Raw genomic sequence first — 114,207 nt, 5'->3', positions numbered from 1 at the left:
CTCGACGCGCCCGGCCTGCCCGGCGACTTGCGGGGACTGGTCGCGAAGGGCCGCCGGGGAACGGAGTTCACCACGGCACAGGACGGGCCCGCCATGTGGGCCGCCCGCCCGGCCGGTGGCCGAGTGCTGTCCGTACGCGTCGACATGAGCACCACCATGCGGGACATCAGCGCCCTTGATACCAGCATTGCCTGGGCCAGTGTGATCACCACCGCGGTGGTGCTGCCGCTCGGCGTACTGACCGCCGGAAGGATGAGCCGCCGGCTGCGCACCGCCGCAGGCACCGCCCGGCGTATCGCGGCCGGGGACCTCGATGCGAGGATCCGCGCCGCAACCCGGCCGCGTGACGAGATCGCCGAGATCTCCGCCGCCGTGGACACGATGGCCGCCGCTCTGCAGGAACGGCTGCGCGGTGAGCAGCGTTTCACCGCCGACGTCGCCCATGAACTGCGCACCCCGCTCATGGGCCTGGTCACCGCCGCCGAACTGCTCCCCGAGGGCGAGGCGGCCGGCTATGTACGCGACCGTGTACGGGTACTGGCCGCGCTGGTCGAGGAACTGCTGGAGATCTCCCGGCTGGACGCAGGAGCGGAACAGGCGGATCTCTCGCCCTGCCCCGTCGGAGCCCTCGTCGAGGAGATCGTCGCCCGGGCCGGACTGTCCGTACACCTCGTCACCGAGGGGACGTCGGCGGCGGTTGGGTCGGCGAAGGTGTGGACCGACGCGCGGCGGCTGGAGCGCATCCTCACCAATCTGATCGTCAACGCGCACCGGCACGGCCGTCCTCCGGTCACCGTCAGGGTCACGGCGGACGGCCGGACAGTCACCGTCGAGGACCTCGGCCCCGGCTATCCGGACACCATGCTCAGAGACGGGCCGCAGCGCTTCCGCACCGGCGCGCGCGCCCGCGGAACCGGTCACGGACTGGGGCTGACCATCGCACTCGGGCAGGCCGAAGTGATCGGTGCCGTCCTCACGTTCAGCAACGCAGCTGCCGGCGGCGCCGTCGCCGTACTCCACCTCCCCGGCCCCGGCGAGGAAACCGAGTGCGGGCCGGAGACGGAGGCGGATACATGACCGGCGCCGGGTCCGGGACCGATACACAGCCGATACAACTCCGCGTCCCAGCCGATGTCTTCCTTCCGGTTGACAAAGATCTTCGGCGCCGAGGATGGCGCCCATGCGTATCAGGCACAGTCCCGACCGGACCGCGGATCAGCTGACAGCGAGCTGGGCAGGTACGGCCCGTGAGGCCGGTACGGACGGCGCGCCGAGAGATGCGGCGGAAACCGGCGGCCGGAAACGCGGCGGCCTGCTACGTCGCGGGAAATCCGGGCGCGGGACGTCCGGGCGCGGGACGTCGGGACGCGGGACCTCCGGACGCGGGACGTCCGGGCCTCGACGAAGGCCGGAAAAGCAGAAGGGCTTTCGCCGCTTCGTCACCTGGCGGAAGGCACTCGCCTGCGTGATCGTCCTGTGCGCTCTGGTGACCGGCGCGTTCACCGTTCTCTACTACGCCATCGACATCCCGCGGGCCAACGATCTGGCGAAGGCGCAGAGCAATGTCTTTCTGTACAGCGACGGCAGCCGTCTCGCCCGGACCGGGGAGATCAACCGGGAGACGGTTCCGCTCGGCCGAGTGCCGAAGGACGTGCGGTACGCGTTCGTCGCGGCAGAGAACAAGGACTTCTACAGCGACTCCGGCGTCTCGCTGACCGGCACCGCCCGTGGCATGGTCAACACGCTGACGGGACAGGGCACACAGGGCGGTTCGACCATCACCCAGCAGTACGTCAAGAACTATTACCTCAGCCAGGAACAGACCGTCACCCGCAAGTTGAAGGAACTGGTCATCTCCCTGAAGGTGGACCGGAGCAACTCCAAGGACGACATCCTCGCCGGGTATCTGAACAGCAGCTACTACGGCCGGCTCGCCTACGGCATCCAGGCCGCCGCCCGCGCGTACTACGGCAAGGAGGTCGAAGACCTCACCGTCGAGCAGGGCGCCTACCTCGCCGCGCTGCTGCAGGCACCCAGCCAGTACGACTGGGCCATCGCCGCCCCCGAGGCCAAACGGCTGGTCCAGCAGCGCTGGGCCTATGTGCTCGACAACATGGTCGGAGAGGGCTGGCTCGACAAGAACGAACGGCAGCGGATGCTCTTTCCCGTGCCGCTGGCCCCCCAGCCCGGCGCGGGACTCTCCGGGCAGGCCGGCTACCTGGTGGACGCCGCCCGGCGGGAACTGATGGCCTCGGGCATCAGCGAGCAGGAACTGGCAGGCGGCGGCTGGCGGATCACCCTCAACATCGAACCGGACAAACAGCGGGCCCTGGAACAGGCGGTCCGCTCTGGAGACAGCGACACCGACAGCGACCGGGAGGCGCCGTCCGGCGCACCGGCACACGACCCGAACAGGCAGGCGGGAGCGGTTTCGGTGGATCCGCGTACCGGCCACATCGTGGCGCTCTACGGCGGCCGCGACTACATGAAGCACTACCTGAGCAACGCGACCCGCTCCGACTACCAGGCAGGCGCCACCTTCGAACCGGTCGCCTACGCCGCGGTGATGGAGGCCAAGAGGCAGAATCAGGGTGAGAGCGACCTCAAGCAGATCAGGCAGACCGCCGCGGACCTCGGTATCGGCCCGGACGCCGACGGCTTCACGGCACCGCGCGCCACGGAGCTGGGTCTGATGGGCGTCAGCCCACTGGAAATGGCCGGTGTCTACGCCTCCTTCCACCACCAGGGCAAGAAGGTAACCCCGTCGATCGTGAAGTCGGCGCAGCGCGGCGAGGAGCGCACCGAGCTGCCGGGTGCGGTGGGCGGCCAGGCGATCGACCCCGGGACCGCGGATCTGGTCACCTCCGACCTGGCCTTCTCGCGCCGCGACCGCGACCGCGGCGGCGTCGGACCGGCGGTGGTGGGCAGGACCAAGCAGAGCGTCGCAGCGGCCTCGGGCCCGACCGACGACAGGAAGGCCGAGTGGTTCATCGGTGCCACCCCCGAACTCGTCACCGCCGTCGCCCTCTTCGGCGAGGACGCCAAGACCACAAAGCAGGTCAGGCTGCGGCACATAGGAGACGGCCGCCCCGCCGTAATCTGGAACCTTTACACCGAACAGTCGCTGGGCGGGCAGCCCCCGGCCGCTTCCGGGCCGGAGTACGGGGGCGGGAGCGGTGACGAGGCAGCGGGCAGCAGTCCGCACCCCTGACCCACACGTACGCAACCACACCCGCAACCAGGCACCGCTCACCAGCACCGGTCAGATCAGAACACGCTGGTCCGAGGCTCCGGAACGGAGAGGAAGCGGTCCAGTCTCCGCTGACCTCCGGCGTGCTCGGAGTGGCGTCGGGGCCGGACAAGTCCGGGGCGCCGGAAGCCGGCAGGACCGTACAGTGACGCGAATGAGCAGACACATAGCGTTCGAGCGGCTGCACAACTTCCGGGATCTGGGGGGCTACACCACCGCCGACGGCCGCACTGTGCGGTGGGGCCGGCTCTACCGGTCCGACTCCCTGGCCAAGCTCGACGGCGCCGACCTCGACCGCTTCCTCGCCCTCAAGGTGAGCACGGTGATCGACCTGCGCTACCCGTGGGAGATCGAGGCGCGGGGCCGGGTGCCCCACCGCGAGGGGCTCAGCTATGTCAACCTCAGCGTGGAACACCGCCCCTACGACCAGGCAGCCATCGACCCCGCCGTCGACCCCTGGCGCTTCCTCGCCGACCGGTACGCGGAAGTCGCCCTCGACGGCGCCAAGGAGCTGCGTCAGGCGCTCGAGGTCATCGCGTCGAACACCAGCGGCCCGCTGGTGTTCCACTGCGCTTCCGGCAAGGACCGCACGGGACTGCTGGCCGCCTTGGTCCTCGCCCTTGCCGGGGTGCCCGAGGACGATATCGCCGCGGACTTCGCGCTCACCGAACTGGCCACGGAGCGGCTGATCGCCGACTGGCGGGCCGCCAACCCCGAGCGGACCCTGACGTGGCCGGGCTACGGGCGAGCACCGGAAGAGATCATGCGTCTCTTCCTGGCCGACCTGGCCACCACGTATGGATCCGTGCACGACTACGCCGTCCGGCACCTCGGTGCCGACGACAGACTCATCGCGCAACTGCGCGCCCGGCTCCTGGACGACTGAGCCCGCAGGCCGGGGTGCAGGGTGAACCCGGACCCCGGGTTCAGGAGCCCGGTGCGGTCAGCTGTTCCGCCGGTCCGCGCCGGGCTTCCCGGTCTCCGCGTCCCTGTCCGCGTCCGTGTCCTTGTCCTTCGCCGTGTCCTTGTCCGTCTCGGACGGCGCCGGATCCGCGCCCGGCCCCTCCGTGGCGGCCGGGTCCAGAATGCGGTTCAGGAAGTTCCTGGTCCGCTCATGCTGCGGAGCGCCCACCACCTGTGCGGCCGGGCCCTGTTCGACGATCACGCCACCGTCCATGAACACTACCCGGTCGGCGACCTCCCGGGCGAAGCTCATCTCATGGGTGACGACCATCATGGTCATGCCCTCCGCGGCCAGCAGCCGCATCACCGCCAGCACCTCCCCCACCAGCTCGGGATCGAGCGCCGAGGTCGGCTCGTCGAAGAGCATCACCTCAGGGTTCATGACCAGCGCCCGCGCGATCGCCACCCGTTGCTGCTGCCCTCCGGAAAGCTGCGCGGGGTAGGCGTCGGCCTTGTCGGACAGCCCGACGCGCTCCAGGTTCTCCCGGGCCACCGCCGCCGCGCGCGTCTTGTCCCGGCGCAGTACGCGGCGCTGCGGCAACGTGAGGTTCTCGGTCACGTTCACATGCGGGAAGAGGTTGAACTGCTGGAAGACCATGCCGATACGGCGGCGTACCGCGTCGATGTCGACGTCGAGGTCGGTGACTTCCGTGCCGCCGACGAAGACCTGGCCCGCGGTGGGTTCCTCCAGCAGATTCACACAACGCAGCAGCGTGGACTTCCCCGACCCGGACGGCCCGATGACACAGACAACCTCGCCGCGCGCGATGTCGAGGTCGATGCCCCGCAGCACCTCGTTGTCGCCGAACGACTTGTGCAGGCCCCGGATCTCGATCTCCGGCCCGTCGGCCCCCATGCTCTCCACCGTCTCCGCCTTCTGTGACATCGTCCTCACCTGGCCTTCTCGGCACGAGCCTCGAGGCGACGCACCACGAAGCTCAACGGAATCGTCACCAGCAGGTAGCACAGCCCCGCCACCAGGATCGGCGTCGAGTTCGCGGTCTCACTCGCCAGATCGCGGCCGAATTTGGTCAACTCGCGCTCCTCCAGCGTCACGCCGAGGAACAGTACGAGGGACGAGTCCTTGAAGAGCAGTACCAGCTCGTTCGTCAGCGGTGGAATCACGATCCGGAACGCCTGCGGGATGATCACCGACACCATCGCCCGGGCCTTGGAGAAGCCCAGCGAACGGGCCGCCTCCATCTGCCCCTTGGGCACGGCCTGAATACCCGCCCGAATCGTTTCTGCCATATAGGCCGCGGCCACCAGGCCAAGACCGAGCGCAACCTTCCCGTACACGCCGCCGGGGATCTGCGTTCCGGGGAACGCCAGCGGCACCGCCACACCGACGAAGATGAAGATCAGCAGAGCGGGCAGGCCGCGGAACAGCTCGATGTAAATGCTCGCGACCCAGCGGTACGGAGCCACCGACGACAACCGCATCAGCGCGATGATCAGGCCCAGCACCAGTCCGAAGATAAACCCGGACAGCGTGTATACCACGGTGTTGCGCAGCGCCGTGGTGATGATGGCCGGGAACAGCTCTTTGGCGAGGTCCTTCTGCGCGAACTGGTTCTGCAGCCGGCCCCAGTCGGCCAGAACGCCGATCAGGACGAGGACCGCCACGAACACCGCGTACTGGACGCCCTGCCAGACGCGGCGCCGCTGCCGCCGGGTCAGCCGAGAGGTCACGGCGTGGCCTTGGGCAGCGGGCCGATCCACTGCTTGTACAGCTTGTCGTACGTGCCGTCGGCCCGGGCGTCCGTGATCGCCTTGTTGATCGCCGCCAGCAGCTTGGTGTTGCCCTTCTTCACCGAGAAGCCGTACTGCTCACCGGTCTCGATGTTCTGACCGAGGACGAATTCGGCCGCGTTCGCCTTGTCCTTCAGCCAGGCCTGGACGACCGGGTAATCGATGATGACGGCGTCGACCTGACCGGTGCGCAGCCCGTTGAGCACCGCGTCCGAACTCTCGAACGCCACCGCGTTGAAACCTTGCTTCTTCGTAACTCTCGCCGGTCGTCTCCGCCTGGGCGCCGAGCTTTTTGTGCTTGGCCTTGACGTCGGCGAGCGACGTCACTCCGCTCTTCTTCGTCGCCAGCAGCGCTTGCGTGGCGTCGAAGTACGGCATGGAGAAGTCGACGTTCTTCTTGCGCTCAGGGGTGATCGTCATACCGGCGGCTGCCAGGTCGCACTCGCCGGAGTTGAGGAAGGCACCGGTCTTGAAGTTCTCGAACGGTGTGTCGAGGATCTTCTGCTCGACCTTCAGATTCTTGGCGGCCAGATCGATCAGGGCCACATCAAAGCCGACGACCTTGCCGTTCCGCTCGAACTGGAACGGCGGATAGGGCAGGTGAGTGCAGGTGGTCAGCTTGCCCTTGTGGACCACGGGTACGCCGCCCGCCGCCACACCGGGGCCGTCATCGCCGGAGGAACAGCCGACGGCAAGGAACATCCCGGCCGCGACAACACCTACGGTGACGCGAGCCCGGCGGGTAGTGCGAGTGCGACGAGCACCGACCGACCACAACACTGCTGACCTCCAACGGAGCGGGTGGGCGGCGGACAGAACGGGGAGCCACCCGTCGAGATCGTAAGGCACCGGGTCCATGACGTGACGGAGCCGTCCACGACACGGACCTGGTCAGCGCGGTCTGGCGGACAAGAGAGCCTGTGGTCCATACCAAGACCTTGACAGGCCGTTAGTTCACTTCTTAAATCACGTAGTGAACTAAGTACCCCCACCTCGGTCGGCGCATCCCTCTGCACCTCCCCTGATCTGTCATATGCATGACAGGCTCCCTTCCCGGCGAACAGCGGACCCAACCCCCTACCGAGCCCTCCCACCGGCTCATCGGCACAGGAGAAACCGTGCTCAGATCGCAGCGAACGCCCGGAGCGGGGCGCCACAGCTTCACCCGCGCCCGCCACACCCGGCCCCTCATGGCCGCCTGCATCGTCGTGGCCTCGGCCGGTTCGGTGCTGGCTGCCGTCCCGACCACCCAGGCGGCCACCCCACTGCGGGCGGCCGCCACTGCCGCCGCGCTGCCCTCCGGCTGGGCCACGGTGGTCAACAGCGGCAGCGGCAAGTGCCTGGACGCGCGCTCGGCCGCGACCGTGAACGGCACCGCCGTGCAGCAGTACGCCTGCAACAACTCCACCGCTCAACAGTGGAGTTTCACCGCAACCAGCGACGGCTTTGTGCGGATCGGCAATCGCAACGACGCCAACCAGGTCGTGGATGTGAGCGACGTGTCCACCGCCGACAACGCCGCGGTGCACCTGTGGGCCTACGGCGGCGGTGGCAACCAGCAGTGGCAGGCCGTGGACGAGGGCGGCGGCGCATACCACTTCGTCAACCGCAACAGCGGCAAGTGCCTGGACGTCCCCTCCGCCTCAACGGCGGACAGCGTCCAGCTCGTGCAGTACACCTGCAACGGCACGGCGGCCCAGCGGTTCCAGGTCGCACCCGTCACCACCGCGCCCGGTGACGTCGACCTCGGTCCGAACGTGGTCGTCTTCGACCCGTCGATGCCGAGCTCGACCATCCAGAACCGGCTCGACTCGATCTTCCAGCAGCAGGAGACCAACCAGTTCGGTTCCCAGCGCTACGCGGTCATGTTCAAGCCGGGCACCTACAGCAATGACGTCAACGTCGGCTTCTACACCCAGGTCCTGGGCCTCGGTCAGTCGCCCGACTCCGTGACGATCAACGGCGCGGTGCATGTCGAGGCGGACTGGTTCCCGCCGCAGAACGCCACCCAGAACTTCTGGCGCGGTGCCGAGAACCTCTCGGTGAACCCGGCGGGCGGCACTGACCGATGGGCGGTGTCCCAGGCGGCTCCGTACCGGCGCATGCACGTCCGCGGCAATCTCGCGCTGGACGACGGCGGTTGGGCAAGCGGCGGCTTCATGGCGGACACCAAGATCGACGGGCAGGTGCGGTCCGGTACGCAGCAGCAGTGGCTGACTCGCAACTCCCAGCTCGGCAGTTGGACCGGCGCCAACTGGAACATGGTCTTCGTCGGCAGCCAGGGCGTTCCGGCCACGAGCTTCCCCAGCCCGCCCTACACGACCGTGAACCAGAGCCCGACGGTCCGCGAGAAGCCCTTCCTGTATGTGGACAACGCAGGCGCCTACAAGGTGTTCATACCGTCCCTGCGGGCCGACTCCTCGGCCACCACATGGGCCGGGGGCAACGCCGCCGGCACCTCACTCGGCATGGACCAGTTCTTCGTCGTGAAGGCCGGCGCGACCGCCGCGCAGATCAACGCCGCACTGGCCGAGGGGAAGAACCTGCTGGTCACCCCGGGCGTCTACCATCTGAACGAGACTCTGCGGGTGACCCGCCCCGATACCGTGATCCTGGGGCTCGGCCTCGCCACCTTCGTGCCGGACAACGGCGTCACGGCGATGACGGTCGCGGACGTCGACGGAGTCAAGGTGGCCGGCATCCTCTTCGACGCCGGTACGACCAACTCACGGACCCTGATGGAGGTCGGCCCGGCCGGCTCGTCGGCCGGTCACTCGGCCGACCCGACATCCCTGCACGACGTCTTCTTCCGGGTGGGCGGCGCCGCGGTGGGCAAGGCGACCACCAGCCTGGTGGTCAACAGCGACCACGTGATCGGCGACCATATGTGGATCTGGCGCGGTGACCACGGCACCGGCATCGGCTGGAACAGCAATACGGCGGACACCGGCCTTGTCGTCAACGGCGACAACGTGACCATGTACGGGCTGTTCGTGGAGCACTACCAGAAGCACCAGACGATCTGGAACGGCAACGGCGGGCGCACGTACTTCTACCAGAACGAGATGCCGTACGACCCGCCCAACCAGGCCTCCTGGATGAACGGCTCCACCCAGGGCTATGCCGCGTACAAGGTCGCCGACTCGGTCACCAGCCACCAGGCGTTCGGACTCGGAAGCTACTGCTTCTTCAACGCGAATCCGAGTGTGACCGCCGAGCACGCCTTCGAGGTCCCCGACAACCCGAATGTGCGCTTCCAGAGCATGGTGACCGTCTCACTCGGTGGTACCGGGACGATCCGCCATGTCATCAACGGGCGCGGTGGTCCTTCCAACTCATCGAGCAATGTGGCCAATCTCGTCAGTCATCCCTGACCCCGCACACAGCTGACGGGGCAACCGCTCCACTTTCCCGGCCGCGTCCTTGAGTGCCTCGATCAGCCCGTGCAGCGCGGGCTGAGGAAGGGAGGTCTCCCGTACTGCCGCGTAGATACCGCGGACCGGCTCGGGACCGCGGACCTTGCGTACGACGACACCGGGGTGCCGGTTTCCCAGTCCGGTTTCCCAGTCCGATGAGAGGCATCAGGCTGATGCCCGGGGCCCGCGGCGACGAAGCCCTGCGCCGTGGCGTAGTCCTCGCTCTCCGCCACGGCGCGGGCGCCGACCCGGCGCCGCGTCCCGAGGTAAGGGCCGTAGCCGTTGAAGCAACTGACCGACCAGACAGTTCATGCAACAATGCTCCGGCGGCCGCTACCCGTCAGTAACGTAACCGCCCCATCCCCCGCCATGCCCTGCCCAGCCGTCCGCGAAGGCACACCGCGATGTCGTACTACCCTCCCCCGCCCTCATACCCTGAGCAGCCAGGACAACCCCACCACTCCTGGCAGGCGCCACCCCCGCCCACCGACCCCCGCCGCGAGATACGCGCACTGAGCGCCGCGTACCAGCGGCTGCGCCGTGTGGCGAGCCTGACCGCCCTCGGGTACTTCGTGGTGTTCCTCCTGCTCTCCGCGTATCTGCCGGGGCTGATGACCACCAAGATCACCGGTGGTCTCACCATCGCCCTCATGCTCGGCCTGATCCAGCTCCCGGTGACCCTCGTAGCCGTCGCCGCGTACGAGAAGTCCGCGCGCCGACGAGTCGACCCGCTCGCCGAAGCCGTACGTCTCCAGGCCGACCCGACCACCGAGGGAGCACGCCGATGAGCGGATTCGGCTCCGATGCCCAGACCATGTCCTTCGTCGCGTTCATCGCGGTGACCACAGTGACCCTGCTGCTGTGCGTGATGACCGGGCCCGACCGCGAGGACCTGGACGAGTTCTACACCGGCTACCGCTCCCTGACCCCCATGCAGAGTGGCCTCGCCATCGCCGGCGACTACATCTCCGCCGCGAGCGTGCTGGGCACCATCGGCGTCATCTCGCTGGTGGGCCAGGACGGTCTCGTCCTCGCACTCAGCACCGCGCTCTCCCTGGTGCTGCTGATGTTCCTGCTGGCCGAACCCCTGCGTAACGCGGGCCGGTTCACCATGGGCGACGTACTCACCCGCCGCGCCCCGAGTCCTGCCGTCCGCATCACCGCGTGCCTCGTCACGCTCACCGCACTCTTCCCGCTGCTGATCTTCCAGCTTGCGGGCGCCGGCGATCTGCTGGCCTTCGTCCTTGGCATGGACTCTGCCGGTTTCAAGACCATCTCCATCGTGATTCTCGGCCTGCTGATGATCATCTACGCGGCCATCGGCGGTATGAAGGGCACCGCCTTCATCCAGATCGTCAAGACCGTGGTGCTGTTCGCCGCGGCGATCGCCATCGCCTCGCTCATCCTGAACCGCTTCGACTTCAGCATCCCCTCTCTGCTGGACGCCGCGGCACGCGGAAGCGGTGCGGGCGACGGGTATCTCGCACCCGGGCTCCAGTTCGGCGGCGACGGACTCGACATGATCAGCGCCCAGCTGACCGTCGTCCTCGGCGCTGCGTGCCTGCCGCACATCACGATGCGTATGTTCAGCTCCCGCAGCGCGCCCGCCGTGCGGCGTTCCATGTCCTGGGCAGTCTCCACTGTCGTCATCATGTGTGTGCTCAGCGCAGTGATCGGCTTCGGAGCCGCCGCGATCGTCGGCCACGAGGGCATCACGGCCGCCGATCCGCAGGGCAAGACCTCGGTCCTGCTGGTCAGCCAGGCCATCATGGGCACCGAGGTGTCCACCTTCGAGACGCTGCTGTTCACGGCGATGGCCACCGCGATCTTCCTGACGCTGCTGGCCTCCGTCGCCGGCATCACGCTCGCCTGTGCCAACACGCTCGCCCACGACCTCATCACACACGGTCTGCTGCGCAAGCGGGCGCTGCATGGCAGCACCGAGATGACGATCGCCCGCTCGACGGCCGCGGCAGTCGGTCTTGCCGCGATCTTCTTCGCGGCGGGCTCACGGCATGTGAATCTGCAGGCGATGGTCACCCTGTCCTTCTGCCTGGGCGCCTCGGCGGTCGCACCCGCGCTCGTCTACAGCCTCTTCTGGCGGCAGTACAACCGCAGCGGGCTGCTGAGCACACTCATCGCCGGCGCGCTGAGCGTCGTAGTTTTCATCACCGGCACCACACTCGTCTCCGGGTCCCCCCAAGCCATCTTCCCGGACGACGACTTCACCTGGTTCCCGTACACCACCACGGGCCTCGTCTCCATCCCGGTCGGATTCCTCGCCGGCTGGCTCGGCACCGTGCTCACCCGCAACAGCACGAGGCGCGGCGGCCTGCCGGAGTACGACTACGACGCGGTCGAGGCTTCCATCCTTGCCGACGCCGCACCCCTGGCCGACGCCGCACCGCCCCGTGGATGATCACCGGTGACAGCGCGACAGCGTCGCGCGCCCAAGAATCGGAGTCGTACCCATGGCACGCACTTTCACAGTTTCGGACAGCATCGTCATCGACGCCGACGCGTCGACGATCTACCGGCAGGTCAGCAATCCGTCGCTGATGGGCCGGTGGAGTCCCGAGAACTGCGGCGCGACGGTACGCGACGACGGTGAGCAGGCGTACGTGGGTATGGTCTTCGACGGTTCCAACAAGCGAGGAGCCCTGCGCTGGACGACCCGGTGCACAGTGACCGCGGCCGATCCCGCTGAGCGGTTCGCCTTCCGGGTGCACGCCATAGGCAAGCGCCGGCCGGTGGTGCCCGGCCGCATCGCCTCCTGGGAGTACCGCTTCGAGGTGGTCGACGGCGGGACCCTGGTGACGGAGACATGGACCGACGACCGGCGGTCCTGGCCCGACTTCCTGGCCCATGCGTTCGACAAGGCCGCGACCCGCGGGCAGAGGTTCGCCGACTTCCAGCGCGGGAACATCCGGACCACGTTGCGCAATCTCAAGACGGCGATGGAGCAAACGGCCGGCTGACCGGCATCGTCGCCCTCCTCCGACAGGGGGAGGGCTCGACCTCAGCCGGTGGAGAGCCCGGCCGCGGAGCTCGCCAGCGCGTCCAGCACCGGCCGGAACAGCGGGTGCAGCTCCGCTCCGCGGCGTACGGCGGCGAACACCCGGCGGGTCGCGGCCGGGCCCGCCACCGGTCGTACGACCGTGTCCTTGTGTTCCATCCCGCGCAGCGCCGAGCGCGGCACCAGCGCCACTCCCGCGCCGGCCCCGGCCAGCGCGACAACGGCCCGGAAGTCGTCCGACGAGTGCACCAGACGGGGCTGGAATCCGGCGAGTTCGCAGGCGAGCAGCACCATGTCGTGGCAGGGGTTGCCGGGGTACGGGCCGATCCAGTCGCTGTCCGCGAGCTCGGCGAGCTCCACACGCTCGCCCGCGGCGAGAGGGTGGTCGGCACGCAGGACTGCGTCGAAAGGCTCCGCGTACAGAGAGACACGGGCCAGCCGCCGATCACCCTCGCCGGGGGCGCCCCGGTACTCCACCGCGACGGCCAGGTCCGCCTCGCCGTCGAGCACCAGTGGCAGGCTCTCGTCGCCCTCCGCGTCCCGCACCCGTACCCGGATGTCCGGGTGGTCCGCGGCGAGGCGCCCTATGGCCGGGGCGACGACCTCGGCGATGCCCGTGGCGAACGCGGCGACGGTGACCTCACCGGCCACGCCGCCCGCGTAGGCCGCGAGCTCCGCCTCGGCCCGCTCCAGCTGGGCGAGCACGGCATGGGTGTGGGCCAGCAGGATCTCTCCCGCAGCTGTCAGCCGTACGCCCCTGCCGCTGCGGATCAGCAGGGCGTGGCCGGTCTCCTGCTCGAGCGCGTTGAGCTGCTGGGAGACGGCCGAAGGAGTGAGGTACAGCGCGGAAGCCGCGGCGGTCACCGTTCGGTGGTCCGCCACGGCCCGCAGGATACGCAGCCGCCGGGGGTCGATCACCAGGCCATTTTGCCAGCCTCTGTCAGCCCTTCAGCGCCTGGCGTGCGTCGATGAAGGCGGCGACGGCACGCTCCACGTCCTCGGTGGAGTGCGCGGCGGAGAGCTGGACCCGGATCCGGGCCTGGCCCATCGGGACGACGGGGTACGAGAAGCCGATGACGTACACGCCGCGCTCCAGCAGGAGTTCGGCCATCCGGCCGGCCTCTGCGGCGTCGCCGATCATGACGGGGGCGATGGCGTGGTCGCCGGGCAGGATGTCGAAACCCGCCTCGGTCATCTTCGTACGGAAGAGGGCGGTGTTCGCGTTCAGCCGCTCGCGCAGGTCGCCGGCGGACTCCAGCAGGTCGAGGACCTTGAGGGAGGCGGCGGCGATCACCGGAGCGAGGGAGTTGGAGAAGAGGTACGGGCGGGAGCGCTGGCGGAGCAGGGCGACGATCTCGGCGCGGGCGGCGACATAGCCGCCGGACGCTCCGCCGAGCGCCTTGCCGAGGGTGCCGGTGATGATGTCGACGCGGTCCATGACACCGTGCAGCTCGGGGGTGCCGCGGCCGCCGGGGCCCACGAAACCGACGGCGTGCGAATCGTCGACCATGACCATCGCGTCGTAGCGGTCGGCGAGGTCGCAGATCTCGGCGAGCGGAGCGACATAGCCGTCCATGGAGAAGACGCCGTCGGTGACGATGAGGCGGCGGCGGGCGTCCTGAGTCTGCTTGAGCTGCTGCTCCAGGTCGGCGAGGTCGCGGTTGGCGTAGCGGTGGCGGCGGGCCTTGGAGAGCCGGATGCCGTCGATGATGCTGGCGTGGTTGAGGGCGTCGGAGATCACCGTGTCCTCGGGGCCGAGGATGGTCTCGAAGACACCGCCGTTGGCGTCGAAGCAGGAGGAGTAGAGGATCGTGTCCTCCTGGCCGAGAAACGCGGACAGGCGCGCCTCGAGCTCCTTGTGAACGTCCTGGGTGCCGCAGATGAAGCGGACGGAGGCCATGCCATAGCCCCATCGGTCCAGCGCTTGCTTGGCGGCGGCGACGACCTCGGGGTGGTCGGCGAGGCCGAGGTAGTTGTTGGCGCAGAAGTTGAGCACGTCACCGGTAGCGACGGACACGGAGGCGCTCTGCGGGGTGCCGATGACGCGCTCGGGCTTGTAGAGACCGGCGGCGCGGATCTCGTCGATGGTGGTACGGAGATCGTCGCGGACGGACGCGTACATGGTGGGGCTCCTTAGGAAAAGCTCGGACGAAAGGCTCAGACGGTCCAGTCGAGGATGATCTTGCCGCTGCGGGCGGTGGCGGCCTCGTCGAAGGCCGCGTCGAAGTCCTGGTAGCCGTAGCTGCCGGTGATCACCGGGCTGAGGTCCAGTCCGCCCTCGAGCAGAACGGTCATCGCGTACCAGGTCTCGAACATCTCGCGACCGTAGATCCCCTTGATCGTGATCATCGAGGTGACGATCTTCGACCAGTCGACGGCGAACTCCTGCGCGGGCAGGCCCAGCATCGCGATGCGTCCGCCGTGGGTCATGTTGTCGACCATGTCCCGCATGGCTTCCGGGCGGCCGGACATCTCCAGACCGATGTCGAAGCCCTCCTTGAGTCCGAGCTGCCGCTGCGCCGCGGCGATATCGCTCTGGGCGACGTTCAGCGCGAGGGTGGCGCCGGCCTTGCGGGCCAGCTGGAGCCGTGACTCGCTCACATCGGTGATCACGACATTGCGCGCGCCGGCGTGCCGGGCGACGGCGGCGGCCATGATCCCGATCGGTCCCGCGCCGGTAATCAGTACGTCCTCGCCGACCAGGGGGAAGGAGAGCGCGGTGTGCACGGCGTTCCCGAACGGGTCGAAGATCGCGGCGATGTCCAGATCGACCTTCGTCCGGTGCACCCACACATTGGAGGCGGGCAGCGCGACGTACTCGGCGAAGGCGCCGTCGCGGCCGACGCCGAGGCCGATGGTGCTGCGACACAGGTGGCGACGGCCGGCGAGACAGTTGCGGCACTTGCCGCACACCAGATGCCCCTCGCCGCTCACCACGTCGCCGACAGCGATGTCCTCGACGTCCGCACCGACGCGGGCCACTTCGCCGACGAACTCGTGGCCGAGGACGCGGGGTGTGGTGACGGCCTGCTGGGCCCAGCCGTCCCAGGACCTGATGTGCAGATCGGTGCCGCAGATCCCGGTGCGCAGCACCTTGATCAGCACATCGCCCGCGCCGGTCTCCGGCTCCGGCACGTCCATGAGCCACAGCCCGGGCTCGGCATGCTGCTTGACAAGTGCCTTCATCGGGGCGGCTCCAGGCATCGTTGCGGGACTGACCGGAGTCAGTGTCGGCAGCACCGGTCAGTGGACCTGCACCAATGTGCCCAGCTGTGACTGCTGAGTCCATCGAGGATTTCTTAAGCGGGCCAACAGCAGAGCTTCATGCAGGTCGGCCGGGTGAGAGCAGCACGGTGTACGGCGAACGGGGACCGCACAGTGTGCAAGGTTCTCGGGACTCCGGCTCCGCCCATTGGATCAGCTCCGGGTCCGGGTCGCACCTCATCCGGGGAGCGCGGCCCGTGCTGCCCAGCTGTACCGGCCACGCTCACGAGCGGGCGGATCAGGCCCATCGCCCATCCGGTCGTCCGCCGATCCGGCCCTCCGCCGAGACCTGGCCCCTGCCCGCACGGCTTGCCTGTCGAGCCGTGCGGTGTGCTTCAGTCGATCCCGCGGACGCTCCGGGCGTGGTCAGCCGTGCCGCCCGGCTGACGCGGAACGCGCGCGTCGAGAAGATCGGGAAGGTGAGCCGTGGACGTTCCGGTCCTGCGCTCGGCCAGGGCTTTGAGCTGCTCGCGCAATCGCTGGTTCTCGGTGTACAGATCGGCGAGCGCCCTGACCTTCGTACGCACCACCCATGGATCGACGGGCTTGACCAGGAGGTCGGAGACGCCGAGGCTGTAGGCGCGCGCGGCCAGTTCGTCGTCTCTGCCCAGTCCGGTCATCAGCACGACAGGCAGATTCCTGGTGTGATCCAGTCGTTTGAGATAGGCGAGCACCTCCAAGCCGTCCATCTGCGGCATGACGACGTCGAGGATGACCACTGCGATACCGCCGCGCAGAACGGTCTTCAGTGCTTCGTCCCCACTGAGCGCGCGTACCACCGGACGCCCCAGAGGGCGTAACAGGCTCTCTATCGCGAAGAGGTTGTCCTCGCGGTCGTCCACCACAAGGATCTTCAAGACACAGCCCGCATCCCTAGTGCCTCCCTCGTCAGGTGGCCACATCAGCGTACGCCGCACGCTGCGGCGGGGACGGCCCCGTCCGTGTCCTTCGGCTCCCGCGGGGCTTCGGGGGTAGAGGCAGTATGAAGCCTCGGGCCGCCGAAGCACCCGGCGTGGAGGCGCCGTTGTTGGCCCGACGCTCCCGAACCGGGCTTTCGTCATCGCATCTGTCACCCCATCAGCCACCCAATCCCCTCCTGCTACTGAGGCCCCAACCCGCCCGGCCGGATCGCGCCGCTGCCCTCGGGACCGGGCCGGGACGAACAGCGTCAGCTCCGCGGGGGATCTCCGGTGGCGCCGTCGATCAGCTCGCGCACGATGTCCTTATGCCCCGCATGCCGTGCCGTCTCCTCGAGCGTGTGGATGAGCACCCAGCGCATCGCACCGCCCGCAATCGCCGTCAGGCCATGGGGCCGGCCTTCCTGAACCGCAGTCGCGTCATGAGAGCGCGACCGTAAGGATTCCGGCGCACCGGCAGCAGCCGCGCGCCCCTCGGGACGGCCCCCGGGACCGTCCGGGACTCGGTCGTGGGGACGGGGCGCGGAGCGGGGCGGAGCTCTCGCGCCTCCCGCAGCGCCTCGGCCAGGCTCACCCGGTGCCAGAGAATCTCATCCCGATGGTCCGCCAGGAGCAGCCGCTCCACCACTTCGCGCGCCGCCTGCGACTCCGGGCGCCCGGGGACGAGTTCGGGCCGGAGCACGCGCAGATGTGAGCGTTCGTACGGGTCGGTCGCCACCTCGGCCACCGTGACCGGGTCGAGCACGGAAGCAATCGCTGCCGCACGCTCCCACGGATCCGCGGTCCTGCGCAGCAGCAGCCCAAGAGTCCGCCCCCGCCAGTTGCGTGCGCGCCGGTCCTCACCCGCGTCCAGCACGGCTCGCAGCGCCGGCGGGGTTCTGCCGCTGAGGAGGCCGGGGTGGGCGAGGGCGAACTGGCGGAGCTCTTCCGCCAGATAGAGCCAGACGACCGCGCGGTAGCGGTTCAGATAGAACCGGACCGGGGTGAAGTGGCCCGTGCGGGCGAGCCGGGCGAAGCGCGCCGGGCTGATCGAAATGAGCCGCGTGCCTTCCACCGTACCGACGGTCCGAACCCGCTCCCGCAGTGCGCCCGGGAATCCTTCCTTCCCTCGCAGCCGGTCGATCTCCCGCTGCTCGATCCTCGGCGGGCCTCCGCTCGGGCCGGGTGTCGTACGGATGTAACCCAGCTGGATCGCGAGATCGAACTCGCCGCGCTTCAGATCCAGTTCCTGAAGGGCACGGCCCGGCGCCAGGCCAGGCGCAGCCGCTGCTTTCACCGTCATGACGGTCTCCCCCGTGAGGTGTGAATACTCTCGGTGACGACCGTAGCCCGAACCAAGCACATTCCGCCGGACCTGTGGATAACCACGGACCGGCCGCTGTCGAGCTTGGGTTCCCGCAGCTCAGCGGGTGCCGCTGCCCGGCTGCCTGGCGGCGACGCCCAGATGCTCGCCGACCCGGTTGACCATCAGCGTCATCTCGTATGCCACCAGGCCGACGTCGGCGTCGGCGGAGCTGAGTACGCACAGGCAGCTTCCGTCGCCCGCCGCAGTGACGAAGAGCAGGGCCTCATCGAACTCGACCATGGTCTGGCGTGCCTTGCCGGCCCTGAAATGGCGTCCCGAACCCCGGGCGAGCGAGTGCAGACCGGAAGAGACCGCGGCGAGGTGTTCCGCGTCCTCCCGCGCCAGTCCCGTGCTGGCCCCCGTCACCAGGCCGTCGTTGGACAGCACCAGTGCGTGCCGTATGTGTTCGATCCTCTTGGTCAGGTCGTCCAGAAGCCAGTCGAGTCCCTTGTCCAACGCCATGTTGGTCCTCCCCGTTCATACGTTCCCCGTGACCCCGCTGTTGTCCGTTAGCCTTTCGTACGAGAGGCGGCACGGCAAGGTGCGACTAGCCGACCGAATCCAGCAGCCGGGCCGTATGCATCCGCCCTGCGTACTCGACGAGTCGTACGAGCACCTCCTTTCCCGAGTCCCGGTCGCGCGCATCGCAGAGCACCACAGGAGTCCCTCGTTCCAGGTCGAGAGCGCATGAGACTTCGTGCGCGCCGTAGGTGCGGGCGCCTGCGAAGCAGTTGACAGCGACGACGAAGGGGATCCGGCGGTGTTCGAAGAAATCGACGGCCGGGAAGCAGTCCACGAGGCGCCGGGTGTCCGCGAGGACGACGGCTCCCAGCGCTCCCTGGGAAAGCTCGTCCCACAGAAACCAGAAACGGTCCTGCCCCGGAGTCCCGAACAGGTAGAGGGACAGACCCGAGCGGATGGTGATACGTCCAAAATCCATGGCGACGGTCGTGGTGGACTTCTTGTCCACTCCCCCGGTGTCGTCAATCGTGCTCCCCGCCTGGCTCAGCTGTTCCTCCGTACGCAGAGGACGTATCTCACTGACCGCGCCGACCAGGGTGGTCTTGCCGACGCCGAAACCGCCGGCGACGAGTATTTTCAGCGCGAGGTCGGTCGTCTCCCCGCCAGTATTTTCAGAGCTCTCGGAAGCCATGTCACTTCTCTCAAGAGTGAGCCCAAGATATCTGGCCCGCCCATGAAGCACGCAGGTCAGAAAGGTCTTTGAGGTCTCGGGTCAGCCAATTAAGCGGTGGTCCATGCCAGTACGCGATCAGCATGGCAAGCGCGCCCCTGTCCCGGGCGAAGGGATCGCATTTAGAGCGTTGTGACTGATAGGGGTCCACTCGATGCCCGAATCAGCACGCAATTCGATCCCGTCCCGGCGGGGCACGGATAGATATTCGCCGGCGGCCGCGGCCCCCGGTGCCGAGGATCGGATCATGGCCACTTTCCTGGTGACCGAGCGTCTGGCCCCTCGCCCGTTCAGCGAGGCCGACGTGGACCATCTGCTCGACCTCGACAACGATCCCGAGGTCATGCGTTTCATCAACGGAGGCCGGCCGACGACGCGGGAAGCGGTCCGTGCCGAGTCGCTGCCGCGGTTTCTTCATCACTGTCCGTCTCTCGACAACCGCGTCTTCCGGGCGACCGAGGAGCGGACCACGAAGGAGTTTCTGGGCTGGTTCGTCTTCCGGCCACTGGACGACCACAGCAGTGCGGTGGTCGAACTCGGCTACCGGCTCGGCTCGGCGGCATGGGGCCGCGGCCATGCGACGGAAGGCTCGCGCGCGCTGATCCATAAGGGCTTCTCCGAACTCGGCGTGGAGCGGGTGATCGCGAACACGATGACGGTCAACGCCCGTTCGCGCCGCGTGATGGAGAAGGTGGGGCTCACCTTCGTCCGGACCTTCTTCGCGGACATCATCGAGGCTCCGAGCTCGGCGCTGTCGAGTACGGGCTGACCAGGGCGGACTGGGAGCTGAGCACGACGCCTTGAGCGGCTGGAGCGGGTGGAGCGGCTTCATGGGGGTCAGCAGGTTCAGCGGGTTCAGCGGCTAGAGAGCCCGCAGGCCGTCGATCACCTCCCTGAGGATCCTCTCGTCGGGCAGCTGCGCCGGTGGTACGGGACGGCTGACCCTGACATGGCCCGCTTCGAGCAGATCGCCGAGGAGGACGCGTACGACACCGACGGGCAGATCGGCGTCGGCAGCGAGTTCCGCGACGGACTGGGTCTCGCAGCGGCAGAGGGTGAGCAGCGCGCGGTGCTCGGGCCCGAGGAGAGACTCCTCGGCCGGCCCGGGTGCGTCGGCGGCGATATCGACGAGGGCGATGAGGTCGAACCGTACGTTGCCGGGGCCCGGCTTGGTCCGTCCGCCGGTCATCGCGTACGGGCGGACGAGCGGGCCTGCGTCGGCGTCGTACCACTGGCTGCCGCTCAAATCGGCGATGTCGGTCACGTCATTCACGTCGTCACGTCGCGGTGATGCGCGGCGGGGTGCGCAGATGCTCGCCGACGCGCTTGACAAGGCGGGCCATCTCGTAGGCGATCAGGCCGATGTCTCCGACGACAGAGGTGAGCACCGCGAGGCAGGAGCCGTCTCCCGCGGCCGCCACGAAGAGGAAGCCGTCGTCCATCTCGACCATCGTCTGCCGTACGCCGCCGGCGTGGAAATGGTGCCCCGCGCCCTTGGCCAGGCTGTGGAATCCGGAGGCGACGGCGGCCAGATGCTCGGCGTCCTCGCGGGTCAGCGCTGTCGACGCGCCGACCGGTAGGCCGTCGTTGGAAAGCACGACCGCGTGGCGGACTTCGCCGACCCGCAGTACGAGGTCGTCCAGCAGCCAGTCGAGGTCACCGAAAGTGTGGCGGACTGCGGCTGGCTCGTGCTCGGTCATGCTTCGTCTCCTTCGCTGCCGGGGGCGGCCGTGCCGGGGGCGGCGCCGCCGCCCCGGGTCCAGCCGTTGCGGTACGCGGTCATGCGGTCCCGTACCTGTTCGGGGGTGCGTTGCGGGCTGTCGTCGGCACCTGCCGCGAGATCCTGCGCCTCCTCGGCCTTGCGCTCCTCGCGCAGTTGCGGGACGAGGTGCGCCTGCCTGACCCGGCGCGGCAGTTCGCCGTCCGCGGTCTGCGGCGCAGCGCCGCGCAGGCGCAGCGCGGTGACGCCGGGCGGGACGCGGTGCTCGGCAGGCGATTCGAGTACCGGTCTGGGCGCCATCGCCGGGACGGGAGTGACGGTGGTGCGCGCGGCGGGCCCGATGGGCGCGGCGGGCCCGGTGCGCGCGGCCACGGATGTGCCGTCACCGGGGCCCGGGTCGCCATGGTTGCCCGGCGGGGCCGAGAGGGCGCTCTGCAGCAGCGGGGTGGGAAGCAGCACCACCGCGGTGGTACCGCCGTACGGCGAGGTGCGCAGCTGGACCTTGATCTCCCGGCGGAAGGCGAGCCTGCTGACGACGAAGAGGCCGAGCCGGTCACTGTCGAAGAGGTCGAGTGATTCGGACTCCGCCAGTCTGCGGTTGGCTTCGGCGAGGACCTCCTTGCCCATGCCGAGGCCGCGGTCCTCGATCTCGAGGACGTAGCCGTTGCCGACGGGTTCGCCGCTGATGCGCACCTTGGTGTGCGGCGGAGAGAACTGCGCGGCGTTCTCGACGAGTTCGGCGAGCAGATGGGTGACGTCGGCGACGGCCGTTCCGGCAATGGCGGTCTCGGGCAGTTGCCGCACCTCCACGCGCGCGTAGTCCTCGATTTCGGAGACGGCGGCCCGTACGACGCTGGTCAGGGGGACAGGCATACGCCAGGCGCGCCCCGGCGCCGCGCCGGACAGGATGATCAGGCTCTCGGCGTGCCGCCGCATACGGGTGGTGAGGTGGTCGAGGCGGAAGAGGTCGCCGAGTTCGTTCGGATCGTCGGCGCGGCGCTCCATGGTGTCGAGCAGCGCGAGCTGGCGGTGGACCAGGATTTGGCTGCGGCGCGCGAGGTTGACGAAGACCCCGGAGATGCTGCCGGCAAGTTCGGCGCGTTCGACGGCGGCACTCAGCGCGGCGCGGTGGACGGTTGCGAGTGCCTCGCCGACTTGGCCGATCTCGTCCTCGGCGGGGCGTCCTGACGGGGCTTCGGCCTGGATGTCGATCTCTTCGCCGGTGCGCAGCCGGCGCATGGCCTGAGGCAGTTTGTGCCGGGCGATCCCGAGTGCGGTGTTGCGCAGGCTGATCAGTTCCACGACGAGGGCACGGCCGATGCGTACGGAGATGACCAGGGAGGCGACGACGGCGGCGAGTCCGAGGAGCACGGCAGCTCCGGCCGGGGTGAGGATGCTGTTGGCTACCGGGTCGGACCGGTCCGCAGCGGCGTCGCGGGCGTCCGTCTCGATGGCGCGCACTCCGTCACCGACGGCCGAGTGCGCCTTGTCCCAGGCTTCGGCCGGGACGATTTGTGCCGCCTGACGGCCTGAGAGCGCGGCGAGCACCTTGTCCTCGGCCGCCTGAAGCTGCCGGTAGGGGCTCTGCGCGGTAAGGGCTCGCCAGGCGGCGCGTTCGGGGCCGCGCAGATCGATGACAGCCGATTCGGCGAGGCTCCGCCGCGTCCAGACGGCTCCGGTGAACAGCCGCTGCCGCTGAACGCCGAGGGACTTGGTGAGCTGCGCGGACGTGAGCAGTGCGTCCTCCCGGGCGAGCATCTCGCCGGCCCGGGCGAACTCCAGAAGGACGCGGGCATCGGTGCCGGGTCCGGTGTCCTGGACGCCGGTGAGTGCGCCCGAGACGTTGAACGCGGCGGCGATGGCGGCGGTGTACTGCTCGTATGTCGCGTCCCAGGTGGCCTTGCGGCCGAGGACGGACGTACGCAGGGTGCGCAGTTCCTCGGCACGGGTGACGAATTCGTCGAGGCGTCCCGCGACGGCGGCCGGCATGTCGCCGCCTGCGGCGACGGTGTGCTCGCCGTCGAGATACAGCTCCTTCACGGCGCCGTCGGTGCGCCGGGCTTCCTGCTGGAGTGCGGCCGCACGCTCGTCGGCCGGTGCCGCCACCTGGCGTACCGCTGCGCGCCGTTCGGCTTGCAGCGCAGCGACGGCGGCGGCGACGGGTCCCCGTACCTGGGTGTCGACGTGCTCCAGCCGGCGCAGCCGCGACACGTCCTGGGCGGTGGTGACCGTGGCGAATCCCCAGAGCGCGAGCAACGAGACGACGGGCACCATCAGCAGAGAGATGATCTTCGCGCGTACGGTTCCGGGTCGCAGCAGCCATCGTCCGCCGGTGTCGGCCGGGGGCTGGGGTGCGTCGGTCGGTAGCACCTGTCCGGTGTGTTCGACGGCGGGCCGGCCGGCGTGTGCGCGTCGTCCGCGGGCTGCCGCCGGGGGCGCGGGTGGCAGTGGGGGCGGGGGCGTGGTGTCGGCGCCCGAAGTCCTGCGGGGTGTGCGCATGGCCTCCTCGTTCCGGGTACGGGTCTGGGAGTGGGGCGGCAGCCGGGCCGGCTAGGCGGTGGCGGTCGTGGTGGTGCTCGCGGGACTGGCGGTGGTCGAGGGTTCGGTCGCCGGCCCGGGGTCGGCTGTGGATGCGGTCGGCAGCCCGTCCGAGTTGTGGGCGGCGTACTCGCGTGCTGTCGGGGAGAGCGCCACGAAGGCGGCGGTGACGAAGAGGTACGACCCGAGGCCGACGGCGAGGGGGAAGATGAACTGCATCGCCGCGGCCCCGGGCAGTTCGACACCGGAAGGAGCGACCCGCACGCTGACGGCGAGCATTCCGGTGTAGTGCATGCTGCTGACCGCCGCTCCCATCACCAGCGAGGCGACGGCGACCGCGACCGGTGACTTGATGTTGAGCGCCGCCCACAGGGCCGCGGTCGCAGCGACCACGGCGATGACGACGGAGAGCGCGACGAGCAGCGGGTCGTAGCGCACCGAGCCGTGCAGCCGCAGGGCAGCCATGCCCAGGTAGTGCATGCTGGCCACGCCGAGCCCCGTGGTGAGGCCGCCGATCAGCAGTGCCGTGACGCGGTCACGCCCGAAACCGACACAGAAGACGCCGGCGCCGACGACAAGCATGGCGACGAGCAGACTGAGGATGGTCAGTGGCACGTTGTAGTGGATGTCGGTGCCGGTGACGGCGAAGCCGAGCATCGCGACGAAGTGCATCGTCCAGATGCCGGTGCCGATCGCGGACGCGGCGGTGATCAGCCAATTGCGGCGGGAGCGGCCACTCGTGCCGAGCGCTCGTACGGTGCAGCGCAGCCCGAGGGCGGCGCCGACGACGGCCATCGCGTACGACAGCACGGGTGTCAGTAGGCCGAAAGCGGCGTGGTCCAGATGTCCCATGGCTCTGGGACGCTAGACCCCAAGGGGGCGCGCGCTGGGGGCGCATTTCGAAAGCTGATGGAATATGACAGAGAGATGTTTCAGAACGATCGTGCAGCGCTCGAACATGTGCGCCGTACGGTCGCCCATTCGCTGAGGGATCATGTCCTCATGGCCGACGACCACGCACATGTGCAGGAGTTCTTCGGCGTCCGCGCCGCTGACTGGGACGCGCGCTTCCCCGACGACGGGCCGGCCTACACCGCCGCCGTCGCCGAGATGGGGCTGCGCCCCGGCGACGCAGTGCTCGACGCGGGCTGCGGCACCGGCCGCGCCCTGGCTCCCCTGCGGTCGGCCGTGGGAGCGCGGGGCACGGTAATCGGTGCCGATCTGACGCCCGCGATGCTGGAGGTAGCGGTGCGCGGGGGGCGCCGGAGCAGCGGACTGCTGCTGCTCGCCGATGTGGCCCGGCTGCCGCTGCGCGACGAATCGCTCGACGCCGTGTTCGCTGCCGGCCTCATCGCCCATCTTCCGCAACCGGATGTGAATCTGCGGGAGCTGGCGCGGGTCGTGCGACCGGGCGGCAGGCTCGCGCTGTTCCACCCCATCGGCAGGGCGGCGCTGGCCGCCCGCCAGGGCCGGCAGGTCACCGAGGCCGATCTGCGCGCCGAGCCCAGCCTCCGCCCGCTGCTGGCCGGTTCGGGATGGCGGATGACCTCGTACGTGGACGAGGACGCCCGCTTCCTGGCCCTGGCGGTCCGCCAGGGCTGATCCTCAGGACTGAACCGTCAGGACTGAGGCATCAGGACCGAGGCGTCGGGACCGCGGTCCGCCAGAACTGAACCGCCGGCGACCGCCCGTACGAATGCCGCCGGGTTGTCGAACATGACGTTGTGACCGGCGTCCGGGACGGTCAGCACTCGTACTCCACAGGCCACCAGCTCCTCGTGGCCGGGGAGTTCACCGCTTCGCGCACCCTGCAGATATGTGCGGTCCAGCGGCAGATCCATGAGCATCCGGCGCATCGTGGGGCGGGTACCTGTCATCAGTCCGATCGCACTGCGGTGCAGGGCGAGCGGGTCCGCCAGACGCATGGTCGCCGACCAGACAGGGCCGACCCGCTCGAGCACGCGCGCGAAGCCGCCGCCGCGGACGAACTCCTCCTCTCCGTACGTGGCGATTCCGCTGCCGCCCGGCGTCACCGGCGGGTTCGGGTCGAGATTGCCCTCCGTGACCACCAGCCGTGCCACCAGATCCGGGCGCCGGTACGCGAGCACGATCGCGACCGCACCGCCCATGCTGTGCCCGACGAGCTCCGCGCCGCGCACACCGGCCGCCTCGAGTGCGGCGGCGAGTGCGGCCGCGTGGTCCTCCAGCGTGTAGCCGAAGTCCGCCGGCCGGTCGCTGAGGCCGTGTCCGGGCAGATCGACGAAGAGCGAGCGGCGGCCGGCCAGTGCCGGGTGGGCGGCGATATGCGCGTGGTACGCCGACGAAACCGCGCCGAGCCCATGCACAAACACCCTCGGCGGTCCCTCGCCCGCCGCCTCCGTCCAGCGAATGAGGCTGCCCCGCGCGTCGAATCGAGCCTGTCGCACTGTCACTCTCCCCTGTTCTTCGACGCCGTTGCATCGTCGATGCCGTAACGCGTCGGTGTCGTGCTCTCCGCCTGCTTCGCACCCAGCATACATCGGCACCGAGGTATAGCGATAGCGAGGTACACCGAACATGCGGCAGAATGCGGGCATGCTCGAGCTCGCCATCCTCGGTTTTCTCTGCGACACCCCGCTCCACGGCTATGAACTGCGCAAACGCATCACCGCGCTGACCGGCCACGTGCGGCCGGTCGCCGAGAGCACGCTGTATCCCGCGATCAAACGGCTCGAGAAGTCAGGTCTGCTGGCGCGCGAGACCCAGCCCGGATCGGTCGCCGCGCCCCGCCATGTCCTGAGCCTCACCGAGGACGGGCGGCGTGAGCTGCTGCGCCGGCTCGCAGAGCCCGTGCAGAGCGAAATCACCGATGAGAACCGGTGGTTCACCCTGCTCGCGTTCCTGCGGCATCTGGAGGACGCCGAGGCGCAGGCGGCCGTACTGCGGCGGCGGCTGGAGTTCCTGGAGGAGCCGGCCAGCTTCTTCTACGAGGATGAACGCCCCCTGCGCGCCGAGGAGTTGGACGATCCGTTCCGCCGCGGCATGCTCACGATCGCCCGCGCCACCAGTGAGGCGGAACTGAAGTGGTTGCGGACCACGATCCGCTCGCTCGCCCCGGGGCACTGACTCCGGGCGCACGGCACGGGCCGTTCCCCTTTGGTCGCCGCAGGTCCAACTCCTGGCAGGGATGCAAGACTTGAAAGATTGGTGGCAACCGCCGCCCTGGAGAAAGGTGGTCCGGTGTTCAGCAGACTCCGTGGGCTCCGCAAGCTCCTTGCACACCGCCCGGACGAAGCGCCGGCCGCACGACCTCCGGTGCGGCAGCACAACATCTTCGAGGCCGCGGCAGTCTATGTGTCCGGCTGCGCGGAGGACGATCAGGAGCAGGTCGACGAGGCGGTGACCTGGGTGTCCCCGGAGGCGCTCTCCTTCGGGGTCAGCGAACTGGCCTGCCGCGCGGTCATCGCCCTCGCCCGCGAGCGGGACGAGTCTCCGCAGACCGTGGCGCGCAGTCTGCTCGGCCTGCCCGCCGCCTGACGTCGCAACCGGACAGGTCGTAGCGGACGATGGGCCTCTGCCGGGCTCAGGCCCGTGCGCTCGGCATGGGCGAGCCGCTCCTTGACCTCGCGCAGGGTTCGCGGCCGATAGCCGGGGCCGCAGCAGCAGCCCTGCCGCAAGCGCGGGCCCGCGCCGAGCACGGCCGACAGCGCACGCCGGCCCGCGATGTCCCGGCGGCGCGGAACGGCGAGTGCGGAGCCGGCGTTCCGAAGCGGGCCGCCGCACCGCGGGCAGAGACCGGTGCGGACCCTGCGACAGCCGGGCGCCTTCTTGAAGGAAGCACGGCAAGGCAGGCAGCTGAAGTGCGACGCGGATCCGGCCATGGCGCGATGCTGGGACCCCGGAGCGGAAACAGGCCGAACCATTTTCGTGCCGTGAACTCTCGACGTCCGGGTTACCCACTGGTTATGGTGCGCCGACGAACGATCGGATGGGGGAGGGTGCTGTGGCCGGGACGAACGATGCCGTCGACGAGGACGCGCTCTATGTGCTGACCGCGGTGCTGCTGACGCCGGCGCAGTTCCCGAGCGTGCTCGGCGACGACTTCCCGGCGGCGTGCGCGGTGCTGGGCCTCGAGCCGTACGCCGAGGGGTACGGGCTCGTGCTCGGCCAGGACTCCGACGGAGCCAGGTGGACGGTCGTCGTGGACGACGTGTCGCTCGTCGCGGTCGCCATCGCGTCCTGGGACTGCGGCATGGAGTACGACCTGTCGCCCGGCGAGCGCACGGTGGTCGCCGCGCTGCCCGGGTGGCCGCTGGCCGTCGCGGTCGCCGCGCCGGGCGTGCCCGCGCCGCACGATCCGGCGCCCGAGGAAGGCGACCGGCCGCCCCTGGCGCCGCCCGACGCCGACTCCTGGGGGCCGGCGCAGCGGCGGCTCGGGGCGGACGAAATCGCGCTCCAGTGGGCGGAGTGGCGGCAACAGATCGGCGACGACGAGGCGTTCGGCAAACCGACGGCCTCGGACACTGCGGACACATCGGACATCTCGAAGACGTCCGGCCCGCCCGCCGGCGAGCCGAAAGAGACTCATGAGGGGGTGCGGCGGGCGCTGAAGGAGGCTCATGGCTATGTGGATTCGGCCCCGCCGGCCGGGCGGGTCCGCTCCAGCTTCGCCCCGGGCGGGGCGCGGACCCTGCGCGCCGACGGCCCAGGCTGGTCCATGGTCGCCAGGACCGACGACATCGCGTTCGTCCTGCTGGACGAAGAGCCGCGCGAGGTGCTGCCGGTGGGCCGCGGGCCGCAGCTGCCGGGACTGCTGGAGTCGCTCGACAAGATCGCCGTACGCCCGGCCTGAGCCCGGCCATCAGCGGCATGCGATCAGCGCGGAGGATCGCGAGCCCCCCTCCCCCTCGTCTTGAGCGTCATACTCACAGCGGCCCGATCGAGCGGGCCGACGGCTCACGGGACTACGGGGAGGACGCGGCATGCCGGACAGTGCAGTGGAGCGGCAGGACGGGCTGGTCGAATGCCGGGCGATCGGCAGGGTCGTCGGCGGCCGCGATGCGGTGGAGGACGACGACTGGGGGCTGGAGAGCGCGGTGATCCGGCTCGACAGCACGCAGTTCGGGCCGGAGGCGCTGTACGGTCTCGAGCAGTTCTCGCATCTGGAGATCGTGTACCACTTCGACCGGGTCGCTCCGGAGAAGATCCAGACGGGCGCCCGTCATCCGCGGGGCAATACGGACTGGCCGCTGGTCGGGATCTTCGCGCAGCGCGGGAAGAACCGGCCCAACCGGCTGGGCGTTTCACGCTGCCGTCTGGTGAAGGTCGACGGTCTCGAGGTATCGGTGACGGGGCTGGACGCGGTGGACGGCACGCCGGTCATCGACATCAAGCCGTATATGGCGGAGTTCGGCCCGATCGGCGAGACGGTGCAGCCGCAGTGGTCGGTGGAACTGATGCGCGACTACTACTGACAGGCTGCATGAGCTGAGGGAGGCAGTGCGTGGACCGTACGACCGGTACACCCGCTGCCGGCTTCGCGCTCTAGACCCGTTCGAGCGGCCGGTGCGGTCCGTCCGGCACTTCCACGGCGATCATGTCTCCGGGCCTGACCACTCCGCCGGCCCTGACAATTCCCATGATCCCGGCCTTGAGCACGATGCCACCCGCTTCGTCACGGCCGACGACCTGCTTGAGCAGTCCGTCCTGGAAGATGTCGATCTGCAGGCACGGATTGCGCAGGCCGGTGACCTCCACGACCGCTTCCTCGCCGAGCCGCAGCACCGTGCCGGTGGGCAGCGCGAGAAGATCGATGCCGCTGGTGGTGATGTTCTCGCCGAGGTCGCCGGGGCCGACCTCGAAACCGGCCGCCGCCACCTCGTCGAAGAGCTCCTGGTGGATGAGGTGGACCTGGCGCAGATTCGGCCGGGTGGGGTCCTGCGCGATCCGGGAGCGGTGCTTGACCGTCACCCCCGCGTGAACGTCCCCCTCCACCCCGAGCCCGGCCAGCAGTGTGATGCTACCGCGGTTCGGCTTGGTGAATGAGTACTCGCCGTTGCTGCTGACCTTCGTGACTGCCGCGCTCATGGAACGGAGCCCCCTCCCGTGCCGGTGATCGTTTCCGATCCTATCCCGGCACGGTCAGGGGACTTCGGGTCAGCGTCCGATCTCCTTGCGGGAGATACGGCGGAGCCTGCGGCGCTGGCTGGGGTCGAGCGTCAGATACGCCACCGCGGGCACACCCAGCACCACCAGCAGCGACAGCCAGAATCCGATCAGCGGCCACAGGAGCAGGCCTACGGCCACTCCACCAATCACGATCTTTGTACGTGTCGACATCTCGACGCCTCCTTCGCGGCCGTGGCCGCTCCTGCGGTGAGAACGCGCGAGCGGCCGTGGCCGCTCCTGCGGTGAGAACGCGCGCGCACGCCTCACGGTTCCACTATGCGTCGCTGCGCAGCGGTTCGCCGACCTCGCGCATATGACTCAGTGCCTGGCGGTACGAGTCGAGGAGACAGGTCTCGGTGTAGGTGATGCCGAGCGAGCGGCAGTGGGCGCGCACCAGCGGCTGGGCGAGCCGCAGGTGGGGGCGTGGCATGCTCGGGAAGAGGTGGTGCTCGATCTGGTAGTTCAGGCCCCCGAGGAACCAGTCCGTCACCGGCCCGCCGCGGACGTTGCGAGAGGTGAGGACCTGTCGGCGCAGATGGCCCCAGCGCCGGCCGCTCTCCTCGTCGGGCATCTCCATCCCCTTGTGGTTCGGCGCGAAGGCCATGCCGAGATGGAGGCCGAGAAGCATCTGGTGAATGAGCGCGAAGACGACGGCCTTGCCCACGGACATGGTGGTCAGCAGCAAGGTGACGTACGCGGCGGCATGGGTGAGGAGCAGCAGGCCCTCGACGGCGCGCTCGCGGGTCGTCTGACGGGCACCTGCCTCCCTGGAGAAGACGGCGCGGAATCCGTAGATCTTCAGGGCGATGCCTTCGAGGGTGGTGAGCGGGAAGAACAGCCAGGACTGGTGCCGGGTGAGCCAGCCACGGAAACCGACGCGGCCCCTGGCCTGCTTCTGTGTGAAGACCAGGATGTCGGCCGCGACGTCCGGGTCCTTCTCGATGTGGTTGGGGTTGGCGTGGTGCCGGTTGTGCTTGTCGTTCCACCATTCCTGGCTCATGCCGAGGAGCAGATTGGCGTGGATGAGCTGAATGATCCGGCTCTTGCGGCGGTCGCCGGTGATCTGGGCGTGCCCGGCGTCATGACCGAAGAAGGCGGTACGGGCGGACAGAACGGCCAGCAGTGGTGCGAGCAGCAGCACCCACCACGAGCCACCGAGCAGAGCCATGCCGGTGACCAGGGCGGTGATGCCGAGGAGATTCACGGTGATGCCACGGGCGTACCAGCCGGTGCGGCGCTCCAGGAGACCCTGCTCCTTCACGGTCCGCAGGAGCGGCGCGAATTCGCTCCCTGCGCCACTCGCCGCGCGGCCGCCGGAGGCTGTTGGCGCTGGTGCGGGGGCCGCAAGAGTGACGGTGGCCTGGGGCATGACGGTCTCCGGTCTGTTGGGCCGTGCGCTGACTGCGCTCACTGCGCTGACCTGAGAAAACGTATGTATCAGTGACCCTTGACGAACATGGCGCCACCACCCGGACACGGCTGGGGCCAGCCCGTGGCGAGTGGTGGTGCTGGCTACACCACGGGTCGCCTCTGTGAGCCAGGTCACCGGCCTGCCACATCCGCCCCCGGCGTCGAGTGGAGTACCCTCGGCGGCTCCGGTCCGCAGTAGTCAAATTTGAGGAATGCCTCATCGCTGTGCACACGCTCCCCGCGGCAACGCTCTCCCCGGCCACCGAACCCGAACCCGACCTCCTCCCCGACCTCGATGAACTCATCGGCTGCCGTGCGGTCTTCGTGCCCGGGGACCCGGCCCGCGCCGGCCGCATCGCCTTCTGGCGCCCCGGCGGCGATGGACTCCCGGCCGCCCGGGGCCGCCTCGAGCCGCTCACCGTGGTCGCGGACGACGCCCGTCCGCATACCGTGGCGGCGCTGCTGCTGCCCGTACGGGCCGCGTTGCCGGTCCTCACCCGGGCCCGCGCATCGGCGAACGCCTCCCCGGCGACGGCCTTCTGGGGCGCGGCGACCATCCTCGCCCTCCAACTCGCCGCACGCGGACTGCTGTTGCCGGGGCTCACCGCCACCGATCACGACGCCTGGCGGCTCGGACCGCTGACACTCCAGGACCTGGAGCGGGTCCGCACGCTGGCGGCCGCGATGCCGCCCGCCGCGCACTGCGTGCCGCTGGACAAGGCAGCTGATCCGCTGCTGCTGCCGGAACCGGAGCGGCTGCTGCGCGCCTTCCTCGACGCGGTCGCCGACGGTCTGCCGCGCACGCCCGCGGCCGCGATCGCGGCAGGCGGTCCCGCCTTCGCGGCGCGCGAGCCGCAGCACCTTCCCGGCCGGCGCGCCTGGGCGGCGGACGTCGCCGCGGGCCATGACGCGGGTGTACGGCTCTCCTTGCGCATCGAGCTGCCGGGTCTCGCGGAGGCGGACGTGGAGGGCGCGGGGCCCGTCTTCCGTGCCGTCCTGCAGATGCACCGCGCCGGCGATCCGACGCTCGTCGCCGACGCCGCCGAGGTATGGGCCGGAGCAGGCCACCCGGATGTGGCCTTCGGGTCGCGCGCCCGGATGGACGCCCTGCTCGCGCTGCGCCGCGCCGCCCGCGCCTGGACGCCGCTTACTCCACTGCTCCATGCCGCCGTACCGGACGCGATCGAGCTCGCCGACGAGGAGGTCACCGAGCTGCTCGGCGAGGCGGCCCGGGCGCTGGCGGCGACCGGCGTCCAGGTGCACTGGCCGAAGGAGATGGCGCGCAAGCTCACCGCGCGCGCCGTGATCGGCCCGCCCGAGGAGCCCGGACAGGAAGAGGGCAAGGCTCCGCAGCAGGACCATTCCGGGCTGCCGTCCTTCCTGTCGGCGGACGCTCTGCTCGCCCTCAACTGGTGGTTCGCGCTGGGCGATCAGCAGCTCACCCGGGCGGAGCTGGACCGGCTCGCCGAGGCGAGCCGCCCAGTCGTGCGCCTGCGCGACCAGTGGGTGCTCATCGATCCGGAGGAGGCTCGGCGCGCACGCGAGAGCCAGGACCGCAAACTGACTCCGGTCGACGCGCTCGGCGCCGTACTCACCGGCACGACCGAGGTCGACGGCCGCCGCATCGACGTACAGGCGTCCGGATGGCTGGCGCGGCTGCGCGACCGGCTGGCCGATCCCGAGGGCGGACAGCAGGAGATCGGACAGCCCGCGGCGCTCGCCGCGACCTTGCGCGACTACCAGCTGCGCGGCCTCAACTGGCTGAACCGTATGACCTCGCTCGGCCTCGGCGGCTGCCTTGCCGACGACATGGGACTCGGCAAGACGATCACGCTCATCTCGCTGCATCTGCACCGGCAGACCGACCCATCGGCCGCCGGCCCCACGCTCGTCGTCTGCCCGACGTCCCTGCTGGGCAACTGGCAGCGCGAGATCGAGAGATTCGCGCCCGGCACTCCGGTACGCCGCTTTCACGGCGCATCCCGCGATCTCGACGCCCTGGCGGACGGGGAGTTCGTGCTCACCACGTACGGCACGATGCGGGTGGACGCCAAGAGGCTCGGCCAGGTGTCCTGGGGCATGGTCGTCGCCGACGAGGCGCAGCACGTCAAGAATCCGTACTCCGCCACAGCCAAGCGGCTGCGCACCATCGGCACGAAGGCCCGGGTCGCGCTCACCGGCACGCCGGTGGAGAACAACCTGTCCGAACTGTGGGCGATCCTCGACTGGACCACGCCTGGGCTGCTCGGGAAGCTCGGCACTTTCCGTACGCGCTATGCGCAGGCGGTGGAGGGCGGCAACGATCCGGCCGCGGCCGGGCGACTGGCCTCGCTGGTACGGCCGTTCCTGCTGCGCCGGCGCAAGTCCGACCCGGGCATCGCGCCCGAGCTGCCGCCCAAGACCGAGACCGACCGGGCTGTTTCGCTGACCGGGGAACAGACCGGTCTGTACGAGGCGGTCGTACGGGAGACCCTCGCCGCGATCTCGGAGGCCGGTGGCATGGAACGGCGCGGTCTGGTGGTGAAGCTGCTCACCGCGCTCAAGCAGATCTGCAACCACCCGGCGCAGTATGTGAAGGAGCAGAGCCCGAAGGGAGCGCGGCCGCGGACAGCGGGCCGCTCCGGCAAACTTGAGCTGCTGGACGAACTCCTGGACACCATCCTGGCCGAGGGCGCGAGCGTGCTGGTCTTCACCCAGTACGTCCAGATGGCGCGGCTGCTCGAGCAGCATCTGGCGGCACGCGGCGTACGCACGCAGTTCCTGCACGGCGGCACGCCGATCGCCGAGCGTGAGGCGATGGTGAACCGCTTCCAGGACGGCGAAGTACCCGTCTTCCTGCTCTCGTTGAAGGCCGCGGGTACCGGGCTGAACCTCACCCGGGCCGAACATGTCGTGCACTACGACCGCTGGTGGAATCCAGCCGTCGAGGCGCAGGCCACCGACCGGGCGTACCGCATCGGTCAGCACCGTCCCGTGCAGGTCCACCGGCTGATCGCGGAGGGCACCATCGAGGACCGGATCGCCGACATGCTTGCGCGCAAACGGGAGTTGGCGGACGCGGTCCTCGGCTCCGGCGAGGCCGCCCTGACGGAACTGACCGACGCCGAACTGGCGGACCTGGTGGAGCTGCGAGGGAGCGGGCGATGAGCGGCGGCGACGAGATGGAGCGCACGTTCGACGCGCTGCCGCCGGCGCGCGGGCAGGGTTTCACACAGACCTGGTGGGGCCGGGCTTGGCTCAAGGCCCTGGAGGACACGGCGCTCGACGGCGAGCAGCTGAAGAAGGGCCGCAGGCACGCGCGTGAGGGTGCCGTCGGTGCGGTGTCGGTACGTCCCGGGCGGATCACCGCCGTCGTACGGGACCGGGACGGCACCGCGCACCGCAGCGATGTGCTGCTGCAGGAGCTGAGCGAGGAGGAGTGGAACCGTCTCCTGCACATGGCAGTCGACCGGGCGGGGCATATCGCGGCGCTGCTCGACCGGGAGATGCCACCGCATCTGGTGGAGGACGCGGCGGCCGCCGGGGTCGAGCTGCTTCCCGGCATCGGCGACCTGGAGCCCGAGTGCGACTGTGAGGCATGGGACCACTGCCCGCATACGACGGCCCTCTGCTACCAGGTGGCGCGTCTCCTTGACCAGGATCCGTTCGTGCTGCTGCTGATGCGGGGGCGCGGGGAGCGTCGTCTCCTTGACGAGCTGCAGATACGGAGTGTGGCGCGGGCGGCCGGGAACGTGCCGGAGCAGGAGGCCGGCCAGGCGCGGACACCCGAGGGTGTGCGGGCCGACGAGGCGTTCGCGACCCGGAGCGTCGTGGCGCCGCTGCCGGCTCCTCCGCCACTGCCCGACGAGCCCGGGCAGCCGCCCGCGCTGGACACGGAGACTCCTCCGGCGCCCGGTATCGACACCGCGGCGCTGGAGTTCCTGGCCATGAACGCGGCGGCGCGGGCGCACCGGATGCTGTCCGAGGCTCTCGCACCCGGTCATGAACAACAGCCGTTGGAGGTGACGTTGACGCTGGACCAGGATGCGGTACGGCTGGCCGCCGCCGGGCCGGAACCGGCGATCGCGGGACGTCTCGCCGTGGGCACGGACCGGCAGCGCGCCGAGCTGGACCTGGCCGTGCGCGCCTGGCGGTACGGCGGTACGGCCGCCCTCTCGGTGCTCGAGGAGGGGTGGACGCCGGAGCCCGAAGTGGTGGCACGGGCGCGGACACAGCTCTCCGACGCGTGGGAGGAGGCGGAGCGGCCGCAACTGCGGGCGGGCGGCTCGGGCCGCTGGACGGTGGTGGGCGAGGAGGCGCAGCTGCGCGTGGGCCGTGACGGCCGCTGGTGGCCGTACCGCAAGGAGCGCGGCCGCTGGGTCCCGGCCGGTCCCCCGGACCACGATCCGGCTGCGGCGCTGACGGACGTGCTGGGCGGGACCGGCTGAACGGGCCGTGCCGCGCATGTGTTGGCAGTGTGTCAGGCGGTGTTCATCCGGGCGCCTCATGGCGTTCGGGAGGGGCGCTCAGCCTGGCCCTGTCACATGATCTGTTGGCCAGGAGGCCCGATGTCCCCGCACGCGCACAAGCAGCGCACCGTACGCCGCTCCTTCGCCGTGGGGCTGCCGGTCGCCTTGCTCGCGGCGATCACCGTGGCGGGCACCGCCACGGGCGTGCCGGGTCACGACGACGGCCGGGAACGGGCTCCGCGCGTGGTGGGGACAGCGGCTCTCGGCGACATTCCGCTGGGGCGGTTCAGTAACGCGCTGCTGCCCGGCACGGTCGCCGACGACCGCGGCGTCGACCTCGGCGGGATCGGCAGCGACCTCTGGCCGGCCGGCCGGAAGGGCGAGTTCTGGACGGTGACCGACCGCGGGCCCAACGGCCAGATCAAGGTGGACGGCAAGAAGCGCCGTACCTTCCCCGTCCCCGGGTTCGATCCGGCGATCGTGAAGGTGCGGGTGTCCGGGGACGAGGTGAAGGTGATCACGGCGATCCCGGTCACCACGCCGTCCGGCAAGCCGGTCACCGGTCTGCCGAACCAGGCTTCGCGCGACGAGGCCCCGTACACGTACGACGCGAGGACCCCGCTGTCGTACGACCCCAATGGCCTCGACACCGAGGGTATTGTCCGTGCCGCTGACGGCAGCTTCTGGCTCGCCGACGAGTACGGCCCGTCCCTCGTGCATGTCTCCGCCCGCGGCAGCGTTCTGGCGCGTTACGTGCCCAAGGGACTCAAGCTGAAGGGCGCCGGCTATCCGGTCGTGGAGGCTCTGCCCGGCATTCTGCTCCAGCGCAAGACCAACCGCGGCTTCGAGGGTCTGGCCCAACTCCCGGGCGGCGACCTGGTGCTGGCGGTGCAGAGCCCGCTGTCCGTGCCGGACGCGGCCGCGGGCGAGGCATCACGCAACGCGCGGCTGCTGCGTTTCTCGCCGAAGAAGCGCGCCGTGACGGCGGAGTACGCCTACCGCTTCGACGCGGTGGACGTGGTCGACCCGAGCGAGAACGACACCTCGGAGCTCAAGATCTCCTCGGTGGTGGCCGTCGGCCGTAACAGCCTCCTTGTCCAGGAGCGAACCGACAAGACGTCCCGACTGCACCGGGTCACGCTGCCACGCGGCGGCGGCATCCTGGACAGTGCCTGGGACGACCCGGCGACCTCCCCGTCGTACGAGCAGATCGAGGACCCCTCGGCGGCGGGCGTGCCCGTGCTCCGCAAGAGCCTGGTCGTCGATTTCGGCAAGGTCGCGGGTGTGCCCGGCAAGGTCGAGGGGGTCGCGCTGGCGGGATGCGACACGCTCGCGCTCATCAACGACAACGACTTCGGCATGAGTGATGGGCCCGAGGCCTTCGACGCGCAGGGGCGCCTGGTGGACAGTGGCATCGAGACGACGGTGACGTACGTCCGACTGCCGCGGTCACTGCGCGGCTGACCACCGGGGGTTGACGCCGGTCACCAACTGAGTTCCTCACAGCGGCAGTTGACGCGGTCGTCTTCCGTCACTCGCGCCACGGCCGCGTAGCGAGTCCGATACACACATCTTGTCGACCGGTTCGGCCCGTGCGCGCGAAGACGCCTTCCGCATTTCCCAGTTGGATCTGGTGCAGTGGCCGGCCCGCGAGTACGGGGTGTCCCGGCTCGACACACGTACCGGCCGGACACTCGCGCGGGCGAGTCTCCGCGCGCCGGTGTCCGCGACACCAACTGCGTCCGTGTCGCCAAGTTCCGCAAAGAGTGGCTGTCGGCGGGAGATCCTCATTGCGGCCTCCACCGTCATTCGCGGGAGGCCGCGCCGTACCGTCCCGCCCCTGACACCCCCACCAGGAGAGTCCCGTGAACCGTAGAGGACTGCTCCGGGGCGCCGCCGCCGCGGCCGCCACCGGTGTACTGCTGCCCGCCGCCCGCGCACATGCCGCCGCCGGGGACGACACCGACTATCCGGCCGCCTACTGGACGCCGGCCTCGACCGCCAACTGCACGGCGTCCGACCGCCCTTCGGAATATCCCGTCGAGTATGTGGTCATCCATGTGACCCAGGAGAGTTTCAACGACACCATCGGAATCTTCCAGAACCCGGCGAAGCAGGTCTCCGCGCACTATGTGGTCCGCTCCGCGGACGGCTCTGTCGCGCAGTGTGTGCGGGAGTGTGACGTCGCCTGGCACGCCGGCAACTGGGACTACAACACCCGCAGCGTCGGCATCGAGCACGAGGGCTGGGTGGACCAGCCGGCGTACTTCACACAAGCCCTGTACGAGCAGTCGGCGGCGCTCACCGCCTGGGTCTGCGATCGCTACGCCATCCCCAAGGACCGGGCGCACATCATCGGCCACAGCGAGGTGCCGGGCGCCACGCACACCGACCCCGGTCCGCTGTGGGACTGGGAGTACTACATCCGGCTGATCAACTACGTCTGATGCCGGGACGCTTGTCGGTCCTCACGGATGGCGCCACGATGGGCGCGGGAGGCCGAGTTGAGCGACGCATGGGTGGCCCTGGAATCCGGCGCGGATCCGGCGGAGCGGCTCGCCGCGCTCAGCCGGGCGTACGACGCGTATCTGACGGCGGGCCGGGTCGAGCGGCCGGTGCGTTCCGTGGTGGCGGAGTCCTGGCGGCGTTCGGCCGGCGCGCATGTCAGCCCGGAGGGTACGGCCGGAGTCGAGCTGGACGCCGACGATCTGGGGGCATACCGCGAGAGTCATCCGCTGGCGGCGGTAATGCCGCTGGTCCGGGAGCTGATGGGCGCGTACGCGATGGATGGGGAGCATCTGGTCGCGGTCTGCGACGCGCATGGCCGGCTGCTGTGGGTCGAAGGACCTTCGGCCACCCGCCGGAATGCGGGCCGGATGAACTTCGTTCCGGGCGCCCGCTGGGCCGAGGCGGTCGCCGGGACGAACGCCCCGGGCACGGCGATCACGGTGGACCGGCCCGTCCAGGTGTTCGCCGCCGAGCACTTCCGGCGGCCGGTGCAGGCCTGGACCTGCGCCGCGGCCCCGATCCACGACCCGGCCACCGGGCGGGTGCTGGGCGCGGTGGACATCACCGGCGGCGACCGGCTGGCGCATCCGCACAGCCTGGCGTTCGTCGCGGCCGTGGCACGGGCCGCCGAGTCGCAGCTCGCGCTGCTGGCCCCGCCGCCCGCGGCCGACCGTGTGCGCCTTTCGGCGCTGGGACGGGACGAGGCACTGCTGGTGGCGGGCGGGCGCAAGGTGCGGCTGAGCCGCCGGCACAGCGAGATCCTGGTGGTGCTGGCCCGGCACCCGGAAGGTATCGGCGGCGACGAGCTGCTGGTTGAGCTGTACGAGGACGAGTCGGTCACCCCGGTCACGCTGCGGGCCGAGCTCTCCCGGCTGCGCGGCCTGCTCGGTCCTGAACTGCTGCGCTCCCGTCCGTACCGGCTGGCCGCGCCGGTCGACGCGGACTTCGCCGCGGTGGCGCGCCGGCTGGCCTCGGGGGCGGTGACCGGGGCGCTGAGCGCGTACGCGGGTCCGCTGCTGCCGGCGTCGCAGGCACCCGCGGTGGCACGGCTGCGGCGCCGTCTGGAGGACGAGCTGCGGGCGGCACTGATCGCGCGCGGCGATCCGGGACTGCTGGCGGACTGGGCGTACAGCCCGTGGGGCGAGGACGACCTCGCGGTGTGGCAGGCGCTCGCCGCCGTACTGCCCGTACAGCAGCGTCCGTCAGCGCTCGCGCGCGTACACGAGCTCGACGACTGGCAGGGCTCGTGACAGCTGCCGTACGGCACAACCCGGCCTATATTCGAACACACGGACAATGGTCATAGAGTCCCACCCCTTTCCCCACCGGATGACGGCTCCCACACTGCGATCACGGGCCAATCTCCATAGTGTCGTGTGATGGAGCACCACAGGCACGCCCGGCCGGGCCCCTGTCAGGCGCTCCCCATCCGAACCGGAGGGAGCCCCCCATGCCGGAGCTGTTCATCGGCGGTCGGTGGACCGCCGCGGTCGACGGACAGGTTCGTGACATCCGCTGCCCCGCGGACGGCACCCTCGTCGCGACCGTCGACGAGGGGGGGCCGAAAGACGCCGCGGCGGCGATCGCCGCGGCCCGTGACGCCTTCGACCGCGGACCGTGGCCCGGCACTCCGGCCGCGGAGCGCGGCCGGCTGCTGCTGCGCGTCGCCGACCTCCTGCAACGCGACAAGGACGCACTCGCCCGCGCCGAATCCCTGGACACCGGGAAGCGGCTCGTGGAGAGCGAGTACGACATGGACGACATCGCGAACTGCTTCCGCTACTTCGGCAATCTGACGGCCGCGGGCGGCACGGACCGGGTTGTCGACACCGGCAGTCCCGAAGCGGACAGCAGAGTGGTGCACGAGCCGGTCGGCGTGTGCTCACTGATCACTCCGTGGAACTACCCGCTGCTCCAGACCTCCTGGAAGGTCGCCCCGGCACTCGGCGCGGGAAACACCTTCGTACTCAAGCCCAGCGAACTGACCCCGCACACCGCCATCATCCTGATGCGGTTGCTGGCCGAGGCCGGGCTGCCGGACGGGGTCGCCAACCTGGTGCTGGGCGCGGGGCCCAGCGTGGGCGCGCCGCTGACCGAGGATCCGCGGGTCGACATGGTGTCCTTCACCGGCGGTCTTGCCACCGGGCGCCGCATCATGGCGGCCGCCGCACCCACCGTGAAGAAGATCGCGCTGGAACTGGGCGGCAAGAACCCGAACATCGTCTTCGCCGACGCGGACTTCGACACGGCGGTCGACTACGCACTGATGGCGGTGTTCCTGCACTCCGGCCAGGTCTGCTCGGCCGGGGCGCGACTGCTGGTCCAGGACGAGCTGCACGACAGGTTCGTCGACACGGTGGTGGCCAAGGCTCACGAGATCAGGCTCGGCGGCCCGTTCGACAAGAACGCCCGGACCGGGCCGCTGATCTCCGCCGCGCACCGCAACAAGGTCGAGGCGTATGTCGCGGCAGGGCTGGCCGAGGGCGCGGTGCTGCGCTGCGGCGGCGCGCGGCCCAAGGATCCCGCGCTGCGGGACGGCTTCTACTACCTGCCGACCGTGCTGGACGAGTGCGCGCCGGGCATGTCCGTGGTGCGCGAGGAGTCGTTCGGCCCGGTGCTCACCGTGGAGCGGTTCCGCGACGAGGAGGAGGCGGTCTCGCTCGCCAACGACACGGAATACGGGCTGGCCGGAGCAGTCTGGTCGCAGGACGTCGGCCGGTCACACCGGGTGGCCTCCCGTATGCGCGCCGGTACCGTATGGATCAACGACTTCCATCCGTACGTGCCCCAGGCGGAGTGGGGCGGCATGAAGCAGTCAGGTTTCGGCCGTGAACTGGGTCCGGCCGGGCTGGCCGAGTACCAGGAAGCGAAGCACGTCTGGCGCAATCTCGCGCCGCGCCCGCAGAGGTGGTTCGAATGAGTACGAATACCGGCGGCGGCCCGGACCCGGCCGGCACTGCCAGGACGCAGGGCCAGCACGACGACGACGCGCTCGGCGCATTCGGCTACAAACCGGAACTGAAGCGTACCCTCGGCAACTTCCACACCTTCGCCGCCGGGGTCAGCTACATCTCCATCCTGACCGGCACTTTCCAGCTCTTCTACTTCGGTGTCGCCTTCGGCGGCCCCGCGTACTGGTGGTCCTGGCCGATGGTCTTCCTCGGCCAGTTGATGGTGGCGCTGTGCTTCTGCGAGCTCGCCGCCCGCTACCCGGTGGCCGGGTCCGTCTACAACTGGGGCAAGAGCATGGGCGGTCCGCACATCGGCTGGCTCGGCGGCTGGATGATGATGACGGCCACCATGGTGACGCTCTCCGCGGTGGTCCTCGCCTACCAGATCACGCTGCCGCGGATCAACGACTGGTTCCAGTTCGTGGGTGACGGCAGTGGCAAGACGGACGCGGCCGCCAACGCCGTTCTCCTCGGCTCGGTGCTCATCCTCTTCTCCACCCTGGTGAACGCCTTCGGCGTCAAACTCATGGCGACCATCAACTCCGGCGGCGTGTTCATCGAGCTGATCGCCGCCGTCGCCCTGGTCATCCTTCTCGCGGTACACATCACCCGTAGCCCCAGTGCCGTCCTGACCCAGACCTACGGACTCGGCAAGGGCGAGCCTCTCGGCTACTTGGGCGCGTTCCTGACCGCCTCGCTGGCCTCCGCGTATGTGATGTACGGCTTCGACACGGCGTCGTCGCTCGGCGAGGAGTCGCACGATCCGAGCCGCAACGCGCCCCGCGCCATCCTGCGGGCTCTCATCGCGTCCTTCGTCATCGGCGGGCTGATCCTGCTCTTCGCCCTGATGGCCGTGCCGAACCTGTTCGCGAAGCAGCTCTCCACAGAAGGTCTGCAGTACGTCGTGCTGGTGACGCTCGGCTCCACGATCGGCGAGATCGTACTGTGGTGCGTGGTCATCGCGATCACGGTCTGCACACTGGCCGTGCACGCCGCGGGCATCCGGCTGATGTTCGCGATGGCCCGGGACAACAACCTGCCGGCGGGTTCGCGACTCGCGCGGGTCAGCCCGCGCTTCAAGACACCGGTGGTGCCCGCCGTGGTGATCGGTTTGGTGGGCGTCTTCATCCTGGTCATCAACATCAACCAGCCGCAGATCTTCTCGGTGATCACCAGCATCGCCATCATCATGATCTACCTGGCCTATCTGCTGGTCACCGCCCCGATGCTGGTCCAGCGCCTGCGCGGCAAGTGGCAGCCCGCCGAAGGCAAGTTCTCACTCGGCAAGTTCGGGCTGCCCGTCAACATCCTCGCGGTGCTGTGGGGCGCGGCCATGTCGATCAACCTCGCCTGGCCGCGTGCCGAGGTCTACAACGCCACCGGACCGCAGCACTGGTATCTGCGCTGGGGCGCGTTCCTCTTCATCGGCGTGGTCGCCCTCGGCGGCTTCGCCTACTACTGGTTCGTCCAGCGGCACCGTACGGGCGTCCTCGCCGAGCACCGCGCCGTGCTCGCGGACGAACCGCCGACTGCTGCCGCCTCCTGACACTTCCCCGATCCTGAGATCCCCTCGCTCCTCTCCCAGCGATCCTGGAGATTGCCTCGGTCCTCCTGTCCCACCGACCTTGGAGATGCGATGCCTGCAGAAAGCCCCGTCCACGAGTTCGACTATGTGGTGGTCGGCGGCGGCACGGCCGGCGCCGTCATCGCCGCGCGACTGACCGAGGACCCGGACGTCAGCGTCTGTGTGCTGGAGGCCGGTCCGTCGGACGTGAGCAACGAAAGCATCCTCCGGCTCGACCGGTGGATGGCTCTGCTGGAGTCCTGTTACGACTGGGACTACCCGGTGGAGCCGCAGGAGAACGGCAACAGCTTTCTGCGGCACGCCCGCGCCAAGGTGCTCGGCGGCTGCTCCTCGCACAACTCCTGCATCGCCTTCTGGGCGCCGGCGGAGGACCTCGACGAGTGGGGTTCGTTGGGCTGTACGGGCTGGAGCGCCGAGGACTGCTTCCCGCTCTACCAGCGCCTGGAGACCAATGACGCGCCCGGAGAGCACCACGGCCGCTCGGGCCCGGTCATCATCCGCACCGTCCCGCCGAACGACCCGTGCGGAAGGGCGCTGCTGGCCGCATGCGCGACTGCGAACATCCCCACGACGCCGTTCAACACCGGCGTCACGGTGGTGCGCGGCGCCCACTGGTTCCAGATCAACTGCCGTCCGGATGGCATCCGTTCGTCCGCGTCGGTGTCGTATCTGCACCCGATCCTCGGCAAGCGGCCGAACCTGGAGGTACGTACCGATCTTCAGGCCAAGCGGCTGGTGTTCGACGGGGACCGGCGCTGCACCGGTGTGGAGTACCTGGAGCCGGACACCATTCACAGCGCCGCGGTCACGGCGCGTCGCGAAGTCATCGTCTGCTGCGGGGCCATCGACTCGCCGAAGCTGCTGATGCTCTCGGGCATCGGGCCGGCGGACCATCTGCGGGACTGCGGAGTGGACGTGCGGGTGGACTCCCCCGGCGTCGGCTCGCATCTGCAGGACCATCCGGAGGGCGTGATCATGTGGGAGGCGAAGCAGCCCATGGTCACCTCCTCCACGCAGTGGTGGGAGATCGGCATCTTCGCGGACACCGAACCGGGCCTCGACCGGCCGGACCTGATGTTCCACTACGGCCAGGTGCCGTTCGACATGAACACCTACCGGCGCGGATACCCGACGTCCGACAACGCCTTCTGTCTCACCCCGAACGTCACCCGGGCCCGGTCCATGGGCACGGTGCGGCTCCGCTCCCGCGACTTCCGTGACAAGCCGAAGGTCGACCCGCGGTACTTCACGCACGAGCACGACATCCGGGTGATGACGTACGGTCTGCGGCTCGCCCGTCAGATCGCCTCGAGGGCGCCGATGGCGGAGTGGGCAGGCCCGGAGCTCGCTCCGGGCCCGGCGCTGCAGTCCGACGAGGAGCTGTTCAGCTATATCCGCGAAACGCACAACACCGTCTACCATCCGGCGGGCACGGTGCGGATGGGCGCGGCGGACGACGCCGATTCGCCGCTCGATCCGCAGCTGCGGGTCAAGGGCGTCAGCGGGCTGCGGGTGGCCGACGCGTCCGTGATGCCGTTCCTGCCGACGACCAATCCGTGCATCACCACGATGATGATCGGCGAGAAGTGCTCCGACATGATCAAGGCGACCTGACGCCGGTCCGATCCCTTGGTCCGGCCCTCGGCCGGATCCCCCGGCCTGCCCCCCGGCCTGCCCCCGGCCGGATCCCTCGGGCTGACCCCCGGGCTGATCCGCAACCTGCTTGCAACGTACGGGCTCCTAGCCTCACGGCGAGCGCCGTCCAAAGGCGGACGGCACCCTCACCGGGAGGCCTTGGAGATGACCCGATACGCAGCGCCGGGCAGCGACGGCGCGATCGTCTCGTACCAGTCCCGCTACGACCACTGGATCGGCGGCGAGTACGTCCCGCCGGCCGGTGGCCAGTACTTCGAGAACCCGAGCCCGGTCAACGGCCGTCCCTTCACCGAGATCGCCCGCGGCACCGCCGAGGACGTCGAACGCGCCCTGGACGCGGCGCACGCCGCCGCACCCGGCTGGGGCCGCACCTCCGCCGAGGCACGCGCGGGGATCCTCAACAAGATCGCCGACCGGATGGAGGCGAACCTCGAGCAACTCGCGGTCGCCGAGAGCTGGGAGAACGGCAAGCCGGTACGGGAGACCCTGGCCGCGGACATCCCGCTCGCCATCGACCACTTCCGCTACTTCGCCGGGGTTCTGCGCGCCCAGGAGGGCTCGCTGAGCGAGGTCGACGACGACACCATCGCGTACCACTTCCATGAGCCGCTCGGCGTCGTGGGCCAGATCATTCCGTGGAACTTCCCGATCCTGATGGCGACCTGGAAGCTGGCGCCCGCGCTGGCCGCGGGCAACGCGGTGGTACTGAAGCCGGCCGAGCAGACTCCGGCGTCCATCCACTTCTGGATGAGCCTGGTGGCCGATCTGCTGCCGCCCGGCGTCGTCAATATCGTCAACGGCTTCGGCGTGGAGGCCGGCAAGCCGCTCGCCTCCAGCCCGCGCGTCGCGAAGATCGCGTTCACCGGCGAGACCACGACGGGGCGGCTGATCATGCAGTACGCCTCCGAGAACATCAAACCGGTCACGCTGGAACTCGGCGGCAAGTCGCCGAACATCTTCTTCGACGACGTATGGGCGGCCGACGACGACTTCCGCGACAAGGCGCTCGAGGGCTTCACCATGTTCGCCCTCAACCAGGGCGAGGTCTGCACATGTCCGTCGCGTGCGCTGATCCAGCGCGGGCACTACAGCGAATTCCTGGAAGCGGGCATCGCCCGCACCGAGAAGATCGTGTCGGGCCACCCGCTGGACACCGACACGATGATCGGCGCGCAGGCCTCCAACGACCAGCTCCAGAAGATCCTTTCGTATCTGGACATCGGTCAGCAGGAGGGTGCGAAGATCCTGACGGGCGGTCAGCGCATCGAATACGAGGGCGAGTTGGCGGGCGGTTACTACGTCCAGCCGACGATCTTCGAGGGCGACAACCGCATGCGGGTCTTCCAGGAGGAGATCTTCGGCCCGGTCGTCGCCGTCACGTCCTTCTCGGACTTCGACGACGCGATCAAGACGGCGAACGACACGCTGTACGGGCTCGGCGCGGGCGTGTGGACCCGGGACATCAACACCGCCTACCGGGCTGGGCGCGCCATCCAGGCGGGACGGGTCTGGACCAACTGCTACCACGCCTACCCGGCGCACGCGGCGTTCGGCGGCTACAAGCAGTCGGGCATCGGCCGCGAGAACCACAGGATGATGCTGGACCACTACCAGCAGACGAAGAATCTCCTGGTGAGCTATTCACCGAAGAAGCTCGGCTTCTTCTAGGGCCAAGAAGAGGGCGCCTGAACTGGGCTGCTGCCCGTCAGGCGCCCTCTGCGCCATCCGATTACAAAGCAGCCCGGATTGCGTCGACTATCCGAACTCCTCCCACCGGTCTCCCACTCCTGACCAGCAGTTGCGGACCAGATCCGACAGCCCTGGGGAACTTGGCGTAGTGCCGGAAGAGAACTTCAACGCTCTGCCCGGCTCGGCGCGCGCATTCGACCGGGTCCACGTCAGAGTGCAGCCAGACGGAGATCCCGGCGTGCCGAAGGTCGTAAGGCCTCGTGGCAGCCGGCCGTTCGGCGCCACGCCGAACCGGTCGATCTGTGATCTCAGCGTGCTCACGAAGGAGGGCGGGATCGGCACGGGCCGCGTGGCCTTGGCAGCGCGTCGTTTTGGGGAGTGCACTTCATAGACCTCGCCGTCGTCGGTCCACTCCTTGCCGGAGGTTACGACCCTTCCCCGTCAGGTTGAGCATGCCTCACCCGGTCTCCGGGAGGTGCCCCCAGTCGCTGCAGGACGTTCAGTATGCGGCTATGCCTTCCCGCGGCGGTACCACGATCAGAGGGCAGGTCGCCTGATGGAGGAGCACGTGGCTCACCGAGCCGAGCAGCATGCCGCGAAAGCCGCCGAGCCCGCGGGACCCGACCACCAGGCACCGCGCATTTGCGGCCGTGTGGGCCAAGGCCCGCGCCGGGTGGCCATACCTCACCCGATAGTCAACCTCAACCTCCGGGTACTTCTCCCGCCAGCCCGCTGTCGCTTCCGACAGCTCGGTCCTGGAGCGATTCTCGACATCGGCCCGCTCGCCGCCTACCGCGCGCTCGCGATGCACGTAGCGCACCATGACCGCGCGCAATCGAGCCCCGGACACCGCGGCCTCTTCGAAGGCGAACTCCATGGCATCGCGGGAATTGGCGGACCCATCGACCCCCACGACGACCACGGGCGGCTCGCCGACGGCGTGCTCGGGTTCGCGGGCCACCACTACCGGGCACCCGGCATGGGCGGTGAGGGTGACCCCAAGGGGGGAGACGGTGAACAGCTGCTCCGCCACGTTCAGCCGCTTCGCACCCACCACCAACAGAGCGGCATCCGCACCCTGTTCCACCAGCACCCGGGCTCGCGGACCGTCAGCGGAACGCGCCTCGACCTCCAAGCCCGGATGGCGTGCGTGGACGAACTCCACAGCCTCACGCAGCACCGCCTCTCCGCCGGACCGGAAATGGGCGCTCCAGGTGCGCTCCGGGTGGGGGACGTGGGGGGCGGGGTCTGCTCCCGGCGGCCATTCCAGCGCGTGTACCAGCCGCAGCGGCAGTTGCCGCAGCACGGCTTCGTCCGAGGCCCAGGCAAGGCCGGTTCTGCTTGCGTCGGATTGGCTGACTCCGGCGACTACGGGCATACGCCCGTGGACATGGGGGGCGGGGGCCCTAGGCATCTTGGCTCTCTCCTTCACTGTGACAGCACCGGCATACCGGCCCCATCAGCCTCGCCGCACCGCCCGCCACACGCGAGGGCCATCAGGTGCCCGCCGGGGGACCACTGGTCCCGGCTTGAGGCGCACCCCAGATGTCGCGGCCGTGCCCAGCCCCCCGGACGTGACTTGGTGGGACCGCTATTCCCCCACCAGCCGACAGATCGAACGACAGCCGGACACCCCGGGAGCGGGCCCGGCGAACCGACGGGCCGCCATATCGTCGGGTCTTTCCCCGGCATAAGCGAGCCAAAGGTGAGCATGCGGACGTGTCGGAGGAAGAGTTCACGTGTCGCTCGTGACGCATCTCCGCCTCGGCCTTCATCTACCTGCCCGTGTTCGAAGCCGGACTGCAGGACGACATCAGTGCCCAGGTGGCTCAGGCGCAGGGCGACATGCTGCTGCCGTGGCGGCAGAAGTTCCACACGGTGAACGTGGTCGAGAAGCCGGTCCCGGGTGCTGCTACGCGGCCGCCGCAACCGTCCTGGACGGGTCCGTCCAGGACGGTTCGGTTTTGGGCCGCGGCCGGCCAGTCGTGGGCCACCACGGCGACGGGCGACGCGGCGTGTTCGATGGCGACATGGCCGATGTGCGGGCCCCAGCGGACCGCGCCGGATGCAACCGGCCGACCACCACCAGATCGGCGCCCTCGGTGTAGCAGGGCGCGTGGTCCCATGCGCGCAGTGTCAGGGGTGCGGTACGACCGCGACCGCACCGGGCGCGTGGTGGAGAACAGCATGGGTAACTGAGCCAAGACGGCGCAGGCCCGTGTCGTGGGTGCGGCGTCCGACGACCACGAGGCTCGCGCGGCTGCTGTTAGACAGCAGAACCTCCGCGGCTGCGCCGATCTCGACATGCTCGATGACATCCACATCGGGGTACTTCTGGCGCCAGGGCCCCAGGGCGTCGGCCAGGATCTCCTTGTGCAGCGGCTCCAAGCCACCCGCCTGGTCGGCCAGCCACATCGATCCCGGACTCCAGGACAGGACCGACGGGATGCTCCAGGCGCGTACAGCTCGAAGCGTCGCTCCGCGTTCGGCGGCGGCCGCGAAGGCGAACTCGAGGACTGGTCCGCCGGCTTCCTCTGCTTCCTGGACGCCGACGACGACCTCATCGAAGCGCTGTTGCACTGTGGTCTGTCTCGGCCCGCGCACCATGACGATCGGCCCGGTCGCCTGGCGCAGCACCTGCAGAGACACAGAACCGACCAGATAGCCGGTCAGCGTGCCGTAGCCGCGAGAGCCCAGCACCAGCATCTCGGCCCGCGCGGCTTCGGCGACGAGCGTCGGTACGGGGTCATCGACCAGCAGCTCGGTAGTGACGTTCAGGTCCGGGTACACCTTGGCCACGCGGGCTTCCGCCTCGTTCAGCACGTTGCGCACCCACCGCTCCTCCATAGCACGGTCCCCGATGTACACCGTGTCGGTGCCGCGCCACACCCAGGCGTGCACGAGGCGCAGGTCCATCCCCCGGCGCGCCGCCTCGTGCGCCGCCCAGTCCGCGGCGGCGAGGGCGTGGTCTGTTCCGTCCAGTCCAACAGTGATGGTGCCAGGCATGGTCGCCTCCCGGTGGTGCCGCCGCGGTCAGTATTCGCAACGGACTTGCTGACTTCGTGAGGTAGACGATTACAGAGAAGGGACCGGCGGTGCCTGGGCCGATCGTCCCTGGCCCGGGTCCTCTCGGCCCTGTTCCACGCTGTGCCGACCACCGCCGAGCCGGGAACGATCCCTGCACCGCTCGGGCCCCTACGCAGTCGGGGCTACGACCGGCGTCTCCCCTCGTCGGGCGATCGTCGGCCGCACGTCGGGGGGAGCGCCACCAGCTCGCGGGCGATGGCCTGCGCCCAGGAGCGGATCCGCTCACGGTCACGGAAAACCCCGCCTCGCCCGGTCGGCCGCTTCTCCCGAGTCGCGGTCGCATGCAAGTGATCGCGCAAGTCCGCCCAAACCGGCCGTGACTGGCCCCCGCGCCGCGCCGCCCCATACAGATTTCGTGACGCGTCTCAGGCGTCCTGCCCGGAACTGACAGCCGGGACCGCAACGGCCGAGCCGGATCACCCCAACAGGTCTGCCGCCACAGTGCCGTTCGGCCGTGCGGCAGGGCCGTTCGGCCGCAGCGTACTCATCGGCCCCAGCGAGAGATTGAGCACGCACACCGCTCATCGCGCTCACTCGTGAAAGGTACTGACAGGCATGGTCGTTCACCTCCCTCCGCGTCGGCACACCGGTATCCGTATTCCGTCGTGGCATCGAGCCGGGACGACCCGAACCGGCGACGGCCCGCAGCCCGGTCCGTGAGCGGCGCCCTTGCCCGCGCTGCCGCCGCCGCCCGCGTTCTGATCGGTTTCCTCTTCCTCTGGGCGTTCTTCGACAAGGCCTTCAGATGGGCGCATTCTGCGGCTCCATCTCTTCCACGTGCTGCAGACGCTCTCGCCGCACACCGCGGACCTTGATGTGGGTTTCCCGGTTTGAGGGCTCGCGCGCCCTGTGGCAGGCCTGGTGCGGCGCCAGCACTGCATGACGATCCGTCAACTCCAACAACCACACTGCGCGCCATGACGGTCCGCCTTCCGTAGACCGGAGAGCAGGGTCTCCACCCGATTCCACCTTCGGTGGCGAGCGTGCCCCTCGGAAGGGGCCTTTCGCACCGCAGAGGGGGCCTGGCGGCCCTGCCCCAACTCAGCGCGGGTGAAGCTGCTGCCAGGAACACAACAGACCAAGCAGGAGGTACTACTCATGACTCGTGCCGTGCTTGTCGGGATCGACGGCTCTCCCGAGAGCCTGGCTGCCGCGCGCTGGGCAGCCACAGAGTCCGTGCTCCGCAGCGTTCCGCTCCATCTCGTGCACGCCTGGGAATGGTCTCCCGCCCCCTCGGTTTCCGTCCCGACCAGTGAGACTCAGCGTCATTGGGCCGGTCGCATCCTGCGTACGGCCGTGGAACAGCTCCGCAGCAGCCACCCTGGGCTTCGGCCGACCCACGAGCAGATATCGGACTCGCCCGTCGCCGCGCTCCTGGCAGCGGCCGAGAACGCCGAGGTACTCGTCCTCGGCTCCCGCGGCCTGAGCGGAGTGGCCGGATTCGTGACCGGCTCCGTAGCACTCAGAGTGGTCGCCCATGCTCCGCGGCCGGTCGTACTCGTACGATCCGAGAGGCATACCGGGGCACACTCATCTCCCGACGTACTCCGGCCAACCGGCGCTCCCCACAGCTCCGACGTTGTGGCCGGCATCGACCTCACCCATTCCTGCGACGAGGTGATCGAATTCGCCTTCGAAGCGGCCCTCGTACGCGGCGTGGGCCTGCACGTCGTACACGGCTACACCTTGCCGTCGTCGTACGCGATCGCCGCCGGTGGGGGCACGCTCATCGACGATTCCGGGCTGGTCAGGGAACGTGAGTACGCGCTGAACACGGTCCTGGAGCCGTGGCGCGAAAAGAGCCCTGACGTTGCCGTCCGTGCCAGCAGCGTTTCGGGGCAGGCCGTCGCCCACCTGGTCGAAGCGGCTGCCGATGCGCCGATGCTGGTCATCGGCCGACGCGAGCGAACATCCCCCCTCGGAATGCATCTGGGGTCTGTGGCTCACGGCGTGATTCATCACGCAGCCTGCCCGGTGGCCGTCGTGCCCCACGCCTGAGACCAAGCCCCGGTCCAGGTGACCGCCCGTCGGGTGGGGCTCCCGTGGCGAGATACGCGGGGGCCCATCCGGTCCTGGCGCGGCCCCATGGCGACGGACTAAGGATGGAACCACAAGGCAAGGTGCTCGTGACAGTGTGGAGGACAATCAATGACCGAGGACCTGGAAACTTCACCGCGGAAGCCGATTCGCGTATTCCTGCTCGACGACCACGAGGTCGTGCGGCGCGGGGTGAGCGACCTGCTCGACGCGGAGCACGATATCGAAGTCGTCGGTGAGGCGGGGACAACAGAACAGGCTCTTGCCAGAGGGCCGGCGCTGCGTCCTGACGTCGCCGTGCTGGATGTGCGGCTGCCGGACGGCGACGGGATCACGGTCTGCCGAGAACTGCGGTCAAGGATCCCGGACCTGGCATGTCTGATGCTGACCTCTTTCGACGACGACGACGCACTCCTCGACGCGATCATGGCGGGGGCCGCCGGCTATGTGCTGAAGGAGATCAAAGGGTCTGCGCTAGTTGCCGCGGTCCGCACCGTCTCCTCCGGCCAGTCGATGCTCGACGCAGCGACCACGACCCGTCTGATGAGTAGCCTCCGCGGCGACTCTCCGCAGAACATCGAAGCAGGCGCACTGTCCGGGCTCTCCGCCCGCGAACGGGAGATCCTCGATCTCATCGGAGAGGGACTGACCAACTCCCAGATCGGCAAACGGCTTTATCTCGCGGAGAAGACGGTCAAGAACAACGTCTCCCGCCTGCTCGCCAAGCTGGGCGTCGAGCGGCGCATCCAGGCTGCGGTCATGGTCACGCAGGCCGCTCCGCAGGCCCCCGTTCGGCGGGACCGCTGAAGCGGAGGAGGGCACTCGTCAATCCGGGAGAGAGCCTTCACCCAGGGACGCCCGGTACCTGCCACGTCAGTCGCGTGCCGCCGTGCGGGGAGGTGTCGACGGTCCATCGGGCGCCGAGCCCGGCCTACGACGGGCGGAGACTGAGCGCTCACCGGGTACCGTGCACTACTTCGCGCCGCGCTGTCCGGGGCGGGGTCACTCGTCGGTCGAAAGGGGAACGCTCCAGTCCACGACACTGCCAGTGGGCTGATTGGGCGCAAGGACCAGAGCTCCTCCGAGTTCCTCGGCGCGGGTGTGGAGGTTGGCCAGGCCGCTGCGGTGGGCGCCCGCGGGGGCAGTACCCCGGCCGTTGTCGGTCACCCGCAGCGTAAGGTGCGCCGAGGTTACCTGGGCGGCGATCTCCACCTCGGTGGCGTCGGCGTGCCGGGCGGCGTTTGCGAGAGCTTCGCGGAGCACTGCAAGAAGGTGGTCTGCCATGGCTTGCGGGACCAGGGTGTCCAGCAGCCCGGTCATGCGCAGCGCAGGTGCGAATCCCAACGCCTCAGATGCCCGGTTCGATTCGGCCACCAGGCGGGAGCGCAGCCCGGTGTCCTCGGGGCGACCGCGCTGTTGCAATCCGTAAATGGTGGAGCGGATGACCTTGATGGTGTCGTCGAGGTCATCCACGACTCGTGCAATGCGCTCGGCGACCTGCGGTCGGTCGCCGACCTGGGCGAGGGTGGACTGCAGGCTCAGACCGCTGGCGAACAGGCGCTGAATGGCCAGGTCGTGCAGATCACGGGCGATGCGGTCACGGTCGGTCAGAACGAGGAGGCGTTCGGCGTCGTGCCGATGTCCGGCGATCTCCAGGGCAAGAGCGGCATGGTTGGCGAATCCGGCGATCATGGCCACGGCCGCGTCGGAGAACGCGGGACGGCCGCAGTGGCGGGCGACTTGCAGGACACCGCGCACATGTTCGGGCGTACCGAGGGGGACCAGGAAGACCGGTCCCAGGGTCGTGGAAGCGGTGTCCCGTTCGGCGCGGGGGTCGGCGTTCCAGTCCTGGGTGGTGATCGTCTCGCCTGAGCTGTAGACCTTCCCGGCCAAGGTGGTGTGCGACAACACCAGTCCAAGGGCACGATTCGCGTCCGTTCCGGCGGCGGCCTCGATCACCAGATTGCCGGTGCGAGGAACGGGCACGGCGAGGGTGACCACGTCGGCGTCGGCCATCTCGAGGACGGTGGCGGTGAAGTTCCTCAGTACCTCGGCAGGTTCAATGCCGGACAGCAGGGCACGGGTCAGTTCGCCGCTGGCCATCAGCCAGCGTTCCCGACGCTGGACGGCGTCGTACAGCCGAGCATTGTCGATTGCCACCCCGGCTGCCACGGCCAGCGTGACCAGCACCGCTTCGTCATCGGCGCCGAACTCGGCCCCGCCCCGTTTCTCGGTCAGGTACAAGTTGCCGAACACCTTCTCACGCACCCGGACGGGGGCACCGAGGAAGGTCCGCATCGGTGGATGGCCGGCCGGGAAGCCGGAGGCATCGGGCTGCTCGCCCAGGTCGACCAGCCGCAGCGAGTGCGGTTCACGGATCAGGAGCCCCAGGATGCCCCGGCCCTGCGGATAGGGCCCGATCTGCTCGATGGTCTCGTCGCCCATGCCGACCGTGATGAACTGGCTGAGCCCATTCTCCTCACCAATCACGCCCAGGGCCCCGTACCGAGCATCAACCAGGTCGGCTGCGGACTGCACTATCTGCTGCAGTACAACACCAAGGTCCAAGTCGCTGCCGACGGCCAGAACCGCCTCCAGCAGCGGATCTACGCGATCCCGGGGCGAACGCGCGACTGCCTGCGCCTGCGGGTCGTTCAGCAGCTCGTCCAGCCGCAGCTGCGATGCCGCCGCCCCGGTATCCCCCTCGGCATACGTGTCCTCGCCCACTTCGTCTCCCTAAGGCCGCCGGCACATTGCCTTTGGCTCCTCCAGCCTGCCCCGGACGGATCGGTCTGCACGCATCCACGCGTACCAAGACGAATCCATGCCGTCGAAGAACCCGCGTTCACGAAACCGCCCAGCATGCTGCGGGGCACGAACCCATCAGCCCTGCGACGCTCGATGACGCCCACCACGATCTGGATGATGCTGCCGGGGATGTCGGGCGAAGAGGCCATCGAGTCGCTCTGACAGGGCCGGTGGGCCCCTTGGAGAGGCCGTTCGGCCCTCGCCCCTCAACCCGAATACGGCACAGGCTGAGATGGCGGGCACCACGCCCATGAGCCCCCACCCACTGAAGTGATGGCGCATGGCTACTGCCGAGGATCAACACCATAGGGCAGGAGTTCGTGTCCATGATCGTCACGCTGTACGGGCAGATCAGTCACTCTGCACCGAGGAGGCGAGTGATGCGTGAAGGGGCCGGCGGTACAGGCGAAGCTGTCCATCGGGCGGACGCAGCCCGTGCATTCTGCCTCACACGCCAATCGCTTCTCCTCGGCATCAACCCCTTACACGCCTATTGCGTGACCGGGAAAAGTGCCGACAGTGGTCGATTGTGGTGAGCTCCTCCCCCGCAACGACGCAGACTACCGGCGTCCACGACATCAGCTCGTCGGCTTGCCTGCCGGTCCACGAGGTCCTGCGCGAGCTGGTGTCGACCAGGGAAGGCCTCTCAGCGGAAGCAGTTGCTGACCGGTTGCGGCGATGGGGACCGAATGCGGTCGCCTCACACAAGGCCCGGGTACTGCCCGTGCTGTGGCGGCAGATGCGATCACCGCTGCTGGGCCTCCTGTTCGCTGCCGCGACCATCTCGTATGTCGTCGGCCGCCACAGCGATGCGGTGATCATCGGCGTGATCTTGACACTGTCGGTCGGGCTCGGCTTCGTGAACGAGTACCGCGCGGAGAAAGCCGCCGAAGCCCTCCACGGACAGATCAGCCATCAGGCCGTGGTGATACGCGGCGGACGCGTTACCGCGGTGGAGGTCACGGCCCTGGTGCCTGGCGACGTGGTGGAACTCAAGCTGGGCGACATCGTGCCTGCCGATCTGCGTCTGCTGGAGGTAACCGGTCTGGAATGCGGTGAGTCAATACTGACCGGCGAGTCACTGCCCGTCCCCAAGGACACCGCTGCCGTCTCTGTCGGCGTGGCATTGGCCGAGCTCTCCTGCTGCGCGCTGATGGGCACGGTGGTGCACGCAGGAAGCGCCCGCGCTGTAGTGGTCGCCACCGGTGCGGCGACCGAGTTCGGGAAGGTCGCGGCCGGACTGAGCGGTCATCAGTTGGAGACCGAGTTCCAACGGGGGCTGCGCCGGTTCTCCATGCTGCTCGTGTACGTGGCCGGCACGCTGACCACGTCGATCTTCGTGATCAACGTAGTGCTGCACAAGCCGCTCATCGACTCACTGCTGTTCTCGCTGGCCATCGCTGTCGGAATCACACCCCAGCTACTGCCTGCGGTGGTCTCCACCAGTCTGGCCGCCGGCTCGCGGCGGATGAGCCGCCAAAAAGTGCTGGTCAAGCGACTGGTGTGCATCGAGGATCTGGGCGATGTCGATGTGCTGTTCACCGACAAGACCGGCACGCTGACGCAGGGCCGTATCAAATTCAAGAGGGCCCTGCCCGCGGGCCGCCAGAGCCCGGAGCAGGTGCTGAAGTGGGGACTGCTGTGCACCGACGTCGATGCTGACGGCAGCCAGATCCTGGGCGGCAATCCGCTGGACACGGCACTGTGGGAGGCCGCCACCGCGCAGCCGGAAGACGCGGACGCGAACGTGTACCAGCGAGTCGGCATGCTGCCGTTCGATCACGAGCGGCGCATGTTCTCCACCGTGGTCCGCGACCCGATGGGTGGGACTGTCCTGGTCACCAAGGGGGCTCCGGAGAGCGTCCTGGAGCGCTGCGAGAACGTACCCGAGCAGGCTCGCACGCTGCTGGCTACGGAGTTCGCCGCCGGCAACCGTGTGGTCGCTGTGGCCACCCGATCCGCCCCAGGACTGGTCCGGCCCGCCGCTGCCGACGAACACGGCCTGGAATTGGCCGGGCTGCTGGTCTTCCTCGATCCGCCCAAACCCGACGCCGCAGCGGCGCTGCTCCGGTTGGCCGGGCTCGGTGTCACAGTCAAAATCGTCACCGGAGACAACCCGACCGTCGCCGACAGGGTCTGCCATGACCTCGGTATCACCAGCTCTGGCACGATTACCGGTACCGACCTCGACGCCATGGACGATGCCCGGCTCAGAGCGGCGATCGCACACACCACGGTATTCGCCCGCGTCAGTCCGCAGCACAAGGCCCGCATCGTGCGTGTCCAGCGCACCACCGGTCACGACGTCGCTTTCCTCGGCGACGGTGTCAACGACGCGCTCGCACTGCACGCAGCTGACGTGGGTATTTCCGTCGACTCGGCCACCGACGTCGCCAAAGACGCGGCTGACGTCATCCTGCTCGAAAAAGATCTTGATGTCCTCGCGGACGGAGTCGCCGGCGGCCGTCGGATCTTCGCCAACACCATCAAGTACGTGCTCATGGGAACGTCCAGCAACTTCGGCAACATGTTCAGCGCCGCCGGAGCCTCGCTGTTCCTCGGCTTCCTGCCGATGCTGCCGTCGCAGATCCTGCTCAACAACCTGCTCTATGACACCAGCCAGCTCGCCATTCCCACCGACCGTGTCGACGAGGTGCAATTGCGCCGTCCTTCGCATTGGGACATCAGGTTCATCCGCCATTTCATGATCTTCTTCGGTCCGCTCAGTTCGGTGTTCGACTTCGCGACATTCGGCGTCATGCTGTGGGTCTTCCATTCCGGACCCGCTCAGTTCCGGACCGGGTGGTTCGTCGAGTCTCTCGCCACCCAGACCCTGGTCATCTTCGCCATCCGCACCCGCCGTATCCCGTTCTGGCGAAGTCACCCCAGCCTCCCGTTGACCCTGGCCGCCCTCGGAGTTGTCAGCGTAGGAGTCCTTCTGCCCGCTACACCGCTGGCCGCCAGGCTCGGGTTCCAACCGCTTCCGCTTGGCTTCTTCGTCGCGCTTGTCGCCATGGTGATCTGCTACCTCGCCCTGATCGAGGTAGGTAAGCGGATCTTCTACCGCTGGCTGCCGACACCAATTGCCGAGCCGCGGGGCGCGGTAGGCCACAGCCGTCTCCTGCGTCGTCGTGCTGCCCGGTTCAGCACTGCTCTCCGCCCTGACCACCGATCCCGCCCCGTTGGGAGATGAGCCGAGCACATCGGGCCCAACGGCCGCCTGCCCGTACCGACCGACCGTGCCGAAATCTCCTCTCGGCACCTACAGAGGAGCACGAAATGCCCGACATTCACCCGGTATCAGCCAACTACCTCGATGAAGCAGAGCTGGCGGCGTTGGACGCGCATTGGAGGGCCGCGAACTACCTGGCCGTTGGCCAGATCTACCTGATGGCCAATCCTCTGCTCCGTGAGCCATTGAAGCCGGAGCACATCAAGCCTCGGCTGCTGGGCCACTGGGGCACCTCGCCCGGTCTGAATCTCGTCTACACCCACCTCAACCGAATGGCCCGGGACCATGGGAAGGACACCATCTGTGTCTGGGGCCCAGGCCACGGAGGACCGGCCGTCCTGGCCAACTCCTGGCTGGAGGGCACGTATTCCGAGACGTACCCGGACGTGAGCCGGGACGCGGAGGGTATGGCGCGCCTGTTCCGACAGTTCTCCTTCCCCGGCGGGGTGCCCAGCCATGTGGCCCCGGAGACTCCGGGATCGATCCACGAGGGGGGTGAGCTGGGGTATTCGCTCTCCCATGCCTATGGCGCCGCCCTGGACAACCCCGGTCTGCTGGTCGCCTGCGTCATCGGCGACGGGGAGGCAGAGACCGGGCCGCTGGCCGCGTCCTGGCACTCCAACAAGTTCCTCGACCCGGTCCACGACGGAGCGGTCCTGCCGGTCCTGCACTTGAACGGGTACAAGATCGCCAACCCGACCGTGCTTGCGCGCCTGCCCAGGGACGAACTCGACGACTTTCTTCGTGGCCTGGGCCATGACCCGCTGCATGTCGAAGGTGATGATGCCCTTCAGGTGCACAGCTCCATGGCACGCGCCATGGACACCGCACTCGATCGCATCAGCGCCATCCAGCACGGCGCCCGCGAAGAGGGCGTCACCGAACGCATGCGCTGGCCGATGATCCTGCTGCGCACGCCCAAGGGATGGACCGGGCCGACCGAGGTCGACGGTGTACAGGTGGAAGGCACATGGCGCGCGCATCAGGTGCCGCTGTCCTCCGTACGCGAAAACCCGGACCACCTCAGGCAGTTGGAGGAGTGGCTGCGCTCCTACCGGCCGGCGGAACTCTTCGACGATCGCGGCCGCCCGCGCGAGCGGGTGCTGGAGTGTGTGCCCGCCGGCCCTCGGCGTCTCGGGGCCAGCGTGCACGCCAACGGCGGCCTGCTCGTACAGGACCTGCCGATCCCGCCGCTGGAACGGTACGCCGTTCCGGTCGACAAGCCCGGTACGACCCTGCACGAGCCCACCCGGGTCCTGGGCGACCTGTTGGAGGGGGTCATGGAAAACACCGCCGAGCGTCGGGATTTCCGTCTGGTGGGGCCGGACGAGACGGCCTCGAATCGTCTGCAGGCCGTGTACGGAGCGACGGGCAAAGCATGGCAGGCGCGGACCCTGGAGATCGACGAGCACCTGGACCGCCACGGCCGGGTGATGGAGATCCTCTCCGAACACACCTGCCAGGGCTGGCTGGAGGGCTATCTCCTCACCGGCCGCCACGGGCTGTTCTCCTGCTACGAGGCGTTCGTCCACATCGTCGACTCCATGGTCAATCAGCACATCAAGTGGCTGCGCACGTCGAGGCGCCTGCCCTGGCGCCGCCCCATCGCCTCACTGAACTACCTGCTCACCTCGCACGTATGGCGGCAGGACAGCAACGGCTTCTCCCACCAGGACCCCGGCTTCATCGACCACGTCCTCAACAAGTCACCCGAGGTCGTGCGGGTCTACCTGCCACCGGACGCCAACACCCTGCTGTCGGTGGCCGATCATGTGCTGCGCTCCCGCGACTACGTCAATGTCGTCGTCGCCGGAAAGCAGCCCTGCTTCGACTGGCTGACCCTCGAGCAGGCCCGCGGACACTGTGCCCGCGGTGCCGGAATCTGGGACTGGGCAGGCGCGGAGAATGAGAGCGGGGAGCCCGATGTCGTCCTCGGCTGCGCGGGCGACGTCCCCACCCTGGAAATCCTGGCCGCCGCTCAGTTGCTCCGCCGGCACCTGCCCCACCTGGCCGTACGCGTCGTCAACGTCGTGGACCTGGCTCGGCTGCTCCCCAAGGAGGAGCACCCGCACGGCATGCCGGACGCGGAGTTCGACGCGCTGTTCACCTCCGACAAGCCCGTCATCTTCGCGTACCACGGATACCCGTGGCTGATCCACCGCCTGGCCTACCGGCGCACCGGGCACGCCAACCTGCATGTGCGCGGCTACAAGGAGGAAGGCACCACCACCACGCCCTTCGACATGGTCGTGCGCAATGACCTCGACCGGTACCGGCTCGTCATGGATGTCATCGACCGCGTCCCCGGGCTGGCGGTACGCGCCGCCGCAGTCCGACAGGAGATGGCGGACGTCCGTCTGCGCCACCACGCCTGGATTCGTGAGCACGGCACCGACCTGCCCGAAGTCAGCGAATGGAACTGGAACAGCTGAGCGCCCCGGCGTCGGTCCGTGATGTCGGAGACATGACGCTGATGCACCCCAGCTCCAACTGACGTGGTCAAAGTACCAACTGACGCGGCCAACGCACCCAGCGTCCACTGAGCCAGGCCCGTAAGACCATGAGCACCTTGAAGCAACCGGAGTCACCATGCCCCTTACGTCCGCACCCCTTTCGGGGGCCGCCCGGGGGACAGGTCTCAGTCAGGAGCAGGCATCCCAGCTGCTGGCGGAGTGCGGTCCCAACGAGCTCAGCGAACAGCGCAGGATATCGCTTCGGTCCCGAATCTTCGCTCAGCTTCGTGACCCGCTGATCATCGTGCTGCTGGCGGCCGTGGCACTGACCGTGGCGACCGGGGACTACGCCGACGCAGTCGTCATCTGTGTGGTCGTGCTCTTCAACACCACCGTCGGGGTGGTGCAGGAGGTGCGCGCCGACAATGCGGTCGCTGCCCTCTCCGCCATGACCGCGCCTGCCGCACGAGTACTGCGCGGCGGGACGGAACATAAGGTGACCTCGTCAGCCGTCGTCCCGGGCGACGTGCTGGTACTCGGTGAGGGCGACATCGTCCCCGCTGACGCCGCGCTCACGCAGGCCGCTGCCCTTCTGATCGACGAGTCGGCGCTGACCGGCGAATCCGTACCGGTCGACAAGGACGTCCACGGAACGGATCCGCACACGGGACAACTACAGGCGGGAACCGTCGTACTGCGTGGCCGCGCTGTCGCCACCGTCACCGCCACCGGGCCGCGCAGCGCCCTCGGCATGATCGCCGCCTCGCTGCACCCCCGACAGCAACAGACCCCGCTCCAAGAGCGCCTGGCCGGGCTCGGCCGGGTACTGGCCCTGGTCACTGTAGGGCTGTGCCTCCTCGTGCTCGTCCTGGGACTGGTGCGCGGCCAGTCCTTGGAGACGATGGCGGTAACGGCCATCAGCCTCGTCGTGGCAGCCGTCCCGGAGTCACTGCCGGCCGTCGTCACCCTCGGCCTGGCGCTGGGCGCGCGGCGGATGGCCGCTCGCAACGCCGTGGTTCGCCGCCTGTCCGCAGTGGAGACCCTGGGATCGGTCACCGTACTGGCCACGGACAAGACAGGCACCCTCACCGATGGCCGCATGGTCGTCGAACAAGTATGGACCGCCGCCCACGGCACGGTGACCCTGACGGGCGCGGGATACGAACCCGTTGGTGAAATTCTCACGACCGGCCGACATTCAGTACCCGCCACCAGGGATGCCGTACGAGAAGTGCTCATCGCAGCGGCGTTGTGCAACGACGCGTCGCTGATTCCGCCCGGGGAAGCAGACGCGCAATGGACCCCGCTCGGTGATCCAACCGAGGCCGCCCTGCTGACCGCCGCCGCCAAAGTGGGCTGTACACCCGACGAGTTGGCGCGAACTCATCCCCGCATCGACGAGGTGCCGTTCGACAGCCTCCGCAAACGTATGACCACCATCCACCGCACGCCCTCGGGAACGATCGAGATCTACCTCAAGGGCGCACCTGAAATGGTGCTGGACGCCGCGCTTCTGAACGAGAGTCCCGCGTCACTGGAGCATGCGCGTAAGGAGGCCGCCGCCCTGTCCGCCGAGGGCTACCGTGTCCTGGCCATAGCGTCAGGTTCGTCCACCTGTATTCCTGTCCCGATCGAGGAGTCGGAAAGCGGCTTGCGGCTGCTGGGACTGACAGCCATCAGCGACCCGCCCAAAGAAGCAGCCACTGCGACTGTGCAAGCCTGCCGCCGTGCCGGGATCACCCCGGTTCTCATCACTGGAGACCACCCAGCGACTGCCCGTGCGATCGCGGAAAGGGTCGGTATCCTCACGCGAGCTGACGCCACCATGCCGAGCCTCGTGGCCACCGGTAAAGAGCTGGCCGCCGGACAGATCCCGGACCCCACCCGGGTCAGGGTTTTCGCTCGTACCACGCCTCAACAGAAACTGGACATCATCCAAGCGTGGCGCGCCCGCGGAGAGGTCACCGCGATGACCGGCGACGGCGTCAACGACGGTCCCGCCCTGCGGCAGGCCGACATCGGCGTGGCGATGGGCCGCCGGGGAACCGAAGTTGCCCGCCAAGCTGCCGATCTGGTCCTCGCCGACGATGAACTGACCTCGGTGATCTCGGCCGTGGAAGAGGGCCGCCGTGTCTACGCCAACATCCGCCGGTTCCTCGTCTATGCGCTGGCCGGCGGTGCCGCGGAAATCCTCGTTATGCTCATTGGCCCGATGCTCGGACTCGCATTGCCTCTGCGAGCAGGTCAGATTCTGTGGATCAATCTGCTCACTCATGGTCTGACAGGGGTCGCCATGGGCGCCGAACCGGTCTCACCCCACGCCATGCGACGCGCGCCGCGCCCGCCTCAGCAGCACGTACTCGGCGACGGGCTCTGGCAGCGGGTACTGCGGCTGTCGGTCCTGGTCACGGCAGCCAGCCTCGCTGCCAGCCTCTGGGTCCGGCACTCCGGCGGCCCGTGGCAGACCGCCCTGTTCATCGCCCTGCTGGCCGCCCAGCTCGGCGTCGCTCTGGGGCTGCGGGAGCGACTGTTCACGCGCCAAAATCTGTTTCTGCCCGCAGCTGTGCTGACTGCGGCGGGGCTGGGCGCTGCCGCACTCTACGTACCCTTCCTGGCAGACCTGTTGGACACCTCATCGCCATCGTGGACCGGTATCGCACTCGCCGCGGCTGCCGGCCTCATGAGCTTCGGCGCAGCACGCACCGAGAGCTGGTTGGCGAGGACTGCCGACCAGACACCTGCCGCACCGTGAGACAGAACGCCGGTGGATGTCCCGGGTCTCGAGTACTTCGACGCTGGACCAGCGTGGCCCGCTTCATCGCCCTTCTCCTTGGCGGCGTCCGGGTGGCTCCGTCGCAATAGAAGCCGTCGTCACACCCCGGTGGCATCGGGCCGTACGTAGGGTCCGAGGCCACGGGATCTCGTACGACTGGACGGCGATCACCGACAGGACACGCACTGGTACACGAACTCCACGTCCGGGCACTCCACCGCGCAACACACAACAACGTCGCGATCCGCGTTGAGAGCGCCGGGGTCGAGCGGCGCTCGCTGGACCTGCCCGGCCGAGGCCTCATCGACGCACCGGTCAGCCGGGACCTCCGAGCAGACCAAGATCCGGGCCAATTCCGGGCCATCATCCCCTCGTTCGAGACAGATTCGTCTGTTTCTGCTGGTCAGGCGAGGTGTAACGCATGTACCACCAGCAGACGAAGAATCTCCTGGTGAGCTATTCACCGAAGAAGCTCGGCTTCTTCTAGAGGGCAGCTGAGGGCCTCTGACGCGTAATTGTGCGGGTTGGAGGCTCTCTTGCTAAACCCGTTTGGCGGCCCACGGCGACCACTGCTAACTTTCGGGAGGCCGTGCGAGAGAACGAGGAGGTGGTACCCGTGAACGTATTGACATGGGTGCTCCCCTCCGGGGTCACGGCCGGACGATAGGTCGTCCGGGAGCGCCGTTCCAGAGCACTCCCGAAAGGCACGACCATGCAATTCACTTCCGAACAGCGCCTCGACGACGGCGTCCTCGAGCGCGAATTCACCCTCGGCGAGATCCCCGGCACCCTGTGGACGCCTGAATCCGCCGCACCGGCCCCGCTGATCCTGATGGCCCACAACAACGGCCTGCCCAAGGGGGAATCCCGGCTGGTGGCCCGGGCCCGGCACTCCGCGGCGTACGGCTACGCGGTGGCCTCCATCGACGCCCCCGGGTGCGGTGACCGGCCCCGTTCCGCCGCCGACGAGCAGGCCCGCGCCGACATCCGCCGGGCGATGCAGACCGGCGAGCCGGTCGATGAGATCTTCGAGTCCTTCATCGGCCCGCTGGTCGAAAAGGCGGTCCCGGAATGGCGGGCCACCCTGGACGCCCTCCTTTCGCTGCCCGAGATCGGCGGCCCGGTCGGGTACTCGGGGTGGACCGCCGTCGGCATTCGGCTGGCGGTGGCCGAGCCGCGCATCGCGGCCGCCGGTTTCTTCGCCGGGGGTTACGTGCCCCGCGCCCAGCGCGAGGAGGCCCGGCAGGTCACCATTCCGCTGCTGTTCCTGCTGCAGTGGGACGACGAGGGGAACCCTCGGCAGCGGGCCCTGGACCTGTTCGACGCCTTCGGCACCAAGGAGAAGACGCTGCACGCCAATATGGGCGGACACACCGGCACCCCGTGGTTCGAGGTGGAGGACGGGGGCCGGTTCTTCGGCCGGCACCTGAAGTGAGGCCCGGCCGTCAGGCCGGCAGCAGACGGTAAGCGGAGTCGGCCATGATGCCGTCATCGACGACAGGCCCCGGCCCTCCTCGATGACGGCGCCCGGCAGATGCACAACCGCCCCGATCGCGGCGGTACCGGCCAACGGCGGCGCGACGGCCTGCTGGGAACTCGGGCCTCCAGCAGTCCGGTCGCGAACACCTCGACAGCTTTGGTGAGCTGGCTGTAACTGAGGGAGCGCCAGACGCCGGCACGCTTGAACCGCAGGGCGGTGCGCGGGCCGTAGGCGTCTGCTGCCAGTTCGGCCAGCTGGGCGACGGTGGGTGCGTCGATGGTGGACACGGTTGTCGGGGCTCCTTCGGTGGGCCGGTGCGGCGGCCGCGTCCCGCGACCGCCGTACCGGATCAGAGGTCGAGGTCGAGGTCGGTGACCGGGTAGGCGACGCAGGAGTGGGTGTAGCCGAACCGCTCGTCGGACAAGCGCAGTTGGGCTTCCTCGGCGGTGTGGACCGTGCCCTTGAGGACGCGGACGCGGCACAGGCCGCACTCGCCGGAGCGGCAGGCGGCTTCCGGCCGGATGCCCTCGTCCTCCAGCGCGTCCAGCAGGGGCCGTCCGCGACGGGTGCGGAACGACGTACCGCCGGCGGTGACGGTGACCTCGGCGTCGGGATCCGTGTCGGCCGGCCAGTGGGACTGGCGGGTGGGGTCGGCGGGGGCGCCGTTGGCCTCGAATCGGATCCGGCGGCGGGGGTGGCCGAGCTCTTCCAGCTGCTGCAGCGCGTACGGGTACAGGGCTTGGGGGCCGCAGACATAGACCATGCGGCCGTCGAGCGGCCCTGCGAGGGTCTTGATCAGGGCGGAAGTCAGCAGGCCGGTGGGTCCGGCCCAGCCGTTTCCGGGCTCGGCCATGACGTGGTCGACGCGGATGTTCGGGTGGTCGGCGGCGAGTACGTCGAGTTCCTCGTGGAAGATCACGTCGTCGGGCGTGCGGGAGCCGTAGATCAGGTGGAAGCGGCGGTCCAGTCGGTTGTCGACGATGTCGCGGATCATGCTCATGGCCGGTACGACACCGGAGCCGCCGGCGAGGAACACCAGGTCGTCGCCGTGGAAGAGGGGGTTGTGGTGGAAGGTTCCCATCGGCCCGGTCGTGGTGAGGGTGTCGCCCACGGTGAGGGTGTCGATGAGGTGGTTGCTGATCCGCCCGCCGGGCACCCGGCGCACGGTCAGGTCCCAGTGGCCGAGGCTCGCCGGGCTGGAGGACAGGGCGTACGGGCGGTTGGTGCCGTCGGCGAACACGCCCACGTACTGCCCGGCGAGGAACGGCGGCAGGTCCGCGCCGTCGGGCTGGAGCAGCCGGAAGGTGGCGGAGCTGACGGTCTCGGTGATGACCTCGGAGACGGTCAGGGCGAGTCGTCGGGGACGGTACGACGCGACAGTGCGTCGGGTCTCGGCGGCGTGGTCGGCGGTGTGGGCGGGGCGGCCGTCTATGTCGGCCTGGATGTCGGTGTAGCCCTCGAAGAGAGGGGCAAGGCAGTGGGTCACGGGGGCTCCCTGTCGGATCGTGCGGTCAGGCGGCCTGTTGGCGCAGCAGGCGGCGGGCGACCCGGTGACCGGATTCCAGCGTCGTCTGGAAGCCGCCCATTCCGGCCCAGGAACCGGCCAGGTGCAGGCCGGCGACGTGGGTCTCGCGTTCGCTGTTGCGGAAGATCCAGTTCTCGGTGCGGTCCTGGTCGTAGCCGTAGATCGCGCCGCCCGGATGCCCGAGGTAGCGGGACATGGTCATCGGGGTGGCGACGTCGACCTCCTCGATCGCGTCGCGGATGCCGGGCGTGATCACCTCGACGCGGTCAAGGAGCGTCTCGGCGTACGCGAACTTGGTGCGCGCGTAGTCGCCGGGTGAGACCTTGTCCCAGGCGTCCGCGTACTGGAGCGTCATGAGGCTGACGTGCGTGGCGCCCGAAGGGGCAAAGCCGATCGGGGCGACGTCGTAGGAGGAGACGCAGATCCCGCGGGCCGGCTCCAGGGTGTGCCAGGAGGCATACAGGCGGTCGTCGTCCAGATCGGCGTTGACGAAGGTGGTGCTGGTGGTGAAGCCGAGCTCGGCGGGCGTGGCATCAAGACCCATGTGCAGGACGAAGCCCGACACACCGATCCGCCGGCTGGCGAGATCGTCCCGTACGGCCGAGGGCACGGCGTCGCCGAGCATCGCGTACGTCACCGGCAAGGAGGCGTTGGAGACGACGTCCCGCGCCGAGACCTCCTGACCGTCGTCGAGGCACACTCCGACGGCGCGTCCCCGCTCGGTCAGGATCGCCTCGACCGCCGTGTTGAAGCGGACATCGCCGCCCGCCGCGAGGAACGAGTCGAGGAACGCACTGGACATGGCCTGCGAACCGCCCCTGATGTGCCAGGGCTTGAACTCGAAGTACGCGAACAGCAGCAGCGCCAGGTCCTGGAAGGCGAGCCGGGAGGGAGGCTGGCCGACATAGCCCCAGTAGGTGGCCAGGACGGCCTTGATCCGGGGGTCGTCGAAGTGGTCGTCCAGCACCTCGGTGAGCGGCCGCAGCCCCTGGCGGAAGTAGGTGGGGTCGATCTTTTCGACCGGCATCCCGCGCATGGAGGCCATCTGCCAGATCGTGGTGTCCTTCACCAGCTGGAAGAACCGCTCGACCCGCTCACGGTTGCCGGGGAAAGCATCGCTCAGGACGTCTACGGCGGCCGCCCATTCCGCGGGCAGCGTCACGTCGTACTCGCCGGGCACCACGGCCCGGTAGAGGTCGTACTCCTGGACGAAGTCGAGGCAGTCGAGGACGCCCAGCTTCTCGAACAGACCCCGCAGGGAGAACTCCTGGCCCTCCGACCCCACACCGGAGAGCTGATGCAGGGCCACCTCGAACTCGTAGCGGCCCCGCCGGAAGGACGTCGCGCAGCCGCCGGGGATGTTGTGGCGCTCCACCAGCAGCGTGTGCAGTCCCGCTCGCTGGAGGGTGGTGGCGGCCGTCAGGCCGGCGTTGCCCGCGCCGATGACCACGGCGTCGAAGTCACTCATGGCTGCCCGCCTCTCGCGCGATCTCGTCGAACTTCGCGCCCATCGCCTCGGCCAGCGCGTTCGCGGCCGAGAGCGGGCGGACCATCACCATGAAGTCGTCGATCTTGCCTTCCTCGTCGAAGTGGAGGAAGTCGCAGCCCGTGAGCTGCCTGCCGTTCACGGTGGCGGTGAAGACGAAGGCGTGGTCGCGGCCGTCCGGGTTGGCGATCTCCCGGATGTAGGTGAAGTCCTCGAAGACCTGCGATACCGCGTTCAGGATCGCGGCGGTGATCGCCTTGCCCGGGTATGGCTTGAAGGCGACGGGGCTGGTGAAGACGACGTTCTCGGCCAGCAGGGCGGCGACGGCTTCCTTGTCGCCTGCTTCGACGGCTTTGCGGAAGGGATGCACAAGATCACCTCTATAGTCAACGAGTTGAATAGGTGCATCGCAGACTAGGGCCGAGGGCGAGAGGCGTCCATACCCTAGTCACTTTTTTGACTAATCAACCTGATGCTAGGTTGGGGGCATGGCTCTACGCAATGCGGTGATGGCCGCGCTCTTGCAGGGCGAGGCGTCCGGGTACGACCTTGCGAAGGGTTTCGATGCCTCGGTCGCCAACTTCTGGATGGCCACCCCCCAGCAGCTCTATCGGGAGCTGGAGCGCATGGAGGGGGATGGGCTCATCACGGCCCGCGTCGTGGAGCAGGAGCGCCGCCCCAACAAGCGGCTGTTCTCCCTCACCGAGGCCGGATTCGAGGCGGTGCGCGCCTACACCGCCGAACCCCCGGGCAAGCCGACGGCCATCAGGGACGAGCTGATGGTCAAGGTCCAGAGCGTCGACGCCGGCGACATCGAGGCCGTGCGATCCGCCATCGCCGAGCACATGGTGTGGGCCACAGCCAAATTGGCCCGCTACGCGCGTCTGCAGCAGCGCCTGCTGGACGGGCGCACGGAGGACGAATACTTCGCCGGCGGCGAGCCCATCGGCCCCTACCTCACACTGCTGCGCGGCATGGCCCTCGAAAGGGACAACCTCCATTGGGGTGAGATGGCCCTGAAGAGGCTGGAACAGCGTGCCTCGGCCTCTACCAGATGAATGAGTCCGATGTTTGTGCTGGTCGCAACCATGGCGAAGGGCGCCCGAGCCCGCCCTCGAGGCCGTCGCGCTTTCGTGAGGGACCGTCGGTTCATCCGGCGGGCCGTTTCGGCTTGTCGGCCAGTAACCCATTGGCAGCTTTCAAAGCTTCGTGGCCGCGGTCCTCTTCGGCTGGCGGGGCATGGTCTTGGTCTTGTCGAGGTGCCAGCCCGAGGCCTTGTCCACGGGTTGGGCGTACGGCGGGCCGCTGCCGCTCCGCCGTACGGTTCGCCGCTCTCGGCACCGTGCCCTCCGGCAGGTCCACCGCGCGGCGCCCGAAGTCGACGACCGTGTCGGGGATCTCGTCCAGCTTCGGGAAACACCCCATGCGCTGGTACGACTTCAGCGCCAGCAGCTGGGCCAGCCGATGCTCATCGCAGTCGGCACTGGCGGCAGCCCACTCGACCTCGTCACACCTCGGGGCGAAGAACAGATGCAGCTCATGCGCGGTGATCAGCCGCTTGAACCGCGGATACGCGGTCCTCTCGATCGAGGTCACAACCCACCCCGCCCCAGACGGAACGCAACATCACCACCAACGACGCTGAGCCGAGCGGGTGACGTGGCGGGGCGCTCAAGGCACCAAGATCATCCCGTGGCGGGTTTCTGGCGTATCTGGGTCAGCCCCGGCAAGAGCGCGATCCTCTGCAGAAGAGAACTGAGTTGAATTCCTGGGCGCTGACACTGCGCGGACCGCCACCCCGGTTCTACTCGGTGCGTCGGCGGCTGTGCTGGCTATGTAGGGGTGCTGGCAACGGATGTGTCAGGAGCCGCAAACCGCGGGCGCGGGCGTCTGGAAACGGCCCTGTACTCCTAGCTCGGACACCAGGTAGCAAGTAACCCGCCAGTAGGTTCCGAGAGGCTTGCAGCGGCCGCCGTGGCGGTGAGCACCACAGCGGCCGCGATCAGGGTGGGGATGGTCATGGTGCTCACTTCCTCTCCGGATGGTCGGGGTTCGGTCATGGGCTGCCCCGGTCGGTGTCGGCGTGGTCGATGGCCGCCTGGTTGTGCGCGGCCTGCACCGCGGTCGGCAGGTCCGGCCAGTACGTGAACTGGGGTGCGGTGCGGTGGTCCACGCTGGCGAGCGCGGCCTGGTGCTCCGGCGAGCCGGGGTACACGCCGTCCAGGGCCGCGGCATTGAAGCGGCGCCAGGTCCATGCGGCGGCCGCGTACGTAGCGCCGACAGCGGCGCCGATCGGGTAGAGGAGAGCAAGGTTGGCCATGGCGGGGCCTCCTATCGATGTGGTGGGGCCCCGCCTTTCGGGGCTATTCGCTGGTGAGCTCCGGCTGCTCGCGCTCGACGGCGCGCTCCTGGTCCTCCGGCGTGAGGGTCCGGTAGCAGGCGCCACATAGGTGCTCGTCGGCGAAGCGGCCGGTCGCCTCGCGCCGGTCGCCGTACTGCGGGGAAGTCCGCTTCCCACAGCGGGTGACGGTGGGGCGGTGAGCCCAGCGCCCCGCCGGCAGAGGGCCAGGGCCGATGCGCCCGACGGCGAGAAGCGGGCCTGGCGTGAGATGCGCCGCCGCCAGTCCTCCCGTCGCATCGGGCCCTAGATGATAGTGGAACTATCCACTATCCAATAGTTGAACTATCTATGATGGATGGGACCGACCTTGGCAAGAGGCGGAAGGGTGAACGGGCAGTGCGCATTGGCGAAATGAGCCGCAGGACCGGGGTACCGGTGCCGACGATCAAGTACTACGTTCGGGAAGGGCTGCTCCCGCCCGGCCGGCTGACGAGCCCGAACCAGGCGACCTACGACGATGCGCACGAGCGCAGACTGCGGCTGATCCGCGCGCTGCTGGAGGTGGGCGGACTGAAGGTGGCCGCGATCGCGGAAGTTCTGGCGGCGGTGGACGACCCCGGCAAGTCCGTGCACAACGTCCTCGGGGTGGCGACGGACCTGATCGCCCCGAAGTACGCGGACGAGGAAGCGGACGCCGAACTGGACGCGGCACGGCACGAGGTGCGCGAGCTGATCGCCCGACGCGGCTGGCTGGTCGACGGGGACTTCCCCGCTGCGGAGGCCCTGGCGGCAACGATCGCCGCGCTGGAGAGGGTCGGCCACGGGGCCTTCTCCCAGGTGCTGGAGGTTTACGCGGACGCCGCGGAGCAGGTCGCGCGGGAGGACCTCGCCTATGTCGCGGGCCGGGCCGGTCTTGACGACCTGGTGGAGAGCGTGGTCGTGGGCACGGTGCTCGGGGACACGCTGTTCGCGTCTCTGCGGCGGCTCGCACATGCCGACCGCTCGGCTCGCGTGTACGAGAGCGACGAGTCCGAGGGCGGTATGCCGGGAATCGAGGGCGATTGAAGCCGCCCCCTGCGGCTACGCCCGGCGGACGTGCGATCGGACGCGTGTCCCGGGCTCTGGGGCGACGCTCCCGTCTCAGACGCTGAAGATCCCGGAGAGCGCGTTCAGGGACGGCGGGCCGTCACGATCACGAGCAAGATCCGTCCGACCAGCGAAAACGCTGGTCAGATCGTTTCTCCACGCGTAGCGCGCAGTGGGGCGGGTGGGACTCGAACCCACGACCGACGGATCATGAGTCCTTTGGGGATCTTGGCGGCCCTTGTCGATCTACACCGATCTACGACGTTTTTGCAGGTCAGATGGGGCGAGCCATGTCGGCACTACTTCGTCTTTGTCGGTCTGTTCCTGTCCTTGTGTCCTGACCGCGTCCCGGTTGGACAGAATCGAAGGGGACGAGAGCGGTCGCGCCAATTCGGAAAAGGGGCTCGAACCTCCGCGCGGCGGATTCCTCGTCCAACGCTCTGAGATCGCCCGTCCGGGCCGTTTGCGCGGTCGGCCGGTGCCGGTGGCATCATCACTCTTCAGGAGGCGTGGCACTGGGGTCGTGGTTGCGGAAGTCGGCCTCCCACATTCCCCTCGGGGACTGCAGGGCGGCCCGGCCTGCACCACACGTGAGGGTTCGTCAGCCGCCTGACGAACCCTCACGCGAAACTAGCGGCGCAGACTCCAGATCACGTCCACTGATTCGGACGGTTCATCAGGCCCGAGGCCGTTTGCTGCGCCGCGCATGGCGCTTGCCTTCTGACACTGCACATAACCCGATCCGCTTCCGGACCTCAGGGCGACAATGAGTCGATGCGGCTTCCATTTCGGATCCAGGCCGGACTCATCGTAGATCCGCTGGAATTCCGTCTCACTCACCGAGTGGAGCTCGATCGCCTCGTAGCGCGTGACCAGTCTCATGGCGTCCACGCCTTCGAAGAGGAGGTCCAGGCGAGTGGCCTCTACGGCGTCCGGAGCGGCACGGAGCAGCAGTTGGGAGTGCCCGACTCCATAGCGCCAGACTCGGAAGGTTCGATCGGACTGGAAGAGCAGGGTTGAGCTCGAGCCGCTACTTGAAGGGATTGCCATGCTTCTTACCTCCTTCATACCAGGTGATTCTGTCCCATGCGTGAGGGGACTGGCTTATCTGGTAGAGCTCCCAGTCTGTGAGCCCCTCAAAGTCCGTTGCCGGGTTGACGGACTTCCCTCGGGCCGCAGCGGCAGGGCATCAAGACCTGCTGGAAGCTGTGGCATAGCGGGCCCACGAAGTTCGACTCGGGCACGCTGGAGAAGGGCGACAACGGGCCGATGCGGGCGGTGAGTTCGACGACCGGTGGCAGCGGCTCGTGGGGTTCGACGGGCGGAGGCAGCGGCGACGACGAGCAATACGTCCCGGCCTTGGTGAAGGTGTACGACCAGCTCGACGGGGTCAGCAGAGCGAAGCTGAAACTGGGCCCACGCACGATCGTCGCCCGCATCCGCACCGACCGGACCAACACCGCAGGGCTCACCGATGCCGTCCGCGCCGCTCTGGATGAGCGCCTCGACCAGGTCATCCCGCTCACCCGTCCGGCCATGAAAATCCGGCTCCATGCCACCAGGAACACGCCATGATCAGCCTCAACCGCCCAGCCCGCCTCAACCGCACCCTGCTCGCCGTCTTCGGCGTCCTCCTGCTCGGCTCCGGCACCTTCGCCCTGACGGGTCACTTCGGCCAACTCACCTTCCTGGATTCGGGCGCCACACTCATTCCCACCGCCGACGACCCGCCCACCTGGGCGCTCTGGGTCACCGCCGCCACCGCAGTCGCTGTCGGGCTGCTCATCCTGCGCTGGTTGGTTGCGCAGCTGAGCCGACGCCCCAAAACTCACACCTGGCACCTCGAGCAGAACCCCGAGCAGGGCCACACCGCACTGGCTGCGAGCACTGCCACTGCCCCGTTCCTCAGTGAAATCACCACGTACCCCGGAATCCACAGCGCCCGCGCCACGCTCGCCGGGACCCGCCAAAACCCCGCACTCGCAATAGCGATCAGCACCGAACAAGACGGCGATCTGAGCACCATCAACCATCGACTCAACACCCACGGTCTGCCCCGGCTCCGTCAAGCACTCGACCTCGACACTCTCCCCGTCACCGTCGAATACCGCTTCACGACCCACACCGGCACCCGCGCACGCTAGGCCTGCTCCAGCAAGCCCTACAGGCGACGGCGCCACCCGAGGGCGAGGGGGTGTTCGATGCGGTCGGCGCACTCTGATCACGAGCGGGCAGGTACCGAAGACCGACCTCCTCGAAGTTTCCCGCCCATGTCGGCGCGTCCACGAAGCCCGAGACAGGTGACGTGTCAGTGAAGGCGACAAAGGGCAGGTGGGCGTGGCACAAGGCTGTCGCAGCTCGTGCCAGCAAGGGCCGAAGCATCGGCGCAGGTCACCGAAGTGCCGACCACCACAGACCGCAACGCTCCGTCCCCTCGCCGGGGAGGAGCGGCCGTTTTCGCAGGCCATCGCATATGTGGTAAGCACAGCGGTGCCGAGGCTCAACAGTCCGTGATCAAGCCTGCCGACGCTGGCCTGTGGGCCGGTCGGGCCATGTCCTCAGCTCAGTGCATTGGGTCCGGTCACTGATTATCCGGACATCTCTCATCTCGGGCGAGCTGCTGGCGAAGCCTGCACGCTGTGACCGACGGCGCCCTGGGCGGGATATCCCGAAGCGATGGCCAGAAATGCCGCCAGGACAGACCCGATTGCCAGCGCAAGGAAGAGACCGTCGTAGCCGCCCAGCACTTTCTTCCCTAACGACCTTGGGGGGAATTGAGTTCGGGGCGTGTTGGCCTGGCGGTTTGGCTGGTGGCTGATCAGCAAGCAGTGTCGCGGGCGAAGACGAGTTCGGTGCTTGTCCGGCGCTGTGTGGGGCGCTTGGCGGCGCGGTCGGAGACGAGTGAGGCGATCGCGAGGTGGGTCTCGGCATAGGTTGCACGGCGGCCGGTGAAGCGTCGGAGCGGAGCCCGCTGCCTCAGTTCGGCGTTGGTGTGCTCGACACAGATGCGGGCCGAGGACTGGCGGCGCCTCGCCTCACGCCAGGCGTACTTGTCACCGTCGCAGGCATCGTCCTTGGGTTTCTTCGGCGGGGCGCTCACCTGACGGGGGAACTCCTTGGCCAGCCCTTGGTACCCGGAGTCGACCTTGGCTTTCACGCGGGGGTGCTGGCGGAACTGCTCGGCGATGCCCTCGCTGCGGACGGCGGTCTGATCGTGTACGCGGCCTGGCCGGACGACACCGGACAGCACCATGCGGCCCTGGCCGTCGCTGAACGTCGTTGTCTTGATGGTGTTCTGCCGGCGCTTGCCCGAGACGAACGCCCGGCGGCCTGGGCGGGCCGCCTGCGGGCGGCGGACCTGGGTCTCCGCCCCGTCCAGCCGCAGTTCGACCCCCTCGGCCTCGGCGTAGGCGAAGACGTCCGCCAGCGTCTTGAGCCGCAGGCCGGGCCGGTCGGGAACGGCGAAGCCCCGGGCCGCGAGCAGAGGGCGGACCTGCCGGACCGCAGCGGACACCGTGGAACGGTCCACGTCGAAGAGCTCGGCCAGGACCGCGTGCGGCAGCCCGTGCCGCAGATGGACCAAGGTGACCAGCAGCCGGTCGACGAAGACCAGCTTCGGCTTGCGCCCCGCCCCGACGGCCCGCTGACGAGGTCCGCCACGCTCGGCACGTAGTACGGACTCCCGGGCGGCTTCCCACGGGCGAGCGAGCTCTTCGAGCAAATCGCCGAAATGTGCGCGTGAGACCCCGGACAGGGCAGGATGGGAACAGGCCGCACGGGCCCAGGTCAGCTTCACAACTCAGCCAACCCGTGCGGCCCTTCTCATGTCACGGCCTGATACCGGGACGCTCACCATGTCCGCCGAGGCCGTAAAGCTGCTCGGCCTGAATCGCGTCTGCCGGGACCTCGAAGACGATCTCGAGCCCGTCGCGTTCGTCCCCCTGCTCGCCGACGCGCGTGAAACCGAAGCCCGCGATGGTGGCCAGGGAGGCGTTGTTGTCGGATCTGATAGTGGCCCGCACGGTCCTGACACCGGGTTCGGCGGCGGCCCTGACGAGCAACGCCGTCAGCATGGCGCGGGCATAGCCCTGGCGGCGGTACCCGGGCACGACGGTGTAGCCGACCTCGACCATGCCGGCCTCGTCCGGCGGCCCGTGGAACCCGGCGTCGCCGACGACGGCCCCGTCCGGCTCGGACACCGCGGCCCGCGTGATCCAGGGCGCGGCAGACGGGTCCTCGGCGAGCTGGTCAGCGCGATGGCCGAGGATCCAGCGGGCCCGGTCGCAGACGAAGTATTCGTCAAGGGCGACCCCGGCCTCGGCGCTGCCGCCAGCGAGGTCACCGTCGGCAAGCGCACGCAGCGCCTTTGCGCTGAGCTCGACGAAGCGGACGCGTTTGGGTATGGAGAGAAGTTCGCTATTCATCGCGGAGATGCTCGCCCAGCACCGGAGGGCTGTCCACCGCTTTACGGCCTCGGCGACATGAATCGTCTCGGTAGGGCCGTGACATGAGAAGGGCCGCACGGACGCCGCGATACCTACGCCGAGACTCATCTCGCGATCGCCTCACTCGTCTCCGACCGATCCGCGCAGCGGGCCACCCGCCGCCGGATGAGCACCGAACTCGTCCTCGTCCGCGACACCGCCCGCATCACCCACCAGCCGAGCCGCCAGGCCGGCACTCCCGAAGCCCAATTTCCCCCCGAGACCGTAAGCCTGCGTGTGTGTGCGGTGGCTAGCTGGGCGAAGAAGGAACGCAGTGGTCCGCGGCGCCCTCGTCTGCGCAGTTCGATCTTGCATTTTCCATGAGCACCACTGCTTCAGCTGACCGGACGGCCGGTGATTAGAATGGCCTCTCATGTCGAAGCCTGACGAACTGCTCGTTGACGTCGCCGCCCTGGTGGAGTCCGGGCACAGCAATCAGATGTCTCTGACCGTGGTCGCCGGTGGTGCTGTCATCACGGGTCGGCTGGCTCCCGAAGCCGTCTGGAGGCAGCGGGTGTCGGAGGTCCTGGCGGACTCGGCCCGCCTGAGCGATTTCTCCGCCGTCTTCACCGCTATTACGTGCAAGGAGGGGCCGCCCACGCATCTGCATTTCCATGTGGCGCGGATTCTGCAGGGCACGGTGGGGATCCCGGAGACGGGCGGGATGTACCGCGTGGCGATCGAGGACGTCAGTGCCTCGACCATGGGCGACTTCAGCTACTCCGACCACTGACCCCCGCCGCGTCGAGAAGCCGCCGGTATGCGTTGAGGGCCCGACCGGCGCATACCGATCGGGCCCTCACCGCCGTTTTTGTGGCGGCTCGCGCCTGCCCGTCGGTCAGACGACCGCGGGGGCTCCGAGCATCGCGGAAGCCTGTTGGAACGGGTTGAGGACGCGCGTGGGCGCGGCGGCCTGGGGAAGGCCGCGGCAGGTGAAGCCGAGCTGGGTCATGGCCCGGAGGACTTCGCCGGCGCTGAAATCGCGGCGGTCCTGGCGTGTGACGACCTGGCCGACCTGCTTGACGGGGTAGGTGCGGCGGCCGATGATCACGGACTCGCCGAAGACCTGCTCGGGCCTGATGCCCTTCATCGATTCCAGGACGCCGCTCTTGGTGAGGTCGAACGGGAAGCGGGCGATGACACAGCGCATGATGCCTCACAAGGAGAAGAACGAAGGGGGATGGTTCTGCCGCGGTGAGGCGGTTCAGCCGGCAAGGGCGAGGACGCCCAGAGCACTGCCTTGTTCGTCGACGACAGGCGGGGCATCGAGCCGGCGGCAGCGCATCGCGTGCTCGGCCGCGGCCATCGTGGTCACGGGCGAGGTGAACGGCCGGCGGTCGCCGAGGATGTCGCGCAGCTGGACCCGGTCCGTGTACGCGGAGCTGTCGCGGACTGCGGCGAGCTGGGCCTGGGTGACCAGTTGGGTGCACAGGCCGTCGTTGTCGCAGACGAGCAGGTGCCCGGTGCGGGCGCTGTCCATGACGGACAGGGCGACCTCGATGGTCATGTCGTCGCAGACCTGCGGTGCGCCTGTGTCCATGGCGTCGGCCGCCGTCCTGTGTACGGGGGTGGCATTCGCCGAGCGGGGCTGCATCTGAACCAGCGCCAAAACGTGCCTCCTGCAGAGATGGGTCAGTTTCCTGATCACGAAGGTTCTAGGCCGCCGCATCGAAGGAGGACTGCCGCACGGTCACGCGCCGGGCAGCCGAAGCGGGGCTGCGTCGGCCGCGTGGGGCCGCGCTGCGCTTACGCCGTTCGGCCACCGGCGCGGTGATCGTCACGGGGATGCCGGAGGGGGTCTGGGCGCCTGTGATCTGGCTGAGTGCCTCTTCGCCGGAGCGGACCTGGGTGGTCTGGGGCACGATGCCGGCGGCCGTCATGAGGCGGGTCATGTCGCGGCGCTGGTTGGGGGTGACCAGGGTGACGACGCTGCCGGACTCGCCGGCCCGCGCGGTACGGCCGCCGCGGTGGAGGTAGTCCTTGTGGTCGGTCGGCGGGTCGACGTTGACGACGAGGTCGAGGTTGTCGACGTGGATGCCGCGCGCCGCGACGTTCGTCGCGACGAGCACGGTGACGTGGCCGGTCTTGAACTGGGCCAGGGTCCGGGTGCGCAGGGGCTGCGACTTCCCGCCGTGCAGGGCGGCGGCCCGGACACCGCTGTTCAGCAGGTCCTGCGTCAGCCGGTCGACGGCGTGCTTGGTGTCCAGGAACATGATCACCCGGCCCTCGCGCGCCGCGATCTCCGTCGTCGTCCGGTGCTTGTCGGCGCCGTGGACGTGCAGCACGTGATGCTCCATCGTGGTGACCGCGCCTGCGGACGGGTCGACGGAGTGGACGACCGGATCGGTGAGGTAGCGGCGGACCAGCCGGTCGACGTTGCGGTCGAGGGTGGCGGAGAACAGCATCCGCTGGCCCTCGGGGCGGACCTGGTCCAAGAGCGAGGTGACCTGGGGCATGAAGCCCATGTCGGCCATCTGATCGGCCTCGTCCAGGACGGTGATCGCGACCTGGTTCAGTCGGCAGTCACCGCGGTCGATGAGGTCCTTGAGGCGGCCCGGCGTCGCGACGACGACCTCGGCGCCACCGCGCAGCGCATTGGCCTGCCTGCCGATCGACATTCCGCCGACGACGGTGGCCAGGCGCAGCTTGACCGAGCGGGCGTAGGGGGTGAGTGCGTCGGTCACCTGCTGCGCTAGCTCGCGGGTGGGAACAAGGATCAGGGCCAGCGGCTGGCGGGGCTCGGCGCGCTGTCCGGCGGTACGGGCCAGCAGGGCCAGGCCGAAGGCGAGGGTCTTGCCGGAGCCGGTGCGCCCGCGTCCCAGGGCGTCGCGGCCCGCGAGGGTGTTGGGCAGGGTCGCGCCCTGGATCGGGAACGGGACGCTCACGCCTTGCGCGGTGAGCGCGGCCAGCAACTGCTCGGGCATGTCGAGGTCCGCGAACGCCTCGACCGCGGGCAGCGCGGGAGTGATCGTCTCCGGCAGGGCGAACTCGCCCTGGACCGCTGCGGGCCGCCGGCCGTGGCCGCCAGAGCGGCTCGGACCCCCTGAACGGCTCGGGGCGGGCGAGCCGAAGCGGCCGCCCCGCCCCGAACGGGCGCCGGAGCCGAAAGCGGGGCCGTCGGTGCGGCGGGGGCGGGAGGAGCGGCCGTTCGTACGTGTGGGGTTCATTGAGAACCTTCCTTGATACGGCACGTATCAAGGAATTCCCGCAGCGGAAGAGCAGCGCGGGGAATCACAAGAACGGGCCGAATAGAATGCGAATCTGGTTTGCAGTGAATCCGGTGCGGGGTGCAGGCAATGAAATGGGTGACGTCATGTGGACGTGAAATCCCGGACGTCGACGGGTGCAGCTCCGTAGAGGCGCGCATCCCTGAGGAAGGGGCGGTGTTGTCCCACAGGTGGCACCACTGCGGGAAATGCCCGCAGCTGGGGCCCGCACCCCGAGGGATGCGGGCCCCAGCTACAAAGTGCGCGTCAGCGTCAGGCGAGAACGATGTTCTCGGCCGTCGGGCCCTTCTGGCCCGGCGCGATGTCGAAGGTGACCTTCTGGCCTTCGAGCAGCTCACGGAAGCCCTGGGCGGCGATGTTCGAGAAGTGGGCGAACACGTCAGGGCCGCCACCGTCCTGCTCGATGAAGCCGAAACCCTTGGCTGCGTTGAACCACTTCACGGTGCCTGACGCCATGTCATATCTCCTTTGGGGCAGTACGCCGGGACCCGCGATGCGCGGATACCGGGTCGCCGCGATGATGCCCCGTCCGGAAAATGACCGGCAATACGCAAACGCTTCCAGTGGCTGAAAATACCGGCGAAGGCGCTTGAAGTTTTGGGAACCACAACTGCAACTGAGATCGACAGTAGCATGCGGTAGCGGCCCGCGTACGGTAAATAATTCCAATCTGTTAGTCGCGGTAAAAACACTCCCCGCGTGGCGCGTTAAACCCTCACCTCGCGGTCATAGATATTGATCCACCCGGAGCACAGCGTTAGAGGAAGAGCCTTCACGGCTCGGAGGACACGACTATTTCGGTGGCACGATCCGTACCGTTCAGCCCTGCGCCGGCCTCATCGGCCCGTACGCCGGTCCCGACAGGATCAGGGCCGCGCAGCTGTTGCTGCGCGGCCCTGATCACGTGCGCCCCAGATCCCGCCACCGTCGCCTGAAGGCGGCGCCGACTGTTCGGGTGAACCCGTCGGACAGCAAAGCCTGCCCCAGGGCAGCAGTACCCTCCGAGCGCGGGCGGGAAGGATGTCAGGCGGGGTTGATGTTCTCGGCCTGGGGTCCCTCGGGCCTTAGGTGACATCAAACGTCACGGCCTGGCCTTCCTGGAGCTCACGGAAGCCCGACGAGTTGATGGCGGAGTAGTGGGCGAAGACGTCCGCGCCGCCGCCGTCCTGGGCGATGAAGGCGAAGCCCTCTCCGCCTTGAACCACTTCACAGTTCCCGTAGCCGTGTCTCATGCCTTCCAGTCGATGAACGCCTCCCACGACATGCGGAAGGCGGAGGTGATCGCCCCTGTTTCCGGCGGCACAGCACAGCAGAATGCCCACGCCGAAGACATGGGCGAAGGGGAACTTCCGAATCATGACAGCTGACGCAGACGCTAAACGTCCGCACACCCTGTCACCACAGGAAGCGACCCATGCGCCTCACCCCCGCGTGTGCGGAACCCGCCGGTACCTGTCGAGCGCGCGTCACCTCAGACCGCGGGCGGTGAATTCACCGACTCGGCGGCACGGCGGTATTCGGCGTTGATGCGCTGGGCTTCTTCGAGCTGGTCTTCGAGGATGACGATGCGGCAGGCAGCCTCGATGGGGGTGCCCTGGTCGACGAGCTCACGCGCGCGAGCCGCGATGCGCAGCTGGTAGCGGGAGTAGCGGCGGTGTCCGCCCGCGGAGCGGAGCGGGGTGATCAGGCGGGCTTCGCCGAGGGCGCGGAGGAAGCCCTGGGTGGTGCCGAGCATCTCGGCGGCCCGGCCCATCGTGTAGGCGGGGTAGTCGTCGTCATCGAGACGGCCGAACGAGTCGTCTGCTGTCATTGCACCTCTCTGTGGAACGCGTGGAGGGGCCCTGGTGCCATATGGCACCAGGGCCCCGAAGGAACTGCTACACCATCTGCCGGCCCTGGTACTGCGCCGGCCTTCTGTTTCCGCAGACCCGACCGAGATGCTGTCGGGGGCGCGGGGATCGCGGTTGCCTGACCGGAGACCACCTCACTATCGATGTCCTGCGGTACCCGGGCTCAAGATTCGCCCGGGCGATCCTGATGGCGCTCAACTCCTCCGTTCTTCCCTCTGGATGAGCTACTTACCAAACGGGAACTGCGGAACTGCGTACTGCTGGTACTGCGAACTGCTCGTGGCCTCGAACAGCGCCACTCTTCGGCAGCCAGCCCCGTCGCCCGTCCTGAATCTGCTCTGGCTTAGAACCCCACTGCCGAACTTCCCGGTGCGCGCGTCCGCAGCCGACGCCTTCACCGAGGTGCTGCTCACTGACTTCACTGCTGAGTACTTCGAACTGCACTTACGGGTATTGCCACTGCGGTACTGCTCACGGCGGCCCCTGATCACTGCGGGCGCCCAGTCCGGTCGCCAGTCCCGTCGCCGTCCTGCAACAACCCTGGCTTCGGAACTCCACCACCGCACCGTCCTGCGAACTGCGTGTACTGCTGCCCGGCAGTTCGTTTCTGCCGGGCCTTGCTTGATCTCGGCTACGAGAGAAACCATAACCACGCCATCTCCCAATGTCTACTCCGGCCGTCATAGATTTCTGCGCACTGGTCAGATAGATAGTCGACCTCGACCACAGAAGGGGCACGCGGCTGCCCACTCCAGCCGGGGGCACCCGCTCCGAGCAGCGCCGTTACGCCGGCCTCGACTCCGCGAGCGCCACAGTTTCCCCGCCTGACTGCGTGGACGATCGGCCAGGCACGCTCCACAGCCGGGGCTTCGTGCGGTTAGCGCCGCAGCCGGCACAAGCACCGGGCAGACAGGACCGGGCCGTGATCGAAGGGGATGAGGGTGTGCGTCCGGCTGTCCAGTTGTACTAGGGCGCGTATCTGGTCGTGATCAATGAGTCGCTCTGGTGAGGTCTTTGATCCAGATCATCGAGGCGCGCAGGTAAAGGCCGGCGAGGTAGCTGTCCGGGATCTTGTCGTATCGAGTGGCGACGCCCCGCCATGCCTTGAGCTTGTTGATCAGCCGCTCGACGGTGTTCCTCTCCTTGTAGAGGCCGGCGTCGTGGCCGACGGGCGGCCACCCCCGGAACCCTTCCTCTTCCGGTTGGCGGCCTGGTCGGCCTTCCCCGGGATGACCGCCTTGATGTGGCGTTTGCGCAGGTGGGAGCGATTACCGCCGGAGGAGTAAGCCTTGTCCCCGGCGACGGCGTCCGGCCGGGTACGGGGGCGGCCGACGGGCCCGCGGACCCGGATCTTCCGTAGGACGGGGATGAACTGCGGGCTGCCGGCCGCCTGTCCGGCGGTCAGCACGAACGCCAGCGGGCGGCACCTGCGGTCGGCGGCGAGGTGGACCTTGCTGGTCTGCCCGCCCCGCGAGCGTCCCAAGAGGGCGGTCTTCAGGCGGAGCTTTCGCGGGCGGCGGACCCGTCGTCGTTCCTCCCGCTCCGGGGCCGCTTCGGCCTCGTGTCCGCTTTGTCCTTCGGGGCTGCCCCCTTTTGCGGGGCCTTCTCCTCTTCGGCGGCGGTCTTCTCCAGGGCGGTGAGGACCTCCTGGCCCAGGTGCATCCCGGCGGCGTCGTGGTGGGCGCGTGTGTTGGTGGAGTCGATGCTGACCAGGGACAGGTCCACCTCGCCCCGCTTCGCCGCCTCCGCGATCAGGTCCTCCAGCAGGGCTTCGAACACTCCGGCGTCACGCCACTGGCGGAACCGGTTGGAGACGGTTGACCAGGCACCGAACTCGCTCGGCATCTCCCGCCACTGCCCGCCGGTCCGGAACCACCAGATCACGCCCTCGAACTGCTGCCGCAGGGTCTTGGGGTACGGGCCGTACTCGCCGATCGGCAGGTGCGGCTCGATGAACTCCCACTCTTCCTTCGTCCGTCAGTTGCGCGCGTGTCACGCACGACGGTCTACCGGGCCAGGGCCTGGAACGGGGCGAAACCCACGGATTGATCACGGCCCGAATGGCGCTAGGCGGGCTGCGGGGCGGGCGTTTCCGGAGCGGCCGCGACGTTGCGGGTCTCGCGCATGATCAGCAGGCCGTTGACCACCATCAGTGTCGCGGTCAGGCAGTGGACGCCGAGCGCGGTGGCCACGGAGCCGTGGTGGGCCAGCACGTTGGTCATGTCGCCGTACGCGGCGAGTGCTTCCGTCAGCAGCACCCAGCCCAGCGCCCGGCGGTGACCCGTCACCAGCAGGATGCCCAGAACCAGGGCCAAGACGACGTCGCGGATTCCCTTGATGATCAGGAAGCCGTCGCCGTCGCCGGACGGCCAGCTCGGCAGGCCGTAGCCCGGCGCCGTCGTCTCCGGGCTCAGGATGTACTCCGTCCCGAACCAGAGGATGAAGAGGATGAAGGCGGCGGCCAGGACGGTGTTGATCTTCTTCAGCGACATTGTTCTTCTCCATGCGAGTCTTCGTCAGCTTGGTGAGCTTCGTGGAGCTTGCCGAGTCGTGTGGGGCCTGATCAGGCCGCGTGGACGCGGCCGATCGAGGGCCGCAGCTTGCCGGGATCGCAGTTGCGGGATCTGAGCGGCAGCTGCATTCCCGAATGTCGGGATTTCGGTGGTCAGCCGCCCCCGAGGAGTGGGGATTGGCCACCGGCGCGGCCTCGGCCCGCGGGGTCAGAAATCCGATGCCCTCTCCGGCTCACGCCGACGGGACAAAAGCCGTCGATACGGGGGCGAACCAGTGCATGTCGAGGCAGCGGTGGTATCAGGCGAGGGCGGCAACCAGCAGGGTGAACGCGGCGACGATGACGGCGACGCGGATGTAGTGGTAGCGGTTCCAGCGGTGCAGCTGCTCCTTCCAGTCGGCGGGCCGGTTCTCGGGGGTCCAGGTCTTGTTTCGGTTGTTGATCGGGACGAGCAGCAGGATCGACATGACCACGCTGAGGATCAGCAGTCCGGCGGCGATGACTACGAGGCCGGCGCCGGGGCGGTGCCATCCGGCGACGGCCCAGATCGCGCTGAGGACGAGCGAGCCTATGTACCAGAACGGCATCAGGGCGCCGAGCATCCGGCCGCCGTGGGCGTGGCCGAGCTGGCCGCTGTCCTCGGGAAGCGCGTCCAGGATCCGGTTCATGATGAAGGCGACGGAGAACTCCACCCCCACCATCAGGCCGACGACGACGGTGGTGACGACCTCGAGTGTGTTGAGCATGACGATCCCTCCGTGAACTAGCGTTGCTAGATGATGGGGCAACGCTAGTACTGCTAACGCTCGGTTGTCTAGCGATGCTAGGATCGATTCATGTCGGTAAAGGAACGCAAGGAGCGCGAACGGGCGGAGCGCGAGCGCCTCATCGTGGCGACAGCCCGCGAACTCGCCGAGCAGCAGGGCTGGGACGCAGTCACCACCCGCCGGCTCGCCGAGCGCATCGAGTACAGCCAGCCCGTCCTCTACAGCCACTTCCGCGGCAAGCGCGAGATCATCGGCGCCGTCGCCCTGGAGGGCGCCACCGAGATGGCCGCGGCGCTGCGGGCCGCGACCTCCGCCACGGACGGCCCGCGCGAGCGGGTCGCCGCCCTCGCCCGCGCCTACCTCGACTTCGCCGAGCACAACCCGGCGGTCTACGACGCCTTGTTCCAGCTCGACGGCGGCCTGGCGTACGCGCAGGAGGACACCCCCGAGCCGCTGAAGGACGCCTTCGCCGCCCTGCTCGAGTGCCTCGCCGAGGTCGCCGGCGACGGCGTCCACCCGGGGCTGTTCACCGAGGTGTTCTGGGCGGCTCTGCACGGCCTGGCGACCCTGACCCGAGCGGGCCGCCTGCTGCCCGAGGACGCTGAGCCGAGGGTGGAGCTGTTGGTGGACCGGCTCGCCATGGTCTGACACACCGTCCCGGCGGGCACGCAGCCGGGGCCCTCGGGCCCCGCCGCTGCCTGCCTGCGGCAACGCTTCCGGTCACTCGCACCCACACGGCGCAGCCGCAGATCGCCGGGCCCCGCACCCCAGACGGGGCACCCACCCCGGAGGCTGCGATGCTCATTGATCACGACCCGATACACGCCCTAGGAGCGGAACGTCTCGCCCGGCAGACGTCCGTCGGCCCAGATGTGCGCGCAGATCATGAGGGCGCTCAGCACCGCGTCGTAGGTCGCTTCCCAGCCGTAACGCTGCATGATGCGCAGGTGCCGGCGCTGGGCGTCGACGACCTCCGGAAGCTGAGCGAGATCGACGGCCGGCTGGTCGATGTCGGGCGGGCCGATCCAGGTGTTGTGCCGCAGACAGACGTAAGTGTGGTCCGGCAGGAGCCGGACCACACGGCCACCGCGGTGACGGGCATCGCAGAGGTGGCAGCCGGCCTGCGGCGCGTGGCGGAAACATCGCCCAGTCCGGTGGCGGGTTCGCGCAGTTCCGGCAAGGCTCCGGCGAAGGCGTGAACGCCGCGGCCGGTCAGCGCGGCGAGTCGTTCAGGGATGGGAACACGGCGGGCGGCACAGGCGGTTCCGAACGGGTGACCGCGATCCAGAGGGCGTGGGTGCCCAGCCCGTGGAGAGTGGCCAGGCGGCTGACGTAGGAGACGGCGATTTCGTGCCGAGCGGATGGGACTGCGTCGGGCAGCGTGCGCAGGCATCAGGCGGCACGCTTCCGTCGGGCGGGCTCGGCCGGTGCCGTCTGCTTTTCGGACTGTTCGGCGGCGAAGTCGATGGGGAAGAGCGCCGGAGCTCTTCGGTGATGCGCCCGCTGCCGTCCTCGAGGGCCAGCACTGGGGCGCGTCGATGAGCACCGGTCTTCCCGGCGAGTCCCACAGCCTGTTGGGCGACATCCGGGCAGCGACCCTTCAGAGCCGTTATCAATTCGGGCCGTTTCCTGTACGCCTCCAGCAATCGCCGGGGCAACCCAGCGATGAGAGCCTGCCACCAAAAATCTGAGCGATCGGGGGGGAACTGCGCGTCAGCAACGGCCAGCCGGCCCGTTTTCGTCCGGGCCGCTTCAGGCCCAGCCCCCTCGTCTGCTCCCGCTTGCGTACCGATGCCGGAGGCGAGCAGCCCCGCGAAGGTGATCTTGCTCGCCAGCATCTCAAGACGACCACACAGTACGCACCGGCACGCCCCCAGAACGGGCACACGAGACGAGGGCGCGGTCCGTCCACCGCGTGTCCACTACGGGTCCACGCGCGCCCTTCCGCGGGCCCCATGGGTATCTCGTTGAAGGCATCTGTGCAGGCTGTGACCTGGAGCGCCGAGGGTTTTGAAGAGGCGCGCAGCGGAGTGCCTTACCGATGAAAAGGGCCCCGCCCTCTTCGCCCGAGGGTGGAGCCGCGCGGCCTCTTCGCAAGTCAGCCGTCTGTTCACAGCGTAGTGCGTCGGCGCTCTGTACGGGGTGCCTCAGGCCGCCTCCGGCATGCGGGGTCCAGCGGTAGAAGTGCGGCGTGGCCGTACCGAGTTGCTGCTTCAGCGGCTCGACTGCGAGGTCGAGCGCCGCCTGGCGGCCGACGCGACCGGTTCACCGCGGGTGTTCTCGTCCACGCCTGGTTTGGGTCAGCGGCCGAAGGGGCCCTGTTCGTCGGGGCGGGTGGCGCCGAGCACGGGCGCGTTGCCCTTGGCGCGGTGATAGCCGTAGTTCACGTCGTGCTGCTTTGAGCTCGGTGGAGGTGCGAGAGGAGCGCAGTTCAGGGAGGGGATGTGGTCGTAGAGGGTGCAGGTGCTGACGCCGAGCAGGCGCGCGAGGAACTCGATGCTGTTGCTCGGGGTTGGGCAACATGTCGCGGGCGGCCAGGCCTCCCTGGTGCCGGCGACGATGAGTTTCCGCCAGGGCTATCGGATGGGGTGGCGACCGGAGGACCGGGACCATCGCACGGCGATGAAGGCCAGATCGGCCCCGAGGAGCACGATGCCGATGATCAGCAGGTAGCCCAGCCCCTCTGCCACCGCGCCGATGATACCCACCACGACGGCCGCCATGGCGAGGAGCAGGAAGAGAGTCATGACGCAGACGCCTCCTTCGGAAGTGGTGAGCCTGCGCGTCAGCGGGCCGGTCGTCGGTGTGAGTGCAATGCCGAGCGAACAGCGAGGTACGCCATACCGGCCACGAGGAGCTGCGCCGATGGAGAACAGATAGAGCATGCCCTCGACGGCCACGCCGATGATGCCCAGCACGATCGCCACGACGAGGGCGACAAGGAACAGCACCGTGACGCGGATGCCTCCTTTGTAGGAGCGGGCGCTCAGCGCCGGGCGAGTTGGCGCTCGCCGCCGGTGCCCGGCTGGTAGGTCAGGCCGTAGTGCTTGAAGATCGGTTCCTCTTCCTCGGCCGGCAGGACGTCGTCCGTGCCGATCGAGGGGCACTCCTTCACCAGCGCCTTGTCGTAGGTGACCTTGACGTAGCCGGGTCCGACAGTCGCGCCGTCCAGCGGTACGAAGACCAGGCGGTGACGCGTGGGCAGACCGGTCTGGACGGTCGCCATGGCCGGCTCGTCGGTGCTGGTGTCCACATAGATCGCTTCCAGCATGCCGATCTTGTGTCCGTCGCGGTCAATGACATCGTGGCCGCGCCACTCGCGGATATCGCCCACGTGGATCATCCTGGATCCCTCCCGGAGGCCCGACCGCTCGGGGCGTGCTCGCCGACCGGTGGTCGCGCCTCGCCCCGGGCCTGTGACCTCAGCACTTCTCAGTGTGCCCCCATCCGCTACCCGAAACCAGCGCACCCTGTGACTGCTCCTGGGCGCCGCACCGGTCCAGCCGGTGCAGTCGGCGCCGGGCAGACCGGGATGGGCTTCCCTGCGCTCCCGACCATCGGATTGACCTCTGCGCAGCCTCCCCAGCCAAGTGGAGAGCCCCAGGGCGACGGGGAAGAAAGCGACCCTCTGTGCGGCACGAGCTCCTCGGAGCGGAACAGGTCATGGCATCCGGGGGCTGGGGACTCTCCGGCCGGCGTAGTCCTGCGTGTACGCCGCAAGACAGCCCTGCCGGGCGTCAGATGGCCGCCTGACGCCTGTTCAGGGAGTGCTTCGGCGACTAGCGTCCGTGGTGCGGCCCGGGCCCCCGGCAGCGTCGAGAAGTTACCGCGCTCCCTCGTGGGCGCACCTTGCGCATCGATGCCGGAACCTGCCTCGTCACGAGCGTGGCCGTCCCGCAGTCGCCGTCGCTACGCGATCCCGGCGCAGCCTCGATGCGCCACCGTGCGGGCCGCTTCCGCTGCCCGCCGCGTCGCACGTATCCGACAACTGGCGGTACACATGTACGCGCTGATCGTTCCGGTTTCGGTCCCCTTCGTCCTGCTCGCCACCGTGATGGGCCTGGCCTGGTGGGAGGATCACGTCCTGCCACCGGCTGAGCCGCCCGAAGCCGGCCCCGAGGCCCCATCCACCCAGGCAGCCCCGGCTCTCGCCCAGAACTCCCCAGTGTCGACAGTACGTTGACAGGGGACGTCGCCCGGCGTTGACTGACAACGACGGCGTAGGGCTGTGGTGCTCCGGATTTCCCGGGCAAAGCCTTCACCTTCGCTTCGCCCAGCCCCCGCGGAACGCAGGACATGTCCCTGTGACCGCGTGGAGGCGCAGCCATGCTGCTCTGGATACTTCTCCTTCTGCTGATCCTGGCTCTGTTCGGGTTCGGCTTCACCATGCAGATCCTCTGGTACGTCGCGGTAGTACTGCTGGTCGTCTGGATCGCCGGGTTCGCCATGCGCGGCCGCGGTCGCAGTCGCGGCGGGCGCCGATACGGCCGAAGCCGCGGGTAATCCGTACCAGGCCGCAGCCCCACCCGCGGGAATGGCGAGTTGTACGGCAATCCCGCGTCGGGAGCCCCACCCCATAGGCGAGCAGAGGACAGTCATGAGCTTTGAACAGAAGATCAGGAACAAGGCACAGGAACTCAAGGGCCGGATCACCGAGTCCTTTGGCCGAGCCACCCGCAACCCGCGGCTGAAGAGGCAAGGGAAGACCGACCGAGTCGTCGGCAATCTGAAGCAGTCCGGCGGGAAGGCCAAGGGCGCGTTCAGGCGCTGACCACCACCGCCCCGGGTGGTGTTCACGTCGCGTGAACATCACCCGGCAGGCAACGATGCGGGGCACGAGCCGACAGGGGTTGATGGGAATGAAGCAGAGCGAATTACGACACGAGAGCCAGAGAGGGCAGCCATGTTCATGGCTGTGATCATTGCCGTGGCCGTCGTTGTCGTGGCGGCCGCCCTCTTCGCCGGACTCGGCCGGGACGGTGGCGGCCGCGGGTTGAAGCGGCGCTTCGGCCCCGAGTACGACCGTGCCGTCGCCCTCCACGACGGCGACACCAGGGCGGCAGAGCGGGAACTCGACGAGCGAGTGAAGCGGCACGGTTCCCTCAAGGAGCAGCCGCTGCCGCCCGAGACCCGCGAGCAGTACGTGGCCCAGTGGGCCGGAATCCAGGAGCAGTTCGTGGACTCGCCGCAGAAGGCGGTCATCGAGGCCGACGCACTGCTGGCGCGGCTGGCGAAGGACCGGGGCTTCCCCGACGGCGAGCAGTTCGAGGAGCAGGCGGCCGCGATCTCGGTGCACCACGCCGACCATGTCGAGGGCTACCTCAGGGTGCACACGGCGGTCCGTGGCCAGGGCGGCACGGAAGAGATGCGGGAGGCCATGGTCGAGGCCCGAGGCCTCTTCGACGCACTGATCACAGAACAGCCGGCGGACTGGGGCGGACGCCGTCGGAAGTCCCGTGCCGACCGCGGCCACACGCCGTGGACGCTCAGCCGCCACCACACGAAGGGCAGTGACACCCGATGACGTACAACGCAGAACACGCAAAACCGCCCCAGGTCAAGAGCCCGGTTCCCGCTGCGCAGAGCGCCCCGCGCGCACCTCGCACCGAACCGGACCAGCAACGACGCGAGCCGGTCATCAGCGCCGACGGCCCCGTCCGCACCTCGGGCCCGGAGCCGCAGTTGCTCCCCCAGGGGGAACGGGACAAGCTGGCCATGCGCCTCCAGCAGGCCCTCAACAACTTCGTCGACAGCCCGCGCCAGGCGGTGGTGGAGGCAGACAGCGCATTCGACGAAGTCACCACCCACCTCACGAACACACTCGCCGAACGGCGGCGCGCCCTCCGAGCGAGCTGGCAGAGCCAGGACACCGAAGCAAAGACAGAGGACCTGCGGCTCGCACTGCGGCAGTACCGGGAGATCACCGAGCGGCTGCTGCGTATGTGAGTGGCAGGCCATGCAGGTTGGAGCGGGAGGCCGTCTGCGCTGAAGTTGGAGGCAGTTGTTGGCCTTCGAGCCCGGCGTCAGCGCCAGACGGCACAATTCCCTCCCGCCTCGGGCAATGCGGCCGGAGGCGGCACTGCTCACGCCCGTTCCCTTGCAATGAAGGGTCCACTATCCCTGTCCTGGTGGGAGGACCATGTCTCCTGCCACCGGCCGGGGCGGGCCTGGCCTTCACCGAAGGTGCTTCTCACACCAGCGGCCTCGGCTCAAGCCCCAGAACTCCCGGTCCTACTGGTCCGTTGACAGGAGACGTTGTCCGGCGTTGGCCGACGACGATGGTGCAGGGCTATGACGCTTCGGGTTCTCCGGGCGAAGTCCTCCACCATCCGCTTCGCCGGGACCCGCGGAACGCAAGAAATCTTCCGCGGCCTAGCCTGCCGCTGCGCCGAGCGGTCGGCGGTGTGCGGCCCCCCGCAGGCGGGCATCGCGCATACGCTCGTCGTCAACGAATGCTCGGCCTTCAACAGGGAAGACGACCGATAGCGGCGCAGCCACCGGAATCACGTGTGGTTCGCCGTCCATTGGCAGGAGAAGTCAGTTGCTGGCATTCGCGGCGGCCGTGCTCTTCGTCATCGCCTTCGTCATTCACGTCACCGAGACGGTGACCGAGGCGATCTTCAGCCCGACGAGTCTGATGCTGGTCGGGCTTGCCCTCCTCGCTGTGCACTCGGGCGGCGTGGGGTCCGGATGGTCCCCCAGGGGTCGCGGACGCCGGCGCTGAGCGAGGCGACGGCTTGGACCCGTCGTCGGCGGCCACAGCTCCGCTGGGGTGCCGACCGGGCGCGCCCCCGTCGGAGCGTGGCGCCAGTACACCCGGCTCTCGGTGGTCTCTTCCGCGTGCCGTCCGGCAAGTGAACGCCGTTGAGGGAGGTGTTGACCTCGACGACTTCGCGACCCGTTTCGGTTCACCGCTGCGATCACATTCCCGCGGATATGTGCACGCGTTGCCGCCTCCAGGGCAGAGTCCAGTCCCTGAGAACACGGGCTCTCGGCCGTCCACGGACCCGGGCTGAGGACTATGCTGCTGTGTGGACGTCCCAGACCCCGGCGGCATGTTGTTGCTCAACACGGATGGCTGCGGGGAGCGGATCTTTCGTCCGGTCGCCCGGTGCGTCCCCCTGGAGGGAACTGAGCGGGTCCCATGTCCTGATGCACAGGCTGTTGGACCGTCATTCGCCCGCCTCCGCCGAAAGTATGTCCCCACCGGGAGCGCGTCACGAGGGGCCGGAAGTCCGGCACCGCCGCATCCGCTGCCCGGATGGTCTCCTGAACCGAGGCGTCATGCCCATTCCACAGCTGAAGGTCTACCGGCACGACAGAGAGAGCCGGGCGTTGCTCACCCTGGCCGGTGAGATCGACCTCGACACGGCCCCGCTGGTGCGCGAATCGCTGGAGCACTGCCTGCGCGACGGCATCCGCACCATCGACATCGACCTCACCCCTGTCACCTTCTGCGGCTGCAGCGGCCTCAACACTTTCCTCCACGCGTCACAACAGACCACCGCAGCCGGTGGATCACTCCAACTGCACTACCCGCGGCCGCTGGTGACTCGCCTCATCGAACTCACCGACTCCGGCTTCCTGCTCCGCGGCCCCCCGTTCGGACACCTGCCCACTCCTCTCCAGGACGGACTCGTCCCGACCCCTCCAGCCTCGCCGCATCGGCCTGCTCCGACCGTGCCTGCCCTCTCGGGCGGTGTGCTGTCATGACCTGGTCCCGGCACAGGCAGCCGCGGAAACCCGGCGACCGTGAGTCGTCTTCCATGGATGCGGTGCGGCTGCGCCGGGTGAACCGCTGGCAGGCCGAGGAGCTGTGTGAGGATCTGGCGGATCTGTACCTGGAGTCCTCGGACCTGTCGCCGAGCGAGGGACACCGCAACCGCAGCCGGGAAGAGTTCCTGCACCACCTCAGTGGCGACATTCGGCGGCCTGGGTTCGCCATGGCCATCGCGGAGTCAACTGCCTTGGTGGGATGCGCATTCGGATTCCCCGTGCGGAGCGACAGCTTCTGGTGGCTCGGGTTCGACGGGGCACTTCCGCCCAGCATCGAGCAACTCACCGAGTCCGACAATGTCTTCGCGATTACCAAGATCCTGGTCGCTCCGCACGACGAGGACGATGACATCGCCCGCCCACTGCAGCAACGGCTGCTCACCGACCACCAGGCGTCGCTCGGCGCCACCCTGGTCGATGAGGCCGACCATCCGTCCCTCGCTGCCTTCCGGTCCTGGGGCTGGCGGGACATCGGAGAGGTGCGGAAGCCGCCCGGCCCCACCATGTTCCGTGCCTTGGTTCTTCCCCTTGGGGAGCGAACGGCCCTGAGACTGGACGGGCTTGCCCGCCATGCCTGGACTGGGTGGCCCGGGTGATGCCTCAAAGCCGGTCGGCCCGGATCCAGACGCTGGTCGCCGAGCAGACAGCCCGACGGGGCTCCCGGGTCGGCGTGGTGGACGTGTGTACCGCGGCCGTGGCCGCGCTGCCGGTCGGCGGGGCCGGGGTGTCCGCGATGTCCCGGACCGCAGCCAGCCATCCGCTGTGCAGCACCGACGACATCAGCGAGCAACTGGAAGAGCTGCAACTCACCCTGGGCGAGGGGCCCTGCGTGGATGCCTTCACGCACAGCTCCGCCGTCCTGACGTCAGATCTGCGGACCGGTGAACTGCAAGACCGCTGGCCCGTGTTCGCCGATGCCGCCTTGGAAGCCGGAGCACTGGCCGTCTTCGCGCTCCCCCTGCAAATAGGGGCGATCAGTCCTGGAGTTCTGGACCTGTACTCCCGGGTGCCGGTTCAGTTGGACGCGGAGGAACTGGCCGACGCGTTGGCCTTCGCCGATATCGCGACTCTGGTCCTGCTCGATACGCAGATCGACGAGACTGGCGCGCCGACCGGCGGAATGCTGCTGGACGGGCGCTTCGAGGACCTAGGCAGCTACCGGGCCGAGATCGACCAGGCCACCGGCATACTCACGGTCCAACTCGGCGTCGGCATCGACGAAGCCTTCGTCCGGCTCCGCGCCCATGCCTATGCCCAAGGGCGCCGGGTCGCCGATGTGGCCGCCGACGTGGTCGCCCGCCGGCTCAGCTTCTCCCCGAACACGGATCCAGATCAAGACAATGACGATGCCTGACACCCCCGCACGGGCCGATGGATGCACTGCTCTGCATTTCCCGCCCCATTCCGGCGGGACCAGTCTCAACAGAGGGTGTACACGATGAATGAGCAGCTCCTCGCCAAGACTTTCGTCGAGCTGGCCGACAACCTGGTCGCCGACTTCGACCTGATCGACTTCCTGCGCCTGCTGACCGACCGCTGCGTCGGCATGCTCGGCGCCAGCGCGGCCGGCGTGCTGCTCGCGGACCGGGACGGCGAACTCCGCGTCATGGCCGCCTCCAGCGAACAAGTACGCCTGCTCGAGCTCTTCCAGCTCCAGAACGACGAAGGCCCCTGCCTGGAATGCTTCCACACCGGCGCACCGGTGATCGTCCCCGACCTGAGCACGCAGGCCGACCGCTGGCCGCGCTTCGTCGCGCAGGCCCAGCACAGCGGGTTCGCGGCAGTCCAAGCCGTGCCGATGCGTCTGCGGGACGAAGTCGTCGGCGCCCTCAACCTCTTCCGCACCCACCCCGGCCCCTTCGACCCGGTCGGCACACCCATCGCACAGGCCCTGGCCGACGTCGCCACCATCAGCCTCCTGCAACAACGCTCCACCCACCGCAGCAATGTCTTGAACGAGCAGCTGCAGACCGCGCTGAACAGCCGTGTGCTGATCGAACAGGCCAAAGGCAAACTCGCCGAACGCCAGGGCATCGACATGGAACAGGCCTTCACCGCACTGCGCGGCTACGCCCGCTCACACAACCGCCGCCTGTCCGACCTGGCCCGCGCCTTCATCGACGGCACAGAACCGCTCACCGGCCTGAGCACCTGACCTTGCCCGCCGGGCTCCACGCCGGCCGCTACGCCCCCGATCTGCTCGCCGATCGCTCCATGCAGGCGCTCACCCGGGCATTCCCCGCGCTGTGGAGAAGATCGCCGCCGCTGCCGCGAGACGCAGCTTCTCCAGCGTGTCGATCTGGCCCCGCGCCCGGGCCAGCAGCTCTTGAAGCTGGGACTCATCCAGACGGGGTTCCCCCGCGGCCACGACGAGCAGCGTGCGCCAGATCAGGGTCTTCCCCTCGACTCCCAGCCGCAGGGTCTCGAGCTCGATGAACGTGCTCAGCCCGGAGCGCCGGTACAGGACGCCGTTTGGTTTCAGGCGCCCCAGCCTCTCAGCCGCCCAGCCACCGTAGACCTTGTAGCGGCGTGCGGGGACGCCGAGTGCGCCCATGAGTTCGATCAGGGTCTGCCGGTCCTGGGCGATCTCGTCGGAGATGCGCTCCAGGTCGGCGCTGCGCGCCGAGTGGCGGTGCTGGTGGGCGATGCGCTGCGCGAGCCCGATGCCGAAGGTGGCACCGGCCAGGTGGTCATTCAGGTAGATCCCGAGCTTGTCACGATGCATCCTGAGCCCCTCGTCAGATGGGGTGCGTGCCGCCGGCCTCGCTCGATGTTCGCAGATCTGTGCGGGTCCTTGTGTCCCCTCCATGTCCCCTGGCCGTCCCCAAGGGGGCAACGCGTGAGGCACCGGGCTTACGTCGCCCCAGCTCGCCGAAGCGGATCGGACCTGCGCGCAGCGGATTTCCCTTCCAACGCGCAGAGGCCCGCTCCCCGGGCCGGGGCAGCTTTCTGACCGTTGCCGCCGACCAATACGCCTGGCAGCGGGATAGCTGGCAAGGCCCAACTACGGGCCGAAAAGGGCACCATCCAGGCCAGCGAACCCAGCCCTCCCAGAGCCCCGTCCCTTGGGTTCCGGTGGTCGTCTAACAAGTTCGTACCTGACTCGGCTACTGGTGGCCTGCTGTGCCGCCGACGCCCAGTCCTTGACGATCAGGATGCACGGTGACTGGCGCCGCCCGCCGACACATGGGTCAAGATCACCTGGCGTATGGCATCCGGGCGGCGCCCTGGGACCTCCTCGGCTGCGCTCGCCCTCGATGTGGCGACCGTCAAGAAAATCCCGCTGCCGCTCAGCCCCTACCTGGACGGCGCCCCTACCGGAGACTGAGACCCGTGATGCGCCAGGCCCAGATGCGGGTCGGGGGCACCTGGCACCGGCGCCGGGTCGGCGTGGACCAGGGCTGCTGTCAGTTTCGGTACTGCGTGCATGAGGGCGTGCTCAGCGTCGACGGCCACCTGGTGCGCCTCGTGGACGGTCAGCTCCCCGTCCACGACGACCGCGACCTCGGCGCGCAAGCGGTGGCCGATCCAGCGCAGCCGCAGTTCGCTGACCGCCCGTACGCCCGGCAGCTCTTCCAACGCATACTCGGCGGCATCGACGAGGGCCGGGTCGACCGCATCCATGATCCGGCGGAAGACCTCCCGGCACGCGTCGCGCAGGACGAGGAGTATCGCGGCAGTGATAGCCAACCCCACGATCGGGTCGGCGAGCTGCCAACCGATTGCCGCACCGCCCGCTCCCAACAGCACGGCGAGTGAGGTGAATCCGTCAGTACGGGCATGCAGCCCGTCGGCGACCAGTGCGGCCGAGCCGATGTCGCGGCCGACGCGGATGCGGTAGCGGGCGACCCACTCATTGCCGAGGAAACCGATGACAGCCGCGGCCGCCACCACGGGCAGGTAGCTGATTTCCTGGGGGTTCAGCAGCCGGTCGATCGCGGTCCAGGCGGCGAAGGCGGCGGAGGCTGCGATGGTCAGCACGATGACGATGCCGGCCAGGTCCTCGGCCCGCCCGTAACCGTAGGTGAAGCGCCGGTTGGCAGCGCGGCGGCCGAGTACGAAGGCGACGCCGAGCGGCAGCGCGGTCAGGGCGTCGGCGGCGTTGTGGACGGTGTCGCCCAGCAGTGCCACCGAACTGGACAGCACTACGACGACGGCCTGCGCGACCGCCGTGACGCCGAGCACGACCAGCGATGTCCACAGTGCCCGCATGCCCTTCGTGGAAGACTCCAGCGCGCTGTCGATCTTGTCGGCGGACTCGTGCGAGTGCGGTTTCAACAGATGCCCGGTCTGGTGCCGCCACCGCGCCAGGCGGCTGTCGCCATGGCCATGGGCATCCTGATGTCCGTGGTCGTGGTGGTGGGTGTGTCCGGCCTGGTGGCTCACGAATCTGGCCTTCCGACGGGGACAGGAGGTGGACATGGGGACGTGCCTCCGCTCATTATGTGCGTATGAGCGCACGCATGCACCTATCACCTGCGCACGGTTCGCATCCGCAAGATCCGGGCGCCGAGCAGTTCGCCCGCGCCGCCGAGGTCCTGGGCCTGCTCGCCGACCGCACGCGCCTGGTGCTGCTGCACACTCTCGGCAAAGGCGAGGCGGACGTCACCACGCTGACGGCCGCCTGCGGCGCCGCCCGCCCGGCGGTCAGCCAGCACCTGGCCAAGTTGCGCCTCGCGGGCCTGGTCGATGCCCGCAAGGACGGCCGCCGTGTCGTGTACGCGCTGACCGACGGCCACCTTGCCCGCCTGGTCGGCGAAGCACTCAGCCACGCCGACCACGATCTGTCGGGCACCCCGCACCACGACTGACCGGGGAGCGTGCCCTACCGGGACCTGTTCCGCGCCAGCCACCGCCGTCCCGCCAGAGCAGCGGCGAGATGTGCCACAAGACCAACGGCGACCATCGCCAGCCCGACCTGCGTGCTGATCCACAGGTGCACCGCGACACCCGCGACCAGCAACAGCGCGAAGGCAATCCGCAGAGTGCGGTTCATGTGCAGCATCCGGTTCACCGCACGATTTCCGGCCGGTTGGCCTGTACATAGCGCAGGTGCGGCCTCACATCGCCGCGCGCCCGCACCTCGAACCCGGCGTCGGCGGCGAGTCCGTCGAGGAGATCCACCGGGTTGTTCTCCATCGCCGGGCCGGTCAGCGCGCCGATCAGGTGGCGGCCCAGCCGACTGCGCGGCGGCCGGAAATCGGCGAGCAGCAGTCGCCCCCCGGGGCGCAGCACCCGGAACATCTCGCGCAGCGCGGCGGGCCGCACGTCGGCCGGGATGTGATGGATCGCCAGGCTGGTGACCACCACGTCGAAGGAGGCGTCCGGCATCTCGAGCGCCTCGGCAACCCCGGTCTCGTACGTGCAGGCGGCGCCGGCTTTGCTCCGCGCGTAGCCGATGACGGTGGGCGAGGGATCGATGCCCACCGCGCTGCCGCCGGGTGCCACCGCCGCGGCGGCCAGCCGGGTCAGGTAGCCGGTGCCGCATCCCACGTCGAGCACCTTGTCCCCGGGGCGGGCACCACTGAGTTCGACCAGGCGGGAGAACGCGCGGTGCCGCCGCCCGCCGAAGAAGACCGCCGTGAACACCTCGTAGGCGCGAGCCGGGCCGATCGTCTCTCCCCGTGTGGTGGTCTGCGGATCGCCGTGCAGGAGTCGTCCGAGGGCCATCACCCCTCCTTAACTTAGTCGGGACTAAGAACGCCGCCAGCTTAGTCATGACTAAGTTAAGGACGCAAGGGCGTTACGATTCCCCCGTGACCGACTCACGATCCACCACCCGGAAAGGTGCGCCGCGCGTCCGACTCCCCTCCGCACAGCGCAGGGAGTCGATCCTGACCGCAGCCACCGAGGTGTTCGCCGAATCCGGGTATCGGCGCGGCAAGGTCTCCGAGGTCGCCGCCCGGCTCGGGGTGAGCGAACCGGTGGTCTTTCAGAACTTCGGCTCGAAGGCGGCACTGTTCGCCGCCGTCCTGGACCGGGCCGTCGCCCGGGTCCGCGATGCCCTCAACGCGGCCCTCGACCAAGGCTCATCGGTGTCCGAACTCCTGGCGGGCTTCCTGGCCCCGGACCACATGGACCGCTTCCACACGCCAGGATCGCTTGGCTTCCTCTTCGCCGACGCCTCCTCGCTCACCGCCGAGCCCGGCGTCGATGACGCAGCCCACCACGCACTCCAGCAGCTGGCGGAGGCTTTCGCGGACCTGCTCCGCAGCGGACAGCGCAACGGCGACATCCGCCCCGACCTCGACCCGGCAGCCGGCGCCTGGTGGCTCATGTCGATGCTGTCCGCACGCACCTTCCGCGCCGCGGTTATCCCCGACCGAGCCGCGCTGGAAGCCCGGCTCACGGCCATGACGCTCAACGCGCTGACCACACGGGAGCGGTCCGCCGAACCGTAGGCCGGGAGGCGGCGCTACGAGCTCCTCCGCCACCGTCCACCGCCCTCGGAAGCTCGGTCCGTGCGGAGTCCGCGTTTCCTGACCGGCGACGTCAGTTGCCGTGTGCCTGCCGGGAGACCGCGTCCACGAGGCTCGGAACGGTCTCCCCCAGGGCCATTCCCCGCAGCAAAATGCAGCGGCCAATTCAAAATGTGGATCACTGGCACCGGCGGGTACGGGCAGTGCCTCGGCTGGTGCCTGTACCCGGGCCGCCTTTATCTCGCGGGCACCAGGGTCCGTTTCCGGATCGGCAGCTTCAGGCAGCACGTGCAAGGACAGAACACAGATGGGCCCGGCGCTCCTGGAAGCCGCCACCGGCAATCTTGGTGACTACGGCACTTTTCTGACTTGGGCTCAGCCCGCTCGGCCGCCACCGACCGCGTCTGCTTCGTTTGCGGCTCCACTGAGCCTGTGGACACGAGGAAGCCTCAGCCGTCCAGGCCGGGCCCGCAGTGCCGAGGGCGGCCCCACAAGGTCGGCGTCGCCACCGTCACCGGACGCGACCGCGACGGCGGTACGAATCCAGGGTCGGGCCGGAGCACGAACGGCCGCGGATCCCACGACAGCCGGGCACAAGGGCCACACGTGGTGGCGGGTCATGTGCCTGACCGGGGTGGACTACTTCCCCACCCTCGGCTACCAGCCCGGCATCACCGCGCTCGCCGCCGGATTGCTCTCGCCCTCGGCCACCCTCGTCCCGTCATCGTTTCCGTGATGCGTGCAAGACGCTGCGGCTGTGGGACAGCCTCTGTCGACGCATGTCTGAATGCGGCCCACCAATACCTACACGCCATGCCGGACGGCAGCTGGGGACCGCCACAGCACGACAGCCGCCAGCCTTCGACGTTCTAGTAGGGTCGGGGACTGGCGCGGTGGCTGATGCTCCGTTTCCAGTCCCCGCCGCTTCAAACCGTGCATGCGGTTCTCCCGCACACGGCTTTCCGACATCGTTCACCGACTGGCATGCGCCGTCGCCCAGCGTACGTTTCCGGTGAGGCGGTAGACCCCGAGCCGGGTGATCCATCCGTAGGTGTAACGGGTGGCCCAGTTCCGACCCGCTCGGCCGTGTTTCCGGCTGGTGAAGATCGCCAGCCGTTCGTGGATGTAGCCGTCGATCACGTTGAACTTCCGTCCGGAGTTCCCGTTACGGAAGTACGCCGCCCAGCCCCGCAGGACCGGGTTCAGATCGGCGACCACGGCGGACACCGGCCGCTCGGTCTTCGAGATCGCGGTAGCCGTGCGGACTTTCTCCCGCAGCACTCGCATCGCTCTGACCGAGGGCCAGCGACGCAGGTAGAACCTGCCCCGCCACTTCCACGATTCCGCTTTCCGGTGGTGGAATCCGAGGAAATCGAAGCCCTGTCCGCCCCGCGTGAGACAGACAATGCCGGTCTTCTCCGGATGCAGGCGCATCCCGAGCCGTCCGAGCACTCTCGCCGCCAATTCCCGGGCCTGCTGGGCCCGATGCTCGGTCGGCGACAGAACCACGAAGTCGTCGCAGTACCTCACCAGCACTCCCAGCCGACGGCCCTCGACCTGCCACGCCTCATCGAGGACATGCAGGGCGATATTTGCCAGCAGTGGGGAAATCGGTGAGCCCTGCGGAGTTCCCGCCCCGGTCGGGGAGGTCACCCCGCCCTCCAGAACTCCCATCCTCAGCCAGGCCCGGATCACCTTCAGGAACGGCCGGTCCACCACATGTCGGGCCACCTGGGCCATCAACGCGTCGTGGTCGATCGTCCCGAAGCAGTCCCGGATATCGGCCTCGAAAACCCACTCCCGCCGTTGGTTCGCCGCGACGCGCACTGTTTCGCACGCGCCGATCGCGGACCGCTTGGGCCGGAATCCGTAGCTCGCCTCGGTGAACTGGGCCTCGAAGACCGGTTCCAGAACCAGTTTCGCGGCCGTCATCACCACCCGGTCCGCCACGGTGGGAATCGACAGGGGCCGAAACTCCCCCGGCCGCCCCGGCTTGGGAATCCGGACCCGCCGCAGCACCGACGGACGATACGTATACGTCCGCAGGCGCTCGGCCAGGTCCTGGAGGAACGCATCCACCCCCGAGACCGCCACTGCGTCGACGGTCACGCCATCAACGCCCGGGGCTCCTCGGTTCGCACACACACCGACCCACGCCCGCCGAAGAACGTCCATGCGGTGGACATGGCTATACAGGGCGTGAAACCGGCGTTCGGGTTCTTGCTTGGCACAGCGGTAAAGCGTCCGTTGCAAGGCTCGGACCTTGTCCAAAGGACGGCCACCCGGTCCTGCGGCGCCTTCCTCCCGGCGGATGGAACTAGCCGAAACGGCACTCATCCGGGTCCCTCCCTGTTCGCGAATCGCATCGATGAAGCAGGAGTCCTTCGCTCCCGACGGGTTGTGTTGTCCCGCCGATCACCACTACTACGACCCCCTCCGACTGCCTCTCGACAACCCGCCATTTCCCGGTTCTGCCGGTTATAGGCAGGCCACGCTTCCCGGGCCGCAAACCCGGGGCCGAGGAGGCCCTCTCCAGTTCCCAGGACGACCTTCCGACCATTCCACGCCCCTTACGCCGGGAGGTTCTTCGGCGACCGCTCCAGGCCCGAGATCGCCTTCCATGGCCTTCGCCAAACAAGCACAGGCTCGGCTCCTCCTTGGCCCGCCCGGGGGCGGGGGTTAAATGACGACGCTGCAGGCTTCACTTCATGTTGCGGACTGGTCGGTTGCACGCCCCCGAAGGGCGCTTGTCACTCCACTTCGACGCCACCATTTCGAGTGACGCCGGGAGTCAGCTACCGGGGACCCTGGCGTCTCCCCGAACCGGACTTACACCGGCTGGCTATCCTGAGCTTGACGTCCGGATACATCACCCACACCCCTTCTGAACTGTGATGACGCCCGGACTGCTGGACGTACGCTTGATCTTTAACGTCCGACGTCGAATGGTGCGTCGAACTTGATCACTCGGTTCGGTAACCGGCGTACGCGGAAGCGGCCTTCGTCTGAACATGTGCTCCGACCAAGGAACACACACGTCCAGCGCGAAGGCCGTGAAGATGAGTCTGCTGCATCGCGATGCCCGGCGAGAGCCGTTGGCGGAACTGTCATGCTTCCGGGGCGAGTTCTACTGCTGTCTCACCGCTCGTTCGGACGCGTTGTTCGAGCTGGCTGATGCTGTTCTGTGCGGCGACGGGCCGGTGAGGTCGCTGGCCGAGCTGTCGCTGGTGGGCGAACACCGTCGTGGCCATGGAGGGCTCTACGCGGCTGTGGCTCATGGACGGGTCGATACCGGCCGGCTGCGGCTGGCACTGGCCGCGGTGCCACTGCCGCGGGCTGCCGACGGCCGGCTGGTCCTGGCCGTCGACGTCACCTGCTGGCTTACGGCCCGACGCCCACCGCAGCGGATCTTGTGTCATACCTACGGCCGGGGCAAGGACCAGCATATCCCTGTCCCCGGCTGGCCGTACTCGATCCTCTGCGCGCTCGAGCCTGAACGCAGCTCGTGGACCGCACCCCTGGACGCGCTCCGTCTGACGCCCGGGGAAGACACCGCCACCGTCACCGCCCGGCAACTGCGCGATCTGCTTGAGCGACTGATCACAGCGGGACAGTGGCAGACGGGTGACCCGGACATCCTCATCATCGCGGACACCGGATACGACGCACCCCGCCTCGCGTTCCTGCTCAGGGACTTGCCGGTCCAGGTACTGGCCCGGATCCGCTCGGACCGCGTCCTACGTCGATCTGTCCCGCCCCGGCAGCCGCACACCATGGGCCGCCCGCCCCGGCACGGAGGCGAGTTCGTCCTCGGCCAGCCCGACACCTGGGGCACCCCGGACACCGAGACCGTCACAGACACGCGCCTCTATAGGACCGCGACCACCCGCTCCTGGGACCGGCTCCATCCCAGGCAACGGAGCTCGCTCCCGCTCACGGCGATCTTGGACGGCCAGCGATTCCTCGCGTCCACACAGCGTCCACACATCAAGGCAGCTGGAAGCCGAGGGGCCTCCGAATCAGCGGGGCCCGCGCCTTTGCCGCAGGTCACAGGCCTCACGAGTCACTACAGCCCCTCTGGCGCCAACACCCGAGCAGCGGATTTTCTCCGTTGAGGCAAAGTTCTCGACCCTGACCAGCGAGGAATCGTTTCCGCAGGTCAGAGCCGTTCATGGTGGGGCGGGTGGGACTCGAACCCACGGCCGACGGATTATGAGTCCTTTGGGGATCTTGGCGGCCCTTGTCGATCTACGTCGATCCACGACGTTTTTGCTGGTCAGAGCGGGCGAGCTGTGTCGGTGTTACTTCGCCTTTGTCAGTCTGTTCCTGTCCTTGTGTCCTGACCGCGTCCCGAATGCGTCCCGGTTGGACGGGCTCGACGGACACCAGAGCGATCACGCCAGGTCGGAAATGGGCCTCGAACCTACGCACAGCGGATTTCCCCTCAGTGACCCTGGTCGCTGGCCGAGACGTCTGCTCAGAGCCGCAGTTCAGACGGGATGGTTTTCGGCGGAGCTAGGTGTTCTGTCCAGGGAGGTTGGTGACAGCGATCACGGTCGGGTGATCTTGAACGAGTGAGGGCCTTCCGGGTTCGGTGTGGATTGCGACATCTCCACCGACCAGCAGAAGGCCCTCATGCCCCACCGTAATGCACCCCTGACCGAGACCGGCCGACTGCGCCTTGCCCGCTGCGTGGTTGATGACGGATGGACCCTGCGCCGGGCCGCCGAACGCTTCCAGGTCGCGCCGACCACGGCCCAGCGGTGGGCCGCTCGCTATCGCCAGGCAGGCAAGGACGGCATGAGCGACCGGTCCTCGCGGCCGCACCACAGCCCGCGCCGGACCCCAACCCGCACCGAACGCAGGATAATCAAGGTTCGCGTGATGCGCCGCTGGGGGCCTGCCCGCATCGCCTACCTGCTGGGGCTGAACCCGGCGACGGAACGCGACCGGCCCGGCGAGCTGGTGCACGTCGACATCAAGAAACTCGGCAATATCCCCGTCGGCGGCGGGCACCAGAAGATCGGCCGGCAAGCGGGCCGCAAGAACCGCTCCGGCGTCGGCTACAGCTACCTGCACAACGCCGTCGACGACCACTCCCGCCTCGCCTACAGCGAGATCCTGGCCGATGAGAAGAAGGAGACCGCCACCGCGTTCTGGCAGCGGGCTCACGCCTACTTCACCGCGGCCGGAGTCACCGTCCAGCGCGTCCTGACCGACAACGGCTCCTGCCACAAGTCACGCCTCTGGCGCGATGCCTCTCAAATGCATCCGGCTCACTCGATGTCGAGTACCTCGTACACGGGGCGGCGCGGTGTCTCGGAGCCGGAGGGGCCGTATCCGAGCCGGAGCACCATCTGTACGAAGCCCATCGCCGACTGCGGGTCCCGCACGGCCCAGCGAAGTTCCGGCCATTCGAGGGCGTTGGAGGTGAGCGAGGCGGACAGCCCATCGAGGGTGGCCTGGAGCAGGACGCGCTCCATTGCCTGGCCTGCCAGCAGCCAGTCCCTCGGCCGGTCATCGACGGTGCCCAGCAGGGCGAGCTGTGGAGCGTTCTCGAACACGGCGGCATCGCGACCGGGCACGGTGCGCCTGCCGGCGAAGTCACGCACTGGCGCCTTGCCGTCGCGCTTGCGTGGCCCGAAGGCGTACTCCGGGATCCCATCACTCGCCGCGTCTGCGACACCGGCGCCGACTCGGGTCCAGCGCCTCAGCTCTTCGGAAGCGGCGGGGTCCATGGCGTCGCGCCCCTCCGCGTCGTGGACCAGGTCCAGCAATGACTGTGCATACCACGCGTTGGGGAAGGTCAGCTGTGCCCCCTCCAGGAGGGCGGCGGCGCTCAGGGCATCCTTGATGGGCTGGGGTATCTCCTCATCCGCGAAGGGGTGGCGACTGGTGTGGCGCCGGCGGATCGCCGGGTACAGAGGGGCGAGGTCGTTCTCGTCAGTCGCTGGACTGGTCAGCCGTATAGTTGCGAGGAGTTGCGGGTCGGCGGGGTCGGGCAGGAGTTCGGTGGCCGGCTCCCAGCCCGCGTGAGCGGCGGCGACGCGCAGATTGAGCATGGCCGCGGCGCAGCCCAGGTGAAGGGCGCGTGTGGTGGGGTCAGCGCGCGGCATGGCGCGCTCCAGGTCCGAGCACACATGGAAGGTGTTGCTGGCGTGGAAGAAGCGGAACTTCCACGGCTGCGCATTGTGCATGGAAGGGGCGGCTGTGGCGTCTTTGACCAGAGCCGTCACGGTCTTCGTGTCGAGTGCATGTACTGACACCGGGCCTGCCTCCCTTCGGGAGCCGACCAGCCGTTCACGGCGAGTCGATTTCCGTCTCTTCCACTATTCCACGACGGTCCGGGCCCGCACGCAGGCGAGGAAGAGGGGCAGGACCGCTCATCCGAAGAGCTGGAAGAACGTGGGGAACGTGCCAAGGACCCCCAACCCGATGAGCACAAGGCCGATGACCAGGGCACGGACGGTCTCGAACGGTTTGCTGCGCAGAGCGACGTAAAGCACTGTCCAAGCCAGCAGCCAGACCAACACGGCCAGGCTGGTCTTGCCGGACAGGGGCCCGACCGAGTCGCTCCACTGCAGGGAGTCCGCCACGGAGGTGCTGGCCTCGGCAAGTGTGGTGAACACTCCTAGCGCGGTGGCGCCGATGCCGGCGGCGATGATCGCAGCCGAGATCGGGCCTTCCGGTTTTCCGGAAAGAGGGGAGTCCGCTTCCCCTGTTCCCTTGCCGGGGCTTGTCCCGCTCTCGCCTTCCATTCCCGCGCCTTCCCATAGGAGGAGTTATTGGACCGGTGCGACCTTGGTGATGAAGGCGCCGAACGCCCCGGCCACCGCGGCGATGGCGAAGGCGAGGACGAACAGGGCGATGGTCGTCCAACGGACCCGGTTGTGCCGGATCAGGCCGGGGCCGTAGTACCAGACGATGAACGCGACGGCAGTGGCCAGCATCGGGCTGATCCAGGCAATATGCTCTTTCCACTCCATGCCGAACTCGTGCCAGTCAGCGGTGGCGGGGTCGGCCAGTAGTTGTGACCGGGGGCTGGTCGGGGTCTTCTCGCGGTACCAGGGATAGACGATCCAGGTGCCGGTGATCACGGTGGCCCAGGCCGTCACCGCCATCGCGGTGACGCCGATCCTGACGCGCCGCATGCGCTCCACCACTCCCTCCCGCGTCATGAGCGCGGGTTTGAGGCTGTAGAGCTCGGCGAGCCCGCCGGAGAAGGAGAGCAGGAACGCGGCGCCGAGCAGCATGCCGTGGACGAGCGTCCACCATTCTCGGCCGGTGAAACTCATACCTTTCTCCTGTTCGTTGCTCGCCTGCAGGGAGCTGCGCAGTCGAGCGGAAGCCCGAGGTCACTTAGCCAGATGAACCAATCAGTTCACTATGAGTGAGCGTGACCTTCGTGCGCCTGCGGCCACGCGCACGGCATTAGCAGCAGGGCACCGACACCACCCAAGTGGGCCACCTTTATGCGGCGAATGGAGAGGGTGAATGGCGCCGGGGGATCTGGGCCGCGCTGTGCACGCTGGCCGGGTTGGTTGTGCATCAGAAATCGCTGCTGGGCGGGCTCGGTGGGGGGTGCCTCTATGTCTTTGGTCAAGCCTGAGCTGGTCATGCGGCGGCTGTTTCGTGGGTGCGGGATTCGTAGAAGGTTCCGTCGCGGAGCATTGCGAACAGGACGCTGATGCGGTGGCGTGCGAGGCGGAGGAGGGCTTGGGTGTGGGTAGCTGCGGGAGGCGGGATCGTGCAGGGCGGCGAACGCGGAGAGGAACATCGCGCGTTTCAGCTGCCGGTTCCCGCTTCTGGGGGCGTGTTCGCCCTGGATCGAGGTCCCGGACGACTTCGTGGCCGGTGCGAGGCCCGCGTAGGAGGCGAGATGGGCGGCGCTCGGGAACGAGGTGCCGTCGCCGACCGTCCCTGCGGCGGATCCTGGTGCACTCCAGCGCGAACACCGCCGGGCAGAAAGCCGCCCGGGACCGGAAACTGGCCAAGGCCCGCGAGGACCTCGAACGCCTCCAGCGCGGCCTGGGCAGCCACCACTACCCCGACCAGGCCAAGGTCGACGCCCGCCTCACCGTGATCACCCGCGCCCGCCGCGTCGGCGCCCACCTGAACGCGACCACCGGCACCGGCCCGGACGGCACCCCGACCCTGACCTGGTCCTTCGACCAGGACGCCATCGACGCCGAAGCGTCAGTCGACGTCTGGTACGCGCTGCCGAGGAACTGGAGAAGGACGTCGATCCAGTCACCGAGGTGTTGGTCGCCGAGACCGGCCTGACGGTCGGGCAGAGCCGCGGCGGGGCCCTGACGATGCCCGGCCTGCTGCGCTACTACGCTTCCCTGGCGGACACGACGGAGCTGACCGAACTGCGCACCGGTCTGTCCGGTGTCAGCGCCCGCATCGAGAAGCGGCCGGTGGGCGTCGTAGCAGCCATCGTCCCGTGGAACGCCCCGCTCGCGCTCGCCGCGTTCAAGCTTCCCCAGGCCCTGCTGGCCGGCTGCACCGTCATCATGAAGCCGTCCGAGGACACGCCCCTGAGCGCGGGCTACTTCGCCGACGCCGCGCTGCGGGCAGGGCTGCCCGCCGGTGTGCTGAACATCGTCAACGCCCTGCCCGCGGGCGGCGACTACCTGGTGCGCCACCCGGGCGTCGCCAAGATCACCTTCACCGGCAGCACCGTGGTCGGGCGTGCTGGGCACCCTGGCCGCCGCGGCCGGGGTGGCGATCGACAATGCCCGGCTCTACGGCGCCGTGCACCGCCGCGAACGCTGGCTGATGGCCAGCAGTGAACTGACCCGCAGTCTGCTGTCCGGCACCGACCCCGCCGAGGTGCTGAAGACCTTCACTGCCACCGTCCGTGACATGGCCGACGCCGACCTGATCACCCTCGCCGTACCCGTTCCCCACACCGGCAATCTGGTCATCGAAGCCGCCGTCGGCCAGGACTCGGACCGCGTACACGGGCTGGTCCTGCCCGAGACCACCCTGGCCGGGAAGGTCTACAGCTCCGGCGAGACGATCACTACCGGGGACTGGGATGCCGACCCCCGCACCGAACACGTGGGACCGGTCTTCCTGGTCCCCCTCGGCACCCCCGCACACGTACGCGGCGTCCTGCAGGTCGCCGGCCTCTCTGGCCGTCCCGCATTCGCCGACGCGACCGTCTCCATGATCGCCGGATTCGCCAACCACGCGGCACTCGCCCTGGAGATCGCCGAACACCGCCGCGCCGCCGAACAGCTTCTCCTCCTCGGAGACCGCGACCGCATCGCCCGCGACCTGCACGACCTGGCCATCCAACGCCTGTTCACCGACGGACTTACCCTGCAGTCCACCCTCGCCCAAGTCGCCGACCGTCCACAGGTCGCCGACCGCATCCAGCAGGTCGTGGACGGCCTCGACGACACCATCAAGATCATCCGCTCCACCATCTACGCCCTGCACCAACGCCCCAGTCACGAGGACACCGGCCTGCGGGCCCGACTGGTGGCCGAGACAGGCCAGGCGGCCGAGGCCCTGGGCTTCACCCCGGCCCTGCGTATGACCAGTCTGCCGGACACCCTCGTCACCAACGACGTGGCCGACCAGCTGCTCTCCGTGCTCCGCGAAGCCCTCGCCAACGCCGCCCGCCACGCCCACGCCACCGCCGTGGACGTCACCGCCGAGGCCACCGCCACGCACCTGCGGCTTCGAGTGGCCGACAACGGCCGCGGCACCGACCCCGCCGGCACCCGCGGCAGCGGACTGGCCAACCTCCAGGCTCGCGCCACCGACCTCGGCGGCACCCTCACCCTCACCCCTAACCAGCCCGCCGGTACCGTCCTGCACTGGGCCGTCCCCCTCCCCGCCGACAACGGCTGACCCGCGGAGGAGGGAACCCACAGTTACATCGTTCCGCCAGGGGCACACGGACTGGTTCCGGGACCCGACGGGGCACGAGGAGGCGCCCTGGCTGATGTGAGCTCCGCAGTCTGAGCAGAGCTTCGTCGTCCCGGGCGTGCCAGCAGGCTCGCCTGATCCACTACAGCGTCCTCTGGCCGCCAACGTGCTCCCACACGACCAGGCCGACAAGCCTCCGAAGCACGGCTGGCTGACGTCGGATCAGAAATGTCTGGAGGTACACCCGGGAAGACGTCACAGCGTAGCTTCCGCGAAAGCGGCCCTCCGCCCCCGCCAAGTCCTCGTCCCACCGCGGCGAACAGCACACGGTGCCCAGGTGAGCGCCCGGCCTCCGCCCGGCGGTGACGGCTCATCACGCGGAAGAACCGCTGTGAGAAACAGAGGTTGACACGGCGCTTCGGGGACCGTTCGGCCCTGCCGCGCGCATCCGCAGCAAGCGATGCTGGAGGCACGGTAGTCCGCGGTCCTCGAAACCTCCGGGCGCCCTGCTCAGATGGGCCCGCCAACGTCGCGACGGGCCACGGGCACAGCACCAAGCAGTCGGTACCCATGGGCATCACCCGTCGTGCCGACACATTCCCGGGACCTCGGGCAGGTCGACGCGGTCCTCAACCTGAGGAGCAACACATGGAAGTTCTGATCCTTCTCCTGGTCATCGCCGTCGTCCTAGCTCTGGTGGCGCTCGCCATGGCCATCAAGGTCGTCAAGCAGTACGAGATGGGGGTGCTGTTCCGCTTCGGCCGCCTGGTGGGAACCCGTTCCCCGGGGCTGCGGTTCATCATCCCTGTCGTGGATGTCCTGCACCGAGTGTCGCTGCGGATCGTCACCATGCCGATCCAGTCCCAGGGCATCATCACACGCGACAACGTGAGTGTGGACGTGTCCGCGGTTGCCTACTTCCGGGTCGTCGACGCAGTGAAGTCCGTCATCGCGATCGAGAACGCCCACGCGGCGATCAACCAGATCGCCCAGACCACCCTGCGCAAGGTCGTCGGCCAGCACACCCTCGACGAGACGCTCTCCGAGACCGACCGCATCAATCTGGATATCCGCCAGATCCTCGATGTGACCACCGCCGAATGGGGTGTCGAGGTCACCCTGGTCGAGCTCAAGGACATCCAGCTGCCCGACAGCATGAAGCGCGCGATGGCCAAGCAGGCGGAAGCCGAACGCGAGAAGAGGGCGAAGATCATCAACGCCGAGGGAGAATCGCTCGCCGCCGCCGCGCTCGGCGACGCCTCGGACACAATGATGGCCCACCCGCTTGCCCTGCAACTCCGCAACCTGCAGAGCCTGGTGGAGATCGGCGTGGACAAGAACACCACCGTCGTCTTCCCCGCCCCCCTCATGAGCACCATCGGCGAACTCGGCTCCTTCCTCGCCCGGGAAACAGCAGCGGCCGCACCGCCCGTCAACATCACTAAAACGGTCCCCGCACCGGCGCTCAACGGAGTGGCCGAGACCGTGTGATCAGCAACCGCGCTGGCAAGGAACCCCCACGGGCGCGGTGGGCGCCGGCTTTGCGCAAGGCGGCCCGACCGCCCTCGGGGCGGGCCATTCCAGAGTGAGGACGGGGCGGTCTTGCCTCGCCTGTAGCCGGGTCGGCCCATACGGCCTCCTGGACACAGTGACGCATGGGACGTCGAGCGGGCGGAACGACGGCGCTTCACTGGGCGCGGTGGTCAGTCCGCTGAGACAGACGGCGACGGCAGGGGACGTAGGCATGGACATGGAAGTGCTGGCCTGGACCCTGATCGCCCTGGGAGCCCTGACCACCGCCGCCTGCGCCGTCCATCTCACCCGGAGCCGTCGGCGCGACGCATCAGGACTGGCCCGCTCGATCCACCGCACCGCCCCCGTCCTTCTCGCGGCGGGTCTGCTTCCTTCTCCCGCGCTCATCGCCGGCGACCTGCCCGCCGCAGCCTGGGGCTTGTGGGGCGCCGTCACCATTGCTGCTGCCCTGGTCTACTCCGCCGCTGACACCATGCGCGACGACCTCGGCCCGCAGGCGGCCTCCCGAGCCCGACCGTCCACGGGTCGCGCAACACGATCAAGCCGACTGAAAGGAAGGCGGTCGCCATGACCAGCATCACTCACCGCATCGCCGCCCTGTTCCGTATCAAGGCGAACAAGGCACTGGACAAGGCTGAGGACCCGCGCGAGGTCCTCGACTACTCCTACGAGCAGCAGCTCCAGATGCTGCAGAAGGTGCGGCGCGGCGTCGCCGATGTGGCGACCAGCCGCAAGCGCGTCGAGCTGCAGGTGACCCAGTTGCAGCAGTCCACGGGGAAGCTGCAGAGCCAAGCCGAGCAGGCACTCGCCGTGGGGCGGGAGGACCTGGCCCGTGAGGCGCTCACCCGCCGCACGGCCGTGGCCTCCCAGATCAGCGACATGCAGACCCAGCAGGCGTCGCTGAAGGACCAGGAGGAGAAGCTCACCCTGGCCACCCAGCGCCTTCAGGCGAAGGTGGATGCGTTCCGCACCCGCAAGGAGACCATCAAGGCCACCTACACCGCGGCCGAGGCACAGACCCGCATCACCGAGGCCGTCACCGGCATCGGCGAGGAGATGGGCGACGTCGGCCTGGCTATGCAGCGCGCCCAGGACAAGACCGAGCAGATGCAGGCACGCGCCGGTGCACTGGATGAACTACTCGCTTCCGGGGCGCTGGAGGACGCCACCCTGCCAGCCGGTCGTGACGACATCCAGGCCGAACTCGAGCGCGTAACCGCGGGCAGCGACGTGGACAAGGAACTGGCCAGGATGAAGGCCCAGCTTCCGGCGTCTTCCACCCCGCCTGCCGTGGACGGCGGCGGGACCAGGCAGGCACCGCCGGACCAGGAGGCGACATCATGATCATGAGGATTCTCGGCGAGGGCCAGTACGAGATCACCGAAGAGCACCTTGACCGGCTCAACCAACTGGACTCCGCCCTGCAGTCGGCGGCCGACGCGGGCGACGAGACGGCGTTCGCCACCGCCCTGTCGGCTCTGCTGGACGCGGTGCGCAGCCTCGGCACACCCCTGCCGGACGACAGGATCACGCCCTCCGACCTGGTGCTGCCCGACGGGGACACCAGTCTGCGGCAGGTGCGCGAACTGTTCTCCGACGAAGGCCTGATCCCGGGGTGATGGCGATGCGCAGCCGTTTCGAGCCCGACCGGCAGCTGACCTCCCGCATGGTGGTCACGATGTTCCTGCTCGGGCTGGTGTACGTGGCGTTCATCGCCGCGCTGATCGTGCTGCTCAAGTCCGTCGTCGTGGTGGTCGTGATCGCCGCCGGGCTGCTGGGCGCACAGTTCTGGTTCTCCGACCGGATCGCCCTGTACGCCATGCACGGCCACCTCGTCACCGCCGAGGAACAGCCCCGGCTGCACGGGGTCGTCGACCGGCTGTGCGCCACCGCGGACATGCCCAAACCCCGGGTGGCCATCTCCGACATGGACCTGCCCAACGCGTTTGCCACCGGCCGCAACGCCGACCACGCCGTCATCTGCGTCACCACCGGACTGCTGCGCCGCCTGGAGACCGAGGAACTCGAGGGCGTCCTCGCCCACGAGCTCTCCCACGTCGCACACCGCGACGTCGCCGTGATCACCATCGCCTCTTTCCTGGGCGTGATCGCCGGACTCATCGTCCGCTTCGCCTTCTACTCCCAGCTGTTCGGCGGACGCAACCGCGACCAGAACACCGCCGCCCTGCTCGCCATCGTCATGGCGGTCTCCGCCCTCGTATACGCCATCAGCTTCCTGCTCATACGGGCGCTGTCCCGCTACCGCGAACTGGCCGCCGACCGCGCCGCAGCCATGCTCACCGGGAAACCCTCCGCCCTGGCCTCGGCGCTGACCAAAGTCAGCGGCGACATCGCCCGCATCCCCACCCAGGATCTGCGCACCGCCCAGGCGTTCAACGCATTCTTCTTCACCCCCGCCCTCGGACCCGGCACCGCAGTGGCCAACATGTTCTCCACCCACCCCAGCCTGGAACGCCGCATCGAGGCGCTCGCGGAGATCTCCGCGCAGCTGGGCGAGGCAGGCGGGAAACCGCGCGACGAGGCATGACGAGAAGGAGCTGAGGACCCGTGGGATTCCTGGACGTCCTGCTCGGCCGGAGCAAGCCGGTCAAGCCCGACCTGGACCAGCTCTTCGGCCTGCCCTCGGCAGCGATCACCCTCCAGGCCGCGATCGGCTTCACCCCGACCGGCCAGGGCGCGGTGTGCTTCGCCGCCATCGAAGGCGGGGCATTCGCCCAAGTCCAGCAGGAGGTACGAGCCCTCCTGGACGCGGACTCCGAACGGGCCAGCGTACCGGTGGAGTTCAGCCACGACGCGTACGGATACTCGTGGCTGCTCTCCCGCCGCGACCCCGGCGATCTGCCCGCCCTGGCCAACGACCTGCACGCGGTGAACACCGCCCTGCAGGACAGCGGCTTCGGCCCGCAACTCCTGTGCTCCCTGGCCACCTTCCACGACGCCGAGCTGCGCCCCCTCGCGCTGGTCTACCTCTACAAGCGCGGCACCTTCTACCCGTTCGCGCCGCTGCCCGGGCAGAAACGCGACAACCCGCTAGAACTCCAGGTCAAGGCCACGGTCAAGGACGACCTGCGCATGGAGGAGGACCTGGGCCGCTGGTTCCCGCTCTGGGGCGCGCCCGGCCTGCCGGGGGCGGCGAACCCGCCTGACCTGGGGAAGTGAACCCGTGACGAGGGCCGATGCCCGCCACGAAGACGGGCCACACACCGACACCGACCGTACGGTGCTGGCGGCGGCCGGGATCGAAAAGGCGTACCGGCGCGGCGTATAGCCGGCCAGGCGTCGGATGCCAGTGCTGGGCTGCGTCTCAAGTTCTGGGACCTGGTCGGCAGGCGCCGCCAGGCCGGACGCTCCGTGCTGATCATCAGTCACTTCGTGACCGACCAGGAGCGTTTCGACCGGATCGTGGAACTGCGGGACGGGCGGGCGGTGGCTCAATGACGGCTCTGCCTTTCGCCCGCCGGTTTCTGGCCGAGGCCGCCCGTACCCCGGTCAACCTGCTGACGCTCATCCTGGTGCCGGTGGTGTTCGTGGTGGTGGCCGCGAGGCCGATGGCCGATGCCGCCGAGCTGCTCGGTGGCCCGGGAGGTCCGGCGGTGCAGACCGCCACCGCCGGCTGGGCGGCCGGGTTCATCGCCGCGATCGCCATGTACTTCCAGATGCGCGCGGCCCAGGCCGCCACCGCCGTCTGGTCCTGGCCGGGCTCGCCCCCTCGGCTGGTCGCCGCCCGTATGGCCACCGGTCTGGCCCTTGTGCTGCTGGCCGCCGCCTCGGCCCTGGTGGCTCTTGAGTTGCGTACCGGCATCAGCAACCCGGGCTGGGTGCTGGCCGGGACGCTGATGTTCGCGGTGATCTACCTGGCGATCGGGGCTCTGATCGGCGTCCTGGTAGCGAACCCGGTCAACGGCATCGTGCTGGTGCTGTTCGTATGGATCCTGGATGTGTTCTTCGGTCCCGCCATCGGCGCGGCAGACCGGCCGGTCACCCGAGTTTCGGTCATACCCCCGAGCCTTTCGGCGATGGCGTCCTCGGCTTTCACCGAGCGTCAGTACGAGCTCGGAACGACCGCAGTGCCTGCAGAGAGTTCCGCACGCCCTCGGCGAAGACCTCGATGTCGGGGAGGGCGTTCGCGTCGGCGACGACGGTGATGTTGAGCTGCCCGGCGTATGAGAGAGCAGCGATGCCCAGCGTGATGTTCGCGCTGATCGGCACCAGAGGGAACACCTCAAGCAGCTGTGCTCCGCCAAGGTAGAGCGGAATCGGAGGGCCGGGGATGTTGGCGATGTATACGTTCGCCCACCGTTGATGGGCGAAGCGGCGCACCATTGCCCGCTGGAGGACGCGGTTGCGGGCGACTAGGCCTTCGGGAGGACGAACGACGTACTTCTTTCGTTCGGCGCTGGCCGCTGCGATCAGCTGTAGTCTCCGGACAGGATCGGGCTCACCGATCGGGAGCGGCACGAACATCATTCCGTCCTGGTTGCCGTGTGCCTGACCGGGCTTCTCCTGGTGAAGCGAGACGGGCACGAAGGCTCGCAGCACCAGATCTTCAATGCGTTCTTCACGGCCGCGCAGCAGTTCTCGCAGGCCGCCGGCGACGGCCGACATTAGGACGTCGTTCAGTTTGGCGTTGTGGTTGTGAGCGATCTGCTTGGTGACGTCGAGACTGCCGTGGATGACTGCCATCCTGCGGTGTCGGCCGATTGGGATGTTGAAGCTGGTCCGCGGCGCTCGCTCCTTGATGAAGCCCTCGCGTACTTCCGGCCACCTTTCCTGGGCCTGGTACAGCGTGGTGGCGGGCCGACGTAGCTTCGACAGCGTGTGTTCGGCCGCCTGGACGCGCCGACGAAGGTTGTCTTCGAACAGGTCGCGGCTCGACGGCTCAGGCGCCGGGGTCCAAGGGCGGGCGGGCATCGTGGGCGCATCGGCGCTCGGATCGAGGAACGTGCCGAGCAGAGCCACGCCCGCCGCGCCGTCGGCGATGGTGTGGTGCACCTTCATGAACATGGCTACCCGATTGTCTGCCAGGCCGGGCAGGAACCACATCTCCCACAGTGGCCGTGACCGGTCTAGGGGCAATACCGGTGATTTAGGTTGTCTTCCGGCGGGTCGGTCTGGCCTTGGTCGGCCCGACCAGGGTCACGCGGGGAGTGTCCGGCCGGGGCGGATTGTGGTGCTCGGCGCGTTTGAGCTTCCAGTTGGACATCTTGCGTTTGATGACGCGGGGGCTGGAGCGCAACCGCCGGGGTGCCAAGAGCCGTTCGCGGATCTCATGCAGGGCCGTGACCAGTGCCCGGGCCAGCCGGGAGGGGGGAAAATGCCGCCTGGTCGGTGACGTGGCGGCGGACGACGCGCAGGGTGCGGGTGAAGGAAATCCGGTCCGGGTCCTGCTCGGATTGCTGTGCGGCCTGGTGCATTACTGACCTCTTCGGGGTGTTGTCGGGTGGCGGGTGAGGCTGAAGCCGGTGCCGGCGAGACACCCGTCGATGAGTTCGGGATGACGCTGGATGCGACGCAGTCCGCGGCGTAAGACGCGTTCGAGATGCGCGTCGTCCGTGAAGGCGACGTTGGCCAACGGACCGCGTCGCAGCAGTGACCACACGCCTTCCACCGGGTTCAGATCCGGTGCATAGGAGGGAAGTTGCACGATGGTGAGCCAGT

Annotated in this window: 106 protein-coding genes and 8 pseudogenes (2 of these 114 only partly in view); 60 read left to right on the top strand and 54 right to left on the bottom strand. The window is 68.7% G+C overall.

Annotated elements, in window-relative coordinates; genetic code table 11:
- The 3 genes from OG966_RS36515 to OG966_RS36505 all read left to right on the top strand — a co-directional run.
- Nucleotides 1-1,077, top strand: the 3' portion of a protein-coding gene (locus OG966_RS36515) for a sensor histidine kinase (RefSeq protein ID WP_326654362.1). It extends 195 nt beyond the left edge of the window; 1,077 of the gene's 1,272 nt are visible here — the last part of the coding sequence; the start codon falls outside the window, past its left edge; it ends in the stop codon at nt 1,075-1,077.
- A 388-nt stretch (nt 1,078-1,465) separates the two neighbouring features.
- Nucleotides 1,466-3,211: a transglycosylase domain-containing protein gene (locus OG966_RS36510; protein ID WP_326654361.1), complete on the top strand. Its 1,746-nt coding sequence runs from the start codon at nt 1,466-1,468 to the stop codon at nt 3,209-3,211.
- A gap of 193 nt (nt 3,212-3,404) precedes the next feature.
- A complete protein-coding gene (locus OG966_RS36505) occupies nt 3,405-4,136 on the top strand; it encodes a tyrosine-protein phosphatase (RefSeq protein WP_326654360.1) in 732 nt (243 codons plus the stop codon).
- Nucleotides 4,137-4,193: 57 nt separating this feature from the next.
- Here the strand turns inward: OG966_RS36505 and OG966_RS36500 are convergent, their stop codons facing one another.
- The 3 genes and pseudogenes from OG966_RS36500 to OG966_RS36490 all read right to left on the bottom strand — a co-directional run bounded on the left by OG966_RS36500 (nt 4,194) and on the right by OG966_RS36490 (nt 6,667).
- Entirely contained in the window at nt 4,194-5,099 is a 906-nt protein-coding gene (locus OG966_RS36500; RefSeq protein WP_326654359.1) for an amino acid ABC transporter ATP-binding protein, read from the bottom strand.
- Nucleotides 5,100-5,104: 5 nt separating this feature from the next.
- Nucleotides 5,105-5,935, bottom strand: coding sequence for an amino acid ABC transporter permease (locus tag OG966_RS36495; RefSeq protein ID WP_326654358.1), 831 nt, complete (start codon nt 5,933-5,935; stop codon nt 5,105-5,107).
- Nucleotides 5,902-6,667 (bottom strand): annotated as a pseudogene (locus OG966_RS36490) (ABC transporter substrate-binding protein). The gene OG966_RS36495 and the pseudogene OG966_RS36490 overlap by 34 nt, the downstream one beginning before the upstream one ends.
- 488 nt (nt 6,668-7,155) lie before the next feature.
- Between OG966_RS36490 and OG966_RS36485 the strand changes: the two are divergent.
- The 4 genes from OG966_RS36485 to OG966_RS36470 all read left to right on the top strand — a co-directional run bounded on the left by OG966_RS36485 (nt 7,156) and on the right by OG966_RS36470 (nt 12,359).
- Nucleotides 7,156-9,339, top strand: a complete 2,184-nt coding sequence (locus tag OG966_RS36485; protein ID WP_326655518.1) for an RICIN domain-containing protein — start codon at nt 7,156-7,158, stop codon at nt 9,337-9,339.
- A gap of 446 nt (nt 9,340-9,785) precedes the next feature.
- Complete coding sequence (locus OG966_RS36480) at nt 9,786-10,169, top strand: DUF485 domain-containing protein (protein WP_326654357.1); 384 nt, start codon at nt 9,786-9,788, stop codon at nt 10,167-10,169.
- Nucleotides 10,166-11,800 carry a sodium/solute symporter gene (locus OG966_RS36475; RefSeq protein WP_326654356.1) on the top strand — a complete coding sequence of 545 codons (1,635 nt, stop codon included), beginning with the start codon at nt 10,166-10,168 and terminating at the stop codon, nt 11,798-11,800. Before OG966_RS36480 ends, OG966_RS36475 begins: the two co-directional genes overlap by 4 nt.
- 52 nt (nt 11,801-11,852) lie before the next feature.
- A complete protein-coding gene (locus OG966_RS36470) occupies nt 11,853-12,359 on the top strand; it encodes an SRPBCC family protein (protein ID WP_326654354.1) in 507 nt (168 codons plus the stop codon).
- A 41-nt stretch (nt 12,360-12,400) separates the two neighbouring features.
- Here OG966_RS36470 and OG966_RS36465 read toward each other — a convergent pair whose 3' ends face one another.
- The 8 genes from OG966_RS36465 to OG966_RS36430 all read right to left on the bottom strand — a co-directional run bounded on the left by OG966_RS36465 (nt 12,401) and on the right by OG966_RS36430 (nt 19,076).
- Nucleotides 12,401-13,315, bottom strand: a complete 915-nt coding sequence (locus tag OG966_RS36465; RefSeq protein WP_326654353.1) for a LysR family transcriptional regulator — start codon at nt 13,313-13,315, stop codon at nt 12,401-12,403.
- A gap of 22 nt (nt 13,316-13,337) precedes the next feature.
- Nucleotides 13,338-14,519 (bottom strand): glycine C-acetyltransferase, encoded by a 1,182-nt coding sequence (locus OG966_RS36460; RefSeq protein ID WP_326654352.1) that lies wholly within the window; start codon nt 14,517-14,519, stop codon nt 13,338-13,340.
- 35 nt (nt 14,520-14,554) lie between these two features.
- Complete coding sequence (tdh, locus tag OG966_RS36455; RefSeq protein ID WP_326654351.1) at nt 14,555-15,583, bottom strand: L-threonine 3-dehydrogenase; 1,029 nt, start codon at nt 15,581-15,583, stop codon at nt 14,555-14,557.
- A gap of 413 nt (nt 15,584-15,996) precedes the next feature.
- On the bottom strand, nt 15,997-16,518 hold the full coding sequence (locus tag OG966_RS36450; protein ID WP_326654350.1) for a response regulator: 522 nt from the start codon (nt 16,516-16,518) through the stop codon (nt 15,997-15,999).
- Between the two features lie 311 nt (nt 16,519-16,829).
- Nucleotides 16,830-16,964: a mycothiol transferase gene (locus OG966_RS36445; RefSeq protein WP_326655516.1), complete on the bottom strand. Its 135-nt coding sequence runs from the start codon at nt 16,962-16,964 to the stop codon at nt 16,830-16,832.
- Nucleotides 16,961-17,860: a DUF6397 family protein gene (locus OG966_RS36440; protein ID WP_326654349.1), complete on the bottom strand. Its 900-nt coding sequence runs from the start codon at nt 17,858-17,860 to the stop codon at nt 16,961-16,963. Before OG966_RS36440 ends, OG966_RS36445 begins: the two co-directional genes overlap by 4 nt.
- A gap of 120 nt (nt 17,861-17,980) precedes the next feature.
- Nucleotides 17,981-18,385 (bottom strand): roadblock/LC7 domain-containing protein, encoded by a 405-nt coding sequence (locus OG966_RS36435; protein ID WP_326654348.1) that lies wholly within the window; start codon nt 18,383-18,385, stop codon nt 17,981-17,983.
- Between the two features lie 85 nt (nt 18,386-18,470).
- Complete coding sequence (locus tag OG966_RS36430; RefSeq protein ID WP_326654347.1) at nt 18,471-19,076, bottom strand: GTP-binding protein; 606 nt, start codon at nt 19,074-19,076, stop codon at nt 18,471-18,473.
- A gap of 286 nt (nt 19,077-19,362) precedes the next feature.
- Between OG966_RS36430 and OG966_RS36425 the strand changes: the two genes are divergently transcribed.
- Complete coding sequence (locus OG966_RS36425; protein WP_326654346.1) at nt 19,363-19,884, top strand: GNAT family N-acetyltransferase; 522 nt, start codon at nt 19,363-19,365, stop codon at nt 19,882-19,884.
- A gap of 93 nt (nt 19,885-19,977) precedes the next feature.
- Here the strand turns inward: OG966_RS36425 and OG966_RS36420 are convergent, their stop codons facing one another.
- The 4 genes from OG966_RS36420 to OG966_RS36405 are packed head-to-tail and all read right to left on the bottom strand — an operon-like array spanning nt 19,978 to nt 24,225.
- Nucleotides 19,978-20,388: a DUF742 domain-containing protein gene (locus OG966_RS36420; RefSeq protein WP_326654345.1), complete on the bottom strand. Its 411-nt coding sequence runs from the start codon at nt 20,386-20,388 to the stop codon at nt 19,978-19,980.
- 4 nt (nt 20,389-20,392) lie between these two features.
- Entirely contained in the window at nt 20,393-20,815 is a 423-nt protein-coding gene (locus tag OG966_RS36415; RefSeq protein ID WP_326654343.1) for a roadblock/LC7 domain-containing protein, read from the bottom strand.
- Nucleotides 20,812-23,334, bottom strand: a complete 2,523-nt coding sequence (locus OG966_RS36410; RefSeq protein ID WP_326654341.1) for a sensor histidine kinase — start codon at nt 23,332-23,334, stop codon at nt 20,812-20,814. Before OG966_RS36410 ends, OG966_RS36415 begins: the two co-directional genes overlap by 4 nt.
- A gap of 51 nt (nt 23,335-23,385) precedes the next feature.
- Entirely contained in the window at nt 23,386-24,225 is an 840-nt protein-coding gene (locus OG966_RS36405) for an MHYT domain-containing protein (RefSeq protein ID WP_326654340.1), read from the bottom strand.
- Between the two features lie 150 nt (nt 24,226-24,375).
- Here OG966_RS36405 and OG966_RS36400 point away from each other — a divergent pair, with 150 nt between their 5' ends.
- Nucleotides 24,376-24,975, top strand: coding sequence for a class I SAM-dependent methyltransferase (locus OG966_RS36400; protein ID WP_326654339.1), 600 nt, complete (start codon nt 24,376-24,378; stop codon nt 24,973-24,975).
- 17 nt (nt 24,976-24,992) lie between these two features.
- On the opposite strand, the gene OG966_RS36395 is transcribed toward OG966_RS36400, so the two are convergent.
- A complete protein-coding gene (locus OG966_RS36395) occupies nt 24,993-25,799 on the bottom strand; it encodes an alpha/beta fold hydrolase (RefSeq protein WP_326654338.1) in 807 nt (268 codons plus the stop codon).
- 148 nt (nt 25,800-25,947) lie between these two features.
- On the opposite strand from OG966_RS36395, the gene OG966_RS36390 reads away from it, so the two are divergent.
- The 4 genes from OG966_RS36390 (at nt 25,948) to OG966_RS36375 (ending at nt 28,826) form a co-directional block, all read left to right on the top strand.
- Nucleotides 25,948-26,478 carry a PadR family transcriptional regulator gene (locus tag OG966_RS36390; protein WP_326654337.1) on the top strand — a complete coding sequence of 177 codons (531 nt, stop codon included), beginning with the start codon at nt 25,948-25,950 and terminating at the stop codon, nt 26,476-26,478.
- A 114-nt stretch (nt 26,479-26,592) separates the two neighbouring features.
- Nucleotides 26,593-26,889 carry a hypothetical protein gene (locus OG966_RS36385; RefSeq protein WP_326654335.1) on the top strand — a complete coding sequence of 99 codons (297 nt, stop codon included), beginning with the start codon at nt 26,593-26,595 and terminating at the stop codon, nt 26,887-26,889.
- A gap of 466 nt (nt 26,890-27,355) precedes the next feature.
- Nucleotides 27,356-28,204 carry a hypothetical protein gene (locus OG966_RS36380; RefSeq protein ID WP_326654334.1) on the top strand — a complete coding sequence of 283 codons (849 nt, stop codon included), beginning with the start codon at nt 27,356-27,358 and terminating at the stop codon, nt 28,202-28,204.
- Nucleotides 28,205-28,334: 130 nt separating this feature from the next.
- Entirely contained in the window at nt 28,335-28,826 is a 492-nt protein-coding gene (locus OG966_RS36375; RefSeq protein ID WP_326654333.1) for an SAM-dependent methyltransferase, read from the top strand.
- A 70-nt stretch (nt 28,827-28,896) separates the two neighbouring features.
- On the opposite strand, the gene OG966_RS36370 is transcribed toward OG966_RS36375, so the two are convergent.
- The 3 genes from OG966_RS36370 to OG966_RS36360 all read right to left on the bottom strand — a co-directional run bounded on the left by OG966_RS36370 (nt 28,897) and on the right by OG966_RS36360 (nt 30,889).
- Complete coding sequence (locus OG966_RS36370; protein WP_326654332.1) at nt 28,897-29,439, bottom strand: MOSC domain-containing protein; 543 nt, start codon at nt 29,437-29,439, stop codon at nt 28,897-28,899.
- A 69-nt stretch (nt 29,440-29,508) separates the two neighbouring features.
- Nucleotides 29,509-29,691, bottom strand: coding sequence for a hypothetical protein (locus OG966_RS36365; protein ID WP_108154099.1), 183 nt, complete (start codon nt 29,689-29,691; stop codon nt 29,509-29,511).
- Nucleotides 29,692-29,794: 103 nt separating this feature from the next.
- Nucleotides 29,795-30,889 carry a fatty acid desaturase family protein gene (locus tag OG966_RS36360; protein ID WP_326654330.1) on the bottom strand — a complete coding sequence of 365 codons (1,095 nt, stop codon included), beginning with the start codon at nt 30,887-30,889 and terminating at the stop codon, nt 29,795-29,797.
- Nucleotides 30,890-31,155: 266 nt separating this feature from the next.
- On the opposite strand from OG966_RS36360, the gene OG966_RS36355 reads away from it, so the two are divergent.
- The 9 genes from OG966_RS36355 to exaC all read left to right on the top strand — a co-directional run bounded on the left by OG966_RS36355 (nt 31,156) and on the right by exaC (nt 45,746).
- Nucleotides 31,156-34,077, top strand: a complete 2,922-nt coding sequence (locus OG966_RS36355) for a DEAD/DEAH box helicase (protein WP_442806786.1) — start codon at nt 31,156-31,158, stop codon at nt 34,075-34,077.
- Entirely contained in the window at nt 34,074-35,357 is a 1,284-nt protein-coding gene (locus tag OG966_RS36350) for an SWIM zinc finger family protein (RefSeq protein WP_326654329.1), read from the top strand. The genes OG966_RS36355 and OG966_RS36350 overlap by 4 nt, the downstream gene beginning before the upstream one ends.
- Before the next feature lie 120 nt (nt 35,358-35,477).
- Nucleotides 35,478-36,842: an esterase-like activity of phytase family protein gene (locus OG966_RS36345; protein ID WP_326654327.1), complete on the top strand. Its 1,365-nt coding sequence runs from the start codon at nt 35,478-35,480 to the stop codon at nt 36,840-36,842.
- A gap of 401 nt (nt 36,843-37,243) precedes the next feature.
- Nucleotides 37,244-37,825 carry an N-acetylmuramoyl-L-alanine amidase gene (locus OG966_RS36340; RefSeq protein WP_326654326.1) on the top strand — a complete coding sequence of 194 codons (582 nt, stop codon included), beginning with the start codon at nt 37,244-37,246 and terminating at the stop codon, nt 37,823-37,825.
- A gap of 57 nt (nt 37,826-37,882) precedes the next feature.
- Nucleotides 37,883-39,136, top strand: a complete 1,254-nt coding sequence (locus tag OG966_RS36335; protein WP_326654325.1) for a GAF domain-containing protein — start codon at nt 37,883-37,885, stop codon at nt 39,134-39,136.
- Nucleotides 39,137-39,336: 200 nt separating this feature from the next.
- Nucleotides 39,337-40,806, top strand: coding sequence for an aldehyde dehydrogenase family protein (locus tag OG966_RS36330; protein WP_326654324.1), 1,470 nt, complete (start codon nt 39,337-39,339; stop codon nt 40,804-40,806).
- Complete coding sequence (locus tag OG966_RS36325; RefSeq protein WP_326654323.1) at nt 40,803-42,383, top strand: APC family permease; 1,581 nt, start codon at nt 40,803-40,805, stop codon at nt 42,381-42,383. Before OG966_RS36330 ends, OG966_RS36325 begins: the two co-directional genes overlap by 4 nt.
- A gap of 90 nt (nt 42,384-42,473) precedes the next feature.
- The gene (locus OG966_RS36320) at nt 42,474-44,036 is read left to right on the top strand and encodes a GMC family oxidoreductase (RefSeq protein ID WP_326654322.1); all 1,563 of its coding nucleotides are present in this window, start codon (nt 42,474-42,476) and stop codon (nt 44,034-44,036) included.
- Nucleotides 44,037-44,222: 186 nt separating this feature from the next.
- Nucleotides 44,223-45,746: an acetaldehyde dehydrogenase ExaC gene (gene exaC, locus OG966_RS36315; RefSeq protein ID WP_326654321.1), complete on the top strand. Its 1,524-nt coding sequence runs from the start codon at nt 44,223-44,225 to the stop codon at nt 45,744-45,746.
- Nucleotides 45,747-46,266: 520 nt separating this feature from the next.
- Here exaC and OG966_RS36305 read toward each other — a convergent pair.
- Together OG966_RS36305 and OG966_RS36300 are read right to left on the bottom strand one after the other, a co-directional pair.
- Nucleotides 46,267-47,145, bottom strand: coding sequence for a universal stress protein (locus tag OG966_RS36305; protein WP_326654320.1), 879 nt, complete (start codon nt 47,143-47,145; stop codon nt 46,267-46,269).
- 758 nt (nt 47,146-47,903) lie between these two features.
- On the bottom strand, nt 47,904-48,773 hold the full coding sequence (locus OG966_RS36300; RefSeq protein ID WP_326654319.1) for a universal stress protein: 870 nt from the start codon (nt 48,771-48,773) through the stop codon (nt 47,904-47,906).
- 1,179 nt (nt 48,774-49,952) lie between these two features.
- Here OG966_RS36300 and OG966_RS36295 point away from each other — a divergent pair.
- The 3 genes and pseudogenes from OG966_RS36295 to OG966_RS36285 form a co-directional block, all read left to right on the top strand.
- Nucleotides 49,953-50,348, top strand: a pseudogene (locus OG966_RS36295) (universal stress protein); the annotation flags it as partial.
- 87 nt (nt 50,349-50,435) lie between these two features.
- A complete protein-coding gene (locus OG966_RS36290; protein ID WP_326655513.1) occupies nt 50,436-50,852 on the top strand; it encodes a universal stress protein in 417 nt (138 codons plus the stop codon).
- A 150-nt stretch (nt 50,853-51,002) separates the two neighbouring features.
- Nucleotides 51,003-51,698, top strand: a complete 696-nt coding sequence (locus OG966_RS36285; RefSeq protein WP_326654318.1) for a response regulator transcription factor — start codon at nt 51,003-51,005, stop codon at nt 51,696-51,698.
- 195 nt (nt 51,699-51,893) lie between these two features.
- Here the strand turns inward: OG966_RS36285 and OG966_RS36280 are convergent, their stop codons facing one another.
- A complete protein-coding gene (locus tag OG966_RS36280) occupies nt 51,894-53,618 on the bottom strand; it encodes a sensor histidine kinase (RefSeq protein WP_326654317.1) in 1,725 nt (574 codons plus the stop codon).
- A 610-nt stretch (nt 53,619-54,228) separates the two neighbouring features.
- Between OG966_RS36280 and mgtA the strand changes: the two genes are divergently transcribed.
- The 4 genes from mgtA to OG966_RS36260 all read left to right on the top strand — a co-directional run bounded on the left by mgtA (nt 54,229) and on the right by OG966_RS36260 (nt 63,592).
- Nucleotides 54,229-56,892, top strand: coding sequence for a magnesium-translocating P-type ATPase (gene mgtA / locus OG966_RS36275; RefSeq protein ID WP_326654316.1), 2,664 nt, complete (start codon nt 54,229-54,231; stop codon nt 56,890-56,892).
- Nucleotides 56,893-56,978: 86 nt separating this feature from the next.
- A complete protein-coding gene (locus OG966_RS36270) occupies nt 56,979-59,363 on the top strand; it encodes a phosphoketolase family protein (RefSeq protein ID WP_326654315.1) in 2,385 nt (794 codons plus the stop codon).
- A 157-nt stretch (nt 59,364-59,520) separates the two neighbouring features.
- On the top strand, nt 59,521-62,136 hold the full coding sequence (locus OG966_RS36265; protein WP_326654314.1) for a cation-translocating P-type ATPase: 2,616 nt from the start codon (nt 59,521-59,523) through the stop codon (nt 62,134-62,136).
- 733 nt (nt 62,137-62,869) lie between these two features.
- A complete protein-coding gene (locus tag OG966_RS36260) occupies nt 62,870-63,592 on the top strand; it encodes a dienelactone hydrolase family protein (RefSeq protein WP_326654313.1) in 723 nt (240 codons plus the stop codon).
- Between the two features lie 53 nt (nt 63,593-63,645).
- On the opposite strand, the gene OG966_RS36255 is transcribed toward OG966_RS36260, so the two are convergent.
- From OG966_RS36255 to OG966_RS36240, 4 genes are all read right to left on the bottom strand, one after another.
- The gene (locus OG966_RS36255) at nt 63,646-63,924 is read right to left on the bottom strand and encodes a hypothetical protein (protein WP_326654312.1); all 279 of its coding nucleotides are present in this window, start codon (nt 63,922-63,924) and stop codon (nt 63,646-63,648) included.
- 62 nt (nt 63,925-63,986) lie between these two features.
- Nucleotides 63,987-65,123, bottom strand: coding sequence for an FAD-binding oxidoreductase (locus tag OG966_RS36250; RefSeq protein ID WP_326654311.1), 1,137 nt, complete (start codon nt 65,121-65,123; stop codon nt 63,987-63,989).
- Nucleotides 65,124-65,148: 25 nt separating this feature from the next.
- The gene (locus OG966_RS36245; RefSeq protein ID WP_326654310.1) at nt 65,149-66,630 is read right to left on the bottom strand and encodes a phytoene desaturase family protein; all 1,482 of its coding nucleotides are present in this window, start codon (nt 66,628-66,630) and stop codon (nt 65,149-65,151) included.
- On the bottom strand, nt 66,623-67,018 hold the full coding sequence (locus OG966_RS36240; RefSeq protein ID WP_326654308.1) for a nuclear transport factor 2 family protein: 396 nt from the start codon (nt 67,016-67,018) through the stop codon (nt 66,623-66,625). The genes OG966_RS36245 and OG966_RS36240 overlap by 8 nt, the downstream gene beginning before the upstream one ends.
- Before the next feature lie 118 nt (nt 67,019-67,136).
- Between OG966_RS36240 and OG966_RS36235 the strand changes: the two genes are divergently transcribed.
- Nucleotides 67,137-67,706 carry a PadR family transcriptional regulator gene (locus OG966_RS36235; protein WP_326654306.1) on the top strand — a complete coding sequence of 190 codons (570 nt, stop codon included), beginning with the start codon at nt 67,137-67,139 and terminating at the stop codon, nt 67,704-67,706.
- Nucleotides 67,707-67,797: 91 nt separating this feature from the next.
- Here OG966_RS36235 and OG966_RS36230 read toward each other — a convergent pair whose 3' ends face one another.
- Entirely contained in the window at nt 67,798-68,244 is a 447-nt protein-coding gene (locus tag OG966_RS36230; protein WP_326654304.1) for a DUF4158 domain-containing protein, read from the bottom strand.
- Between the two features lie 460 nt (nt 68,245-68,704).
- Nucleotides 68,705-68,968 (bottom strand): hypothetical protein, encoded by a 264-nt coding sequence (locus OG966_RS36225; protein WP_326654303.1) that lies wholly within the window; start codon nt 68,966-68,968, stop codon nt 68,705-68,707.
- Between the two features lie 417 nt (nt 68,969-69,385).
- Here OG966_RS36225 and OG966_RS36220 point away from each other — a divergent pair, with 417 nt between their 5' ends.
- Complete coding sequence (locus tag OG966_RS36220) at nt 69,386-70,054, top strand: MerR family transcriptional regulator (protein WP_326654302.1); 669 nt, start codon at nt 69,386-69,388, stop codon at nt 70,052-70,054.
- A 651-nt stretch (nt 70,055-70,705) separates the two neighbouring features.
- Here the strand turns inward: OG966_RS36220 and OG966_RS36215 are convergent.
- On the bottom strand, nt 70,706-71,125 hold the full coding sequence (locus OG966_RS36215) for a hypothetical protein (RefSeq protein ID WP_326654301.1): 420 nt from the start codon (nt 71,123-71,125) through the stop codon (nt 70,706-70,708).
- 228 nt (nt 71,126-71,353) lie between these two features.
- On the opposite strand from OG966_RS36215, the gene OG966_RS36210 reads away from it, so the two are divergent.
- Together OG966_RS36210 and OG966_RS36205 are read left to right on the top strand one after the other, a co-directional pair.
- Nucleotides 71,354-71,650 carry a DUF6286 domain-containing protein gene (locus OG966_RS36210; RefSeq protein ID WP_326654300.1) on the top strand — a complete coding sequence of 99 codons (297 nt, stop codon included), beginning with the start codon at nt 71,354-71,356 and terminating at the stop codon, nt 71,648-71,650.
- Nucleotides 71,647-72,219, top strand: coding sequence for a hypothetical protein (locus OG966_RS36205; protein WP_326654299.1), 573 nt, complete (start codon nt 71,647-71,649; stop codon nt 72,217-72,219). Before OG966_RS36210 ends, OG966_RS36205 begins: the two co-directional genes overlap by 4 nt.
- Nucleotides 72,220-72,893: 674 nt before the next feature.
- On the opposite strand, the gene OG966_RS36200 is transcribed toward OG966_RS36205, so the two are convergent.
- Nucleotides 72,894-73,796: a transposase family protein gene (locus OG966_RS36200; protein WP_326654298.1), complete on the bottom strand. Its 903-nt coding sequence runs from the start codon at nt 73,794-73,796 to the stop codon at nt 72,894-72,896.
- Nucleotides 73,797-73,902: 106 nt separating this feature from the next.
- Entirely contained in the window at nt 73,903-74,499 is a 597-nt protein-coding gene (locus OG966_RS36195; protein ID WP_326654297.1) for a GNAT family N-acetyltransferase, read from the bottom strand.
- A gap of 433 nt (nt 74,500-74,932) precedes the next feature.
- Between OG966_RS36195 and OG966_RS36190 the strand changes: the two genes are divergently transcribed.
- On the top strand, nt 74,933-75,292 hold the full coding sequence (locus tag OG966_RS36190; protein WP_326654296.1) for a hypothetical protein: 360 nt from the start codon (nt 74,933-74,935) through the stop codon (nt 75,290-75,292).
- Nucleotides 75,293-75,397: 105 nt separating this feature from the next.
- On the opposite strand, the gene OG966_RS36185 is transcribed toward OG966_RS36190, so the two are convergent.
- From OG966_RS36185 to OG966_RS36165, 5 genes and pseudogenes are all read right to left on the bottom strand, one after another.
- On the bottom strand, nt 75,398-75,709 hold the full coding sequence (locus OG966_RS36185; RefSeq protein ID WP_326654295.1) for an SCO5918 family protein: 312 nt from the start codon (nt 75,707-75,709) through the stop codon (nt 75,398-75,400).
- Between the two features lie 54 nt (nt 75,710-75,763).
- Nucleotides 75,764-76,168: a CBS domain-containing protein gene (locus tag OG966_RS36180; RefSeq protein ID WP_326654294.1), complete on the bottom strand. Its 405-nt coding sequence runs from the start codon at nt 76,166-76,168 to the stop codon at nt 75,764-75,766.
- 46 nt (nt 76,169-76,214) lie between these two features.
- Nucleotides 76,215-77,726: a DEAD/DEAH box helicase gene (locus OG966_RS36175; protein ID WP_326654292.1), complete on the bottom strand. Its 1,512-nt coding sequence runs from the start codon at nt 77,724-77,726 to the stop codon at nt 76,215-76,217.
- A gap of 312 nt (nt 77,727-78,038) precedes the next feature.
- Nucleotides 78,039-78,242, bottom strand: a complete 204-nt coding sequence (locus OG966_RS36170) for a cold-shock protein (protein WP_266516097.1) — start codon at nt 78,240-78,242, stop codon at nt 78,039-78,041.
- Nucleotides 78,243-78,809: 567 nt separating this feature from the next.
- Nucleotides 78,810-78,996, bottom strand: a pseudogene (locus OG966_RS36165) (cold shock domain-containing protein).
- Between the two features lie 13 nt (nt 78,997-79,009).
- On the opposite strand from OG966_RS36165, the gene OG966_RS36160 reads away from it, so the two are divergent.
- Entirely contained in the window at nt 79,010-79,153 is a 144-nt protein-coding gene (locus OG966_RS36160) for a hypothetical protein (RefSeq protein WP_326654290.1), read from the top strand.
- 104 nt (nt 79,154-79,257) lie between these two features.
- Here the strand turns inward: OG966_RS36160 and OG966_RS36155 are convergent, their stop codons facing one another.
- The 4 genes and pseudogenes from OG966_RS36155 to OG966_RS36140 form a co-directional block, all read right to left on the bottom strand.
- Entirely contained in the window at nt 79,258-79,596 is a 339-nt protein-coding gene (locus OG966_RS36155; protein WP_326654288.1) for a MerR family transcriptional regulator, read from the bottom strand.
- Between the two features lie 1,029 nt (nt 79,597-80,625).
- Nucleotides 80,626-81,589: pseudogene (locus OG966_RS36150) on the bottom strand (IS5 family transposase).
- 113 nt (nt 81,590-81,702) lie between these two features.
- Nucleotides 81,703-82,128, bottom strand: a complete 426-nt coding sequence (locus OG966_RS36145) for a DUF4267 domain-containing protein (RefSeq protein ID WP_326654287.1) — start codon at nt 82,126-82,128, stop codon at nt 81,703-81,705.
- Nucleotides 82,129-82,447: 319 nt separating this feature from the next.
- On the bottom strand, nt 82,448-82,894 hold the full coding sequence (locus OG966_RS36140; RefSeq protein ID WP_326654285.1) for a DUF1772 domain-containing protein: 447 nt from the start codon (nt 82,892-82,894) through the stop codon (nt 82,448-82,450).
- A gap of 90 nt (nt 82,895-82,984) precedes the next feature.
- Between OG966_RS36140 and OG966_RS36135 the strand changes: the two genes are divergently transcribed.
- Nucleotides 82,985-83,563 (top strand): TetR/AcrR family transcriptional regulator, encoded by a 579-nt coding sequence (locus OG966_RS36135; RefSeq protein WP_266544088.1) that lies wholly within the window; start codon nt 82,985-82,987, stop codon nt 83,561-83,563.
- 179 nt (nt 83,564-83,742) lie between these two features.
- Here the strand turns inward: OG966_RS36135 and OG966_RS36130 are convergent, their stop codons facing one another.
- The 3 genes from OG966_RS36130 to OG966_RS36120 form a co-directional block, all read right to left on the bottom strand.
- On the bottom strand, nt 83,743-83,994 hold the full coding sequence (locus OG966_RS36130) for a hypothetical protein (RefSeq protein ID WP_326654284.1): 252 nt from the start codon (nt 83,992-83,994) through the stop codon (nt 83,743-83,745).
- Between the two features lie 1,497 nt (nt 83,995-85,491).
- Nucleotides 85,492-85,866 (bottom strand): hypothetical protein, encoded by a 375-nt coding sequence (locus OG966_RS36125; protein WP_326654283.1) that lies wholly within the window; start codon nt 85,864-85,866, stop codon nt 85,492-85,494.
- A gap of 35 nt (nt 85,867-85,901) precedes the next feature.
- A complete protein-coding gene (locus tag OG966_RS36120) occupies nt 85,902-86,258 on the bottom strand; it encodes a PRC-barrel domain-containing protein (protein WP_326654282.1) in 357 nt (118 codons plus the stop codon).
- A 983-nt stretch (nt 86,259-87,241) separates the two neighbouring features.
- Between OG966_RS36120 and OG966_RS36115 the strand changes: the two genes are divergently transcribed.
- From OG966_RS36115 to OG966_RS36075, 9 genes are all read left to right on the top strand, one after another.
- Nucleotides 87,242-87,418, top strand: a complete 177-nt coding sequence (locus OG966_RS36115) for a hydrophobic protein (RefSeq protein WP_326654281.1) — start codon at nt 87,242-87,244, stop codon at nt 87,416-87,418.
- Nucleotides 87,419-87,512: 94 nt separating this feature from the next.
- Entirely contained in the window at nt 87,513-87,686 is a 174-nt protein-coding gene (locus tag OG966_RS36110; RefSeq protein WP_326654280.1) for a CsbD family protein, read from the top strand.
- A gap of 132 nt (nt 87,687-87,818) precedes the next feature.
- The gene (locus tag OG966_RS36105; RefSeq protein ID WP_326654279.1) at nt 87,819-88,439 is read left to right on the top strand and encodes a hypothetical protein; all 621 of its coding nucleotides are present in this window, start codon (nt 87,819-87,821) and stop codon (nt 88,437-88,439) included.
- Entirely contained in the window at nt 88,436-88,861 is a 426-nt protein-coding gene (locus OG966_RS36100) for a hypothetical protein (protein WP_326654278.1), read from the top strand. Before OG966_RS36105 ends, OG966_RS36100 begins: the two co-directional genes overlap by 4 nt.
- Nucleotides 88,862-89,456: 595 nt before the next feature.
- The gene (locus OG966_RS36095) at nt 89,457-89,639 is read left to right on the top strand and encodes a hypothetical protein (RefSeq protein ID WP_326654277.1); all 183 of its coding nucleotides are present in this window, start codon (nt 89,457-89,459) and stop codon (nt 89,637-89,639) included.
- 560 nt (nt 89,640-90,199) lie between these two features.
- Nucleotides 90,200-90,628, top strand: a complete 429-nt coding sequence (locus tag OG966_RS36090) for an STAS domain-containing protein (protein WP_326654275.1) — start codon at nt 90,200-90,202, stop codon at nt 90,626-90,628.
- A complete protein-coding gene (locus OG966_RS36085; protein ID WP_326654274.1) occupies nt 90,625-91,287 on the top strand; it encodes a hypothetical protein in 663 nt (220 codons plus the stop codon). The genes OG966_RS36090 and OG966_RS36085 overlap by 4 nt, the downstream gene beginning before the upstream one ends.
- Nucleotides 91,288-91,385: 98 nt before the next feature.
- Nucleotides 91,386-92,045 (top strand): GAF and ANTAR domain-containing protein, encoded by a 660-nt coding sequence (locus OG966_RS36080; protein WP_326654273.1) that lies wholly within the window; start codon nt 91,386-91,388, stop codon nt 92,043-92,045.
- Between the two features lie 84 nt (nt 92,046-92,129).
- Nucleotides 92,130-92,846 carry a GAF and ANTAR domain-containing protein gene (locus OG966_RS36075; RefSeq protein ID WP_326654272.1) on the top strand — a complete coding sequence of 239 codons (717 nt, stop codon included), beginning with the start codon at nt 92,130-92,132 and terminating at the stop codon, nt 92,844-92,846.
- Nucleotides 92,847-92,915: 69 nt separating this feature from the next.
- Here OG966_RS36075 and OG966_RS36070 read toward each other — a convergent pair whose 3' ends face one another.
- Nucleotides 92,916-93,416 (bottom strand): hypothetical protein, encoded by a 501-nt coding sequence (locus OG966_RS36070; RefSeq protein ID WP_326654271.1) that lies wholly within the window; start codon nt 93,414-93,416, stop codon nt 92,916-92,918.
- A gap of 572 nt (nt 93,417-93,988) precedes the next feature.
- Entirely contained in the window at nt 93,989-95,077 is a 1,089-nt protein-coding gene (locus OG966_RS36065; protein WP_326654270.1) for a cation diffusion facilitator family transporter, read from the bottom strand.
- A gap of 65 nt (nt 95,078-95,142) precedes the next feature.
- On the opposite strand from OG966_RS36065, the gene OG966_RS36060 reads away from it, so the two are divergent.
- The gene (locus tag OG966_RS36060; RefSeq protein ID WP_326654269.1) at nt 95,143-95,502 is read left to right on the top strand and encodes an ArsR/SmtB family transcription factor; all 360 of its coding nucleotides are present in this window, start codon (nt 95,143-95,145) and stop codon (nt 95,500-95,502) included.
- Between the two features lie 14 nt (nt 95,503-95,516).
- Here OG966_RS36060 and OG966_RS36055 read toward each other — a convergent pair whose 3' ends face one another.
- Entirely contained in the window at nt 95,517-95,687 is a 171-nt protein-coding gene (locus OG966_RS36055) for a hypothetical protein (protein ID WP_175256291.1), read from the bottom strand.
- A gap of 14 nt (nt 95,688-95,701) precedes the next feature.
- Nucleotides 95,702-96,361: a class I SAM-dependent methyltransferase gene (locus tag OG966_RS36050; protein WP_326654268.1), complete on the bottom strand. Its 660-nt coding sequence runs from the start codon at nt 96,359-96,361 to the stop codon at nt 95,702-95,704.
- An 86-nt stretch (nt 96,362-96,447) separates the two neighbouring features.
- Here OG966_RS36050 and OG966_RS36045 point away from each other — a divergent pair, with 86 nt between their 5' ends.
- Nucleotides 96,448-97,092: a TetR/AcrR family transcriptional regulator gene (locus OG966_RS36045; protein WP_326654267.1), complete on the top strand. Its 645-nt coding sequence runs from the start codon at nt 96,448-96,450 to the stop codon at nt 97,090-97,092.
- 442 nt (nt 97,093-97,534) lie between these two features.
- Nucleotides 97,535-97,828 (top strand): annotated as a pseudogene (locus OG966_RS41030) (amino acid transporter); the annotation flags it as partial.
- A gap of 254 nt (nt 97,829-98,082) precedes the next feature.
- Here the strand turns inward: OG966_RS41030 and ltrA are convergent.
- The gene (gene ltrA, locus OG966_RS36040) at nt 98,083-99,285 is read right to left on the bottom strand and encodes a group II intron reverse transcriptase/maturase (protein ID WP_326655351.1); all 1,203 of its coding nucleotides are present in this window, start codon (nt 99,283-99,285) and stop codon (nt 98,083-98,085) included.
- A gap of 884 nt (nt 99,286-100,169) precedes the next feature.
- Between ltrA and OG966_RS36035 the strand changes: the two are divergent.
- Nucleotides 100,170-101,071: pseudogene (locus OG966_RS36035) on the top strand (transposase); the annotation flags it as partial.
- Between the two features lie 674 nt (nt 101,072-101,745).
- Nucleotides 101,746-102,369: pseudogene (locus OG966_RS36030) on the top strand (leucine zipper domain-containing protein); the annotation flags it as partial.
- Nucleotides 102,370-102,386: 17 nt separating this feature from the next.
- On the opposite strand, the gene OG966_RS36025 reads toward OG966_RS36030, so the two are convergent.
- The 4 genes and pseudogenes from OG966_RS36025 to OG966_RS36010 all read right to left on the bottom strand — a co-directional run.
- Nucleotides 102,387-103,376: an Acg family FMN-binding oxidoreductase gene (locus OG966_RS36025; protein ID WP_326654266.1), complete on the bottom strand. Its 990-nt coding sequence runs from the start codon at nt 103,374-103,376 to the stop codon at nt 102,387-102,389.
- A 117-nt stretch (nt 103,377-103,493) separates the two neighbouring features.
- A complete protein-coding gene (locus OG966_RS36020; protein WP_326654265.1) occupies nt 103,494-103,868 on the bottom strand; it encodes a hypothetical protein in 375 nt (124 codons plus the stop codon).
- Nucleotides 103,869-103,892: 24 nt separating this feature from the next.
- The gene (locus tag OG966_RS36015; RefSeq protein ID WP_326654264.1) at nt 103,893-104,405 is read right to left on the bottom strand and encodes a hypothetical protein; all 513 of its coding nucleotides are present in this window, start codon (nt 104,403-104,405) and stop codon (nt 103,893-103,895) included.
- A gap of 319 nt (nt 104,406-104,724) precedes the next feature.
- Nucleotides 104,725-105,028, bottom strand: a pseudogene (locus OG966_RS36010) (transposase); the annotation flags it as partial.
- A gap of 17 nt (nt 105,029-105,045) precedes the next feature.
- On the opposite strand from OG966_RS36010, the gene OG966_RS36005 reads away from it, so the two are divergent.
- The 10 genes from OG966_RS36005 (at nt 105,046) to OG966_RS35960 (ending at nt 112,694) form a co-directional block, all read left to right on the top strand.
- The gene (locus tag OG966_RS36005) at nt 105,046-105,393 is read left to right on the top strand and encodes a hypothetical protein (protein WP_326654263.1); all 348 of its coding nucleotides are present in this window, start codon (nt 105,046-105,048) and stop codon (nt 105,391-105,393) included.
- Nucleotides 105,369-105,905: an aldehyde dehydrogenase family protein gene (locus OG966_RS36000; RefSeq protein ID WP_326654262.1), complete on the top strand. Its 537-nt coding sequence runs from the start codon at nt 105,369-105,371 to the stop codon at nt 105,903-105,905. Before OG966_RS36005 ends, OG966_RS36000 begins: the two co-directional genes overlap by 25 nt.
- The gene (locus OG966_RS35995; RefSeq protein WP_326654261.1) at nt 105,805-106,977 is read left to right on the top strand and encodes a sensor histidine kinase; all 1,173 of its coding nucleotides are present in this window, start codon (nt 105,805-105,807) and stop codon (nt 106,975-106,977) included. Before OG966_RS36000 ends, OG966_RS35995 begins: the two co-directional genes overlap by 101 nt.
- Before the next feature lie 666 nt (nt 106,978-107,643).
- The gene (locus OG966_RS35990; RefSeq protein ID WP_326648869.1) at nt 107,644-108,486 is read left to right on the top strand and encodes a slipin family protein; all 843 of its coding nucleotides are present in this window, start codon (nt 107,644-107,646) and stop codon (nt 108,484-108,486) included.
- Between the two features lie 253 nt (nt 108,487-108,739).
- The gene (locus OG966_RS35985; RefSeq protein WP_326654260.1) at nt 108,740-109,099 is read left to right on the top strand and encodes a hypothetical protein; all 360 of its coding nucleotides are present in this window, start codon (nt 108,740-108,742) and stop codon (nt 109,097-109,099) included.
- The gene (locus OG966_RS35980; protein WP_326654259.1) at nt 109,096-109,872 is read left to right on the top strand and encodes a PspA/IM30 family protein; all 777 of its coding nucleotides are present in this window, start codon (nt 109,096-109,098) and stop codon (nt 109,870-109,872) included. Before OG966_RS35985 ends, OG966_RS35980 begins: the two co-directional genes overlap by 4 nt.
- Nucleotides 109,869-110,147, top strand: coding sequence for a PspA-associated protein PspAA (pspAA, locus tag OG966_RS35975; protein WP_326654258.1), 279 nt, complete (start codon nt 109,869-109,871; stop codon nt 110,145-110,147). The genes OG966_RS35980 and pspAA overlap by 4 nt, the downstream gene beginning before the upstream one ends.
- 5 nt (nt 110,148-110,152) lie before the next feature.
- A complete protein-coding gene (gene htpX, locus OG966_RS35970) occupies nt 110,153-111,076 on the top strand; it encodes a zinc metalloprotease HtpX (RefSeq protein ID WP_326654257.1) in 924 nt (307 codons plus the stop codon).
- A 20-nt stretch (nt 111,077-111,096) separates the two neighbouring features.
- On the top strand, nt 111,097-111,708 hold the full coding sequence (pspAB, locus tag OG966_RS35965) for a PspA-associated protein PspAB (RefSeq protein ID WP_326654255.1): 612 nt from the start codon (nt 111,097-111,099) through the stop codon (nt 111,706-111,708).
- A gap of 275 nt (nt 111,709-111,983) precedes the next feature.
- Nucleotides 111,984-112,694, top strand: coding sequence for a hypothetical protein (locus tag OG966_RS35960; protein ID WP_326654254.1), 711 nt, complete (start codon nt 111,984-111,986; stop codon nt 112,692-112,694).
- Here OG966_RS35960 and OG966_RS35955 read toward each other — a convergent pair.
- Nucleotides 112,582-113,625 carry a wax ester/triacylglycerol synthase domain-containing protein gene (locus OG966_RS35955; protein ID WP_326654253.1) on the bottom strand — a complete coding sequence of 348 codons (1,044 nt, stop codon included), beginning with the start codon at nt 113,623-113,625 and terminating at the stop codon, nt 112,582-112,584. The two genes, OG966_RS35960 and OG966_RS35955, sit on opposite strands and share 113 nt — an antisense overlap.
- Before the next feature lie 337 nt (nt 113,626-113,962).
- Nucleotides 113,963-114,207, bottom strand: a protein-coding gene (locus OG966_RS41025; RefSeq protein ID WP_442806643.1) for an IS630 family transposase (it continues 849 nt past the right edge of the window). Within the gene, nt 113,963-114,207 belong to an annotated coding region that runs on past the window's edge; the region does not span the whole gene.

Origin of the sequence: Streptomyces sp. NBC_01750 (assembly GCF_035918095.1) — a bacterium.
Classification (GTDB): domain Bacteria; phylum Actinomycetota; class Actinomycetes; order Streptomycetales; family Streptomycetaceae; genus Streptomyces.
This window is presented reverse-complemented; position numbering and strand designations above follow the sequence as displayed.

Coding starts and splice junctions, on each gene's coding strand:
- OG966_RS36105 (WP_326654279.1), top strand. CDS start 87,819: ATGTTCATGGCTGTGATCATTGCCGTGGCCGTCGTTGTCGTGGCGGCC.
- tdh (WP_326654351.1), bottom strand. CDS start 15,583: ATGAAGGCACTTGTCAAGCAGCATGCCGAGCCCGGGCTGTGGCTCATG.
- OG966_RS36330 (WP_326654324.1), top strand. CDS start 39,337: ATGCCGGAGCTGTTCATCGGCGGTCGGTGGACCGCCGCGGTCGACGGA.
- OG966_RS36110 (WP_326654280.1), top strand. CDS start 87,513: ATGAGCTTTGAACAGAAGATCAGGAACAAGGCACAGGAACTCAAGGGC.
- OG966_RS36225 (WP_326654303.1), bottom strand. CDS start 68,968: ATGGCCAACCTTGCTCTCCTCTACCCGATCGGCGCCGCTGTCGGCGCT.
- OG966_RS36320 (WP_326654322.1), top strand. CDS start 42,474: ATGCCTGCAGAAAGCCCCGTCCACGAGTTCGACTATGTGGTGGTCGGC.
- OG966_RS36155 (WP_326654288.1), bottom strand. CDS start 79,596: ATGACAGCAGACGACTCGTTCGGCCGTCTCGATGACGACGACTACCCC.
- OG966_RS36360 (WP_326654330.1), bottom strand. CDS start 30,889: ATGCCCCAGGCCACCGTCACTCTTGCGGCCCCCGCACCAGCGCCAACA.
- OG966_RS36435 (WP_326654348.1), bottom strand. CDS start 18,385: ATGGCGTTGGACAAGGGACTCGACTGGCTTCTGGACGACCTGACCAAG.
- OG966_RS36460 (WP_326654352.1), bottom strand. CDS start 14,519: ATGTACGCGTCCGTCCGCGACGATCTCCGTACCACCATCGACGAGATC.
- OG966_RS36400 (WP_326654339.1), top strand. CDS start 24,376: ATGGCCGACGACCACGCACATGTGCAGGAGTTCTTCGGCGTCCGCGCC.
- OG966_RS36235 (WP_326654306.1), top strand. CDS start 67,137: ATGGCTCTACGCAATGCGGTGATGGCCGCGCTCTTGCAGGGCGAGGCG.
- OG966_RS36475 (WP_326654356.1), top strand. CDS start 10,166: ATGAGCGGATTCGGCTCCGATGCCCAGACCATGTCCTTCGTCGCGTTC.
- OG966_RS36500 (WP_326654359.1), bottom strand. CDS start 5,099: ATGTCACAGAAGGCGGAGACGGTGGAGAGCATGGGGGCCGACGGGCCG.
- OG966_RS36480 (WP_326654357.1), top strand. CDS start 9,786: ATGTCGTACTACCCTCCCCCGCCCTCATACCCTGAGCAGCCAGGACAA.
- OG966_RS36300 (WP_326654319.1), bottom strand. CDS start 48,773: ATGCCTGGCACCATCACTGTTGGACTGGACGGAACAGACCACGCCCTC.
- OG966_RS36405 (WP_326654340.1), bottom strand. CDS start 24,225: ATGGGACATCTGGACCACGCCGCTTTCGGCCTACTGACACCCGTGCTG.
- OG966_RS36375 (WP_326654333.1), top strand. CDS start 28,335: ATGCCGGACAGTGCAGTGGAGCGGCAGGACGGGCTGGTCGAATGCCGG.
- OG966_RS36285 (WP_326654318.1), top strand. CDS start 51,003: ATGACCGAGGACCTGGAAACTTCACCGCGGAAGCCGATTCGCGTATTC.
- OG966_RS36440 (WP_326654349.1), bottom strand. CDS start 17,860: ATGACGGTGAAAGCAGCGGCTGCGCCTGGCCTGGCGCCGGGCCGTGCC.
- OG966_RS36260 (WP_326654313.1), top strand. CDS start 62,870: ATGCAATTCACTTCCGAACAGCGCCTCGACGACGGCGTCCTCGAGCGC.
- exaC (WP_326654321.1), top strand. CDS start 44,223: ATGACCCGATACGCAGCGCCGGGCAGCGACGGCGCGATCGTCTCGTAC.
- OG966_RS35985 (WP_326654260.1), top strand. CDS start 108,740: ATGGACATGGAAGTGCTGGCCTGGACCCTGATCGCCCTGGGAGCCCTG.
- OG966_RS36140 (WP_326654285.1), bottom strand. CDS start 82,894: ATGCTCAACACACTCGAGGTCGTCACCACCGTCGTCGTCGGCCTGATG.
- OG966_RS36265 (WP_326654314.1), top strand. CDS start 59,521: ATGCCCCTTACGTCCGCACCCCTTTCGGGGGCCGCCCGGGGGACAGGT.
- OG966_RS36145 (WP_326654287.1), bottom strand. CDS start 82,128: ATGTCGCTGAAGAAGATCAACACCGTCCTGGCCGCCGCCTTCATCCTC.
- OG966_RS35980 (WP_326654259.1), top strand. CDS start 109,096: ATGACCAGCATCACTCACCGCATCGCCGCCCTGTTCCGTATCAAGGCG.
- OG966_RS36415 (WP_326654343.1), bottom strand. CDS start 20,815: ATGACCGAGCACGAGCCAGCCGCAGTCCGCCACACTTTCGGTGACCTC.
- OG966_RS36190 (WP_326654296.1), top strand. CDS start 74,933: ATGTCGAAGCCTGACGAACTGCTCGTTGACGTCGCCGCCCTGGTGGAG.
- OG966_RS36410 (WP_326654341.1), bottom strand. CDS start 23,334: ATGCGCACACCCCGCAGGACTTCGGGCGCCGACACCACGCCCCCGCCC.
- htpX (WP_326654257.1), top strand. CDS start 110,153: ATGCGCAGCCGTTTCGAGCCCGACCGGCAGCTGACCTCCCGCATGGTG.
- OG966_RS36195 (WP_326654297.1), bottom strand. CDS start 74,499: ATGAATAGCGAACTTCTCTCCATACCCAAACGCGTCCGCTTCGTCGAG.
- OG966_RS35990 (WP_326648869.1), top strand. CDS start 107,644: ATGGAAGTTCTGATCCTTCTCCTGGTCATCGCCGTCGTCCTAGCTCTG.
- OG966_RS36470 (WP_326654354.1), top strand. CDS start 11,853: ATGGCACGCACTTTCACAGTTTCGGACAGCATCGTCATCGACGCCGAC.
- OG966_RS36185 (WP_326654295.1), bottom strand. CDS start 75,709: ATGCGCTGTGTCATCGCCCGCTTCCCGTTCGACCTCACCAAGAGCGGC.
- OG966_RS36345 (WP_326654327.1), top strand. CDS start 35,478: ATGTCCCCGCACGCGCACAAGCAGCGCACCGTACGCCGCTCCTTCGCC.
- OG966_RS36430 (WP_326654347.1), bottom strand. CDS start 19,076: ATGGCTTCCGAGAGCTCTGAAAATACTGGCGGGGAGACGACCGACCTC.
- OG966_RS36205 (WP_326654299.1), top strand. CDS start 71,647: ATGATCAGCCTCAACCGCCCAGCCCGCCTCAACCGCACCCTGCTCGCC.
- OG966_RS36090 (WP_326654275.1), top strand. CDS start 90,200: ATGCCCATTCCACAGCTGAAGGTCTACCGGCACGACAGAGAGAGCCGG.
- OG966_RS36170 (WP_266516097.1), bottom strand. CDS start 78,242: ATGGCGTCAGGCACCGTGAAGTGGTTCAACGCAGCCAAGGGTTTCGGC.
- OG966_RS36085 (WP_326654274.1), top strand. CDS start 90,625: ATGACCTGGTCCCGGCACAGGCAGCCGCGGAAACCCGGCGACCGTGAG.
- OG966_RS36245 (WP_326654310.1), bottom strand. CDS start 66,630: ATGAGTGACTTCGACGCCGTGGTCATCGGCGCGGGCAACGCCGGCCTG.
- OG966_RS36060 (WP_326654269.1), top strand. CDS start 95,143: ATGAGCGCACGCATGCACCTATCACCTGCGCACGGTTCGCATCCGCAA.
- OG966_RS36350 (WP_326654329.1), top strand. CDS start 34,074: ATGAGCGGCGGCGACGAGATGGAGCGCACGTTCGACGCGCTGCCGCCG.
- OG966_RS36425 (WP_326654346.1), top strand. CDS start 19,363: ATGGCCACTTTCCTGGTGACCGAGCGTCTGGCCCCTCGCCCGTTCAGC.
- OG966_RS36175 (WP_326654292.1), bottom strand. CDS start 77,726: ATGAACCCCACACGTACGAACGGCCGCTCCTCCCGCCCCCGCCGCACC.
- OG966_RS36505 (WP_326654360.1), top strand. CDS start 3,405: ATGAGCAGACACATAGCGTTCGAGCGGCTGCACAACTTCCGGGATCTG.
- OG966_RS36270 (WP_326654315.1), top strand. CDS start 56,979: ATGCCCGACATTCACCCGGTATCAGCCAACTACCTCGATGAAGCAGAG.
- OG966_RS36390 (WP_326654337.1), top strand. CDS start 25,948: ATGCTCGAGCTCGCCATCCTCGGTTTTCTCTGCGACACCCCGCTCCAC.
- OG966_RS36075 (WP_326654272.1), top strand. CDS start 92,130: ATGAATGAGCAGCTCCTCGCCAAGACTTTCGTCGAGCTGGCCGACAAC.
- OG966_RS36135 (WP_266544088.1), top strand. CDS start 82,985: ATGTCGGTAAAGGAACGCAAGGAGCGCGAACGGGCGGAGCGCGAGCGC.
- pspAA (WP_326654258.1), top strand. CDS start 109,869: ATGATCATGAGGATTCTCGGCGAGGGCCAGTACGAGATCACCGAAGAG.
- OG966_RS36215 (WP_326654301.1), bottom strand. CDS start 71,125: ATGGCAATCCCTTCAAGTAGCGGCTCGAGCTCAACCCTGCTCTTCCAG.
- OG966_RS36050 (WP_326654268.1), bottom strand. CDS start 96,361: ATGGCCCTCGGACGACTCCTGCACGGCGATCCGCAGACCACCACACGG.
- OG966_RS36055 (WP_175256291.1), bottom strand. CDS start 95,687: ATGAACCGCACTCTGCGGATTGCCTTCGCGCTGTTGCTGGTCGCGGGT.
- ltrA (WP_326655351.1), bottom strand. CDS start 99,285: ATGGACGTTCTTCGGCGGGCGTGGGTCGGTGTGTGTGCGAACCGAGGA.
- OG966_RS36070 (WP_326654271.1), bottom strand. CDS start 93,416: ATGCATCGTGACAAGCTCGGGATCTACCTGAATGACCACCTGGCCGGT.
- OG966_RS36325 (WP_326654323.1), top strand. CDS start 40,803: ATGAGTACGAATACCGGCGGCGGCCCGGACCCGGCCGGCACTGCCAGG.
- OG966_RS36485 (WP_326655518.1), top strand. CDS start 7,156: ATGGCCGCCTGCATCGTCGTGGCCTCGGCCGGTTCGGTGCTGGCTGCC.
- OG966_RS36115 (WP_326654281.1), top strand. CDS start 87,242: ATGCTGCTCTGGATACTTCTCCTTCTGCTGATCCTGGCTCTGTTCGGG.
- OG966_RS35960 (WP_326654254.1), top strand. CDS start 111,984: ATGACGGCTCTGCCTTTCGCCCGCCGGTTTCTGGCCGAGGCCGCCCGT.
- OG966_RS36100 (WP_326654278.1), top strand. CDS start 88,436: ATGACGTACAACGCAGAACACGCAAAACCGCCCCAGGTCAAGAGCCCG.
- OG966_RS36120 (WP_326654282.1), bottom strand. CDS start 86,258: ATGATCCACGTGGGCGATATCCGCGAGTGGCGCGGCCACGATGTCATT.
- OG966_RS36370 (WP_326654332.1), bottom strand. CDS start 29,439: ATGAGCGCGGCAGTCACGAAGGTCAGCAGCAACGGCGAGTACTCATTC.
- OG966_RS36015 (WP_326654264.1), bottom strand. CDS start 104,405: ATGAGTTTCACCGGCCGAGAATGGTGGACGCTCGTCCACGGCATGCTG.
- OG966_RS36020 (WP_326654265.1), bottom strand. CDS start 103,868: ATGGAAGGCGAGAGCGGGACAAGCCCCGGCAAGGGAACAGGGGAAGCG.
- OG966_RS36305 (WP_326654320.1), bottom strand. CDS start 47,145: ATGCCCGTAGTCGCCGGAGTCAGCCAATCCGACGCAAGCAGAACCGGC.
- OG966_RS36365 (WP_108154099.1), bottom strand. CDS start 29,691: ATGTCGACACGTACAAAGATCGTGATTGGTGGAGTGGCCGTAGGCCTG.